This window comes from Fibrobacter sp. UBA7003 (assembly GCA_002449765.1).
Taxonomy (GTDB): domain Bacteria; phylum Fibrobacterota; class Fibrobacteria; order Fibrobacterales; family Fibrobacteraceae; genus Fibrobacter.
In genome coordinates this window covers 115,344-211,552 of record DJXN01000008.1, presented here as the reverse complement: position 1 = coordinate 211,552, position 96,209 = coordinate 115,344, and the positions used below count along the sequence as shown (strand labels likewise).

At 53.9% G+C, this 96,209-nt stretch carries 81 protein-coding genes, 1 tRNA gene and 1 riboswitch (1 of these 83 only partly in view); of the genes, 25 read left to right on the top strand and 57 right to left on the bottom strand.

The features are described from left to right. Window positions 1–42: 42 nt before the first annotated feature. The 6 genes from B2952_RS06450 to B2952_RS06425 form a co-directional block, all read right to left on the bottom strand. Window positions 43–2,217 (bottom strand): fibrobacter succinogenes major paralogous domain-containing protein, encoded by a 2,175-nt coding sequence (locus B2952_RS06450; protein ID WP_290781538.1) that lies wholly within the window; start codon window positions 2,215–2,217, stop codon window positions 43–45. Window positions 2,218–2,244: 27 nt separating this feature from the next. Then, window positions 2,245–3,099, bottom strand: a complete 855-nt coding sequence (locus tag B2952_RS06445; protein ID WP_290735471.1) for a TIGR02147 family protein — start codon at window positions 3,097–3,099, stop codon at window positions 2,245–2,247. Window positions 3,100–3,361: 262 nt separating this feature from the next. After that, the gene (locus B2952_RS06440) at window positions 3,362–4,522 is read right to left on the bottom strand and encodes a sodium ion-translocating decarboxylase subunit beta (RefSeq protein ID WP_072809289.1); all 1,161 of its coding nucleotides are present in this window, start codon (window positions 4,520–4,522) and stop codon (window positions 3,362–3,364) included. A 13-nt stretch (window positions 4,523–4,535) separates the two neighbouring features. Then, window positions 4,536–4,895: an acetyl-CoA carboxylase biotin carboxyl carrier protein subunit gene (locus B2952_RS06435; protein WP_073188184.1), complete on the bottom strand. Its 360-nt coding sequence runs from the start codon at window positions 4,893–4,895 to the stop codon at window positions 4,536–4,538. A gap of 47 nt (window positions 4,896–4,942) precedes the next feature. Next, window positions 4,943–5,797 carry a hypothetical protein gene (locus tag B2952_RS06430; protein WP_290735468.1) on the bottom strand — a complete coding sequence of 285 codons (855 nt, stop codon included), beginning with the start codon at window positions 5,795–5,797 and terminating at the stop codon, window positions 4,943–4,945. A gap of 261 nt (window positions 5,798–6,058) precedes the next feature. After that, window positions 6,059–6,301 carry a beta-galactosidase gene (locus B2952_RS06425; RefSeq protein WP_290735464.1) on the bottom strand — a complete coding sequence of 81 codons (243 nt, stop codon included), beginning with the start codon at window positions 6,299–6,301 and terminating at the stop codon, window positions 6,059–6,061. A gap of 163 nt (window positions 6,302–6,464) precedes the next feature. Here B2952_RS06425 and B2952_RS06420 point away from each other — a divergent pair. Next, window positions 6,465–6,537, top strand: a tRNA-Lys gene (locus B2952_RS06420). Between the two features lie 42 nt (window positions 6,538–6,579). Here B2952_RS06420 and B2952_RS06415 read toward each other — a convergent pair. The 9 genes from B2952_RS06415 to B2952_RS06375 form a co-directional block, all read right to left on the bottom strand. Further along, window positions 6,580–8,037, bottom strand: a complete 1,458-nt coding sequence (locus B2952_RS06415) for a PP2C family protein-serine/threonine phosphatase (protein WP_290735461.1) — start codon at window positions 8,035–8,037, stop codon at window positions 6,580–6,582. A 42-nt stretch (window positions 8,038–8,079) separates the two neighbouring features. Next, window positions 8,080–9,591 (bottom strand): histidine phosphatase family protein, encoded by a 1,512-nt coding sequence (locus B2952_RS06410; RefSeq protein WP_290735458.1) that lies wholly within the window; start codon window positions 9,589–9,591, stop codon window positions 8,080–8,082. 48 nt (window positions 9,592–9,639) lie between these two features. Then, the gene (locus B2952_RS06405) at window positions 9,640–10,647 is read right to left on the bottom strand and encodes a histidine phosphatase family protein (protein ID WP_290735456.1); all 1,008 of its coding nucleotides are present in this window, start codon (window positions 10,645–10,647) and stop codon (window positions 9,640–9,642) included. 19 nt (window positions 10,648–10,666) lie between these two features. Then, window positions 10,667–12,913 carry a histidine phosphatase family protein gene (locus tag B2952_RS06400; protein WP_290729320.1) on the bottom strand — a complete coding sequence of 749 codons (2,247 nt, stop codon included), beginning with the start codon at window positions 12,911–12,913 and terminating at the stop codon, window positions 10,667–10,669. 75 nt (window positions 12,914–12,988) lie between these two features. Beyond that, window positions 12,989–14,986, bottom strand: a complete 1,998-nt coding sequence (locus B2952_RS06395; RefSeq protein WP_290735454.1) for a histidine phosphatase family protein — start codon at window positions 14,984–14,986, stop codon at window positions 12,989–12,991. A 133-nt stretch (window positions 14,987–15,119) separates the two neighbouring features. Beyond that, the gene (locus tag B2952_RS06390) at window positions 15,120–16,607 is read right to left on the bottom strand and encodes an acetyl-CoA hydrolase/transferase C-terminal domain-containing protein (RefSeq protein ID WP_290735450.1); all 1,488 of its coding nucleotides are present in this window, start codon (window positions 16,605–16,607) and stop codon (window positions 15,120–15,122) included. A gap of 15 nt (window positions 16,608–16,622) precedes the next feature. Beyond that, entirely contained in the window at window positions 16,623–17,039 is a 417-nt protein-coding gene (locus B2952_RS06385) for a GtrA family protein (protein WP_290735447.1), read from the bottom strand. A 133-nt stretch (window positions 17,040–17,172) separates the two neighbouring features. After that, window positions 17,173–19,632 carry an OmpA family protein gene (locus B2952_RS06380; protein ID WP_290735444.1) on the bottom strand — a complete coding sequence of 820 codons (2,460 nt, stop codon included), beginning with the start codon at window positions 19,630–19,632 and terminating at the stop codon, window positions 17,173–17,175. Between the two features lie 20 nt (window positions 19,633–19,652). Then, entirely contained in the window at window positions 19,653–21,773 is a 2,121-nt protein-coding gene (locus B2952_RS06375; protein WP_290725647.1) for a polysaccharide biosynthesis tyrosine autokinase, read from the bottom strand. A gap of 208 nt (window positions 21,774–21,981) precedes the next feature. Here B2952_RS06375 and B2952_RS06370 point away from each other — a divergent pair, with 208 nt between their 5' ends. From B2952_RS06370 to B2952_RS06360, 3 genes are read left to right on the top strand one after another with little or no spacing between them, the layout of a single operon-like run. Next, window positions 21,982–22,740, top strand: a complete 759-nt coding sequence (locus B2952_RS06370) for an ABC transporter ATP-binding protein (RefSeq protein WP_290725645.1) — start codon at window positions 21,982–21,984, stop codon at window positions 22,738–22,740. 30 nt (window positions 22,741–22,770) lie between these two features. Continuing rightward, the gene (locus B2952_RS06365) at window positions 22,771–23,976 is read left to right on the top strand and encodes an ABC transporter permease (protein WP_290735442.1); all 1,206 of its coding nucleotides are present in this window, start codon (window positions 22,771–22,773) and stop codon (window positions 23,974–23,976) included. Between the two features lie 40 nt (window positions 23,977–24,016). After that, window positions 24,017–24,655 (top strand): bifunctional 4-hydroxy-2-oxoglutarate aldolase/2-dehydro-3-deoxy-phosphogluconate aldolase, encoded by a 639-nt coding sequence (locus tag B2952_RS06360; protein WP_290735439.1) that lies wholly within the window; start codon window positions 24,017–24,019, stop codon window positions 24,653–24,655. Here B2952_RS06360 and B2952_RS06355 read toward each other — a convergent pair whose 3' ends face one another. Together B2952_RS06355 and B2952_RS06350 are read right to left on the bottom strand one after the other, a co-directional pair. Beyond that, window positions 24,656–25,516 (bottom strand): GGDEF domain-containing response regulator, encoded by an 861-nt coding sequence (locus B2952_RS06355; protein WP_290735436.1) that lies wholly within the window; start codon window positions 25,514–25,516, stop codon window positions 24,656–24,658. A 99-nt stretch (window positions 25,517–25,615) separates the two neighbouring features. Beyond that, on the bottom strand, window positions 25,616–26,434 hold the full coding sequence (locus B2952_RS06350) for a menaquinone biosynthetic enzyme MqnA/MqnD family protein (RefSeq protein ID WP_290735433.1): 819 nt from the start codon (window positions 26,432–26,434) through the stop codon (window positions 25,616–25,618). Window positions 26,435–26,516: 82 nt separating this feature from the next. Between B2952_RS06350 and B2952_RS06345 the strand changes: the two genes are divergently transcribed. From B2952_RS06345 to pflA, 3 genes are read left to right on the top strand one after another with little or no spacing between them, the layout of a single operon-like run. Beyond that, window positions 26,517–26,804, top strand: a complete 288-nt coding sequence (locus B2952_RS06345; RefSeq protein WP_173365044.1) for a hypothetical protein — start codon at window positions 26,517–26,519, stop codon at window positions 26,802–26,804. A gap of 26 nt (window positions 26,805–26,830) precedes the next feature. Then, entirely contained in the window at window positions 26,831–27,904 is a 1,074-nt protein-coding gene (locus tag B2952_RS06340; protein ID WP_290729349.1) for a glycoside hydrolase family 5 protein, read from the top strand. 36 nt (window positions 27,905–27,940) lie between these two features. Next, entirely contained in the window at window positions 27,941–28,702 is a 762-nt protein-coding gene (gene pflA / locus B2952_RS06335; protein ID WP_290735430.1) for a pyruvate formate-lyase-activating protein, read from the top strand. Window position 28,703: 1 nt separating this feature from the next. On the opposite strand, the gene B2952_RS06330 is transcribed toward pflA, so the two are convergent. The 3 genes from B2952_RS06330 to B2952_RS06320 form a co-directional block, all read right to left on the bottom strand. After that, on the bottom strand, window positions 28,704–28,934 hold the full coding sequence (locus tag B2952_RS06330; RefSeq protein WP_290725630.1) for a hypothetical protein: 231 nt from the start codon (window positions 28,932–28,934) through the stop codon (window positions 28,704–28,706). 211 nt (window positions 28,935–29,145) lie between these two features. Beyond that, on the bottom strand, window positions 29,146–30,348 hold the full coding sequence (locus B2952_RS06325; protein ID WP_173381011.1) for a type II secretion system F family protein: 1,203 nt from the start codon (window positions 30,346–30,348) through the stop codon (window positions 29,146–29,148). A 3-nt stretch (window positions 30,349–30,351) separates the two neighbouring features. Further along, window positions 30,352–31,419 (bottom strand): type IV pilus twitching motility protein PilT, encoded by a 1,068-nt coding sequence (locus B2952_RS06320; protein ID WP_173381012.1) that lies wholly within the window; start codon window positions 31,417–31,419, stop codon window positions 30,352–30,354. A gap of 53 nt (window positions 31,420–31,472) precedes the next feature. Here B2952_RS06320 and B2952_RS06315 point away from each other — a divergent pair, with 53 nt between their 5' ends. Then, complete coding sequence (locus B2952_RS06315) at window positions 31,473–31,988, top strand: TlpA family protein disulfide reductase (protein WP_290729356.1); 516 nt, start codon at window positions 31,473–31,475, stop codon at window positions 31,986–31,988. 6 nt (window positions 31,989–31,994) lie between these two features. Here the strand turns inward: B2952_RS06315 and epmA are convergent, their stop codons facing one another. Beyond that, on the bottom strand, window positions 31,995–32,951 hold the full coding sequence (gene epmA / locus B2952_RS06310) for an EF-P lysine aminoacylase EpmA (RefSeq protein ID WP_290735425.1): 957 nt from the start codon (window positions 32,949–32,951) through the stop codon (window positions 31,995–31,997). 28 nt (window positions 32,952–32,979) lie between these two features. Further along, on the bottom strand, window positions 32,980–34,365 hold the full coding sequence (locus B2952_RS06305; RefSeq protein WP_290781536.1) for an FISUMP domain-containing protein: 1,386 nt from the start codon (window positions 34,363–34,365) through the stop codon (window positions 32,980–32,982). Window positions 34,366–34,471: 106 nt separating this feature from the next. Here B2952_RS06305 and B2952_RS06300 point away from each other — a divergent pair, with 106 nt between their 5' ends. The 4 genes from B2952_RS06300 to B2952_RS06285 all read left to right on the top strand — a co-directional run bounded on the left by B2952_RS06300 (window position 34,472) and on the right by B2952_RS06285 (window position 39,088). Continuing rightward, complete coding sequence (locus B2952_RS06300; protein ID WP_290735418.1) at window positions 34,472–35,710, top strand: aminotransferase class V-fold PLP-dependent enzyme; 1,239 nt, start codon at window positions 34,472–34,474, stop codon at window positions 35,708–35,710. 11 nt (window positions 35,711–35,721) lie between these two features. After that, window positions 35,722–36,555 carry a tRNA threonylcarbamoyladenosine dehydratase gene (locus tag B2952_RS06295; protein ID WP_290735415.1) on the top strand — a complete coding sequence of 278 codons (834 nt, stop codon included), beginning with the start codon at window positions 35,722–35,724 and terminating at the stop codon, window positions 36,553–36,555. Window position 36,556: 1 nt separating this feature from the next. Beyond that, complete coding sequence (dtd, locus tag B2952_RS06290; protein WP_290735413.1) at window positions 36,557–36,991, top strand: D-aminoacyl-tRNA deacylase; 435 nt, start codon at window positions 36,557–36,559, stop codon at window positions 36,989–36,991. Window positions 36,992–37,093: 102 nt separating this feature from the next. Continuing rightward, window positions 37,094–39,088, top strand: a complete 1,995-nt coding sequence (locus B2952_RS06285) for a Gfo/Idh/MocA family oxidoreductase (protein WP_290735410.1) — start codon at window positions 37,094–37,096, stop codon at window positions 39,086–39,088. An 11-nt stretch (window positions 39,089–39,099) separates the two neighbouring features. On the opposite strand, the gene B2952_RS06280 is transcribed toward B2952_RS06285, so the two are convergent. Further along, window positions 39,100–40,167, bottom strand: coding sequence for a glucokinase (locus B2952_RS06280; RefSeq protein ID WP_173381018.1), 1,068 nt, complete (start codon window positions 40,165–40,167; stop codon window positions 39,100–39,102). Window positions 40,168–40,274: 107 nt separating this feature from the next. Here B2952_RS06280 and B2952_RS06275 point away from each other — a divergent pair, with 107 nt between their 5' ends. Then, window positions 40,275–42,101: an FISUMP domain-containing protein gene (locus B2952_RS06275; protein ID WP_290735407.1), complete on the top strand. Its 1,827-nt coding sequence runs from the start codon at window positions 40,275–40,277 to the stop codon at window positions 42,099–42,101. A 28-nt stretch (window positions 42,102–42,129) separates the two neighbouring features. On the opposite strand, the gene B2952_RS06270 is transcribed toward B2952_RS06275, so the two are convergent. From B2952_RS06270 to B2952_RS06235, 8 genes are all read right to left on the bottom strand, one after another. After that, window positions 42,130–43,227: a tetratricopeptide repeat protein gene (locus tag B2952_RS06270; protein ID WP_290735404.1), complete on the bottom strand. Its 1,098-nt coding sequence runs from the start codon at window positions 43,225–43,227 to the stop codon at window positions 42,130–42,132. Window positions 43,228–43,308: 81 nt separating this feature from the next. Next, window positions 43,309–43,956, bottom strand: a complete 648-nt coding sequence (locus B2952_RS06265) for an energy transducer TonB (protein ID WP_290725605.1) — start codon at window positions 43,954–43,956, stop codon at window positions 43,309–43,311. A 66-nt stretch (window positions 43,957–44,022) separates the two neighbouring features. After that, window positions 44,023–44,427, bottom strand: coding sequence for an ExbD/TolR family protein (locus B2952_RS06260; protein ID WP_072798016.1), 405 nt, complete (start codon window positions 44,425–44,427; stop codon window positions 44,023–44,025). A 57-nt stretch (window positions 44,428–44,484) separates the two neighbouring features. Continuing rightward, the gene (locus tag B2952_RS06255; protein ID WP_072811763.1) at window positions 44,485–45,168 is read right to left on the bottom strand and encodes a MotA/TolQ/ExbB proton channel family protein; all 684 of its coding nucleotides are present in this window, start codon (window positions 45,166–45,168) and stop codon (window positions 44,485–44,487) included. Window positions 45,169–45,178: 10 nt separating this feature from the next. Further along, window positions 45,179–46,702, bottom strand: coding sequence for a MotA/TolQ/ExbB proton channel family protein (locus B2952_RS06250; RefSeq protein ID WP_290735401.1), 1,524 nt, complete (start codon window positions 46,700–46,702; stop codon window positions 45,179–45,181). Next, window positions 46,699–47,544 carry a DUF3450 family protein gene (locus B2952_RS06245; RefSeq protein ID WP_290735398.1) on the bottom strand — a complete coding sequence of 282 codons (846 nt, stop codon included), beginning with the start codon at window positions 47,542–47,544 and terminating at the stop codon, window positions 46,699–46,701. The genes B2952_RS06250 and B2952_RS06245 overlap by 4 nt, the downstream gene beginning before the upstream one ends. Window positions 47,545–47,686: 142 nt before the next feature. Then, window positions 47,687–49,150, bottom strand: coding sequence for a hypothetical protein (locus B2952_RS06240; protein ID WP_290735395.1), 1,464 nt, complete (start codon window positions 49,148–49,150; stop codon window positions 47,687–47,689). A 67-nt stretch (window positions 49,151–49,217) separates the two neighbouring features. Continuing rightward, window positions 49,218–51,272 (bottom strand): TonB-dependent receptor, encoded by a 2,055-nt coding sequence (locus B2952_RS06235; protein WP_290735392.1) that lies wholly within the window; start codon window positions 51,270–51,272, stop codon window positions 49,218–49,220. Window positions 51,273–51,277: 5 nt separating this feature from the next. Continuing rightward, window positions 51,278–51,469, bottom strand: a riboswitch (cobalamin riboswitch). A 107-nt stretch (window positions 51,470–51,576) separates the two neighbouring features. Here B2952_RS06235 and B2952_RS06230 point away from each other — a divergent pair. After that, window positions 51,577–52,593, top strand: a complete 1,017-nt coding sequence (locus tag B2952_RS06230) for a Fic family protein (RefSeq protein ID WP_290735389.1) — start codon at window positions 51,577–51,579, stop codon at window positions 52,591–52,593. Here B2952_RS06230 and B2952_RS06225 read toward each other — a convergent pair. Next, entirely contained in the window at window positions 52,575–54,008 is a 1,434-nt protein-coding gene (locus B2952_RS06225; protein ID WP_290729400.1) for a DEAD/DEAH box helicase, read from the bottom strand. The two genes, B2952_RS06230 and B2952_RS06225, sit on opposite strands and share 19 nt — an antisense overlap. A gap of 46 nt (window positions 54,009–54,054) precedes the next feature. Beyond that, window positions 54,055–56,172: a glutamine synthetase III gene (locus B2952_RS06220; RefSeq protein WP_290725581.1), complete on the bottom strand. Its 2,118-nt coding sequence runs from the start codon at window positions 56,170–56,172 to the stop codon at window positions 54,055–54,057. 187 nt (window positions 56,173–56,359) lie between these two features. Here B2952_RS06220 and B2952_RS06215 point away from each other — a divergent pair, with 187 nt between their 5' ends. Beyond that, window positions 56,360–57,487: a sigma-54 interaction domain-containing protein gene (locus B2952_RS06215; RefSeq protein ID WP_290735386.1), complete on the top strand. Its 1,128-nt coding sequence runs from the start codon at window positions 56,360–56,362 to the stop codon at window positions 57,485–57,487. Window positions 57,488–57,550: 63 nt separating this feature from the next. Here the strand turns inward: B2952_RS06215 and B2952_RS06210 are convergent, their stop codons facing one another. From B2952_RS06210 to B2952_RS06195, 4 genes are all read right to left on the bottom strand, one after another. Further along, on the bottom strand, window positions 57,551–58,387 hold the full coding sequence (locus B2952_RS06210; RefSeq protein WP_290735383.1) for a hypothetical protein: 837 nt from the start codon (window positions 58,385–58,387) through the stop codon (window positions 57,551–57,553). A 2-nt stretch (window positions 58,388–58,389) separates the two neighbouring features. After that, the gene (locus B2952_RS06205; RefSeq protein ID WP_290735381.1) at window positions 58,390–59,433 is read right to left on the bottom strand and encodes a radical SAM protein; all 1,044 of its coding nucleotides are present in this window, start codon (window positions 59,431–59,433) and stop codon (window positions 58,390–58,392) included. 25 nt (window positions 59,434–59,458) lie between these two features. Next, window positions 59,459–60,052, bottom strand: coding sequence for a hypothetical protein (locus B2952_RS06200; RefSeq protein WP_173381032.1), 594 nt, complete (start codon window positions 60,050–60,052; stop codon window positions 59,459–59,461). Between the two features lie 306 nt (window positions 60,053–60,358). Then, window positions 60,359–60,523, bottom strand: coding sequence for a type II toxin-antitoxin system RelB/DinJ family antitoxin (locus tag B2952_RS06195; RefSeq protein WP_290725816.1), 165 nt, complete (start codon window positions 60,521–60,523; stop codon window positions 60,359–60,361). 191 nt (window positions 60,524–60,714) lie between these two features. Here B2952_RS06195 and B2952_RS06190 point away from each other — a divergent pair, with 191 nt between their 5' ends. The 6 genes from B2952_RS06190 (at window position 60,715) to B2952_RS06165 (ending at window position 66,496) form a co-directional block, all read left to right on the top strand. Continuing rightward, window positions 60,715–62,046, top strand: a complete 1,332-nt coding sequence (locus B2952_RS06190) for a LuxR C-terminal-related transcriptional regulator (RefSeq protein ID WP_290729418.1) — start codon at window positions 60,715–60,717, stop codon at window positions 62,044–62,046. A gap of 90 nt (window positions 62,047–62,136) precedes the next feature. Then, entirely contained in the window at window positions 62,137–63,180 is a 1,044-nt protein-coding gene (locus B2952_RS06185) for a hypothetical protein (RefSeq protein ID WP_290735378.1), read from the top strand. A 20-nt stretch (window positions 63,181–63,200) separates the two neighbouring features. Next, on the top strand, window positions 63,201–63,542 hold the full coding sequence (locus B2952_RS06180) for a hypothetical protein (RefSeq protein ID WP_290725561.1): 342 nt from the start codon (window positions 63,201–63,203) through the stop codon (window positions 63,540–63,542). 141 nt (window positions 63,543–63,683) lie between these two features. Beyond that, complete coding sequence (locus B2952_RS06175; RefSeq protein WP_173381035.1) at window positions 63,684–64,550, top strand: TIGR02147 family protein; 867 nt, start codon at window positions 63,684–63,686, stop codon at window positions 64,548–64,550. Between the two features lie 3 nt (window positions 64,551–64,553). Then, on the top strand, window positions 64,554–65,789 hold the full coding sequence (locus tag B2952_RS06170; protein WP_290735374.1) for a hypothetical protein: 1,236 nt from the start codon (window positions 64,554–64,556) through the stop codon (window positions 65,787–65,789). Next, window positions 65,789–66,496: a methyltransferase domain-containing protein gene (locus B2952_RS06165; RefSeq protein WP_290735372.1), complete on the top strand. Its 708-nt coding sequence runs from the start codon at window positions 65,789–65,791 to the stop codon at window positions 66,494–66,496. Before B2952_RS06170 ends, B2952_RS06165 begins: the two co-directional genes overlap by 1 nt. Before the next feature lie 7 nt (window positions 66,497–66,503). Here the strand turns inward: B2952_RS06165 and B2952_RS06160 are convergent, their stop codons facing one another. Next, window positions 66,504–67,709, bottom strand: coding sequence for a hypothetical protein (locus tag B2952_RS06160; protein ID WP_290735369.1), 1,206 nt, complete (start codon window positions 67,707–67,709; stop codon window positions 66,504–66,506). A 136-nt stretch (window positions 67,710–67,845) separates the two neighbouring features. Here B2952_RS06160 and B2952_RS06155 point away from each other — a divergent pair, with 136 nt between their 5' ends. Next, window positions 67,846–69,987 (top strand): HD domain-containing phosphohydrolase, encoded by a 2,142-nt coding sequence (locus tag B2952_RS06155; protein WP_290735366.1) that lies wholly within the window; start codon window positions 67,846–67,848, stop codon window positions 69,985–69,987. Between the two features lie 15 nt (window positions 69,988–70,002). Here B2952_RS06155 and B2952_RS06150 read toward each other — a convergent pair whose 3' ends face one another. The 9 genes from B2952_RS06150 to B2952_RS06110 form a co-directional block, all read right to left on the bottom strand. Then, complete coding sequence (locus B2952_RS06150; protein ID WP_290735363.1) at window positions 70,003–70,977, bottom strand: hypothetical protein; 975 nt, start codon at window positions 70,975–70,977, stop codon at window positions 70,003–70,005. Window positions 70,978–71,055: 78 nt separating this feature from the next. Further along, window positions 71,056–71,286 (bottom strand): hypothetical protein, encoded by a 231-nt coding sequence (locus B2952_RS06145; protein WP_290735360.1) that lies wholly within the window; start codon window positions 71,284–71,286, stop codon window positions 71,056–71,058. Between the two features lie 108 nt (window positions 71,287–71,394). Continuing rightward, the gene (locus tag B2952_RS06140; RefSeq protein WP_290735358.1) at window positions 71,395–72,534 is read right to left on the bottom strand and encodes a hypothetical protein; all 1,140 of its coding nucleotides are present in this window, start codon (window positions 72,532–72,534) and stop codon (window positions 71,395–71,397) included. A 291-nt stretch (window positions 72,535–72,825) separates the two neighbouring features. Further along, window positions 72,826–73,956: a PDDEXK nuclease domain-containing protein gene (locus B2952_RS06135; protein WP_290735355.1), complete on the bottom strand. Its 1,131-nt coding sequence runs from the start codon at window positions 73,954–73,956 to the stop codon at window positions 72,826–72,828. A 190-nt stretch (window positions 73,957–74,146) separates the two neighbouring features. Continuing rightward, window positions 74,147–74,974 (bottom strand): hypothetical protein, encoded by an 828-nt coding sequence (locus B2952_RS06130; RefSeq protein WP_290735353.1) that lies wholly within the window; start codon window positions 74,972–74,974, stop codon window positions 74,147–74,149. Then, window positions 74,937–76,742 carry an AAA family ATPase gene (locus B2952_RS06125; RefSeq protein ID WP_290735350.1) on the bottom strand — a complete coding sequence of 602 codons (1,806 nt, stop codon included), beginning with the start codon at window positions 76,740–76,742 and terminating at the stop codon, window positions 74,937–74,939. The genes B2952_RS06130 and B2952_RS06125 overlap by 38 nt, the downstream gene beginning before the upstream one ends. Before the next feature lie 37 nt (window positions 76,743–76,779). Next, a complete protein-coding gene (locus tag B2952_RS06120) occupies window positions 76,780–77,946 on the bottom strand; it encodes a restriction endonuclease subunit S (protein WP_290735347.1) in 1,167 nt (388 codons plus the stop codon). Between the two features lie 29 nt (window positions 77,947–77,975). Beyond that, window positions 77,976–79,652, bottom strand: coding sequence for an HsdM family class I SAM-dependent methyltransferase (locus B2952_RS06115; RefSeq protein WP_290735344.1), 1,677 nt, complete (start codon window positions 79,650–79,652; stop codon window positions 77,976–77,978). Then, entirely contained in the window at window positions 79,653–82,883 is a 3,231-nt protein-coding gene (locus tag B2952_RS06110; RefSeq protein ID WP_290735341.1) for a type I restriction endonuclease, read from the bottom strand. Between the two features lie 360 nt (window positions 82,884–83,243). On the opposite strand from B2952_RS06110, the gene B2952_RS06105 reads away from it, so the two are divergent. Continuing rightward, a complete protein-coding gene (locus tag B2952_RS06105) occupies window positions 83,244–84,275 on the top strand; it encodes a virulence RhuM family protein (RefSeq protein WP_290735338.1) in 1,032 nt (343 codons plus the stop codon). A gap of 80 nt (window positions 84,276–84,355) precedes the next feature. Here B2952_RS06105 and B2952_RS06100 read toward each other — a convergent pair whose 3' ends face one another. From B2952_RS06100 to B2952_RS06075, 6 genes are read right to left on the bottom strand one after another with little or no spacing between them, the layout of a single operon-like run. Further along, window positions 84,356–85,027 carry a hypothetical protein gene (locus B2952_RS06100; protein WP_290735335.1) on the bottom strand — a complete coding sequence of 224 codons (672 nt, stop codon included), beginning with the start codon at window positions 85,025–85,027 and terminating at the stop codon, window positions 84,356–84,358. Further along, window positions 85,027–85,737 (bottom strand): tetratricopeptide repeat protein, encoded by a 711-nt coding sequence (locus B2952_RS06095; protein ID WP_290735332.1) that lies wholly within the window; start codon window positions 85,735–85,737, stop codon window positions 85,027–85,029. Before B2952_RS06095 ends, B2952_RS06100 begins: the two co-directional genes overlap by 1 nt. A gap of 46 nt (window positions 85,738–85,783) precedes the next feature. Then, window positions 85,784–87,538: a glycosyltransferase family 39 protein gene (locus B2952_RS06090; RefSeq protein ID WP_290735329.1), complete on the bottom strand. Its 1,755-nt coding sequence runs from the start codon at window positions 87,536–87,538 to the stop codon at window positions 85,784–85,786. A 3-nt stretch (window positions 87,539–87,541) separates the two neighbouring features. Next, entirely contained in the window at window positions 87,542–89,194 is a 1,653-nt protein-coding gene (locus B2952_RS06085) for an NAD(P)/FAD-dependent oxidoreductase (protein WP_290735326.1), read from the bottom strand. A gap of 1 nt (window position 89,195) precedes the next feature. After that, the gene (locus tag B2952_RS06080) at window positions 89,196–89,645 is read right to left on the bottom strand and encodes a GtrA family protein (RefSeq protein WP_290735323.1); all 450 of its coding nucleotides are present in this window, start codon (window positions 89,643–89,645) and stop codon (window positions 89,196–89,198) included. A 30-nt stretch (window positions 89,646–89,675) separates the two neighbouring features. After that, window positions 89,676–90,884, bottom strand: a complete 1,209-nt coding sequence (locus tag B2952_RS06075) for a M18 family aminopeptidase (protein WP_290735321.1) — start codon at window positions 90,882–90,884, stop codon at window positions 89,676–89,678. An 82-nt stretch (window positions 90,885–90,966) separates the two neighbouring features. On the opposite strand from B2952_RS06075, the gene B2952_RS06070 reads away from it, so the two are divergent. Both B2952_RS06070 and B2952_RS06065 read left to right on the top strand, forming a co-directional pair. Then, entirely contained in the window at window positions 90,967–91,974 is a 1,008-nt protein-coding gene (locus tag B2952_RS06070) for an MlaD family protein (protein WP_290735318.1), read from the top strand. Next, on the top strand, window positions 91,968–92,738 hold the full coding sequence (locus tag B2952_RS06065) for a hypothetical protein (RefSeq protein WP_290735315.1): 771 nt from the start codon (window positions 91,968–91,970) through the stop codon (window positions 92,736–92,738). Before B2952_RS06070 ends, B2952_RS06065 begins: the two co-directional genes overlap by 7 nt. A gap of 65 nt (window positions 92,739–92,803) precedes the next feature. On the opposite strand, the gene B2952_RS06060 is transcribed toward B2952_RS06065, so the two are convergent. The 4 genes in view from B2952_RS06060 to dxs are tightly spaced (at most 9 nt apart) and all read right to left on the bottom strand, a layout consistent with a single transcriptional unit that may run on beyond the window. Further along, complete coding sequence (locus B2952_RS06060) at window positions 92,804–93,646, bottom strand: hypothetical protein (protein WP_290735312.1); 843 nt, start codon at window positions 93,644–93,646, stop codon at window positions 92,804–92,806. Between the two features lie 9 nt (window positions 93,647–93,655). Next, entirely contained in the window at window positions 93,656–94,543 is an 888-nt protein-coding gene (gene pyrF, locus B2952_RS06055) for an orotidine-5'-phosphate decarboxylase (protein WP_290729492.1), read from the bottom strand. Beyond that, entirely contained in the window at window positions 94,543–95,775 is a 1,233-nt protein-coding gene (locus B2952_RS06050) for a TrmH family RNA methyltransferase (protein WP_290735309.1), read from the bottom strand. Before B2952_RS06050 ends, pyrF begins: the two co-directional genes overlap by 1 nt. After that, on the bottom strand, window positions 95,772–96,209 hold the end of the coding sequence (gene dxs / locus B2952_RS06045; protein WP_290729498.1) for a 1-deoxy-D-xylulose-5-phosphate synthase. It continues 1,434 nt past the right edge of the window; the window shows 438 of its 1,872 coding nt (coding positions 1,435–1,872); the start codon falls outside the window, past its right edge — the gene reads right to left on this strand; the stop codon is at window positions 95,772–95,774. Before dxs ends, B2952_RS06050 begins: the two co-directional genes overlap by 4 nt.

Genomic DNA, 96,209 nt, shown 5'->3' with positions numbered 1-96,209 from the left:
GTCCAACTTTTTGGGTTCAGCTCATTGGCGGGGCGACCTGTATTACGACTTTGGCTTATAGTAAGTATGGACTTCTATGGAGTAGCCATACCTGAACACCGTCAAACTTTCTCCTGCCGAGACATTCGCCCCGACAAGGACCACGATTACGTATTTCGCCTTGGCGGTTTCCTTTTCATAATAATCGCGACGGACCTTCGAATCGCTTGTCGCCACCTCATGCATAAAGTAAATGCCGTCCCTCCCGTTATACGTCGCCTGGCCGATAGAATCCGACTTCACGTAGACAAACCCGTTTTCCTCGAGCACGCCCTTGAACTGATCCAGGCTATCCCTGGCATCATCCTCCAGAGAAACGGACACATACTGCGAATAATTTTTGCCGCTCGTATGCACGCTTTCCGTACCCGTTATATGGCGGACATACCAGAATGTCATGAGCGAGTCGTCATCCCATGCCCTGCGATCCTTATCCGAAACATAATCCTGGATAAAGCCTACTTCTTCCGGCAAGTCCTCCTCGTATCGCGGGGCATCAAAATCATAGCCGTTCCTTTTCCCGCCCTGTCCCTTGACGCAGCGGACAGAAACGGCATGGCTGATATGCGTCATATACACATTGGATCCGGAACCCTTGACGAAATGGATAGTCGAGGGTGTAATCGAAATATAGCTCAGCCAATCCGTCGTTTCTATCGAGGCCGTCCAGAATTCCGATGACGTTCCAAGCCCCGAAAATTCCTTGCCATTAAACACGCCCGCAGGGAGCACATTGAAGCCGAAGCGGTCCGTGGAAAACGTCTTTTCGAGATAATCATCCCGGTAATACGCCTGCAAGGCATCCCCGGCACTTTCGCCTTCGCCATGGGCATCGGCATACGCAAACAGCGTGTCCCATTCCGCGTGTTCCGGCACATGCCAGCCATCGGGGCATATCCCCTCACGGGGGTGGAAATCGCTACGGAGCCTGCACCCGGAGAAGTTGTCACCACATCCCCTGTTCGAGGTATCCAGGGCAATTTCCCAGTTATAGAGGCGGCCATATTTTTCGCAATTCTTTTCGTCATTTTCGTAGCAGAGACTGCCTTCGGCGGCATAGTTCAGGTTTTCCGCCATCCATTCCTGCGACCCGAGCTTCACAGTCTTGTAGACACGACCATCGCGGGCATCCGTCAGTTCTCCGAAAACAGGTTCTCCCGAATCGACGGACGAGCTGCCGGGCTCGTTTCCGGAACTGGAAGAGGCCGGTTCTTCACCCGGAATATGCCAGCGTCCGCCTTCGCAGACGAAGTACTCGTTATACATCTTGCTCAGCTTGTTCACGTTGCGCTTGGTATCGCCCTCGCGCTTCGATGTGCACTGGCCGAGCCCGTAGTTGTCCCACCAGAAGTTCGTCACGTATTTCTCGAAGGCGGGCACGGAATCCGCATACTTCCAGCCTTCGACATTGTCGCGCACGTTCGCGAGTGTGCCCTTGAGGTCGGCATCGCACGCCCAGTCCGCAATCACGGCCTTCGTATCGGCATCTTCCCAGTCGCCGCCTTCCGCAATCGCGATGCTGAACTCGCCCATGCGCTCGGTGAGGCCCGCCACGTCGGCATCCGCATGCATCAGCACGCTGATGGCGAGCAGCGCCGCGTTGCCGTCGCCCGACTCGAAGATGTTCAGGTCTTCGGATTTGCCGAAGTCGACATCGATGCCGAACGCCGCGAGTATTTCTTCGTCCGCCTGAGCCTTCGCCTTTGCAATGGACATCTTCTTCTCGGTGACAAGGTACATCACGCGTTCGTATTCCAGGTGCGTGAGCAGGTTGATGTTCACCGTCTTGCGCTTGGTGAGGTCGGTCAGCGCGCGGAGCGTCACCGTGCCCGTAGACTTCTTGCCCGTAATCTCGTCGCGGTAGTAGCCCGACGCCTCGAGGATGGCGTACTGCGACTGCAGATTGATATCCTTGATGGCGAAGTCGCCCTTGTCGCTCTTGATGGTTCCCTTGAAGCTCTTGCCCGTCTGCTTGAGCGTAATGCCGTCGAGTTCCTGCACGGTCACCGCGGAACCCGTCACGAACGGACCCTTCTGCGACACGCCCGCCACTTCCCAGTCCTTGACCGCGGTGATACCCTCGGACTCCTCGCTCGTACCGGTGGTTTGCCGGCCGTCGGAACAGGCGGTCACAAGAATCGACCCGAGCATAAGCGTCGGCAGAATCCATTTCTTCATATTCAAATCCTTTTTGGTAAACATACTTTATTCTCCTTTACCCGGCGTCCCCTGGACGCGTTTTAAATTCTCCGTCAGCGGGAAAAACTGGAAATTGAGTCTGCACACCTTATCTGGATGCGGCTCGTCGGCGACTAGCGACACGATGCGCTTGCGGCACCGCGCAAGTTCTTCTATAACCTTCGCGTAGGTTTCTGCGGTCACGCCCATCGTAATCCCGCTGAAGTGGCGTTCCGAAATCGGCAACTTGTCGAGGGCATCGAGCGCGAATTCGCCCATCTGCCGCAGCAGCGAATGCACCGCAACGGCGACCACGTTCAGGCGGCCTGTCGTAAGCGAGCGGTTCGTCTGGTGGTAATTGCCCTTGATGTCGCGCGTAAGGAGCCCCGCCTTCATGAGGAAACTCAGGCTTGCACTCACGTCGGCCGCCGAAATTGCGGGTCTGCAGGCCTTCGCAATCTCGTGTGGTTTCGCTCCCGGCATGGCAACCGCCAGCTCGCGCACCACGGAATGCTTCCAGGTTTCGTAGAAGGTGTACAGGTCGCTGCCCAGGATTTTCACATGGTGGGCTTCGCTCAGCGCCTGCATCTCCTCAAAACATTTCTTCTTTTCGCGCTCCGTCTTCGCGCCTTCGTAGCGCACCATCAAAATAAAGTAGTCGTACTCGAAGCCGAGCAACCCCATAGCAAGCGCAGTTTTCTTCGCTCCTTCTTCCCGAAGACGCGTCTTGCCGTCGCAAACCAGCTTCAAGTACGACCCCGATGCGAACCCGGCAATCTTCGCGAACTCGCGCCACGTGAAAGCCGAGGTGCGCTTGCGTTCGCGGTAGTAGTCGAGCACATACTCGCGGTAGTCTTTATATTCAACAACTGATTTCATCATGACTATAAGATAGATTTATGCTGGCATGCGCGCAACATTTTTGTTAAAACAAAAATGGCGATTTTAAACAAATTTCGCCACTTCTGATTATAGTAGAAAGATTTTTGTTAAAGTAAAAAACAAAAGTGGGAATTCTATAGAACAAAAAAGGAGCCCCCGGCGCATTGCCGAGGGCTTTCCTTGATTCTATCGGGGCTTCGCCCCTCCAGAATGACATTCATTCTCTGTCACCCTGGAGCCACTTGTGGCGATAGGGTCCAAACTACGAGAGCCTGGAAATCATGTAACCAGCGCAGACTGCGGTACCGATAACGCCAGCCACGTTCGGGCCCATAGCGTGCATCAAGAGGAAGTTCTGCGGGTCATACTTGGCACCTTCCACCTGGGAAACACGTGCAGCCATCGGCACGGCGGACACGCCAGCAGAACCGATAAGCGGGTTCACGGGGTTCTTCGGAGAGCACCAGTTCATGATCTTCGCGAGGAAGAGGCCGGCCGCGGTCGAGAAACCGAAGGCGACAACGCCCATGGCGATAATCATGAGGGTCTGCGGCTTCAGGAAGATGTCGGCAGACATCGTGAGGCCCACGGAAGTACCGAGGAAGATGGTCACGATGTTCATGAGTTCGTTGGAAGAAGTCTTCACGAGACGTTCCACGACGCCGGCTTCCTTGAAGATGTTGCCGAGCATGAGCATGATGATAAGTGCAGAAGCGTCGGGCACCACGAGGATGCAGACGATCATCACCATCACGGCGAACACGATGCGTTCGGCCTTGCTCACCTGACGGAGAGCCTTCATGCGGATCTTACGTTCCTTGTCGTTGGTCATCAGGCGCATGATAGGCGGCTGGATGAGCGGAACGAGAGCCATGTAGGTGTAGGCCGCCACGGCGATAGGTCCAATGAGGTGCTTTGCAAGTTTGTTCGCAGTGAAGATGGAGGTCGGACCGTCGGCGCCGCCGATGATACCGATGGAGGCCGCTTCACCGAGAGTAAAGCCACCGAGAGCCACGGCACAGAACATGGTCGCGAACACACCAAACTGGGCGCCACCGCCGAGAAGCAGCGTACGCGGGTTGGCGATAAGCGGTCCGAAGTCCGTCATGGCACCCACGCCCAAGAAGATGATGGGCGGGAAGAGTTCCAGGTGGATACCCTGGCTGATGTAGTAGTAGAGGCCGGCAGTCGGCGTGAACATACCTTCGATGCTCCAGCCGCCATCGTAGAACCCGGCGCTCGGGATATTCACCGCCAGTGCGCCGAGGGAAATCGGCAAGAGCAGCAGCGGCTCATACTTTTTGACAATCGCCAAGTACATCAGCACGAAACTCACGATCCACATAATCACCATGGGGCCGGTGACATATGCGAATCCGGTATCGCACGCGAACTCGACGACCGAATTTAAGAGTGAACTCATTTATCTGTACCTCTTAGGCGATGGTCATGAGGGTCTGGCCGTCGACGACGGTATCGGTTTCCTTGACGGAGATGGAGTTGACGGTGCCGGCGCACGGAGCGACGACCGGGTTTTCCATCTTGAGGGCTTCGATGATGGCCACTTCCTGGTTGGCTTCGACCTTGTCACCGACCTTGACCTTCAGCTTGAACACGGAACCGGCGAGCGGGCACTTCACTTCGGTACCACCGGCTGCGGCGGGAGCTGCGGCAGGAGCGGCAGCGGGGGCAGCGGCGACCGGGGCTGCCGGAGCGGCGGCGACGGCGGAATCAAGAACTTCTACTTCGACGTCGTAGGTCTTGCCTTCGAAACTGATACGGACTGTTTTCTTCATTTTGATTTTTCCTGGCTTATAAGCCTGTTAAGTTTTAAAAGTTGACCTTACTTGACAATCGTCCAAGCAGGGGAGTTAATGTTCTTGTAGGCGGTCACGCGGCAAGGCTGACCGATGGCCTGGGTCGCAGCGGCGGTCACCAGGGCAAGGAACGTATCGTTGCTCATGCCGGGGTGTTCTTCCAGGGCGGCCACGGCGGCAATGCCGAGGAAGGCCTGGAGCTGCTTGTTGGTGAAGCCCGGGTGGACGCTCTTCGCGTTCGGGTCCCAGTCGCAGTGGGCCGGGGCGATCGTCTTCGGAGCGGCGGCGGCAGCAGGAGCAGCCTTGACCGCGGGTGCCGGAGCCTTGATCTTGTTGAGGCCGAGCTTCGCCATGATGAAGTTCATGAGGTAGCAGAGCACCGTGAGGCCGATAATCACCACCATCACCACTATGAGACCGGTAGCCTGGAATTCAACCAGGGAACCGATGCCGAAGGTGTCGGAATCGCCCTTGCAGCCCTGTTCGGTGGAGTATTCGCCCTTGCAGTAGGTGGACCCAAGCTTCGCCTTCGCGATGGGGAGGACCTTGTGGCCGGCGGCGTTCTCGATGGAATCGCGCACGTCGCGGGCAATCACTGCCTGGTCGTAAGTCTTGTAGAGAACCGCATGGTTACCGCCGTGGGTTTCCACGATCTTGTAAACCATGTCATCGCTCGTGCCCGGCATGGAAAGCTGCGCCTGGACCTGGGCTGCGTCGGAGGGGAGCATGAGCCCGAGCTGTTCGTCGAACTTGCCCTTCACCTTGGCAGCCGGTTCGCTTGCAACGATAGCCGGTTGCTGCACAGCTTCTTCGGCGACAGGGGCCGCGGCGGGGGCCGGGGCTACTGCGGAATCGGCTGTATTCTGTACTGTTTCATTCATATAGGAATGTGTCCATTTAATTAAGTGAACTGTTTGATAAAAATCAACGCGGGTAAAGATAGTTTTTTTAGAGAAACAAGAGTGGGCAGATTCTGAAAAAGCTACGGTTTCAGCAGCAGCTTGTTGTTTTTCTGGAGGCCCTCGTTATCGAAACGGACGGTCGGGTCCTTTCCGCCCCTGAAGGCATCCTCGCTCTCGTAGAGCGAAAGCGCCACGGAAACGCCCGGCAGGGGCGCAACGTTTTCCTCCCCCGCTGCAACTTTATATGTAAAAGCAAACTCCTGCGAACTTTCGTCCTTGAACGTCCCCTTGGGAATGCGGAAATACGCGCAGGGCGTAGCCCATGTTGTGCGCCGCAAGCGCATCCAGCAGTTCTTCCAGCCCGCTCCAGTCGTAGACACCCTTTGCCGGGTTCAGCTTGTTCCACTGCTGGTAGCCGGAACCGTAGGTAACGAGACCCATAACCACGGGAAGCAGCGCAGCGGGCAATGCAAACCGTTTCATTCCAACCTCTTGACGTCTAACGGGTTTAGGCGGGCACACCATATATATACATAAATATAACCTCGGCACGCCCAGTCTGCCTCTATATTTTTTCAGGACTTGCCACCAGACCCCTTGCCACGATGCAAAATTTTTCTATAATTGAGCCCGTCGAAAGACCTTCGGATGATTAGCTCAGTTGGTAGAGCAGCTGACTCTTAATCAGCGGGTCGCAGGTTCGACCCCTGCATCATCCACGAAAACCTCTCCCCAGCGGAGAGGTTTTTCTTTTAGGCTTATTACCGTGCGGCACCCTTGTAGCGGATGGCAAGCATCGTGAGGTCGTCGCTCTGCTCGGCACCGCACACAAAGTCCGCGACCGATTGCGACATGTTGTCGAGCAGTTGCTGCGGAGATTCCCCTCTAATTACACGGGCGACACGCTCCCTGCCAAACAATGCATTTTCCGAATTCATCGCCTCGGTCAGCCCGTCGGTAAAGAGCATCACCATGTCGCCCGGAACAAGTTGAGTTTCCTGCTCCACATAGCGGGTTTCTTCCATCGCGCCAATAGGCAGGCTGGATTTCGCATTGAGTGTCCGGACAGATTTTCCCGTCACAACCAGCGGGTGTTCATGCCCCGCGTTGCAGTAGCGCAACATTCCTGTCGCAAGGTCGATAACGCCTACAAAGAGCGTGACGAACATGCCCGTCTCGTTTCCGCGACTTGCCTGCTTGTTCATGCTGTGCACGATACGCGACGGATCGTTCAGATGCGATGCGGCGGAACGGAATACCGCCTGCGTCATGGACATGAAGATAGCAGCCGGAATACCCTTGCCGCACACGTCACCGATACTGAAGAACAATTTGCCGTCGCGTATAACGTAGTCATAAAGGTCGCCGCCCACCTGCTTTGCAGGCACGAGGCTCCCCGCAATTTCGAGACAATCGTCGACATAGGTCTTCCCGGGCAACATCGCCAGTTGGATGCGGCTCGCAATGTCCAGCTCCCTGTTCATGAATTCCTTTTCGGCGTTTGCGTCGTTCAGGCGGCGCGCACTCCGGATGCTCCTGTAAACGATGATCCCGAGAAGCAACAGTCCAAACAGCTGGAAGGCGACAACAGGCAACAGGGCGCGCTGCTGGTTTTCATAGAGTTGCACGGAGAGCGACGAAAGCTCGTGCATGGGGATATCCGCGCCGATGACGGCAACCGCATTCCCCTTGTCATCGCGCACGGCACGCGAGTACGTGGACATGAGGATAACGTAATAGCGGCTCATGTAGGGCTCGCTCCAGAATCCGTCACTGACGATGCCGTCGCGGTACCAGGAACGTTCCGTGTAGTCGAAACCTATGACGGTATCCGCGATGTTCCCGGTCGATTCGTCTACGAAGGTGAAGTACCCGTTGCGCACGCCGTCTTCGCCCACGCGGTGGGCAAAGTCGACACCCACGATTTCGGGATGTTCGCTCACGACTCTACGCAGGGCACGATGCAGGGAATCCTCCTGCCCCAGGGAAAGCAGGCGCTCCACCTCGGGCAATACGCCGGCAATGGCATCTTCCGCAATGCGCTTCACCTCGACGATATGGTTGGTGGCCTTCAGGTCGCGCTGCGCCATTTCTTCCACCTGCGAGGAGATGGCGTTCCTCATGGAAACATACTGCACGACAGCAGCAAGTTCCAGCACGACTGCAGCCGCGACAATCACTCCGATTCCCTGTAGCCCAGTTATCCGCGAAAAATTCATATGGCGCCGTTTTTTTTAATATATCTTTTTTTACTGTCGCAGTTACATTATTCCCGTTTCGAGGCCCTTGACAGGGACATAGCGCACGGAACCATCGGCAGAAATAATCATCGCGACACCCGCCATGTAGTTGACCCAGTGGTATTTTTCGTAGTAGCGCACGTTCGCATGGCCGTCAGTCGTGTAGGCAAGCAATGGCACTACCAGGTAGTCGTGCGTGCACATCACGTTCACGCGCTTCATGCTCCCGATGTTCGCGAGAATCTGGTCCTTGAGCAGTTGCTCGCTGCGTGTTTCCAGGTCGTAGAACGCATCGGGATAGGCGCCCGTGAACCCGTACTTGGAATACACCACCCAGCCACCGCCATCGGAATTCACGTAGGCGTCCGCCTTGTCGGCATCCTTCACGTACCAGTCGCCATTCATGTAACTGAGCTGTTCGATGCTGTAGTTTGCCTGTCCCTTGCCCTGCGCAATGCCTTCGCAAGTCTCGTAGGTGCGCGTATAGCCCGAATACCCGAAGTAGAAATCCTCCGCCCCGGCTTTCGCGAGGCGCGCGCCCAGGTCGCGGGCATATTTCTTCCCGTTGTCAGTCAGGTGGCCACCCGGTCCCGTGTCGTTCGTGCGTTCGCTGTGCCGGATGATGAACACCACCTTTTCATCCGACTTGAGGTTCGCGTAAACCTGCACGAGGTCGGTAAAGCCGTCAGCCTCCTGCGGGGTCGCGACGCGCCACTTGCCCCCGTCGAATATGTAGTAGTTGTCGTGGTTCACGCGGCCTTCACGCACCTCGCGGTCGTATTCGCCGGCACCGAATTCCGCGGTATCCTTCTCGATGGCATTCGCGACGCGCCACTGGAATCCGTTCGCATCGCAAATGAAGCGCACCCTCGAATGGTCCGCATGTTCGTAGTCGTTCGCGTAATAGACACTCTGGCCCTGGTTCACGTACGTGACCTTCCCCGCATTCGAGGCGTCACACGGCTCAAAACCGTAGGCTATCGGAAAAAACTCGCGCATGTATCTTTCGAAGTAAGGGACGTTCCCGCCATAGAACGGGGCCGCGTTGTTGCGGACATCGTTATACTTCCAGCTGGAATCAAGCCCCACGACCCAGTCCGCAATCCTGATTTTCCAGTTCGGGTCGTTCCATACGCCGTCCCCCTTCAGGTCCTCCCCAAGATTATGGATAAAGTTCTGCGTCTCTTCTTTGCTAGCACGGTTCTGCACCATCGCCGAGACGGCAAGCATCACCGCGCCGGAATCGCTTGCAAGCTGCACGGAATCAATCCCGAAGGCGGCCGCCGCTTCGCGCTTCGCCTGCACATGCACCAGTTCCTCGGGAACGTGGTTCATCAGAAGTTGTTCCACACGCGGCTCGGACAACATGTCCAGAATGTCGACAGAGGTCGAGTCCTCCGCAGCCCGTTCCGCGAGAATTTCATAGACAAAGAGCGGGGCGTCAATTTTTTCGACAGTTTCATGGGAACCATTCTCACCGCCGGGCATAAAGCCGTTGCTGTCGCTACAGCCCACAACAAGCACAACAGCCATTACGGCCGCCAAACATCCAACATACCACCTTTTCATATCCATCCGCACCTATTCTTTCTTCATTGTCCCCGCATCGAGCCCCTTCACCGCATAAATCCGGCGCTTCCCGTCGGGTTTTAGAACTATAGCAAAACCCGCAAGATAATTCAGCCACTTTTTCGACGTGTAATAATTCATGTCTATGCTGTTGTCCGAAACTAAGGCGACAACCGGAATAACAAGCAAGTCATGCGAAATAAATATCCCCACTCTTTTTCCGGATCGCTCGAATGCGGGAACAATGTTATCGTCCAGGTACTCGGCAACGCGCGGGGAAAGTTCGTAGAACGCGTCGGCATAGCGACCATCGTAAAGCCACCTGGATGTCACCTTCCAGCTTCCGCCATGGTCATCCTTGTACTGATTGTAGAGGACCGTATCTTTCACGAACCACGAGCCGCCCAAAAATTCGAGCGTGTCGGCAAGCGTATCGGCCTGGCCTCGGCCCTTCGCGATGTTGCTGCAGGTCTGGTGCGTCCGCGTGGCGGGAGATGCCGCAAAATAAATATCAAAGTCGCCCTTGAGCTTTTCGCCAAACGACAGCGCCTGCTGCACCCCTTCGTCATTCAGGGGCCCTGTCGAAGAATAATCGCTGCCCCGTTCGGCATGGCGCAATACGGCAACAATCTTCTCGCCCTCGGCGAGGCTGTCCAGCACATTCCTGAGCGGGACAAAGGCGGTGACATGCGGTTCGACAACCTGAACGCTATCGACCACGCGAACACTATCCACAATGTTCACGCTGTCCTTGACATTGAGACTATCCACCACGTGCACGCTATCCCTGACCCGTACGCTATCGATCACGCGCACGCTGTCGCGCAAGACAACGGAATCGCGGATGACAACCGAATCACGGATGACAACGGAGTCGCGCACCACGACAGAATCGCGAACAGTTTCTTTTACCTTGTCCGAAGAGACCTCCGACGCGCCGGTCGCATCGTCCTCGCACGAAACCAGGAACGGCGCAACGCATGCGACGGCGAGAGCTGCAAGCAGGTTCCTGAATTTCACGCACCACCCCCTTCGATGTTTACATCGTCATTGTCCCGGAAGAAAGCCCCTTGACCGGAACATAGCGCATCTTGCCGTCGGTGCCCATGATGATGGCGACACCCGCAAGGTAGTTGATCCAGCTCTTGGTATCGAAATAGCGCAAGTTCACCTTCTTGTCCGTGCAGTAGGCGGTAATCGGGGCAACAAACATGTCATGCGAAATCCAGACTCCCACGCGATTCACGCTTGCAAACCTCGGCTTCACGACGCCCGTGAGGAATTCCTCGCTACGCTTGTCGAAGTCGTAGAACGCATCGGCATAGGCGCCCTTGTAGGCGTATGCGGACGCCACAACCCAGCCGCCGCCATCGGAATTCTTGTAGCTGTCATACTTGGATTCGTCCTTCACGTACCATTCGCCATCCAGATCCTTGATGGTATCGGAAACAAACGGCGACACTCCCGCGCCAGACGCCACATTCTCACAAGTCTCGTAGCTGCGCGTGTAGGTAGAATTCGCGAACACGATGGCATCACCCTTGAGCTTCTCGCCCACGGTCTTCGCCTGTTTCTTGCCGTTATCCGTCAGGTGGCCCTTCTTGCCCGTATCGTCAGTACGTTCCGCATGGCGCAAGATAAAGATGACCTTTTCTCCCGGAGCAAGCGAGGCGTACACATCCCCGATATCCTCGAATTCCATGATGTCGTCGGACGTAGCCGCACGCCACTTGCCCTTACTCTGCTCGTACACGTAGAATTTATCCGCATTGATCTTTCCGGCCTTGATCTGTCCGTCGTAATCGCCCTTGCCAAAACCCACCGTATCCTTCTCGATATCGGTCGCCGCACGCCACCGGTGCGTCTCGGCATCGCAAATAAAGCGCGTGCGCGGGCCTTCGGGCTGTTCGTAATACGAAATGAAGTACTTGCTCAGGCTGTTGTTCACGTGTTTCACGGTCCCTGCCGTCATAGAGTTGCAGGCGCCGAACTGGTAGATGCCGGTCCAGAAATTGCGCAGGTGTTTCTCGAAGTCGGGGACATCGCCACGCTTCCAGCTAGCGATATTATTCCGGATAGTCGCATACGAGCCGCTCGTATCGAGCACCATGAGCCAGTCGGCGAGGTCCGCCTTCGCATTGTTGTCGTCCCAGTTGCCGTTGCCCTTGATGCGTTCGGCAATGCCCGAAGTGTACTGGAGCATGTCGTTGCCAGAGCCGTTCCTTTGCATCATGATGGAAACTGCAAGGAGCGCCGCGCTGTATTCATCGCCATCGAACAGGCTGATGTCTTCGGCAAAACGTCCGTCGGTCGTAACCGTAGACTGTTGCTGCTGCCCGTAGCCCCACGGGAACCCGTTGTTTCCGCCGCCCGAAGATTCGCCCAGGTTAATCTCGAACGAAGAGAGGATTTCCTTCAGGGCCTGGGCCTTCACCGCACGGATCGGCTGGTTGTTGCCGCTATTCTCTACAAGCTTCAATACGCGCGGGGCTTCCATGTGGGTAAGCATGTTCACGTTCACCGTATCGCGGTCCGTCACGTCGACCACCGCCTTGAGCGTCACCATCTGCGACGAAAGCCCGCCGGTCAGTTCGTTATGGAAGTAGCCGTTCGCCTCCACGCGCAGGTACGGCGACACCAGGTCGACGCTGTCGAAACTGAAGTTGCCGCCCGCCTCGGTAATGCAGGTCTTGTGAATCTTCTTGGAATCGGCAAGCCTCTGCGTGCTGTCGAGTTCGATGATCTTGACCGACGCCCCGTAGCGGAACGGGCCCTTCTCCGCAAAGCCAACGATATGCGCTCCCGGCAAACGCACCGGCATCGTATCGAGCGCAGAGGTTCCACTACCGCCGCCATTGAAGAATCCCCACGGGTTCGACTGGCCCTGGCCGGAAGATTCCTCTTCTTCCTCTTCCGCACCCGGAGCCTCCAAGGTCAACACGCCATTGTGGCAACCAATCTTGAAAAGCGACTCGACCGTCTCGGAGGGGAACCATTCCTTCTCAAGGCAGAAATAAAGGACATGTTCGCTCTCGACATAGAAGGACTCCCCTTCCTTATCGGGCGTGCAGGCGGGCAGGTCGTTCTTGCTCAGGACCGCAGTCGTATCTTCAATCAGGGAATCGCCCACCGCGGAGATGGGTTCAGCCTTCACGGAACTCGAGCTGGAACTGCCATGGTGGCCGCCATGCGAATGGCCACCGCTAGAAAGCGCAGCGGACCCGCTGGAAGGATCGTCCACAGAAGAACCTTCGGATGCCGGGTTGTCGGATCCACAAGATGCCAAAAAAAAGGCGATCAGTACAATAGGCCATATCGTCTTCATAATAATGAACAATAGTAATTTACAACCGGATTTCAACTACATGAAGGCAGAATCCAGGCCCTTGACGGGCACATAGCGCCTATTTCCGAGCTCGTCGACAATAATGGCTACTCCCGCGAGATAATTGAGCCACTTTCCGCCGTCGTACTTGCGGAGGTTCACCTTGAAATTCGTGCAGTAGGCGACCAGGGGAACCATCACCTTGTCATGCGAGCTGAGCATCACGAACCGCTGCGACGGGTCGTTGTACTTCGCGAGGAGCACATCCACAATCAGTTCCACGGAGCGTTCGTCCAGCTTGTAGAACGCGGCATTCTCGCCCGTCGTATAGGCTCCCGTGTAGGCATACTTGGAGGTCAGCTCCCAGCCACCGCCACATTCGGATTTCGCCTTCTCGCTCGCCTCGTGGTTTTTCTCGTACCAGTTGTCGTTGAGTTCCGGGAAGGTATCGCGAATGTCGGACTGCTGGCCGCGTCCCTTCGCTATGTATTCCACAGTCTGGTGGGCGCGCAGGAACTCGGAAGCCCCCAACAGGAAATCTTGCCTATGCTTCGTGAGCCGCTTGCCCAAATCGCGCGCCTGCTCCTTGCCGTCAGAAGTAAGCGTCCCGGAGATGCTCGTGTCGTCGCCACGCTTGCCGTGCCGAATCACGAAGATAACGCGCTCGTTGTCCTTGAGCCCGTCATAGACATCCTGGATGTCGACAAAAGTACTCGTCGCCGACATCTGGACAAAGTAAGAATCCTTTTCGAGTTCTGTCGAATGGCGCCATGCCTTTGTCGAAGCATCGTAAGTATAGAAGATGTTGCCGCTAAACGCTCCCGGGCGCACTTCGCCATCCGAGCCCGAACCGAAGGCAGATACGTCCTTCAAGGAATCGGAAGCAAGCCCTACGCCGCCAGCAATCTCGCAGACAAACCGGTCCTGAACTTTCGAGAAGTCCGATTCGTCCGCGACAAAGTAGCGGCTAGCGACATTCCCCACGTGGAGCATCGTCCCCGCATTTTCGCTACTGCACTCGGGAAGCCCGAGTTCCTTCTGGTAGAACAGGCGCAGGTACTTTTCGAAATCGGGAACAGACGGCGCCTGGGCAGAGAGCCACTTGCGGACACCGGCAAAGGCATCTTCCGCATCCGCGCGCAAAGCCCAGTCGGCAGCTGCCGCACGTGCAGCCGAATCATTCCAGAGTCCGTCATCCGCGATGTCGTCCACGATATCCGCAAACGAAAACCCATCGCCCACCACCACGCGCGAAGAAGCAAGCAGGTGGATGGCGAGGAAACGTGCTGCCACTTCCTCTTCCGGCAAGTCGGTAAAATCGTCCATGCGGAACGCGCGCAAGACCTCTGTTGACGCCTGCTCCATCGCCGTGGCCAGCGTCTGCCCCGCAGCGACAAGGGTTTCGGCACGCGAAAGTTCGGCGGTCGAAACAAAATCCACTTTCACCGTATCGCTCGAAGACAAGTCACCCAACGCCGAAAGCGAAAGCCCTGCGACCTGCGCTCCCTGGAAATCGAGAGCGACGCCATCGACCGTCACCCTGACATAGGGCTTCCAGTAAGTGATCGGTAAAAAAGCCTCGATAACGGAAGCACTTCCAGAATCCACCCCGTTCACGGAGAAGTCGGTCAGCGTCTGCAGATATTCAATCTTCATCGAGGAGTTCGGAGACAAGGCGAACAGGGCGGACAAGCGCCCGTCAACAGCAAGACGGCTGAGATGATAGATAGAATCCGGATACACGACCCAATCCGTATCATGGGAAATGGAATCGGCCAGCTCAAGGGTATCGCCCGGCTTTAGGGAATCACCCGGCTGCGTGCCGATTACAGCACCCGAAGAAAATCCCCAATAATAGTACGACGAAGAAGAAAATGCTGTAGAAAAATCCCCTCCCTCCGGCGCGGCAGAAGAGGAGTCCGGAGTTTCGGCTCCAGTAGGCGACGCCTCGTCGCCACACGCGACAACCCCAAAAGAGAGCGCACATACGAGCGCCCACAAAAACGCAAAACTCTTTTCTTTTCGTGTACCCATCAAGACGCCCCATGAACGTATAAACGCGGAGTCACACACCCATCCTAAAGATATAATAATTTTCTTACATGCGGAAGATTTTTCCCGCAAATCGGGCATTCCAAATGCGAATGATGCGGAAACGGAGCGTTTCCTAGAGCATTTTCCCGGTTTCGAGGAAGCGGTTGTGCATCTCGAAGGCGCGATCGAGCGCGAGCGGCAGGTGCCTGCCCTTCGCATGCTTGAGGCCGTATTCCAGGAAATCGGTCAGCGGTTCGCGGAAGTCGGGGTGGGCGCAGTTCTTGATAATGAGCCGCGCGCGGTCTTCCGAGGCGAGCCCGCGGAGGTCGGCAAGTCCCTGCTCCGTCACGAAAATCTGCGTGTCGTGTTCCGTGTGGTCCACGTGGCTCACGTAGGGCACGATGCTACTGATGGCGCCGCCCTTCGCGACAGACGGCGTGAGGAAAAATCCGAGGGCGCAGTTGCGGGCAAAGTCCGCCGAGCCGCCGATGCCGTTCATCATCGCCGAGCCGCACACGAGACTGCTGTTCACGTTCCCGAAGATATCGGCCTCGAGGGCGGTGTTCATCGAGATGACGCCCACGCGACGGATGATGTCGGGGCTGTTGCTCACTTCCTGCTGGCGGAGCACGAAATGCTTTTTCCAGTCGGCGGCGTTCTGCACGAACTCCTGCTGTGCGGCCTGCGAAAGCGTGAGCGCCGTACCGGAGGCGACACCGAGCTTGCCCTTCTTGAGTAGCGGGAGCACAGCCTCCTGGATGACCTCGGTAAACAGGTCGATGCGCCCGAGACGCTCGTCGTTCGCCATCGCGCACAAGACCGCATTCGCGACCTTCCCGACTCCACTCTGGTAGGCCATTCCCTTCGGGAGCCTGCCGTGCGATTCTTCGAACCGGATAAAATCGAGAATGCGTTCGCCGATATTGCGGGAAACGTCGTCGGGTTCTACAAACGGGGTCACCTCGTCGTAGGCATCGTTCTCGACGACTGCGATTACTTTATTTACATCAATCTTGACAAATTCACTACCCACGCGGTCGCCTGCGGAATAGACCGGCAGGGGTTTCGCATGCGGGGGCAGTTCCGGGAGGGCGTCGTCGTGCATGCCGATACAGCTCTCGCCCAGGCGGGTATTGAGTTCCAGGATGATTTTCGGCGCCATGTCGAGGTAGCATACCGAATTCCCCCCCGAGGTAGAAAGGCACACGCGGCCGTCGGGCAGTATAGCGCTCACCTCTATCACGGCGACAGTGGGCGCAGGAACTGCGCCCGTGCGCACAAGGTAGCCCATCTTGCCGAGGTGCGCGTCGATATAGCGGATGCTCCCGTCGTTGATGCCCTTGCGGAGGCTCGGGTTGCTCTGGTAGGGCATGCGCAGCTTGAGCGCACCTGCGCGGGAGAGCGCCCCGTCGCAGCTGTCGCCGGTTGAGGCGCCCGCATAGAGCGTCACCTGAAAGCTCTCGCCGGCGACATGCAATTTTTCGGCGCGGGCCGCAAGCGCGAGGGGAACCGCCTTCGGGTAACCCGCGAGCGTAAAGCCCGAAACGCCAAGAATATCGCCATCCTGAATCATCGCCGCGGCATCTTCCGCGGAACACTTCTTGCCTTCAATCCAATTCATGCTATAAACCACCAGTCATTTCTTAAAAACCCACTTCTTGTACAGCATAAAGCTAGCTAACACGTAGACCACGTTCGCGACTACGTTCGCGAAATACGTAGGCTTCATGAACTGCGAAATCCATGCGGTAAACGGCCTGCACCACTCAGCATTCTCGAGCAGGTACGAAGTTCCTTCGAGCGCCCCGAGATTAAGCGCGTAACTCAGCAAAAAGACAACGAGGAACCGCACGACTTCCGTTCGCTTGCGGTTGTTGCTCCTGAAATTCCAAATGCGGTTCATGAGGTAGCTGTTGATGCCGCCCGCGACAAACCCCAAAAAATTCGAGATTTCCTTGCCCCAGTCCAGCCACTGGTGCAGCACCCACACCACGGCAAGCGTGATGAGCGTGTTTACGATGCCAATGGCATTGTACTTGATGAAATGGAGCACAATTAAAATTTAACATTTTTAAGACACGCACCTAATTTTCAATTAGGCGCATGCGCACACCTTCGGTGCGCATTAACGAAAAAAAGGCGTCCGCGGTTGCGGGCACCTTTTTTGAACTTATGTCAGCTGTCGATTACTCGAACGGAACAAGTTCCACGCGGCGGTTCTTGGCGCGATTCTTCTTGCTGTTGTTGTCAGCAATCGGCTTCTCGGAACCGTAACCCACAGCGCGGACGCGGTCGGCAGCGATACCCTTCTTGATGAAGTAGTTCGCAACCATGTCGGCGCGATCCTGAGAAATCTTCTTGTTGGTCTGTTCAGAACCGGTGTTGTCCGTGTGGCCCTGGACTTCGAGCTTCGCGGATTCGACCTTCTTCAAGAGCTTGACGATATCGTCGAGGATCTTGTAGCTCGCCTTGGTCAGCTTGGAGGAACCGGTCTTGAACTGGATACCCTTCTTGAGGAGTTCGAGGTCTTCCTTCTTGTTGACCGGGCAGCCCTTAGCGTCGATCTTCACGCCTTCGAGGGTGTTCGGGCACTTGTCCTGGAAGTCGGCCACACCGTCCTTGTCGGAATCGAGCGGGCAACCCACGGAGTCGACCTGGGCGCCAGACGGAGTGTTTTCGCACTGGTCAATGCCATCGGCCACGCCATCCTTGTCGGTGTCGCTGCTGCAGCCCGTGGAGTCAACAGGCACGCCGGGCTTGGTGTTCGGGCACTTGTCGAGAGCATCCGGGATGCCGTCCTTGTCGTAGTCAAGCGGGCAGCCGGTGTTGTCGACCGTGTAGTTTTCCGGAGTTTCGGCACACTTGTCGAGGTAGTCAGGCACGCCATCCTTGTCGGCGTCGGCCGGGCAGCCAACGGTATCGACAGGCACGCCCTGCTTGGTGTTCGGGCACTTGTCCATAGCATCGGGGATACCGTCGTTGTCGAAGTCGCCTTCGCAGCCTTCGGAGTTCACCTGGGCACCCTGCTTGGTGTTCGGGCACTTGTCGAGGGCATCGGGCACGCCATCCTTGTCAGCGTCAGCCGGGCAGCCCACGGAGTCAACCGGGAGGCCAGCCGGAGTGTTGAGGCACTTGTCGAGAGCATCCGGGATGCCGTCCTTGTCGTTGTCGACCGGGCAGCCGGTAGAATCGACAGTGAAGCCAGCCGGAGTATCGGCACACTTGTCCATGTCGTCGGTCACGCCGTCCTTGTCGCTATCCTTCGGGCAACCCGTGGAATCGACAGGCACGCCCTGCTTGGTGTTCGGGCAGCGGTCGAAGGAATCTTCCACGCCGTCGCCGTCGAAGTCGCCTTCGCAGCCGTTGATGCCGACGTTAGCGCCTTCCTTGGTTTCGGGGCACTTGTCAAGACCGTCGTAAACGCCATCCTTGTCCGTATCGATCGGGCAGCCGACAGAGTCGATCGTTGCGCCTTCCGGAGTGCCGGGGCACTTGTCGAAGCCATCGAGAACGCCGTCCTTGTCGCCATCGAGCGGGCAGCCAGTAGAATCAACAACAGCGCCAGAAGGTGTATGCGGGCACTTGTCGTTATTGTCGTTGATGCCGTCGCTGTCTTCATCCTTGTCCTTGCCGCCGAAGCGCCAGGTAAGGGCAGCAGTACCGGCAAAGCGCGGGGTCGGAACGTAGCCGTAGGTGACCTTGTTGCCGCGTTCATCGATGTAGCGGACCGTGAACTTCTCAACATCTTCCATCTCTTCCTTCCAATCGTAGCCGATGTTGGTAAGGGCGCGGACGGACATATCGAGACCCATGGCGAAGTCGATGTTCCAGGGCAGGTGGAAGCGGAGACCCGGAGTAACGATCATCGGGTCGGCCATCATGTCACGCGGGTAACCCGTCTTCTGCACGCGGTATTCGCCAGAGTATTCGACGAAGGCGTCCAACCAGGAGAGCGGGAGCCAGTTGATACCCGTACCGTAGACAAGCGTATTGGCCTGTCCGTCACCGGTAGCAAGCACGAAGCCCGCATGGGTGTTCCAACGGATGGGGATATTCTTCTTGGTGAGGTCCAAGGTGAATTCGAGAGTCGCGGCCATCGCAAACGCGTCGGCAGAGAACGGATGGGTGTAGCCTTCATCGTTCAGGTACCAGGCGTGACGCGGACGCGTACCCACGGAGTTTTCGCCAGTCGGGATGTAGAAGTCGAACATGGCGGCAAGGCCGAAGATGCTCTCGTCACTGAACGGGACGCCAGCCTTGAACCAGAGGTCAAGGTCGCCACGGCTCGTGGTCCACATGTCATAGTAACCGGACGGGCCTTCGTCGTCGTTGGCGTGGTCGTAGTAGAGCGGGAGGCTCACACCGACATCCAAGAAGTCGAGAAGACCGATTGCCGCATTGAAGTTACCGGCGAGAGTCCAGTCCCAGCGATTTAAGGTATAGGTCTTGCCCTTGGAGGTGTACTGACCACCGCGAGTAAGGGACCAGTTATCCAGAGTAATGTCACCACCCGTGCCAATGACAAAATTCCACTGGCCGAGGGTTCTGGCATTATGCTGGTGGATACCGTCAGACCCACCCATCAACCCGCTTTGGGCGAAGGCGAGACTACCGGCTAGTAGTGAAAGAGCGATTGCTTTTTTCATCTATTCTCCTTATTGTGTTGTTAATACTTCTTGTAGCCATAGTAGCCGTAGTAGCCACCATAACCGTAACCCGAATGACGTTCGCACTTGTTGAACACGAAGGCCTTGGGCAAAGGTGTTTCGGTACTGCGGTCGAAGGTAGAGAGCGCTTCCTGGATGTTATCCATGCTATGCGCCGACTGCTTCAGCACGCACAAAAGGTAATCCGCATATTTTTCGACCAGGAGCGCATCGCTGCACTGGAATATAGGCGGGGTATCAAGAATAATCAGGTCGTATTTTTTACGGAACGTGTCGAGGAACGTACCGAAGCGGTTCTTGTTCAAGAGGTCGCCCGGGTTCACCACGCGCTTGCCCGAACCGATGATGTGGTAGTTCTCGCTAACCATCTCGATGTACTCGTCATCGAACTTTTCGGCACGGAGCATTTCGCAGAGGCCCTTGTGGCCCTTCTTGAACATGCGGCCACGGCGCAGGTCCATATCCACAAGCAAAACCTTCTTGCCCGACATGGCAAAGGAGCATGCGAGGTTCGTCGAGACGAACGACTTGCCCACGCCCTCTATGAGGCCCGATACCATAAGGACCTTCTTGCCGTCGGCAAAGAGCGAGAACTCGAGCGCCGTCCTGAGGGCACGGACCGCCTCGGCAAACGGTTCGTCGGGCTTTTCGTGCACGACCGGATCGAGCACGTTGTTCTCGGTGCCCTTGCCGAGCATCGGGAGCTTTCCGTACACGCCGATACCTGTAGCCTGCTCGACCTCGGTACTGCTCGCGACACCGTTATGCGACATGCGGCGCACGAGCACGATGGCACAGCCAAGGAGGAGGAACGCCAAGGCGACACCGCCAAAAATCAGCTTGCGGTTCGGCTTCGCAGGCTTTATGGGCACGTAGGCCTGGTCCACGATACGCACGTTTCCGACTTCACCCGCCTGCACCACGCGGAGCTGCTGGATATTGTTCAGGAGGTTCGTGTAAAGCTTGTTGTTGACTTCCACTTCCTCTTGCAGGGAGAGGAATTCCTGCTGGGTCTTGGGGAGCTTGTCCGCCGCCTTCTTCTGCTTCGCAAGTTCGCCATAGAGCCTAGCCTGCTGCTGCTCGATGGTACGGACCGTCGGGTGTTCCGCCTGGAACAGGCGCAGGGCTTCCTGCTTCTTCTGTTCAAGTTCGAGCAGGCGCTGCTGGAGGCTCACGTCCTTTTCGAGGTGTACGCGCGTTTCACCCGAAAGGTCGATAGTCCCGTTCGCATTGCGGAACGAGGTAAGCTTCTGTTCGGAAGAATCGAGCTTTGCCTTAACGCTGGGGAGCTGTTCCTCGAGGAAGTCGAGGGTTTTCTTCGCCTCGGCGCTACGCATTTCGATATTCTGCTTGAGGTAGGTATTCGCGATGGAATTCAGGATATCCGCCACGCGGTCCGGGTAGGCGTGCTGCATCGAGACGCGGATAATCCCGGAATTCTTGCCCTCTTCCGAGACGCTCAGGCCACCCAGGAGACCGGCAACCGCCATCTGAGGATGGGTCGCCCCCAGGAGGAAGGTCTGGCCCGGACGGGCCTTCATGGACCGCACGCAAATGGCAAGCGTATCGCCCGCATAGGGTTGCCTGTAGGTTTCCCCGACCTCGCCCTTCAGCAATACGGCATCGTCCTCGCCCAGGAGTTCGAACTTGGTGGAATCGGGCAGCACACGGGCCTTGATCTTGATTTTCGCCTCGGATACGGCACGCGGGATGCTCAGGAACTCGAGGTCCATGCGGCCTTCCCTGTGCAAAAGGCGGTCGACCTTGTCCAGCGGTACGGCCGAATAGCAGAGGCGCTGCTCATCGACGACCGTAGAGAGCACCATGCGGCTCTTGATGAGTTGCATTTCTGCTTCGGAGGGGGTAGATACATCCAGGAGGGCACCCATTTCGCCAAGCGCCTTGGACGACTTGTTGCCCTTAACATCCACCTGCAGAAGGATATCGCTCTTGTACGCGGGACGCATCCACATGGAAGCAACGCCACCTGCAAAAAGCCCCAAAACAAGGAAAATCGTCAAGAACTTCCACTTGCTCTTCAAGAACACCAGAATTTCGAGAATGTCGATCTCGTCATCTTCCGGTTTCGCAGTAGCGCCTTGCGGTACCTTATTATCCATCAAAAAATCTCCAAGTCATTATCAAACGTCAAGATACGTTCAACGAGGGAAAAATACATTATTATTACAAAAGCTAGCAAAAAAAGAAATAGTGACGAAAATCACCCCGGCTTTTGGGCCAGTTTTTCGCCACACATCAACCACAAATATATTATCTTCTACCCCCCGTGCAACGGAAATATGCGCCAAGACATCTAAAATGACGAAAATGAGTGAAAAAAGCCCCATACTTTCGATACAGGACATCCGTCGCGACTTCAAGATGGGCGACGAGACCGTACATGCGCTGCGCGGTGTAAACTTTAATATACATCCAGGCGAGTTCGTGACCATCATGGGGACCAGCGGATCGGGCAAGTCGACGATGCTCAACATACTCGGGTGCATGGACCGCCCCACCTCCGGGCACTACATACTGGACGGCGAGCATACCGAAAAGCTCAAGCGCGACGCGCTCGCACGCATAAGGAGCAAGAAAATCGGGTTCGTATTCCAGAGCTACAACCTGCTGAACCGCACGACCGCCATCGAGAACGTGGAACTGCCGCTCCTGTACAATTCGGGAGTGAGCGCATCCGAAAGGAGGCGCCGCGCCATCGAGGCCCTGGAAAGGGTCGGGCTTGCCGAACGCATGAACCATGTGCCGAACCAGCTTTCGGGCGGCCAACAGCAGCGTGTCGCCATCGCGCGCGCACTCGTGAACGACCCGGTCATCATCCTCGCCGACGAGGCCACCGGGAACCTCGACACGCGCACGAGCTACGAAATCATGATGATTTTCCAGGAACTCAACCGCCAGGGGAAAACCATCGCCTTCGTAACGCACGAGCCCGACATCGCGACCTTCAGCGGGCGCACCATCACGCTCCGTGACGGACTCATCAAGAAGGACGTAATCAACGAGAACGTGCAGGACGCGAAAGCCGCCTTCGAGGCCCTGCCGCCACCAGAAATGATTGATGATTGATAATTGATAATGGATAATGGATAATTGACGATGGCTCCACTTACCTTGGCAAAAATCGCTCTCCGCGCACTGTTGCGCAACCGCATGCGCACCTTCCTCTCGGTGCTCGGCATCGTCATCGGTGTCGCGGCCGTCATCACCATGGTCGCGATGGGCGAAGGTTCGCGCATTTCCATCAAGGAACAGATGACAGCGATGGGTTCGAACGCCGTCATCATCATGCCGAACCGTGACAGGCGCGGCGGCGTGCAGATGGAATCTTCCGAAATGCTCGAGGAAGCCGACCTAATCGCCATCCGCGAGCAGGCGACCTACATCGACGGGGTGTCCCCGATGGTCACGGTCGGCGGGCAGGCGATTGTAGGCAACAACAACTCCCCCACCACCCTGAGCGGCGTATCGGCAGACTACCTCAAGATACGCAACTACGAAATCGAGGACGGGGTCATGTTCGACGACGAGGCCGACCGCATGGCAAAGGTATGCGTCATCGGGCAGTCCGTCGTAAAGAACCTCTTCCCCGACGAGGACCCCATCGGAAAGACAATCCGCTACAAGAGCATCCCGCTAAAGGTCATCGGTACCCTGAAATCAAAGGGCTCCGGCGATTTTGGACAAGATAATGACGACGTGATATTCACTCCGTACCAGACCGTGATGCGAAGGTTTTCGGCGACAACAAATATCCGGCAAATCTACGCGAACTCCATCGGCGAAGGCTACGCCGACAAGGCGACCGAAGAAATCATGGGCATATTGAAAGAGCGCCGCGGCTGGACCAGGCCCACGGACCCGTTCCGGATCTTCACGCAAGAGGAAATGATACAGACTATCACGAGCACCTCCGACCTGATTTCGCTCGTGCTCACCATCATCGCGGGAATCAGCTTGTTCGTAGGCGGCATCGGGATCATGAACATCATGTATGTTTCCGTGACCGAACGCACCAAGGAAATCGGGTTACGCATGGCAATCGGCGCGCGCGGCCGCGACATCATGTTCCAGTTCCTGTTCGAATCCGTCATCATCAGCCTCCTGGGGGGCATCATCGGGATTGCGCTCGGCATCGCCGCCTCCGAAGTCGTGAAGAACTTTTTCAACATGCCCATGAGCGTCTCCATCACGAGCGTCGTCGTGAGCTTTGCCGTGTGCTTTGTCACCGGGGTATTCTTCGGCTGGTACCCTGCAAGGAAGGCGAGCAGGCTCGACCCCATCGAAGCCTTGAGATTCGAATAGGCCCCTGTCCTTTTTCCGTTTTTTCTTGTATATTTAGGGCATGGACCTGCTTGAATTCTTAAAACCGATGCCGGTCGTGGGCATTCTCCGCGACATTCCCAAGGGTGCCGAAGAGGCATGTGCAAAGACAGCCGCAAACTGTGGGCTCAAGGCCATCGAAGTGACAATGAACACGGAAGGCGCCACGGACATCATCGCAAAGCTGAAGGCATGCGCAAAGCCCTACGGCATCACCGTCGGAGCGGGCACTGTCCGGCACGGGAGCGACCTCGAGAAGGCGCTTGCCGCAGGAGCAGAATTCATCGTCACGCCCAACACCCGAAACGAAATCATCCGTCTCTCGTGCACGGCGGGCGTCCCCATCATTCCAGGTGCGCTCACGCCGACCGAAGTGCAAAAGGCATTCGACCTCGGTGCTTCCGCCGTCAAGATTTTCCCCGTAAACTGCGTCGGCGGGCCCGAATACATCAAGGCGCTGCGCGGCCCCTTCCGCGACATCCCGCTCATGGCATGCGGCGGAGTAAACGCGGATAACGTCCAAAATTACTTCAAGGCGGGAAGCAACCTCGTATCGTTCGGGGCCAGCATCTTCAATGTCAAGTTGATGCAACAAGGCGACTGGGCTACGATAGCAGACAAGCTAAAAAAACTGCTTGATGCCGCCAGCAACCGCGACTAGTCACTTCCGCATTTTCTTCTTGCATTCATACATCGCGAAATCCGCGCTGTGGAGCATTTCGTCCATTTCGCGGTAGTCGTCGCTGGAATGTGCAACACCGTAGGCAAAGGATGCGCTCTTGTCCACAATCGTCACCGCCTTCACGGCCTCCTGCATACGTTCGGCGCAGATGAAGGCCCCGCGCTTGTCGGTATCGGGGCAAAGCACCATGAATTCATCTCCGCCCATGCGGAACAGCATGTCCGATTCGCGCAGGAGCTTCTTGCATGCGCTCACCACGGCACGGAGCAAGAGGTCGCCCGCCTGGTGGCCATAGTCGTCGTTAATCTGCTTCAAGCCGTTCAGGTCGAAATAGATCAGCGAGAAGTGAGTCCCATAGCGCTTGCTGCGTGCGAACCATTCGCGCAGGGAATACATCCCGTGGCGGCGGTTGTAGGCGCCCGTCAAGTCGTCGGTCAGGGAAATATCACGCAGGTAGCGCAGGGAACGCGAAAGCCGGATATGCACATTTACGCGCGCAAGCAGAATTTCGGTAATCGACGTCTTGGAAACAAAGTCCGATGCACCCGCATGGAACCCCTTGGTAATGCTATCGCTGTCTTCCCGGCTCGTGAGGAAGATGATGGGGAGGTCGTCGAGCGCATAGCGCTGGCGAATGCGCAAGCACACCTCGTAGCCGTTGAGACTCGGCATGCTGATATCGAGCAGCACAAGGTCCACCCTCTCCTTGTCGAGGTAATCCAGGGCCTCCTCGCCGGAGTTGCACGTCGCCACGTTATAACCCACCTGCGTCAAAAGCTCCTGCATCTGCAGGAGCGTCTCCGCACTGTCATCCACTATGAGAATCTTTTCTTCGAGCATAATCCTGGACTCCTTTTCCCCTAATCTATATTCTTGAGCCGACAAACGCCACTGCGACAACTCCGATTGGCCAAGAAGAGGCGCTTTCGCGCCCAAAAACTAGAGGAATTCGAGTTTCGGGGCGCTTTCGACAATCCCCTTTCGGGCGGCGAGTTCAAAAAACAGGGAAAGCGATTCCTTGCGCTCGTCGGTAAAACGGTAGTCGAGCACCCTGTAATAATCTTCCAGGACCCCGCGCGGAAGGTCGACCGGGTACCTGGCAAGCCAGCGATCGAGCGCGCCCGAGACATCGGCCCGGAAGCTCTCGATTCCCGCTTCCGTCTGCCGCAGGTAGTTTTCGAGCAGCGGTCTCAACTGCGGCACGAGCGCAGCCTTCGAGATGACCCATGCGCCAAACACGAACGGGAGTCCCTGCCATTCCTGCCAGAGCGTCCCGAGATCGTAGCTGTAGGGGAAACGACCGCGGGCGTTCTCTTCGAGCGCGAGGTCGCCAATCAAAAGGCAGGCATCGTCCGAGGCCTCTGCCGAAAGGCCTTCGCAGTAGAACGGCGAAACCCCGTAGCGCATTTCGAGAAGAATCCGCAGGAGCGCGACAGAGGTCCTGCTCTGCGACGTAAGACGGACGTTACGGCCACCGAGATCCTCTATCGGGAAATGCGAAAAGAGCTTGACCGAGCGGACCTCGAAGGAGCACGACGTGCAAAGCGACGGCGAAAGCACGAACGCCCCGGGTTTCTGCGCAAACGTAATCGACGATGCGGGAGAAAGATGGATCGTCCCTTCCTTGAGTCCCGCGCTATGGGCACTCGGCGGGCCGTCCACGAACTTCACTCCGGCACATTCATCTTCGCGTCCGAGAAATTCATGGAAAAACGGTGCACATACCAAAAAAGGGATTCGTCCAACCTGAAGGGGCATATAAAAAAATTAACTTTTATGCGGGGCCTCCTGCAAGGCCGCAAATACAAATCAACCGACAATAAGAGATGGCTAAGGTATAATGGCTGTATTTCGCGTGAAGAAAACATCTGTGGGTGCAGACGAGAAAAGCATCGTGTTCAAAGGCAAGATTCTCGAGGGGCCCATCAGCAAAGGCATGACCATTGAAATCCCGATTACCCCGGATATCAAGATTCCGGTGAAGATTTACGACGTAGTCCAGTTCGAAAACCAGAAGGACGAAGACAAGAAGGTCGGCCTCGTCGCCGATTTCTACGACCTTCCCGAAGACATGGAAGTCATCCTCGGGCTGAACATCGCGAACGAAGATTTGAACATCATCAACTAACCCTCAACTCATAGGACGACAAAACCATGAAAAAGGAAAGACTGCGCGGAGTGAATTTGGGTGGCTGGTTCAGTCAGGTCGACTGCATCCAGGAAAAAGACCCCGTCGGTTTCCCCGGGGTCGTCCAGCACATCAGAACCTTCCTCGACAAGAGCGATTTCAAGCGCATCCGCGAGGCGGGGTTCAACCACGTGCGACTGCCCGTGGACTACTTTAACTTGTTCAAAGGCGAGAACGACACGCCCGACGAGGAGGTCTTCGGGCTACTCGACAAGGCGCTCAAGGAAATCCAGGAATCGGACCTCGACGTCATTCTCGACCTGCACAAGTGCCCGGGTCACGATTTCCACCTGGGCTGCTCGACGGAACAGGCGTTCTTCGCCGACCCCGCCGCACGCAAGCGCGCCTGCAACATCTGGGCGTTCATGGGCGAACGCTACAGCGGCGAGCCCCGCGTGATGATGGAACTTCTGAACGAACCTGCCGGCAGCGACTCGAAGGTTTGGGACAAGGTAAAGGACGAGCTCTTCTGGGCCATCCGCAAGCACGCCCCGAAAAACACGATTGTCGTGGGCAGCAACAAATGGAACAGCGCGAAGGAATTCGAGTTCCTTACGCCGCTCGACGACGACAACGCCATCTACAGTTTCCATACCTACACGCCCGTGACATTCACGCACCAGGGCGCCGCATGGATCAGCGACCCGTTCTTCCACATCGAACGCCCGTGGCCCGGCGACTATGCCGCCCCGACGGGAGATGCAGAAACGCGCCTAAACGTGGAGTACGGCAAGTGGGACAAGGCGAGACTCCAGGCAAGCATCCAGAACGCGCTCGACTTCCGCGCGAAATACGACCTGCCGGTAAGCTGCAACGAGTTCGGCGTATACGTGCAGGTGCCGCGCCAGTACCAGATCGCATGGATGCGCGACTTCCTCGACATCCTGCGAGCAGCCGACGTGGGGTTCAGCTACTGGAACTACAAGAACCTCGACTTCGGGCTTGTATCGAAGGGCGAATCGCTGCACGAGAGCCTCGCGCAGTACAACAACCCCGAAAGGCTCGACCGCGAACTGATGGACATGCTCGCGAAGGGCTAGTTCCGACCGATCGAACTGCAGACGAAGGCAACCCGCATGGCAACAGGATTCATCAACAAGCTGGAATCGTTCGGCTCGGTCGACGGGCCGGGCATCCGCTTTGTCGTGTTCCTGCAGGGTTGCCCGATGCGCTGCAAGTTCTGCCACAATCCCGAAACGTGGGGCTTCGGCAAAGTAAACGGCGCCATCGAAATGACCGCCCGGGAGCTACTCGAAAAAGCTCTCCGCTACAGGACATACTGGGGCAAGGACGGCGGCATTACCGTCAGCGGCGGCGAACCACTCGCACAACTTGATTTCATGGTGGAGTTCTTCGAGCTTGCGAAAGCATCCGGAGTCCACACATGCATCGACACGAGCGGAGTCACGTTTAGGCGCTCCGGTGAAACATTCGCAAAAATCGAGCGGCTGATGAAGGCGACCGACCTTCTGCTCGTAGATATCAAGCACATAGACAACGTTGTCCATAAAGAACTCACCGGACACGGAAACGAAAACATCATCGACTTTTTCCGCTACCTGGACGAAATCCACAAGCCCATCTGGATTAGGCACGTGCTTGTTCCCGGAATAAGCGACGACGACGCTGCATTGGCGAAGACCCGCAAATTCATTGACACGCTCCATAACGTGGAACGCATCGACGTGCTACCCTACCACGCCCTCGCACTGGGCAAATACGCCGAACTCGGCATCGAATACGCGCTCAAGGACACGCAGTCTCCCTCCGCCGAGCGAGTCGCCAACGCCAACGCCCTCCTCGAAACCGAAAAGTACACCGGTTGGAAAAAGCAGTAATTTAGCGCCAGTGAAGCCATTTCGTCAAAGGAATGGCAACAATAAAATTGAAAATAAAATAAATTACGAAAACCCGAGGAAGTTCGCTTTCCGGAAGCGGCATCGTTGCACCGCCTCTCAATCCATACCCCACACCCTCTTGATCCATAATCACAAACATCACACTCATGAAAAGTGCGAACACAAAGCACTTGATAAAATTTTTTATAAAGTCTTTTGATTTCTGTGTCATCGTGGTGTACTAATATGAGTAAAGGCTAAAAGGCTTTTTGTAAAAACTCAATACTTAACTAAAACGAAATTTTGCAGAAAAACGAGTGAGGTTATTATCTAAAACCGAGATTTCGGCTAAAGCCTAGCGAGAGCAGGAACAACTCCGCGTAGCGTACAAACGTACGTGAGCAAAGCCGTGACGAACTATCGCGACAGTTTTGGACGAAAGATCACCCTTTAATCGCGTCGCCCATGCTGAACATCGGCATATACATTGCAATGAGAAGGCCGCCGACCGCGCCACCGAGGAACACGATAATCAAGGGTTCGATCATGCTCACGACGGCATCCACTGCGGCGTCCACTTCTTCGTCATAGAAGTCAGCTAGCTTCAAAAGCATGCCGCCCAAGTTACCGGTCTTCTCGCCCACGCCAGTCATCTGGATCACCATGGGAGGGAAAATGCCCACTTCGGCCATCGGGTCCGCGATGCTCTTACCGCCGGCGATACCTATCGAAATCCTTCCGATTGCCTTTTCGACGACCTTGTTGCCAGCCGTGGACGCAACCACCTTCAAGGCATCCATCACGCTCACACCTGCATTCAAAAGCGTACCGAGCGTTCTGGAGAAACTCGCCGTAGACGACTTTATCTGCAAGTCACCTATCTTCGGGACCTTCAAAAGGAACTTGTCAAATGCGAACTGCGCGGCAGGAATCTTCATCACGAGTTTCCAGCCGATAATCAGTGCGATGAGCCCGAGGAAGAGGAAGCCACCGTTGTTGAGCAAGAAGTCGGAAATGTTCATCACGACCTGCGTCGGGGCAGGGAGTTCGGCATCCAAGGCAGCGAACTGTTCGGCAAACGTCGGCACCACGAAAGTCATAAGCGCGATCACCACGACGATACCCACGATGATAACCATCACCGGGTAAGTAAGCGCCTTCTTCACCTTGCGCTTCAGTCGCATGCTGTTTTCCATCGTCTCAGCCAGACGCGCAAGAATCCCTTCAAGGATACCGCCCGCTTCGCCAGCCGCCACCATGTTGCAGTAGAGGGAGTCAAACACCTTCGGGTGCTGAGCCAAGGCATCGGCCAAGGACGAACCGCCGTTGATGGACTGGGTCACCTTGTGAATCACATCCTTCAATGCGGGGTTCTCGCACTGCTCTTCCAGAATGTTCAAGCACTGCAGCATCGGAAGACCGGCAGAGCACATGGAAGAGAACATACGCGTAAAGCGGGTCAAGTCCTCATGCTTGATTCCGTTGCCGATGTTAATCTTGATTTCCATCGGCTTTTTCTTCAGCTTCACAATCGTGAGGCGGCGGCGCATGAGGAGCGCTTCGGCCTCGGCCTTGTCCTTCGCTTCGAGAGTTCCCTCAAAGTTGTTGCCCTGTGCGTTTTGCGCCTTGTACAGGAATTCTGCCATAAGTTAGACTCCTTCCTTCACGAACAACTGTTCCAGCTGGTCCGGGCTCGGAGAACGGGCGAGCGCCTCGAAACGGTCGACCTTGCGGTTTTTCACCAGTTCGCAAAGGCACATGTTCATCGTATTCATGCCGAACTTCTGGCCAATTTCGATCATGGATTCAATCTGGTGCACCTTGTCGTCGCGAATAAGCGCACGGATACCCGGAGTCACGTTCATGACTTCGTAGGCCATCACGCGGCCGCCGCCAATTTTCGGGATAAGCGTCTGGCATATCACGCCCTGGAGCACGAACGAGAGCTGCGTACGCACGGTCTGCTGTTCGCCCTTCGGGAACGCGTCGATAATACGGTTGATCGTCTGCACACAGGAGTTGGTATGCAAGGTCGCGAAGGCCAAGTGACCGGTTTCTGCAATCGTCAAGGCGCAACGCATGGTCTCGTTATCGCGCATTTCGCCGATGAGCACCACGTCCGGGTCCTGACGGAGGGCCATCTTCAGGGCAATCGCAAAGCTGTTCGTATCGCTACCGACTTCGCGCTGGTTGATCATGCATCCCTGGTGCTTGTGCAAGAACTCGATCGGGTCTTCTACGGTCAGGATATGGTCGTGACGTTCCTTGTTGATCTTGTCGATCATGGCAGCGAGCGTTGTCGACTTACCGGAACCGGTAGCACCCGTCACCAGCACGAGGCCGGAGGGTCGGGTCGTGAATTCGGCCATGATCTTCGGGAGGCCAAGTTCCTTGAAAGTCTTGATTTCAAGCGGAATGATACGGAGGGCAAGCGCCACGCAACCACGCTGCAGGTAAGCGTTCGCACGGAAACGCGCCAGGTTCGCGATACCGAAAGAGAAGTCGCATTCCTTGTTCTGTTCGAACGACTTCTTCTGGAGTTCGTTCATCAGGCTATACGTCATGCGCATGGTCTCGTCCGGTTTCAGCTTGTCCTCGCCGATGGGGGTAAGCTTGCCGGAAAGACGGACGAGCGGAGGGGAACCTGCGGTTATATGCAAGTCAGAAGCCCCGCGTTTAACCATTTCAGAAAGAAGATCTTGAATATTATACGCCATATCAAAGAATATAACTTAAAACAGCGCGAAAAAAAAATAAATTCTTTATGGATATGCAGATTAAATCCTATAAAACTGCCGGAATTCTGGCCTTGATCGCCATTTTGTGCGCCATTTTCCTTGCCTACAGGGAAAACGCGAAGCCTTTCCAGCAGATGCCCGATTCAATCGAGAACTTCGACGCAATCAGCATCGACGGCGGGAAAACCACGTTCCAGGCAGAAAAGGGCAAGGCGACACTCATCGTGCTCAGCGCTAGCTGGTGCCCCGCATGCATCGCTGAGCTGCCGACGCTGAAAAAACTGCACGACGAATTTTTCGACGACGGTTTCCGCATCCTCATGGTAAACGAAGACGACAACATAAAAATCGCCTCCCGGTTCAAGAAGAAGTACGACATGCCATGGGTCATGGTGCACTGGAACTACGACCTCATGAACATGCTCGGCAACCCGCGGGTCATCCCGGTAAGCTACCTTCTGGATGAAAAAGGCGGCATCGACTACATCGAAGCGGGAATCATCGAAGAACACCGCATGAGGCGCGCGATAAAGGCGCTTGTCAAATAAGACGCATCAGGCAATCGGGCTCGGGAACAGGATCACATCCTTGATTTCTTTTTTGCCGAGGGCAAGCATAAACAAGCGGTCAAGCCCGAGCGCCACGCCCGAGCAGGCCGGCATCCCGGATTCCAGGGCGGACAAGAAATTTTCATCGACAGGCGGAAGCGGTTTCCCCATCTGGCGGCGGATGTCGAGATCCGACTCAAAACGTCGACGCTGTTCGGCGGCATCGGTGAGTTCCGTATAGCCGTTGCAGAGTTCCACGTTATCCATGAAGAGTTCGAATCGGCGCGCCCAGGTGTGGCCATCTTCCCCGACAAACGTCTGCGCAAGCGCGGCCTGCGACTGCGGGTAGTCGAGGATGAATTCGGGGCCGTTTTTCGCAAGGGCAGGTTCCACCATGAAGACCATCAGGTAATCCCACCAGTCTTCGCGGGCCATCCGTTCCGGGCCTTCGGGAACGGGCACGCCGCCGGATTCGCACGCTCGAACAAAGTTGTCCAAATCCTCGCAGAACGGGTCCACTCCCGCATAATTCTTGAACGCGTCTATCCAGCGAGTGCGATGGGCCTTGACAGGGCTTCCGACTATTTCGGACACGAGCGCTTCCACCTCGTCCATCAGTTTCTCCTGCGGCATGCCGACGCGATACCACTCCACCATGCTGAACTCGTTGTTGTGGTGGCTTCCGAATTCATCCTTGCGGAAGGACTTGGTTATCTGGAATATGTCCCCGAAACCGGACGCCAGCAGGCGCTTCATGTGGAATTCGGGACTCGTCATGAGGAAGCGCGCCGGCCGACCGTTCACCTCGAAATAATCGAGCTGGGGGTCGGTACCGCCCGCATTCGAGAGCACAGGAGTCTCGACTTCAAGCACGCCGCGGCTTTCAAAGAAGGCGCGCACCTTGCCCATCAAGGCTTGGCGCCTTATCCAGGAATCACGATTGCAAGTAGGAGCGAAGGACATGGCGAGCTCCTTCATCATCCATCAATCATCATTTATTCATCACGCAACGCACGGAAAGCCAGAAGTCCTTGTCGGCAGGCATCGACGTCACGTTCTTATCGGAGCTGAACATCGACTTCGCAAGGCCGCGGCCGTCCGCAAGCTGCTTCTCGGTCCAGAAGTAGGCCCCTTCGCCCTGGATAACGAAGTTCATGTTCTTGTTGGCATAGCCGCCGAACAGTGCGGTAAACGCATAATCGTCGCTGCCGTTGCTGCGGAGCTTCTCGGCAGCCACGTCCGTGCCGCCAGCGAACGCTTCGAGGGACTTCCAGTCTTCTTCCGTCGAGAGATGGGTACCTTCGGGACAAGCGACCTTGGCGGCTCCCTGCGTATAGAGCTTGCCATAGGCCTTGCAGTTGTCTTCCTCGCGTTCATAGCAAACGGAGCTGCCTTCCATGGCGAAATTCAGGTTCTGGACAAACCACTTGGTTCCACCAATATCCTTGACCCTATATTTCTGATTGTCGCGAGGGTCTACAAATTCTTCGAACACCGGGCAGCGGGAACCATGTCCCTTCGTCGCAAGGATTGTTTCCACTTCGGACGGCCAAACCGCACAGAAGCGGAAAAGTTCGCTGCCAGGAAGCGGAGTCCCTGCAGCCTTGTGGCTTTCAACCCAGCGGCTCACGTAACCAAGACCGATAATAGCCGTATCCGGAATCGAGAGCGCCTTTGCGCTATTCTGCATAATCGTCGCAAAGCGGCCCGCTACAGATTTCGGAGATTTCCAGAAGGCCTCCGGCAATCCCTTGCGGAGCTTTTCGAACAAGGGAGACGGACGCGGAGCGTTGATAGTCGTGTCGGAAACAAAGCGTTCCGGCTTGGTTTCGCACAGGGCCTCGCGTGCGGCATCGAGCGTATTGTGAGCCTGTTCAAAACATTCTTCCATGCATTCGTTGCGGGCGCGGCCCTTCTTCGGGCACGGGACCCAGAGGGACGTATCGACAAGCATCTTGATAGGCTTCGCAAAAGCCTTGACCTTGACAGCCGCTTTTACAGCCGCTTCAAGCAGGTCAATCGCCCTGGCGTTTCCATTTTCGCCATCCAGGAGCAAGAGCGAGATGACCTCGTTACAGGCTTCCATCGCATTCGGATTGGAGCAGGTGTGCGTCCCGTAACCATAGGCAAACTGAGTCGGGCAGTTGGCAAAAGACTCGTCGGGATTCTTCTTGAAAATTTTTTCGTAGACCTGGACAGCCTCGTTCGGAGTGAGCTTTCCACAGTACACGTCCTCGACTTGACCTTTTTTCACCATTTTCTGGGCGGTCGCCAAATCACCGGCATCGATGGCGGCATGCAATTCATCCTGGGCAAACACACCCGTCGCAAAAACGGATACCACAGCAAGGGCCAATATCTTACGCATATTTTTCATACTGTCCTCTCTTTCGTTTCGTTCCAATATAGCAAATCAACCTTTCGCAACCGAGTCCACCCCTAAAAAAAGCGCCGAAGAGCCGAACTTTTCTACATTTGGGCCCATGATTGATGCAAATATTGACGCAGAAAAAATCCGTAGCGAATTTCCGATGCTTGTCGCAGGCGATAAGGATGCAAAGCCCCTTGCCTTTTTGGATAGCACGGCCACCACGCAAAAGCCCGCGTGCGTCATCGACGCCATGGACGACTTTTACCGCGAACACTACAGTTCCGTAAAGCGCGGCGTGTACCGTCTGAGCGCCCGCACCACCGAAGCGTTCGAAGCAACGCGCAAGAATGTCGCAAAATTTATTAACGCAAAAACCGAAGACGAAATCGTATTCACCCGCGGCACCACCGAAAGCATCAATCTGGTGGCGTGGAGTTACGGCCGCAAGTTCTTCGAGGCGGGCGACGAGATTTTGATTAGCGGTCTGGAGCACCATGCAAACATCGTGAGCTGGCAGCTCGTTGCCGAAATGAAAGGCGCGAAAATCAAGGTGATTCCCGTTTTGGACAACGGCGATCTGGATTTGGCAGCACTTCCCGGGTTGTTGAATGCGCGAACCAAGATGGTGGCCGTCACCCACGTGAGCAATTCCGTGGGCACCGTGAACCCGATTGCTGAAATTATTGCCACCGTGCGAGGTCTCGCCCCGCAGGCAAAGATCCTGATTGACGCCGCCCAAAGTTCAAGCCACATCAAGATTGACGTGCAAAAGTTGGACTGCGATTTTCTCGCCTTCAGCGGACACAAGATGTACGGCCCGACAGGCGTGGGCGTACTCTACGGCAAGTACGAAGTTCTCGACAGTATGCCCCCCTGGCATGGTGGCGGCGAGATGATCAAGAACGTGACTTTTGAAAAGACGACTTACGCCGACGTTCCCGCACGTTTCGAGGCAGGCACGCCCATGATTGCCGAAGTCATCGGGCTCGGCAAAGCCATCGAATGGATTAATACAGTAGGCATTGAAAACATTCGCAAGCACGAAGAAGAAATCACGAACTACGCGCTGGAACAGCTCGCGCAAATTCCGCAGGTAAAAATCTTCGGGAACCCGAAGGAACGCGGCGCCCTCATCAGCATCACGCTGGACGGCATCGCTGTAAGCGACGCCGCCATGATTCTCGACGAAGAAAACGTTGCGGTGCGTAGCGGGCACCACTGCGCCCAACCCGTCATGGACCGCTTCGGCGTTGACGCCACGCTTCGACTCAGTTTCGGAGCGTACACCCTGAAGCGCGACATCGACCGCTTTGTCGCAGGCATCAAGCGCGTTCTCCGACTCTTCGGCTAACCGGGACTCGTATGGGAATCGAGAAAGGCATCTTCAACCGCACATCGCTCCTGCTCGGGGACGACGTGATGGGCAACATCTACCAGAAGCGCGTCATCATCTTCGGTCTCGGCGGAGTCGGCAGCTGGTGCGCCGAAAGCCTGGTGCGTTCCGGCATCAAGGAACTCGTACTCGTTGATTCAGACCGCGTGTGCGTCACCAACGTGAACCGCCAACTGATGGCCACCACGAAAACCGTGGGGCAAGTCAAGGTGGACGTGCTGAAAAATCGCCTACTCGAAATCAACCCGCACGCCAACATCGTAGCACTCCAAGACATCTACGAAGAAGCGAATACGGACAAATTCCAACTGGACACCTTCGACTACATCATCGATGCCATCGACAGCCTCGAAAACAAGATGCAGCTGTTGTGGCACGCCACGCGCACCAAGGCCACGGTATTTTCTTCAATGGGGGCAGCCCTCAAGATGGACCCCACACGAATCAAGGTCGCCGAATTCTGGAAAGTCGCCGGTTGCCCGCTCGCCCGCGCGCTCCGCGATAAGTTCAAGAAAAAGAAAATGGCGCTCAAGAAAAAAGTGCTGTGCGTCTACAGCGACGAACTCCTGAAAAACCGCGGCAAGAATTCCTCTTGTGGCACAGACGCCTGCATGTGCCCCAAGGTGCGCCACGAAAGAAGCGAAGCCGAACTCCAGAATGCAAACCTGGTCGATCACGAATGGTGCAGCAGTAAGGCGCAAATCAACGGGACCATGGCACACTCCACCGCTATTTTTGGATTCATGATTGCGGGCCTCGTGATGCAGGACATCTATCAAAAAGCTTTAGCAAGCACAAAGTAATATGAAATTCCTGATTCAGCGCGTCTTGAACGCCCAAGTGGATATCGATGGGCAGACTGTCGGCAAAATCGGCAAGGGCTACATGATTCTCATCGGCGTAGGCGAAGACGATACCCGCGAAATCGCCGACAGGCTCATCCGCAAGATGCTTGCGCTGCGCATCTTTGCCGACGAAAACGGCAAGACGAACCTTTCCATCAAGGACGTCGGCGGCGAGCTCCTGCTCGTCTCGCAGTTTACGCTGTACGCGAACTGCAACAAGGGCAACCGTCCCACATTCAACGGCGCCGGCAACCCGACACTCGCAAACGAGCTCTACGAATACATCGTTGCCGAGTGCAAAAAAGAAATCCCCGTCGTACAAACAGGGAAATTCGGCGCCGACATGCAGGTGAGCCTCACCAACGACGGCCCCTTCACGATAATGTTGGAATAAAAGCCCCTACACAATCCCCAAAAATGGCGTTTACACGTGAGTCCATTTATATGGTCGCAAGCGGTGTTTTATTTTCAGAAATAAGTTTATATTAGTATAACAATGAAAACGGTTATAAAATTTGCAATTCTCGGATGTGGCCATATCGCCACGAAGATGGCCACTGCGGTCAAGACACTTGAAAAGAACGGCATGGGCGTGGAATGCTACGCAGTCGCTTCGCGCACGCTCGAGAAAGCGAAAAAGTTCGCCGATGATTACGGATTCAGCCGCGCATACGGCAGTTACGAGGAACTCGCGAAAGATGCGGATGTCGACCTGATTTATATTGCGACCCCGCATTCAGAACACTACAGCAACATTCTGCTTTGTCTGGAACATGGCAGGAACCTGCTCGTGGAGAAGGCCTTTACCGCGAATGCGCTAATGGCATCGGAAGTACTAGCCCTTGCCGAAGAGAAAGGCGTATTTATATGCGAGGCCATGTGGACGCGATTCCTGCCTGCGGTGCAGATGGTAAAGGACTGGATTCTGGCAGGGAAGATCGGCAAGGTCGAAAGCGTGGAGGCCGACTTCTCGATGCCGCTTTCGCATATCGGACGCCTGCACAAGCCCGAACTTGCGGGCGGTGCACTGCTGGACCTGGGCATTTATAGCCTTACGTTTGCGGATATCTTCTTGACTGACCCGAAAATTTGCAAGGGGATCCCCGCCTCCGCGGGGATGACATCGGGCGAGGAACGTGCGGGGATGACATCGGACGAGGAACGCGCGGGGATGACACCGGGTGGGGAATACGTTGCAAACCACATCGTAGAGACGAAGACGAAGTGCGTCAAGTTCCATACGGGCGTGGATGCGACCGACTGGATTGACCTCGTATATGCGGGCGGGCAAGTCGCACACCTCAAGACCTCGATGGTGGCCCCTCTCAAGAACGAGGGCGTCATTTACGGTTCCGAAGGCTTTATCCGCGTGCAGAACCTCAACGACATGGAAGAAATCCAGCTGTTCGATGTCGCCGGGACGCTCGTGGAATCGGTAAAGCCGCCCCGCATCGAAAACTGCTACGAATATGAGGTGCTGGGCTGCAAGGCGGCCCTCGAGAAGGGACTCAAGGAATGTCCCGAGATGCCGCACGCCAAGACCATGCAGATGATGACGCAGATGGATAACCTCCGTGCCGCATGGGGAGTAAGCTACCCGTTCGAGCTCAGTCCGGGCGAAGTCTGGGATCGCAGCGGCGACAAGTCCTTCCTCGAAATTTTTGACGTCGAGACCGGCGAATCTAGACTGCTCAAAGAATTCGACAAGGTCATCGAGGCGCCGAACTGGAGCGCCGACGGCAGGTTCCTCACGTTCAACAGCGAAGGCCGCATCTACAAGATTGAAATCGAAAGCGGCAAGGTGACGGAAGTCCCGAGTTACTTTGTCAACAACTGCAACAACGACCACGTTCTCTCTCCCGACGGCGAGGGGCTCTACGTGAGCCACCACACCAAGGAAGACGGGCTTTCGCGCATCTACAAGATTTTCTTCGACGGACGCATGCCGGAACTCGTGACCCCGCTTGCCCCGAGCTACCTGCACGGCGTCACCACCGACGGCAAGATGCTCGCCTACTGCGCCGAACGCAACGGAGAATACGACATCTACACGATTCCTGCTGCAGGCGGGAACGAGACGCAGCTCACGACCGCATTCGGACTGAACGACGGCCCCGAATATGACTGCGACGGTGAATACATCTGGTTCAATTCAGTGCGCAGCGGCCGCATGCAGGCCTGGCGCATGAAGGCCGACGGTTCCGAGCAGACGCAGATGACATTCGACGCACACTTGAACACCTGGTTTCCGCACATTTCGCCCGACCGTACAAAAGTCGTGATGCTCGCCTACCACGAGCGCGACGTACGCCCCGGCGAGCACGTTCCCAACAAGAACGTGGAAATCCGCCTGATGACAGGGTGTGACGAAACAGGCTGGAGTGAGCCCCGCACGGTTCTGCAGCTGTTCGGCGGCCAGGGAACCATCAACGTGAATTCATGGTCCCCCGATAGCCGCAGTTTCGCCTACGTGCGCTACGAGAAAAAATAGACGCCCGCAGATTACTTCTGCAAGTTGAGGCTCGCGTTCGCGGCGCCGTACAGGCTGATGCTGTAATCCTTGATGATGTACACCGGAATCTTGTTCAAGAGCGGACGGATGTTCGGGTTGTAGTTTTTCTCGAAATACTTCATGAACAGGTTGTCGCGCTCGAGCCAGCGCAGGTCCTTCTGCACCGTACCGCCGGCCAGGTAGAGGCCACCCAGGGGCAGGAACAGCGTAGAAGCGTCGCTTGCGAAGCGGGCGAGCATCTTCACGAACAAGCGCATCATCTCGGCGGCCACCGGGTCGGTGTCGCTCGCGCGGCTGATGTACTTCGGGCGATCGTTGGGTTCCGTTTCTTCAATCTTCTTGAAAGCCTCGTTGTCGGGAACGCCGCGGGTTTCCTTCCACCATTCGTACATGTTACGGAGCCCCATGCCCGAGACGAGCGGTTCCACGCCGGGCACGGTGCCAATCTTCTTTTCCATGTAATCGTGGAATTCCTGCGAATCCTTGTCGAAGGGGGCGAAGGTAGAATGCCCGCCTTCCGAAGAAGCGGGGATGTACTTCTCGCCGTCGAACGCGAGGAAGCCGACACCCATGCCGGTACCCGGGCCAATCACAGCCTTGGTCGCCTTCTGCGGGGCGGGTTGGCTGCCGTCGGTATGCGTGAGCTTGAAAATCTGCTTGGGGTCGTCCACGTCCAAGGTCGGGATGCCGTAGCTGATGGCCATGAAGTCGTTGATGACAAGCGTCGGGATGCCGGTCGCCGCAGTGAGGGCGTCGCCATCCACGCTCCACGGGAGGTTCGTCATGACGCACTTGTTGTTCGCCACCGGACCCGCGGCACTGATGCACACATGACTGGGCTTGAGGTCGGCACGGTTTTCCGCGGCGAGCTTGAGCGTCTCGCGGATAGGAGCGTCGAGCCCATCGATATCCTTGGAGGGGCACACCGTCTCGAGAATCAGCGTGAACTTGCCATCCTTGTAGCCCACAAGGCCAAGGTTCGTGTTGGTGCCGCCAATATCGCCTGCAAGAACGAGGCGGTCAAACTTTGCATCGGGATTAAGCCATTTGATTTCCATAATAAAAACTCCGGTAATTACGGAATGAATATAGGAAAAACGGCAGCGCTAAACCGACGAATCCAACATTTTAGGTATATTTTATGCAGGATGATAAAGGAGGATGAATGAAACATTCTGTGTTTAGACACTTGCCCGGCCTGTGCGTTCTAGCCACGACAACGATATTTTTTACCGCCTGCAGTGACGACGACGATTTCTCCCCGGTTTCGAAGAACCGCGGGTACGACTATGCGTTCAAGTCAAACAATGGATTTGCGGATTACCCGTGCAACGAGATGCGCGAGGGCCGCGAGGCGATTGTCGGACGCGACAAGGAAAGCTACTTCTGCGAGTTCGACGAGATTGACTCCGTGTATATCTGGGCTGGCTACAACGATACACTCACGGCCAAGGGCAAGGAGTTTGTCCGCAAGAATGTTTCAAGCAGTTCACGCGAGTCGAGTAGTTCTGGAGACGATGACTCCAGCAGCTCGCAGTATTCGTCGAGCTACAGTTCTTCAAGCTACAGTTCGTCGAGTTCGTCGGCAAGGTCGAGTAGTTCCTCGCTGAGTTGGGAAGAACTCAAGCCACGCCTCACAGAAAAGGGCGAACAGTTCAATCCGGACATCGATTACGGCACCATGACCGACCCGCGCGACGGCAAGACGTACAGGACCGTGGATATCGAGGGAACAATCTGGATGGCGGAAAACCTGAACTACACCGGTCACGAAGTAGGTAAGTCCTATTGTTTTAAAGGTGACGAGGATATCTGCAAACTGTATGGCCGCTTTTATAGCCGCGATGCCGCGATGAATAGTTCAAAATGCGAGTATGGAGCTAGCTGTTTATTAGGGAACGATCCTATTCAAGGCATCTGCCCGGACGGATGGCATATCCCGACATATTCCGAGACGCAGACGCTGGTAACCCTTGCCGGCAAAAAGGCTCAACCGCTGATGTCGACGATAGGATGGGGAACCGAGGATTCGCTGTACATCAATCCTGGGATCGATACGTACGGGCTCTCCTTCGTGGGAACGGGACAATATGATACCAAGGACGGTTACAATGACATCGGCGAATTCACATTCATGTGGGTCTATTACCAGTCGAGCGACATGTATTACCTTCTCATAAGGGGAAAAGACAACGAGGCGTTCATCAATGATTTCGACGGCTACGAGTCGAACTTCTCCGTCCGTTGCGTGAAGGGTGACGGCGTCGTACCGGTTTCGTCGAGCGAGAGCTCTTCAAGCGCAAAATCCTCGAGCAGCGTTTCGTCCAGTTCCGTGAGCAGTTCATCGAGAACCAAGCAGGCAGGCGCCGAGCCTCTCCTGGAAGCCGCTGACGAGCAGTTCAACCCGGACATCGAATATGGCACCATGACGGACTCGCGCGACGGCAAGACATACAAGACCGTAAAAGTCGGTAGTGCAACATGGATGGCGGAGAACCTGAACTACGCCGGCAACGAAATTGGAGTATCTACCTGTTTCAACGACGACGACCGTTTCTGCGAACTATACGGTCACTTTTATAGCCGCAGCGCGGCGATGAATTCCTCCAGTTGTGCCTATAAATCTTCGTGCGACCTGGGTACCGGCCACATCCAGGGAATCTGCCCTGACGGGTGGCATATCCCGACAAATAAGGAGGCGCAAGACCTTGTAAATCTTGCTAGCGGACACGCACTCCCGTTGATGTCGGCAAAGGGATGGAAAACAGGAATTACACCCGGGACTGATACATACGGGCTCTCCTTTGTGGGCGCTGGATGCTATTGCAGCGATGATGGATTCCATTCTTTGGGTGAATATGGACGTCTATGGGTATATTATGCATCCTCGACCCAATACTACATTGTAATAAGGGGATTAGAAAATGAAGCGGAAGTATGGGACTATAACGACGAAGAGTGCTATAACCCAGTCCGCTGCGTGAAGGATTAAAATTTGTCCGGCTCACTCGCCGGACTTTTTAGTTCTTCTCGAATTCCATGATGTCCGCCTGCACGGTGATATCGTCGGGGAAGTACTTCTGTGCGACTTTCAGCAGGCGGAGCGCCTCGTCGTCACGCTTTTCGGCATGGGCGTCGTAGGCCATGTTCTTGAACCCGTAGACAGATTCCGCGTTGCCCTGTTTTGCCGCAAGTTCGTATGCGGATTCGGCGCGGTCAAGGAACTTCGCGTCGTAAGCGAGATTCCCGAGGAATATGGCGGCATCGCTGAAATCCGGCTTGATTTGTACCAGGTTGTTGAGCACGTCCATCGCGATAAACGGCTTGTTGTCTTCGGCGAGGACGTCTGCTAGTTTGTACATGGTAGCGGTATCGTCAGGGCGGACGCCCAGTGCTTCGCGATAAGCGGCGGCACTTTCTTCGAACTGCTTGTTCAGGCGGTACACGTCGCCGAGATACACGAGAAAATCGACTTCGTCGGGGTGCGCGGCGTAGCCCTCGCGGATAACGGCTACGGCGCGCTCGAAATCGTTCAGCGCGATGTTCGCCTCTGAAAGCTGGTAGACGATGCTTATGTCTTCCTTGTCGAGCTGGTAGGCCTTCTCGATGGCACGCAGCGCGCCGACCGCGTCGCCGGTTTTACCGTAGGCTTCGCCGAGGTAAAGCCAGCCCGAAACGTTTTCGGGCTCCAGTTTCAACGCCCTGTGGTACGCCGCCACGCATTCCGGGTACTGCTTGAGCCTAAAGTACACGCTCGCCATGTTGAAAAGCGCAGGGGAAAACGCCCCGTTCGAGAAGTCGATAGCCTTGCGGTACGTGGCGGCGGCATTCGGCAGGTCGTTTTGCTGGTAGTAGCTGTTCGCAATGTTGAAACTGGTGGCGACGGGGTCCGCACCTCGGGATTCCGCCTTGCGGTAGAGCGTGATGGCCTGCTTGAATTTGCCATCGCGGTAGAGGGCGTTCGCGCGTTCCATCAGGTCGTATGCGGATTGCGCCGCGAAGGAGAAGGTAGCGAGAAACAGTAAAATAGACGATAGACGAAAGACGATAGACGATAGATGCGCAGAACGTGAACTGCCCATCAATCCGTTACACTTGTTTATCATTCCATTCATCATTTTCAAGCTCTTTGCGCGAAGCGCCATTATAAATCTTTCGTCTTTCGTCTGTAGGCGCAACGCGCCGTTCTTTCGTCTAAATCAGTCCCTGAACTTCACTTCGAAAGGCTGTTCCATGCCGCAGAAGGGCACCGCCTTGCCCGCCTTTTCGGCCGGCGCGAACGTCATGCGCGATAGCGCCTCACGGCCGGCGGCGGCGAGCCCGGAACCTGAGGGAGATTCCTCCAGCACCTTGATATCGTAAGCCTTGCCGTTCACGTCCACACAAAAACTGAGCCGCAGCATCGCATCGATTTCGCGGTCACGGATCTGCGGGGGCACCTGAAAGTTCGGATACGCCCTGCTTTCGGGTTTCTTGTCCACGTCGCCCTTTTCGGTCGAAAGCGCCCCGCCGCGGAAATCGGCCACCATGTCCTCGCTCACGGCGGCGCCGGCGTTACCCGATGCCGTCCCGAGATTCATCGCGAAACGCGGCCCCGCCTTCGGGGAACGCGAATTGGACTTCTGGCGGTCGGGCTTGCGCGCGGGCTTTTTCTTCTCGACCTTCTTCTCGACTTCTTCCACCTTCTTCACGGCAATTTCTGTCTTGTTGTACTTCTTCTCGTGAAACACCTTGCCCGTCAAGAAGAGGTTCGCCATCGTCACAGAGAACACGAGCGCACAGCTCGCGAGGATTGCCGCGATGAGGATAGCAAAACGCTTCAACAATTTCTTAAAGAACTTCAACATCACAAATTCCTAGATACAGCTCCTGCAACTTCGTGCCACGCAATGCGCTCAGGATGACGCTTTGCGTCACTCCGCCTGCGCCGCGATGGAGACCTTCTTCACTCCGGCCAGGTTGCACATGTCGATTACCTGCACGAGCACGCCCGTCTCGGCACCCTTATCCGCAATCACTACGGCCTCGCGGTCGGGCGCCTTCGCGAGCGACTGCTTCAAGATATCCTGCAGGCTCGCGAGATCCACCTGCCGCTCGTTCATGTGGATTGTCCCTTCGCGCGTAATCGCAATCAAGAGGTTTTCCTTCTCGAGCTGGCTTGCAGACTGTGCCTGAGGCTTCGTCACGTCCACGCCCGTCTCGCGGGTAAACGAGGAAGTGACCACGAAAAAGATGAGGAGGATGAACACGATGTCCATCAGCGGGCCCATCTCGATACCCATATCCTTCTGCTTTCTTCTCGGCAAGTTGAATTCCATAATAAATCCTTCATTCCTGGATTGCCACGGCTTCTTTCGAAGCCTCGCAATGACGAATCACGGGCACTTCCTCTCTACAAAATAATTCTCTATAACAGTCGCGCCGAGTTCCATCTTCTGGCGCAGCATTTCTACGCGCTCGTCCAGGCGCTGTTTCAGGAGCGTGAGCGGGAATGCCACCAAAAGCCCGCTCTGCGTCGAGATGAGCGCCTCCGAGATACCGTCGGCCATGAGCACCGGGTTCTGGTTCCCGTACAACGTAATCACCTCGAAGGTAGAAACCATTCCCGTCACCGTGCCGAGCAGGCCCAGCAACGGCGCCGCAGATGCCATCACGGATACGATATGGTTTCCCTGCTCCATGTAGCGCACCGTCTTCATCATGCGCACCTGCATATAGTCACGGAAGCCCTCGGGATTGGTGCTCGCGACGTCAATCGCATAGCAGAGTTCCCGCGAGAGGAGCCCACCACGCTTGCGCAGCCTGCGGAGAGCCTTCTTCACGCTGGGCGGTTCCGCATTCTTCTCGTCTTCCTCGATTCCGCCGTTCAGGTCCACGCGCATGCGCTTGATGACCTTGTGGATGTCGGTGCGGAAAAAGTCGCTCCCGATGCGGAACCAGCTCGAAAACAGGTAGTAGAAACCCACGACACCCGCCAGGAGAATCGGGAGCATCACCACGCCGCCGGCATGGTACGTATTCTCGAGCGACTCGATAAGTATGTAGTGGGTGTTAGTCATGGCGCGGAACTTATTCTTTCTTCCCGAAAATGCGGTTCAGGAGTGCGGTGCTCTGCACGTACATCTCGCTCGTGACCTTCTCGATTTTTTCGCTCAGGAGGCCGTGCAATATCATCACGGGGATTGCAATCACGAGGCCCGTTTCCGTAGTCACGAGAGCCTCCGAAATGCCGCCCGCAAGCACGCGAGCGTCGTTCGTGCCCACCTCGGTAATCACCGTAAAAAGCGTGATGATACCCGTGACCGTACCGAGCAGGCCGAGCAGCGGGGCAATCGAGCCCATCGCGGCAAGGAGCCCCATGCGGCGTTCCAGTTTCGGCTGCTCGCGGAGCAATGCCTCCTGCAGGGCGCGTTCCGCATCCTCGCGCTTGTCGCGGGCGCGGTTCAGCACCGCAAATAGCACCATCGAGAGGCTCGTTTCCTTCTTGAGGCAGAGACCAGCCGCATCCTCGTAGCGGTTCTCCTTCACGAGGGCGTCGAGCTTGCGGTTGAACCTGCGGCTCAGATGCCCGCGGTAGCTGAGCACCAGGAAGCGCTCCAGGCAAAGCAGCAGCGCGAAAATCGCCACCAGCATGAGCGGGTACATCACGATACCGCCCTTCTTGAAGAACGCCTGGAATTCCTCGCGCCAGGTAAGTTCCTTCGTGTCGGTAATCGCATTCTTGACCGCCTTGTTCTGCAATACATCCAGCGGGATCGTGACAACTTCGGAAGCCCCCGAGGCTTGCGATACGGCCTGCTTTATATTCGCGGCCATCTCCGGAGGGAGCGTCGCATTCCATTCGAATATCTTGCCCTGCAGCGCACCCGAGCGGAGCAGCGCCTGCACCTCGCCGTTATCCTGCGCGACCTCGCCCAAAAAGACCGTACCCAGGCGCAAGCGGTTCACGTTCACGTCGGGGCGGTTGCCCACCTGCGAAGTCTCGCGCCCGTAGAACTGCGTGTAGGTCAGTTCGTGACGCAGCAGCAAGTCATTCATAAAATTCTGCACCGCGCCGACCGTATTCGGCACCTTCTTCTCGGCATCCTCGGAAGCCTGCTTCAGGCGGATCAGGCGTCCGTTCATTCCCACCGGGTAGTCGCCCATCACGTCGCCGAGAGTCTTGTCAATCGAAAGCTTCACCTGCGTATTAAGCGCATCGTACGCCGACTCGTCGGCCTGCGCCTTCTCCTCGGCATCGCCCGTCATGTTCCTGCTCGCCATGACCTCCTCGTTCACGCGGCCAAGATCCGTCGAGAGCTTGGAATAGCGGCCGTCAAGTTCACGCGATGCCGCCTGGTGCTCCTCGGTCAACTGAGATTCGGCATAGCGCTTGCGCCAGTGTTCCGCCTCGAGTTTCTCGAGCGAGTCCGCCTTCTGCAGGCGAATGCGGGTAAGCGCCTCCACCTCGCGCTGCAAGCTGCGCACCTCTTCCATCTGCAGGGAATCCTTGATGCGCGCCTGGTCCTCGGCGGTAGACTTCTTTTCGTCCGATGACCACGGCCAAGCGAATGCGGATGTGGCACACAAGAGAACTGCGATTATCTTCTTCATTTTTCACCTCCCACGATAGAGAGGCTTACGGGCAACTTCACAATCTGGGGAGGCTTCTTCGCCTGCTTCACGTCGAGCGCGAGCTTCACCGCCGCGCGCTCCTCCAGGTTCAATTCCTCGTTCCATTCGTATGCGACTTTCCCGTCCACGACCTTGCGCACCAGCGCACCGAACACCGTGCCGTTGTCATCGCTGTAGACCATCCACTGGTTCCCGATTCTCAGAATCGAGGCGTTGATGAGTTCGCCGTTCTTGCGGGTGAGCGGGCTGTTTATTATGGCCACCTCGTCGCCGAACTTCGTCTCTTCGGCAATGAGCGACTTGAGACGCGAAAAGCCCTCCTCCTCGCTCGCGTTCCCGCTCTCGATATCGCGGGTCAGGGACTTTACGCGATCGAGCCTGCTTTCGAGTTCCCAGGGTACCGTCTGCGCCACCTGTGACTCGAGCCTCTTGCTGATGCCCGCAAGTTCAGCGCGCAACGCCTTGCGCTTTGCGGCCACGTTGTCCGTGCGATTCTTCGCGCGGGCCTGCTTGTTGCGTTCCGTCTGGAGTTCGCCCGCAACCGCCTTTATCTTCACGTTCAGGCTGTCGATTTCGGCACGGCGGCGTTCCGTATCGGCCTTGTAGCGCTGTTGCAGTGTCCTGTAGCGGGAATCGTCCGCCTTGAGCATCGAATCCGTCGCCGAGATCTGGCGATTCAGCTTCTGGATTTCGGAATTCAGCTTTTCCTTCTCGAGCTTCAGGTCCTGAATTTCGGAAGCGCGGTCAGCAAGGGCCGGGCCCGAAACAAGCAGCACCATGAGCACCCAATGCACGAGGGGCAAGAATTTCAATCTTTTCATAACTTTCCAAATGAATTAGATATCAAAATTACATTATTATAACACCTAAACCCGCCAAAAGTGTCACCGCAATAGAAAAAATACCCCACAGGACAGCCTGCAGGGTTATTGACCGATTTGCCGGACTTAATTTTTTTACAAATTACTCCACGACTTCGACTTTCTTGGCGCTGAGTTCCTTCGTATCGATGGAAGAAATCGTAGAGCCGTCCGTAAGCGAGATCTTGCGGATTTCACCGACATCATACATGGCAACCCAGGCGGTGTTATTGTCGATAGCCACGATATCATAGGGATTGTCCTTGTTAAGAGCGGCCTGCCAGGCAACCGTCTTGGCGCTAGCGTTCACTTCAGCAATGCTACCCTTGTCGCCACGGTCCAGCACTATCAGCTTGCCATTCACATTTCTAATGACAGCGTCGGCAGAGAACTGAATGCGATCTTCATCATTGAATTCACCTTCTTCAAACCAGTACAGGGCACCAGAGCTATAGTCCGAAACATAGACGAACAGTTCTCCACCTGCGACGGTAATGCTGTAAGGCTGATAGAGGAACTCATAGGGTTCTTCAGATGTCAACGAGGTAAACGTCGTTCCATCATAGGCGCGAACACCCATGTCACTCGCTTCGAAGGTTGTCAAATCCACGACGCCACGGTCACCAATGTAAAGGAGGTTTTTATTGGCATCATAGAACAATCCGCCAGTCGCATCAACCTCCTTGCCAACGCTCTTCACAGACTTGCTCGCCAAATCAACTTCTACAACAAAGACATCACCATAAGCCCTGTAAACAGCGACATAGGCCTTGCCTTCCTTAGCATTCACTTCCATGAGATTCACGCCACCACCGAGTTCCGCGCCGCTTACCCAAAGTTCAGACTTTTTGTTCTTCAGGTCGATTTTTTCGATACCGCGGTTATCATCGGCATCAATACCCCATGTAACAGGATTGTATTCGCCCTGAGTACCCACGTACACATTACCCTTCACGACCTTGACAGCCATCGGGTTCTTGGTCAGAAGCGGAATCGTATCAAGAAGGGTTCCATCGCTCAACTTATACATGGCGAGAAGGCCCGGTTCCTTGAAATCTGCACCGCCAGTAACCGGAACATAGCGCTGGAACACGGCAAAAAGCGTATCGCCAGAGACTTCTAGGTCTGCGGCGTTCGGCGTTTCGGAAAGGTAGGTTACCTTCAGTTCGACAGAACTGCTCGATTCCGGCTCTTCGGAAGAACTGCTTTCGGCTTCGGAGGAGCTGGATTCAACCTTTTCACTAGAACTGGACTTATCGTCCTTCTTCGCAGAGCTGCTGGACTTTTCATCCTTCTTGCTGGAGCTGGACTTGGCGTCCTTTTCGCTCGAGCTAGACTTTTCGTCCTTCTTGACAGAGCTGCTCGACTTGGCCTTCGAAGAGCTGGAAGACTTCCCCTTCACGGAGCTGGAGCTCTCGTCGTCGGAAGCGCTGCTGAGATCATCGTCCAGACAGCTTTCGTTCTCGAGGCAATCCACGCCGGTGCTCGAGCTGTTGTCGTCACCGCAAGCGCTCATGAAGAACGCAAGCGACATTGAAGCAAGTAATGTGAGTATTTTCTTGTTCATGGTTTGTCCTTTCTGGCTTTACGCAATTACTTTGTCATAACCCTATGTACTCGGTAATGCGCGGGGGCTAGAACCCCTGTATGAGTGTAAACCTGTATTCTCGACCGGGCGCCGGGAAGGGCGTATAAATATTGCGATACGTCTCATCCGAAATGTTGTCTACCACGAATATAACCTGCGTCTTTTCCCACGGCTGCCATGCGAGCGAAGCGTTGTAACGGGCAACCGGAGGCTGCCTCGTGAAATTCAAGCGGTCACTATAAATCCGCGTCCTGTACGTGGCCTGGAAAATGGCCCTCAGGTCAAACGGCAAGAAGAACGTGCCCTCGGCAAAATAGCTGTGCACAGGTTCGCCCGGCAACAAGTTTCCGTTGTAGGCCCTGTTCGCGCCGTCATCACGCGGGTCCTGGATAGTCCCGCGCAGCACGGTCTGGAAAAATTTCGCCGGACGGCTTTCCAGTTCGAGTTCCACCCCACGGATAAGCGACTTGTCGACATTGAAGGCCTTCATCAAGTTGGTACTCGTAATCCAGTATATACCGTTCTCGACATGGTTCTCGAAATAGGTGGCACGCAATACCGAACGGTTCTTCGGGGTAGCAAACGAAAGGCCTGCCGCAAAACGCAAGGCCGATTCATCCTTGAGCGTGGGGCTAGAAAGGGTTCCCGGATACACGCCGTAGAGTTCCATCAGCTGCGGCTGCCTGTAGAAGCGCCCGAACGAGACGTTGCCGCCGATCCAGGAATCCTTCTTCCCGAGTTTCGCCTGCACCATTCCCGCAAGGCTCAGGTCACGATCCGTCGCCTCGTCCACCACCGCAGAGCCCGTAGTCATCAGCACCTGGCCGCCACCGATATCGTCGTACGTTTTGAGGATGTTGCCTTCGGCAAAAAGCGAGAACCAATCCGTAAAGTTGTATTCCGCATTGCCCGCAATCGAACCCGCGAGGCGTTCCAGTTCAAACTTCTTGAGCGTACCACGCGATTCCCAGAGTTCCGCGCTACCCGCAAGGCGCAGGTAAGCCTCGAACTTGTCCAGCAAGAGATTCGCCGACATTTCGGGAATAACCCTGTAGCCCGCAAGCCCGTACTCCCTGAAATCCTTCGAGAGGAATCCAATCTTATCGAGCGGGTAATACGACGAGGACATGTTCTTCTCGAACTTGCCGGTAACACCCGCCGTCAGGAGCAAGATGTCGGCAACCGTCGGAAATTCCAGGCGGTAAGCCACCTGCATCATGTCGCCCGTAAATTCCGCCACGAAGGTCTGCAGATCTTCCAGGCCCGGGTTCCCCGCCTGCGTGTGCAACGCGCTTGCAGACAAAGTAGAGAAGAACCCGTTCCCGTGGAGCATGCGGTACTGGAAGCTGCCGGAATATTCCGTGAACTCCGCGTTCCTGCGCCTGTCCTTGAAATCGTCCTCGTCGTTATAGAGCGTGCCGTTGCGGTTTTCAAACTCGTAGTCGTTGTCGCTGTGGCGCATGGATGCCGTCGCGGAGAACTGCACGCTGTCCTTGACGCTCGCTGAAACCTGCACGGAACCCTCGAACGTGTTGTGCGAACCGAAACTCGCGATGACGCGCCCCTTCGGGTTCTTGCCGCTATGCAGCGCATCCTTGGTCACGAAATTAATTGCACCGCCAAGGCCCGCGCCGCCGAACTTCGCCGGGACCCTGTCCTTGTAGACCTCTATCCTCTCGATATTGTTGAGGTCGATCGCCCCCAGGTCGGCAGCACCGCCGCCCGCATCGTTCAGGGGAATGCCGTCGATGCAGACAAGCACGTTACGCGCGGCAATCCCGCGGATGGACACCGTCTGGAAACTGCCCATGCCGCCCTGCTTGTAACCCTGGATGCCCGAAAGCGATGAAATGACTTCGGAAGCCGAAAGGCCTAGGCCCTCCCATGCGGAAGGCGTAATTTCCATGTAGTCCGTTCCCGGATTTTCTGTCTCGGCGATAGCGTAGGATTCGACCTCCGAAACGCCCAGGTCCTGCACGGGCGCGGACTCATCGACAGTGGTTTCCTTGGAAGACACGGAAACTTGCGCATGGGCACTAGCCCAAGCACAGCACAAAAACACCGCATACATCGCGGCTTTGCAGAAAGATGTCGTTCGCATCGTTCCTCAACATCACGTTTCCCGCAGTTCTTCTGGCTCGGGGATCATCCTACTCCCGGCTCCTTCACATGCGATTTCTCGCACATTGGTTCATACCGGTTTCGTCCTCCCTTACAGCGGCGCGACCGCCCCCGGCTTTCACGGGGTTCTCTCCTTGCGGGCAACCGGGGCCGCCTGCAAGAGCTTTTCAGGGCACAGGAAACTTTTTCGCCAAATATAAAAAAAGGGCATCGCCTTTTCAACGAATACGCATACCGAGCAACTTCCGACGCACAATTTGCGTAAAATAGACTATATTATTTGCATGCTGTTCATCCACCAATTTCCCGACTGGACGCGCTTCAGGTTCGACTCCGCGCGGGTGCTCGACGCACTCGGCAGGGCACGCTTCAGCGAGGGCAGACTCGCGGGCCTCCTCTCCTTCGCAGGCACCAAGGACCTGGAGACGGACCTCATCACCGAGGACATCGTCGCGAATTTTGCCATCGACGGGACCGAACTCGACGCCGACACCATCCGGACCGAAGTTTCGCTCCGCGCCCAGGGAAGCAGCGCCCATGTACAGAACTACATCGGCGCCATCGAAAACTACACGGTCCCCCTCTCTCAGGATCGCCTCTCCAACTGGTACGGCTCCCTGGTCGGGAACCGGGTGGCGGCATGGCGCAGCAACGTAAGCGAAATCTCGTCCGACACGGAAGGCCTGCACTTTACGGGACCGGGTCCCGAACGCCTGCCTGCCGAAATGGAAAACTTCCTGCGGTGGTTCGAGAATTCCTCCACAGACGGCACCATCAAAGCCGCCATCGCGCACTTCTGGTTCCTGACGCTGCGTCCCTTCGACAGGGCGAACGGGCGCATCGCGCGCGCCATTACGGCACTGCAGTTGAGCCGCGCACAAAAATCCGCACGCATGCACTATTCCCTGAACCGCCAAATCCTCAAGAACCGCGAAGAATACTTCCGCACGCTGAACAGGGCCCAATGCGGCAACGGGGACCTCACGGAATGGATCCTGTGGTTCCTGAAACAAATAGAGGAATCGGTACAGACAAGCGAATCGGCAATAGAATTTGAGACCAAGCGTTTTCGATTCCTGGCAAGACATTCGGGAGTGCAGACAACCGAAAGGGAGCAGCTGCTCCTGAATTCGGCCCTCACGGAAAAACTTCCCAGGAACTTCACCGCAAAGGACGTCGCCGCCCTCTTCGGCACAAGCCACGACACCGCATTACGCGAAATACAGAGCCTCATCGAGAAGGGGCTTGTTTCTGCAAACAAGAAGGGCGGACGCAGCCAGACCTACAGCGTCGTGGAATAGCCGCCGTTTTCGCGCATGCGCTTGCGGGCACGGCTGCCCGGGCGGTTGCGACGATGCTTATGGCGGGGCATACCGTTTTCAGGGCGCACGTCACCCTCGCGTAGGCGAGGGTCTGTATGCTTCTGTTCGGCCCGGCGCTCGTCTTTTTTCGGCGTTAAACCGCAGGCGGGCTTCTTCTCGCGGGACTTCTCGGCACGGGCCTGCGCCTCGCCACGGTTCATGCGGCCGCGCGCATTGCGCATCTCGCTCTCGGCGGTCTCCTTCTGCGGGGGCGGCAACTTCTCATATATCGCCTTGTCGCCTTCCGGGATACGGATGCGCGTCAATTTTTCGATGGCGCGCAAGTCCTGTTCCTCGTCGGGAGCGCAGAACGAAATCGCGATGCCGTCCTTGCCCGCACGGGCCGTACGTCCGATGCGGTGAACGAACGTCTCGGGCACATCGGGCAAGTCGTAGTTGAACACGTGCGAAACGTCGTCCACATCGATACCGCGGGCGGCAATGTCAGTCGCCACAAGCACGCGGATCTTTTCGTTCTTGAAGTTCCCCAGGGCTTCCTGCCTGCGGTTCTGACTCTTGTTCCCGTGAATCGCCGCGCACTTGACGCCCGCCTTTTCAAGGACTCGCGTTATCTTGTCCGCACCATGCTTGGTGCGGCTGAACACGAGCACCTTCGTCATCTCGGGATGGGCAAGCAAAAGTTCCTTCAGCAGGGCCCCCTTGCGGCGCTTGTCGATGCGGTAAAGTTCCTGGCGGATGCGTTCGATGGGCGTGCTCTGCGGAGCCACTTCCACACGCACCGGATCCGGGCGCAGGATTGTCGCCGCAAGCTTCGTGATGTCGTCGGGCATCGTCGCGCTGAAGAACAGGTTCTGGCGCACAGGCGGGAGCAGCGCCACCACCTTGCGGATATCATGGATAAATCCCATGTCGAGCATGCGGTCGGCCTCATCGAGCACAAAGAACTCGAGAGCCTTCAGCGACACCGCCTTCTGGCCAATCAGATCGAGCAGGCGGCCCGGAGTCGCCACGAGCACGTCTACACCGCGGACAAGGTTTCGCTTCTGGGAAGCATCGCTCACGCCGCCAAAGATGCACGCCGTCGAAATCGCGGTAAACTGCGCATATTGCTTAAAGCAATCCTCCACCTGGATGGCAAGCTCGCGGGTCGGCAGTAAAACCAACGCGCGGCAGGTCTTAGGCGCACGGAACTTTCCGGAATCGAGCAGGCGCTGCAGAATCGGGAGCGCGAACGCCGCCGTCTTCCCCGTCCCCGTCTGGGCAATACCCAGCAGGTCGCGTCCTTCGAGCAGGCTCGGGATGGAACGCTCCTGAATCGGAGTGGGTTTTTTGTAACCGACAGCGCGCACCGCGCGCTGCAGGGGATTTGCAAGGGGAAGTTCCGAAAATAGCATAGCGCGCCCAAAGATAGAAATTTACGACGCTCGGCCATGCTTTTCATTAGTAAATGAAAAGCATCTCGCGGTATTTAGGCAGAGGCCACATCTCGTCGGGCACAATCTTCTCGAGGCCGTCCACCACCTTGCGGAGGCCAGCGACGGCAGCGATGATTCCCTCGTGTTCGCCTTCGAGAGATGCTTCAAGTGCAGCAATCGATTCGGTGAGCGAGCGACAGCCTTCGCCAATGGACTTCACGTAGGTATCGAGCCCCGGGAAGCCCTGGTTCAAGGCCATTTCGTTTGTACGTAACGACTTCTCGTAGGCCTCCACCACCTTCGGGAGAATCACGTTCTTCGCGAGGTCGCGGGCGACTTCGCCCTCGATGTGGATTCTCTTGTGGAAGTCTTCCACGTTAATCTCGTAACGCGAAAGCATCTCGCGGCGGTTCATCACGCCGTACTTTTCGAACAGTTCCACATTCTCGTCCTTCGTGAGCGCCTTGAGGGCCTCGAGCGAAGTGCGGATGTTCGGGAGTCCGCGGCGTTCAGCTTCCTTCACCCATTCGTCGGTGTAGCCGTTGCCGTTGTAGAGCACGCGCTTGTGTTCCTTCACTATCTTCTGCAGAATCTTCTGCAGGCCCGTGTGGAAGTTCTTGTCATCGAGCTTTTCGAGCTGTTCGGCAATCATGTCGAACGCCTCGGCCACGATCGTGTTGAGCACCACGTTCGGTTCGGAGCAGCTCTGGCTGCTACCCGGTGCACGGAACTCGAACTTGTTGCCGGTGAACGCGAAAGGCGATGTACGGTTACGGTCGGTAGCGTCGCGCGGGAGCGGCGGCAGCATGTCGGACCCGAGCTTCATCGCGCCCGCCTGCTTGCTGGACTTCGCGGAGCCCTGCTCGATCTGGTCGATGACGTCCATCAGCTGGTCGCCCAGGTAGATGGAGATGATTGCCGGAGGAGCCTCGTGCGCGCCGAGACGGTGGTCGTTGCCCGCACCCGCGCAGGTCATGCGGAGCAGGTCGGCGTGCGTATCCACTGCGTAGATAATGGCACAGATCGCGGTGAGGAACACGGCATTCTGGTGCGGGTCCTTGCCCGGATTCAGGAGGTTTCCCTTGCCGTAAGAAAGGCTCCAGTTGTTGTGCTTGCCCGAACCGTTCACGCCGGCGAACGGCTTCTCGTGCAGCAGACAAACTAACCCGTAGCGGTCGGCCACGTTGCGGAGCGTCTCCATGATGAGCATGTTGTGGTCGCACGCGAGGTTCACCTCCTCGAAAATCGGGGCAAGTTCGAACTGCGCGGGAGCGACCTCATTATGGCGAGTCTTCGCCGGAATGCCGAGCCTCCAGAGTTCCTTCTCCACGTCGTTCATGAAGTTCAGGATACGGCTCGGGATGCTCCCGAAGTAGTGGTCGTTCATCTGCTGGTGCTTCGCGGGAGTGGCACCGAAGATGGTGCGGCCGGACTGGTAGAGGTCGGGGCGCTGCAGGTAGAAGCGCTTGTCGATGAGGAAGTATTCCTGTTCGGCGCCGAGCGTGACGGTCGTCTTCTTGGGGCCCGCCTTGAAACACGTCATGAGGCGGCGGGTGGACTTGGAAAGCGCCTGGAGGCTACGGAGAAGCGGGGTCTTCTTGTCGAGCGCCTCGCCGGTGTAGCTACAGAACGCGGTCGGGATGCAGAGCGTGGCACCGTTGCCGTGACGCTTGATGAACGCGGGGCTGGTCGGGTCCCAGGCCGTGTAGCCGCGGGCTTCGAACGTAGAGCGAAGGCCGCCGCTCGGGAAACTCGATGCATCCGGTTCGCCGACGATGAGGTTCTTGCCGCTCAGTACCATGATGGCCTTGCAGCCGCTCGGTTCCAGGAAGGAATCGTGTTTTTCGGCGGTGGAGCCGGTGAGCGGCTGGAACCAGTGCGTAAAGTGCGTGGCACCGCGGTCCATCGCCCACTTCTTCATGGCGTGCGCGACATCGCCCGCGATATTCGGGTCGAGGGGGGCACCCTCGTCGATGGTCGCCAGGAGCTTTTCGCAGATATCCTTCGGGAGGTAGCTGCGCATGGCTTCGGCATTGAACACGTCCTCGCCGTAAAAATCGACATTGACGGGTTCGGCGGGTTTCACGGGGGCCGGGGTGGCGGTCGCGATATCGTAGATGGTTTTTGTACGCGTAGTGGACATTTTCACGTTCCTTTTCTTTATTACGCGGCAAAATTAGAAAGAGCGGGCACGCATTGCACGGAATTTTTCGCCTTTTTCAGCCACGTTTTATTACACTTTTGTAAAATCAGACCATTTTATTACGTTTTTGTAAAGTGCAAACGAGAAAACCGGCAACACCACCCTAAAAACAACGTATATTTTGGGCATGGAAATCGAACGCATCGAAAAGGAAGCCCTCGAAAAAATCAAGCGTGAACTACACGGACGCTCCGCGCGGGCCCTTTCCGCGCACATCCACGACGTTCTCGACAAGGCATTCGCCGACCTGCGCGCCGCACACGAGGCGGAATGCGAAAAAATCCGCGGCATCGTGGAAGGCCGCGCGGGCGACATCATCGGCAACACCCGCGAAATGCAGGAGGTCGCGCGGCAGGCAAGGCACATCGCCCACACCGAAGGCGTCGTTCTCGTCCGCGGCGGCGCGGGCACCGGCAAGGAACACGTGGCCCGCTATATCCACGAACTTTCCGACCGCAAGGCAAGGCCGTTCACCATCCTCAACTGCGACACGCTCGAAGGCAACACCACCAGCGCGTTCGAGGCGGAACTGTTCGGCTACGAGCGCGGCGCGTTCACCGGCGCCACCAGCAGGCACATCGGCAAGGCCGAGCAGGCAAGCGGTGGCACGCTATTCCTAGATGAAGTCGCGGAACTCTCCCCCGCAAGCCAGGCGCGGCTCCTGGAATTCATGCAGGGGCGCACCTTCAAGAGGCTCGGGAGCAACATCGAGCAGCGCTCCGACATCCGCATCGTCGCAAGCACCGGCAAGAACCTCGAGGCCCTCGTGCAGCAGGGGCTTTTCCGCGAAGACCTCTACTACCGCCTCAACATATTCCAGATAAACTTGCCCGACCTCTCGCAGAGAAAGACCGACATCCTCTTGCTCGCCGACCACTTTATCGAGAAGATGAACCTCAAGTACGGCAAGAACATCGCGCGACTCAGCACCCCCGCCATCGACATGCTCATGAGCTACCACTGGCCGGGCAACGTGCGCGAACTCGAGAACTGCATCGAGCACGCCTGCCTCGCCACGACCGACGTCGCCATCAACGCCTACGACCTGCCGCCCACGCTCCAGACCGACATCACGAGCGGCACGGCGCTTATCCCCGAAGGCACCGCGTCGCTTACGGCACTGCTCGAAAGCTACGAGAAGGAAATCCTCACCGAGGCGCTCCGCCGCAACAACGGGAACCTGAGTGCCGCCGGCCGCGACATATCCGTGAGCCCCCGCATGATGCACTACAAGGTGAAAAAGTTCGGATTATAAAAAGTCCCTTCCCGAAGGAAGGGACCCTCTCAACTAACCCCAATCACACCTTGGCTACAAGCTTCATCCATTAGTCAAGACCTCGGCGACATGCCTCCGGCATGGCCAAGGCATTCCCGATTCACTCAAAACAGGCCCTTCAGGTAAAAGATCCGGTCCAACAAAAGCCCATTCGAGAATATCGCCTTCCATGCGGAACGTCGAAAAGAAATCCTTGTCAAAAACGGATCCAAGGCTATGTCGTGGCGATGACATCAATCCTGCACAGGGAAAAACAAGCCCTTCTGAATTTACACATAGAACCATTTTTTCCTGGCAAGGGGTCATTTCTTTTGACAAAGTGTTTAATTTGTCGCAAGCCTCAGGTTCCTGCAAGAAGAAACTAACATCAGACCCATTCAGAGAAGGAGACGAAAAAACTCCTGCGATAAAGAAATCCTTCATCGATCCCAACAACGTAACAGCAACCTTCATTTTTTTTATTCGGGCAAAAATTGCTTCTACACCCCCCAAAACATTCACTTCCTTATTTGCAATCGTGACCATCAGTGAACCCAAGCATTTCTGCTTTGATAGTTCCGTCATAAAATCTAAGTTTTCTCTCAACGATCTCAGGGAAATTTTTAAAGATACACTAAAGCCCATTTCGGAAACGGACTCCATAACGGCCTTTAATTTTTCCTTATTAAAGACGCCATCTTCTACAGCAAACGTGACACTTCGACCATAGGCATAATATGGCCTGTCCTTAAACATCTCCTGAGCCCAGTCGTAAAAATCACCCATCCATTTTTTTATTTGAGACACAGGAACGGTAAAATCATCATTTTTCTCATTCGCCAACAAAAAGAAATTCAAAGAAAGGAATTTCGACGCTAGCTGAGCGCGCATATCGAACATTTCTAGCCCACCTCCTGCTTTGACAACGAATTATCACTATTTGTACCAATTCGCGAATCATTCATTGGCACATGCGCCATAATTATGTTCCTAATTTTTTCATCCGAGAACATCTTTACGCAAAGTGTACAAAAAGTGGAGCATTTTTCGACTTTCACTCCATTTTTTTCTAACAGTGGCAGAAAAGACTTTGGTCCCCAAAAAACAAGTTGCCGCAACAACAAACTCTTGTTCATTCGAAGAACAATTTCCTGTATTGATTCTTCATTGATATTTCCAAATGAACACTCCTTACACACATCAAAGCCAGAACAGCAAGGGAATACATCCCCATGCGCATCCACAGTCAAATTCAACATCGAATGGCACGTTCCGGCAATTCCAACGCGAGCTGGATAGAAGTCATCCTTTTTTAAGACTTCAGCTGCCCTTCCTGTCGCCAAAACAGGCCCTGAAGTAATATTTGAAGCGAGTTTTAAGGCTTCGGGATCCAACCGACAAATAGATTCTTCCATGTCATGCTTTTTTGTCGTCAGCAAACGAAGGTTTGACATTATCTCATACTCGCGACACGCCATAAGGCAATTACTCACCGAAGACGCAGGAATATGCTCGCCATGCCAATAATCCCATGACAATTCGAGGTAATTCAAGCCGCTCTCTTTAGCCTTTTCGCACATTTTACGCGCCTTGTCGAGTGTTGCGCCCCAAAAACAATTAGATGTCGCCGAAATCAGGGAGTACCCAGCGCTTTTTGCTGTCCGAAACAGTTCAAAGCAATCCTCCGGGAACAAGAACGCTTCCCCGCCCGCAATATGAAGCCTCGATCCAACGTTTTCAAGGATCGCAGATTCCTCAATCGCCTTCTTGGCAGCAGTCAAATCGATCCTGTTTCTGCCTTCCGATCCGGCAGACTGATAACAAATACCACATTTAGAATTGCAGCAGTTCGTTGTTTCCAGGACGAGCGAGCAAAAGTGAATCGGCATACTCAATAAAAGGGGCAACTTGCCAAGTTGCTCCCTTGTAAACAATTCAGATAGCAAAGTTTTCTCTCTTTTCTCTGAAAAACTATTTTCTTAATCCCGCCTTATATTCCGCCGTAACAATCGTATTTATCCGAGCGCCCGTATCCTTCGCCACAAAGACCTTTCCATCCGGCATCCTAATCTTCGCAGCTCCCAGCCTGCTAACATTTGCTGGATGGAAACCATCGCAAGCCGTTACGGCACAAACTACCGACGCAACAGCCGACACGACAGCTGCGAAAGCGGCGACAGCAGCAAGATTCATCACGACTCCCGGTTTCACAAATGATTGTCTGCGGGTCGATTCCTTTAAGCTCAAAAGCTTTTCATACGCCTTTTCCCCCACCTGTTTCGTTAAGGAGCTCTTCATGGAGCCATCAAAAACAACATAGTCCATCACATCTTGGACAAAATCCAAAGAGAACGACATATTATGTTCATTCACATACTGTTCCGGGTTCTCCAAGAATTTCTTTTTCTGCACCTCATTGTTTACAAGCTGGTTCAAAAACTCCATCTGCGCTTCGACAGAAGCAATCTCACTTTTTTTGATTGCAGCAGTCATTTTCTTTCTCAAGGCCTCGTTCTCCAAATCTTTCAGAACCAGGGTTTGCAGTTTCGCTTTCTTATTTGCCATTTTATTACTCCTTGTTTGTGGATTTAGCAACAAAATAACAAATTCAAGATAATTTCATAAAGTTACTTTGTTTATTTAATTTTAATTTGTCAAACATCATCCTAACAACAAATTAACAATGTAATACAATACAATGTTTTTTTTCTTTTACTTCCTATCATCATTATTATCTTGCATCATCAGAACTTTTCAAACTTGTCCGCAAATGTTTGGAAGAGCGCAGCAATCGTCATGCATCTACAACACTTTGTATAGTGATTATAATACAAAAGTTATATAACAAAACAAGTCGAAGCCCAAGCTTCCTTACTGCTTCGGGAACCGTTTCACATCGAACGGCAGACGATTTTCTTGAATGGTCATGCGAGCAAACATGTTGACCGCGGCAGAAACGGTAATACCCACCGATTTGCAGAAATCCGTGAACTTTTCCTTTGTTTCCTTGTCCATTCTTACGGAAATTATGCCCATATTCATCTTATAAATCAATTCCACAGTTTGTTTTTACGTATAAATTCAACCTCATCAAACAAACCCGATTCAAATAATAAAAAATTTCAACCAAAAAATAGCTTGTCCATAGTAAAAAATGTGAATTTTTACTTCTTTCGTTTTCATCCGATTTAATAAAATATTCTTAATTTATATATATTTTTACATATATGAAAGACCAGAGCAAACTCCTTACCTCTCGCCAAAAAGAAATTCTTTCCCTGCTCCGCAAAGGCCTCACAAACAGTGAAATCTGCAGGGCACTGAATATCTCGGCCAATACCGTCAAAGTCCATCTCGCCAACATCTACAAGGCGCTCGAAGTCACAAACAGGACAGAAGCGGTTTCAACGGATATCACCAAAAGCGCAAGAAGGCAAACAACGGACGACGACATCCACATCACCATTACGGGATGCGACGGCTTAACCGCCACGCCTCTGGCGAAGGGGCTCTCCCTCGCTATCGTCGAAGCCCTGCACCATTACCACCTATTCCGAATCAACGGCAGCATCGCGCCACAATCCCCGCCGACCTACCAGATCCAGGTAACGGGAACGCCCGAGAAAGACGAGAACCTGTTCGTCACGCTATACAGGGGCGACACATCCGAGATCCTGTGGTCGGTCTCGCAAAAGATCGGGGACGGGGACGACATCCAGTTCCTTGCCTCGCAGATTACCATCCAGCTGTTCAGCCACATGGTCTCTTCCGCAGCGCACGCCTACGAGACCGACAGGGAAAAGTTCCCGCAATGGTGGTTCGCCTCCTGCTACGCCAATATCCAGACCGATAGCGGCAACAGGGATGCCTTTGACGAAATCGTTTCGACTCTAGAAGCGCTGCACGGTGAAGAAAACCACCACACCTACGTGGCCTACTCGCTCGTTTCGGCCTACTACGTGGCAATCAACGAATCCTGGGTAGATGCCGAATGCTACGGCGCCAAGATAGGGGAAATCGCATGTTCCGAAATGCGCAAGAACCCCTACTCCATCTATTCGCAGTTCATGATGGCGCTCTACAACATCGTCATCGGAAACAAGAGCGAGGCCATCGCCTATTTCCTGCAGATTTTGGACGCAAACCCGAACGATTTCAGGGTCAGGCGCATGCTGGCGCAAATCTACATGCTCGTCGGGAAAGAGGACAAGGCCCTGGCCCTCCTCAACGAGAACGAGCGGTTCTTCCCGGAATCGTCCGGTCAACCGTTCCAGTCCACGCCAAGGGCGTTCATCTACTTTTTGCAAGGGAGATTCGCCGAGAGCGAGGAAGCCGCAAGGCAGGTCCTGCTATTCCACCCCGAGACGCCCCTCGCACGCCTAATCCTCATCGCCTGCAACAACAAGAAGGGCGACTTCGAACAAAGCGACAAGCACATCCGGAAATTTTTCGAATACCACCCGCACTTTAAAAAATCGGACCTGGAGCACCTTCTCTCAGGGATTGCCCCCTCAAAGAAGGACATCATTCTTGACAGCGTCAAGAATGTCTTTCCGTAAAGATTAGCCTCAAAAATAGTCCATTCGGGTTATGGACAAATAGTACTTTTGCAGTTTATCTTTAAAACCACAAACAAAGGAAACTGCAAAATGAAAACAGAACCCAAGAATCCGGACGATTTTTACAAACAGAAACTCACCCTTTTGAATCTGAAGGCAGGGGATATCCTCACCTTCGAAGGCGAAGACAACGACCTCATTTCGAGCCTCATCATGAAGCTCACGAATTCCAAGGTGACGCACGGGGCGCTCTACTTCCAGGACAGTCCCGTCCAGGCCCTTGCCGATGCGGGCACGACCGGCCTGCATGCCCATGAAATCGCAGACAAGGAAACCTCCAGACGCGCCTACGTCTGCCGACTCACGCAACCCGGAAGCAGCGATTTCTTCTCCGATGCCGAAATCCTGCCCGTGATGCAGGCCGCCAAGATTTACCTCGACGAAAACCTGCCCTACCCCTATTCCGACCTCCTGTTGCTCGCCATGATTCTCGTCTACAAGGACATTTCCGGCGTAAGCATCAAGCAGCACGTCATTATTGGGATACTCAAGATTGTCTCCGCCGAAATCAAGAAGCTGATCGACGAGAAGGTGCACGAAGGCAAGCATACGATGGTCTGTTCCTCGTTTGTCTACCAGTGCTATCTGGACGCATCGAAAAAAGACGGCCGCCTGAAGATTGCCCTCGACAACGCAGACATCCGGGGCATCCGGCAGGCGAACAATGTCAAGACGCTCTTCGACCTTTACGCCGAACACGCCGCGGAATACAACTTCAGCGAGAACGCTTTCTCGGTCCAGGAGAACTCCGGCAAGGAAGAAAAGCTGGAAGACCTTCTTAAGGAAGCGCTGCAGGACACCGACAGCGAACACGTGATGCTGCTGAAGAACAACTTCCTCAGCAACGCAATCGAGGATTTCCTCAAGACCCTCCTGAAATTTTTCGGATACACGTTCTCTTCCATCAAGGAACTCATCGAGAACGCCCGCGAGCTGCAGTCGATGTTTGTCACGCCGAACGACCTGTGTTTCAACATCGAAAACGCACAGAAGATCGGTTTTGTCAACCTGGACCGCACCAGCGAAAATCTCCCCAGCGACAAGATTACAACCAAATACAACATCAACCTCTAACTATCAAAAGGAGCATTATCATGGCTGAAGAAATCAAGACAGTCAAGGCCTTCACCCTTCACAACGACGGAGCCTTCGTCGCCCGCATCAGGGTCCACTGGATCAACCCGATGGACGGTTCGAGCGGCGATTACGAGTCCTCCGGCTACCACGACATCTGCGCCGCCGCCGAACGGACCCTCAACCTGAGCGAAGCGGGATTCGCCGAAGGCACCCTCGTCCGCCTGCACGCGGTGGTCGTGCTCGGCAAGGACCAGGACGCCGACCGTTACTACGTCTACAGCGCAAACGGCGGCATCGCCGACTACACCATCTCGGGAACGACGCTCATCAATTCCCTCAAATTCAACGGCCTGAACTGATTTCCGGCACGCGAAAAGCTCTCCCTATGGCGATTTTGAATCAAAATCGCCATTTTTGGCGTTGAAGAAAGAGCAACGGAAACTTGACCCGACACGCCCTCCCCCGGGACGCTCGCGCCCTTATTTAGGTAAATTTTGGATATGGTTGACGTACTCGAATACCTTGAATACCGCGATTTCCTGAAGGACTGGTTTGCCGAAAGCAAGAAGGACAACCCGTTCACCAGCTATCGCTACCTGAGCCAGAAGACCGGCGTGGACCCGGCGTGGCTCGTGCGAGTATTCCAGAAGGGCGGGCACCTCAACGAGGACTCGCTCCCGGTATTCATTCGCCTCTGCAAGCTCGACGACCGCAGGGCGGAGTACTTCAAGACGCTCTACCGCTTCAACAAGACAAAAGCCAAGCAGGCGCTCAGCGAACTTTACTACAGACTCATGGAACTGCGCGAGATGGAAACGCGCGTGCTCACCGAGCCCGAACTCGCCTATTTCGGGAGCTGGAGCTGTTCTGCGCTCCGCGCCCTCATCGGCATCACGAAGGACACGAGCGACATTCCGGAACTCGCGACCCACCTGAACCCGCCCATCTCGCACGACGAGGCACGCAGCGCTCTCGAGATTCTGAAAAAACTCGGGCTTGTCGCTCCCGACGGCAACGGCGGCTGGAACATCACCGACCAGATCCTTTCTACCGGCGGCGAGGTCAAGAGCCAGGCCGTACGAAATTTCCACAGGCATACCATCGAACTTGCCCAGGAATCCATCGACCGCCACAAGCCCGAAGAACGCGACATTTCGAGCGTGGTGTTCACCGCGGCAGAGGACGACCTGCCCGAAATCAAGCACCGCATCGAGGAATTCCGCCGCGGACTCCTGCAGTTTGCCCGCAAGAGCGAGCGCGCCGACCGCGTGTACGCCATGAATATCGCGATGTTCCCGCTCTCCGACAGGGTCGAAGACCCGGCTACCGCAGACGACGGCAACCCCAGCCCGAAAAAGGAGGGCTAGGCGATGCGCGGACTTTTCAAAAAAATGTATTTTTCCAAGGTGCAGCGGAACATTTCGACATTCGGCCTGGGACTGATCGCGCTTTCGACGGCGGCGGTCCTTTCGGCATGTTCCGACACCGACAAGACGGCAGGCGGCGGCCCGAGCGGCACCGATGCCGGCAACGCCATCATGGCACAGCTTACGGTCGACGGGCAGCCCGCCGCTTTCGCGAGGGTCAAGCTCAGCGAGAGCGAAAGCCTTGACGCGGCCGACAACGAATTTACCAAGGCCGACAAGAACGGCAAGGTCGTATTCGAAAACGTGGCCGAAGGTACATACACCCTTGAAGCTAGACTCGACGGCAAGGCCCTCCAGAAGGAAGTCTCCGTCGAAGGTTCCGATGTCGACCTGGGCAAGGAAGCGCTCGAAGAGACGGTCTCCATCGCGGGTTCCGTAGGCGATGGCGCCGAAGGCACGGTGAAAGTCCGCGGCATGGCGCATTCGGCCAAGGTAAAGGACGGCAAGTTCTCCATGGACTCCCTCCCGGCAGGGCCGATTAGCCTGGTGTTCATCCCGAACAAGAAAGGCGCCGACACGAGCAGCACCTACATGAAGGTCATCGCAGGCGAAAGTTCCACCGCGAGCACGTTCGCCGAAGAGAGCCGCGCGCTTCTGCTCGACGACTTCCAGGACTCCAACTACCAGAACCGATTCATGCCCGCACGCACTTACGACGGCGGCTGGTGGTATTTCGACTACAACGAAGAAACGGTAACGCCCAAATTCACCGACAACGGGTCCAGCCACAGGTTCAGCCTCGAAAGCGAGGATGGCAATATCGTCGCGCATGTGGCGGCGACATTCGGCGAAGCGGTCAAGGATTCCTCCGGCGAGACGCAGTGGCCCTGGGCGACGGTCGGCATCGAGCTCGGCAAGAGCGACAAGAGCCTCTGCAACGACATATCCTCCGTGGATTCCATCGCATTCCGCACGAAGGGCGAAGGCGCCATCGTATTCGGACTCATCGACGAGACGCAAAGCAGCCAGATTATCGCGCAATCCGAATTCACGCTCGGCGATAAGTGGGAACGCATTTCCATACCGCTGGCCGACATCCTGGATCCGCAATTCTCCTACACCTGCGTGAACCAGCTCGTGTGGAGCTTCAAGCCCAACAACGAAGAAAAGACCGTCAACTTCTGGCTCGACGACATCGAGCTTACCGGCGGCAAGCGCCTGAGCATCTGGAAGCGGTAATGTCTGGAGCCCGCGCGGTCACCTCCAACCAGACCGATATATACGACAAGCTCGAAGAAGCCGTACGCAAGTACGCCTCTACGGAGTATTTGCGCCCGATTGCGGACCATACACGCGCGGCATTCGCGGAAGCGGAGAAGTTTGTTTTAAACTTTTATGAGAGCGCGAGCCACACCACATATAAAGTAATTCTCGATTCGGGTTGCGGCACCGGCGAAAGCACGTTAAACATCGCATTAACAAATCCGGGCATTCCCGTCATAGGCATCGACAAGTCCGCGGCCCGGCTCACGAAGGCCGGCGGTGCAGGGAACGGGACGGCAACCTTCCCGCAGAACGCATTCCTCGTGCGCGCGGAACTGCTCGACTTCTGGCGGCTCGCCCTCGGGAAGGTCAAGGCAGGCCAGTGGCACATCCCCTACCATGCGCTCTACTACCCGAACCCATGGCCCAAGCAGAGCGAAGCCACGAGGCGTTTCCACCTGCACCCGATTTTCCCGACGCTCCTCCAGCTCGGCGATGCCATCGAGCTGCGCACCAACTGGGAAATATACGCGCGGGAATTTGCGGAGGCGGCACGGATTGCCGCTCCCGAGCGGACCATCGCCCGCGAGCCTTTTGATTCCGAGCATCCCGTCACCGCGTTCGAGCGCAAGTACAAAGAAGCCCGCCAGCAGCTGTGGCGGGTCATCGTCTCACGCGATTGAAACTACCCTAGTCGCGGTCGGCAAGCCACTTCAGGTAAGCCTTGAATTCCCTCGTCGACTGCACATGCACCTCGGTTCCATTCATAATCATGAATTCCGAAAGGCCATACCTGTCGCCCTTCGAGCCCCAGTCATAAGTGTATCCCAGACGCGTCCACGGATAGCCATGGGCCTTGTAGTTCTTCGCCCAGGCATCGTCGAACCAGTTCCTGAGCCACATGCCGAGGCTATCCAGCTGCGAATCGTCTTCTTCGTTGAACCGGCAGGTCATCTCGGCGCTCGCGATGTCGGGAATGTAGGCGGGACGGATCATGTCCTTAGGGTTCACCCAGACCGTCGTGAAGTGCGTCAGTTTCTCCCCGCGCGGGAGCCCAAGGAGCTGACGGATGCGAAGCGGCCAGTTACGGACCGACTTGCGGTTCGTCTTGAACCATTCCAGCATTTCCTTGTCCGAGAACACGCGCACTTCGTTGTCGAACGTGACCTTCTGGACATCCTTGAACATATCGGGATTGGCATGCGCCACCACCATCAGCACCATGTTCCTGCCACCGTTCCACGTTACTTTGTTTGAATTTTCGTCAATGGAGATCAACGGGCGGATATCCTCGCACGAACCGTCGCGGGCAGATTCGATCGCGGCCTCGTATTGGACATCCAGCAGGGAATCCTTGTTCGCGAAGCTCTGTACGGAACCGTCGGTACTTACGACTTCGCAATAGGGTATATCCGACGCAGCCACTGCGACCTTTTCCTTCTTGAAAAGCTCATCGATCAGGGCGTCATTGTGGTCGAACAGTTTGTCTCCCTGGACAAAAGAAATCACGATCTTGCAGAATCCGCTATCGGGGATAACGATTCCCGAAGAGCCCTTGTTCGCAGAAGTCGTGTCCAGGACGAACTTATTGTCGTTATCGCCACAGCTGTAGCTATAGCTATAGAGGGTCGCGCGGCCCGGCTTAAGGTGGGTATAGAACAGGTTATCCTGCTCCTCGCTCCACGCGGGCTTCACGACAACCGTGGAGTCTCCAATCTTTGCATAGTGGGGATTCGCCTCGCTGCAATAAAAGGCCGGCTGGCGGAACACACCAATGACCCCGGATTTCCCCTTGAAGGTAGCGCCATCGCGGACGAGCAACCCGTGGGTACATGCGGAAACAAGGACCAAGCCCAAAAGGGCGGCAAAGAGCCTGAGAAGACCCAATCTTTTCATCTTTTTACCTTCCTAAACGCCTAAAAGGCATTTTACCGATAAATTCCCTATAAATATAACTCCCTTTTGCAAAAAAACAATGTAAATTTCATGAGGGGATTCTTGGAAGGAGTTTCCAAAGAAGGTGTCCGGATTTATGAAAAACTTTCTTTTGGCCAAATCACACAGTCCAGCGGCCTACTGGGCCTGCGCCATAGCGCTTATCGCATTCGGGCTGCTGCTCAACATTGTCCCTGCCAAGCTGGCCCTATACTTCGAACTCCCCGTATTCCTTGATTCTATCGGCACAATCCTTGTCGCCATGCTGGGCGGCACGCTTCCCGCCGTCATCGTCGGCTTTTTCTCCAACGCCTTCAACGGCATCTCCGACATCACGACCCTCTACTACGGCATCATCAGCATCCTGATCGGCGTCGCGGCGGCCCTTTTCCAGCAACGGAAATTTTTCCTCCATGTTCCGAAAATCATCGCAAGCGTCCTCGTTTTCTCGCTTATCGGCGGCGGGCTCGGTTCGATTCTCACCTACTTCCTCTATGGCTACGACTTCGGCGAAGGCATCTCGGCCCCGTTCGCAAACGCCATCTACAGTACCCTCGGTTTTTCCAAGTTCTTCTCGCAGCTCTCGGCAGACATCGTCATCGACATTTTCGACAAGGCTATCGTCGTCGCGGCGGCCATCATCGGCTACAGGTTCATCAACGACCACTTCAAGCGCCTCTTTGCAAAGGTGTTCCTCTTCGAGCCCTACATCAACCACCAGAACAAACTCTTCAAGCATTCCCTGCTCAGCAAGGTCGTCATCATCGTCATCGCGGCCGAAATCCTGCTCGGCGCGCTAGCAAGTATCACCGGATTTATCCTCTACAGGCAAGTTTCCATCGGCAAGTTTACCGATATCGCCAATGGTCTCTCCGAGGCGGCATCCGTCGTCATCGACGCCGACCGTGTCGACGAATTCATCGAACAGGGGCACAACGCCGAAGGCTACGACGCGATAGAGAAGCTCCTGTACAGGATCCGTGACGGGTTCCCCCAGGCACAGTACCTCTACGTCTACAAGATTCTCGAGGACGGCTGCCATGTCGTATTCGACCTCGTGTCCAGGGACGGCGAAGCGGGAAGCAGCCCCGGAGATCTCGTCGCATTCGACCCGAGTTTCAAGCCATACCTTTCCAACCTACTCAAAGGCGAACCCATCGAGCCCATCATTTCCGACGACCAGTACGGATGGCTGCTTACCGTCTACAGGCCCCTGAAGAACAGCGCCGGCAAGACGGTCGCTTATGTCGCGGCAGACATTTCCATGGGCGAAATCGTCTATGACCAGGCAAAGTTCTTCATCAAGCTGCTCTCGATGTTCTTCGGGCTTTCCATTATCATCATGAGCATCGTGCTGGAATTCGCAAAGCGCGGAATCGTGCATCCGGTGAACAGGATCGCCTCGGCGGCCATCCACTTCGCCTACAACTTGGAACAGGGTCGCGAAAACAGCCTCAGCGAACTCAACACCCTGAATATCGGCACCTCCGACGAAATAGAGCACCTCTACAAGGCCATCAACAAGATGGGCATCGACTCCGTCGAATTCATCCACCGGTTCGAGGCGGCAGCCGATCGCATCGCGAAGATGCAGGACGAAATTATTATCAACTTCGCAGAAATGGTCGAAGCGCGCGACACAAGTACCGGAAGCCACATCAAGAAGACAGCCTTCTACGTGGAGGCCATCGCGAAGGAACTGCAGCGCGAAGGCAAGCTCCCGGACATCATCGACGACGCCTACATCGCAAAGCTCAAGCGCTCGGCGCCGCTCCACGACATCGGGAAAATCGCTGTGTCGGACCTCATCCTGAACAAGCCGGGAAAACTCACCGACGAAGAATTCGCCATCATGAAGAGCCACACGATTGAAGGGTTCCATATTCTCGCGAAGATTGTCGACAATACCAACGATTCGCTGGACGACGACTATCTAAAGGAAGCCATCGAGATGGCGCATTACCACCACGAAAAATGGGACGGCACCGGCTACCCCACGGGAATCAAGGGGGATGCGATTCCGCTTTCGGCAAGAATCATGGCTGTCGCGGACGTGTTCGACGCCCTCGTGGCCGAACGCATCTACAAGAAGCCCTTCACCTACGAAAAGGCCATGTCCATCATTACCGAAGGTTCCGGCAAGCATTTCGACCCCATGGTCGTCGATGCCTTCTGCAAGATTTCGGAAAAGCTCTACAACGAGCGCACCAAGCTTAACGAGGACGGCAAGCCCGCATAGCACCACACAGCAGGGTTATTCCCTGTGCTCATGCAGATATAGGTTCGCCTCGGGTACTGCGAGGTCGGAGCCCTTTATTTTCCATTCGTCGTCCGTTCCGGTGCGGTACTTCACCACCACGCGGTAGCGGCTGTCCGTCTGCAATACGGCCTGCGGGACCGTCCAGAAGTTTTCCGTACCCACGACCATCTCGAGCTCGCGTGACTCGCCGCCCTCGCCAAGAATCGTGATGGACTTGACCATGTCCTTCGGGTTGCGTACCTGGATTATGCTCCAGAATTCGCTTGCGCCTTCCTTGACCCAGAGCGACGTTGAATCGCCCCACACGCCGTCGACGCCTTCGCAGCTCACGAATTCCCATTCACCGTAGTAGCGGCCCACGCGATTGCCCATGATATCGGCCGCAGGGGCACCGCCCAGATCCACCCCGCAGTTCGCGTCGGGACAGCGGTCGGTAATGCGCACGGTCACCTCTTTCCAGCCTTCGGGCGTCCTCGCCCTCACATGCACGCAACCGCCACAGGCTGCACCGCCATCCCACGGACCCTTGTCATCGCCCGGAGAAACATTCACGTGAATCGCCGCATAGTACTGGATATTCGTTTGTCCGTAGTTGCAGGCTCCACCCAGGCTCGTTTCTTTTGCCGTGATGCTCCCGTAGGTAGTCACGGATCCCTTGCCGCCGTTCTCCGTAAGTTCGGGGTCTGCCGCAGTGTAGCTATCGCAATCGGTACACTTGCCGTCGTCGCCGGAGGAAGAAGCCGGAACAATTTCGCTGCTGCTGGATTCAGGAGTATCGCTAGACGCGGGCGCCTCCGAGCTCGAGGACACAACCTCGGCAGAACTCAATACCGGCGTAAAACTCGACAAAGCCTGCTCCGAAGAACTTTCCGGCACCGATGTATCTGCACCGGAACTAGAATCGTCACCGCAGGAGGCGAGGGATGCCACCAGGAAAGCAGCCGGAACAAGAACTTTATAGTTTTTCATACACATAAACCTAACATCTTATTTCATCGGCATCAAGACAATCCCCTTCCACAGCCTCATTTTCGGGCCTAAGAGGTATTAAGCGTAACGGGAAAGCTTGATATCAGTAATTTCACGCTGGGCCCCTTTGGCGAGGGTTGTCATTTTGCCGACGTCGGCAAAATGATCTGTTTCGGCAAAACCACTTGCCGAACACGCTTCTTTTGCCCGTTTTACGCCCTTTTCAAAATTTCTCCATTCTGTATATTCAAGAGCCGTTTGCAACTCCCTTGCAATACGGCAAAGCCAAATAAAGCAAAAGCGCATCATTCCTTTCTACGGAATAACGCGCTGAGATGTAATGTAGCCAGATTTCAGAAAACTGGCAAGAGGGGCAAGAAAATTTTACATCTGGTTTTACTTTTGATTTGCACTTTATCACGGAAGCGTATAATAATCAAGAATCAGGTCAACCGCACTTGCGTCCTTGAGGATTCGGTTTTCGTAGCGAATTCGTCTGTTTCTTATTTGATCCTTCGCCCATTTTTCTTTCTGTTTATATTCCTGTTGACGCATAATACTATTCTTAAAAGGCTGGTATTGAACTTCTATCTCGGGCATTGGCTCGGGTTCATTTCTTTTTTCAAAGTCCATGAGATCCAAATACGTCGAAATCCTTAGACGATTCTGAGGAGACAAGCCCATGGCCGTGGCATAGACTTTTGCGTTTCGAATAATCCCAGCACCCCGAGGAATTCCTATAGATTCCAGATTATCCGGAATATAAGAGAATCCCAAGAAATAGACTCGCTCCGCATTTTTTAGGAATCCTTGATATTTTTCTTTTTCGGATTCATCGCGATTCTGGCGCTTTTCCCAGACAGTTTCCATCCTCTTGGCAATTTCTTGATATTTGCCATTGCCAACAGCGCCAAAGGGAATTTTCTCAAGAGGTCCGATAAAGCCATTAACATGGAATATTTGCATTTCTTTTATGAAGGCATGTGCGTCAGCATCTGCATATTGCTTGTCCGATGTCAAATACAAAAAAATACAATATTCTAAAACACGGTCATAATTAAAGGTTAGAAACACCGTTTGTTTTAAGATTTCTTCCCAATTATCTTGCTGGTCTATCCGAGAAAGCAAATGCTGAATCCAGTCAATGTTGCCTAGCCAATATTTTTTTGTTTTTACTTTTCCATCATCGCTATCATATTGGACTTTCGATTCACGTTCCGCGTCAAGAATCTCTCTAGCAATAAGCCGCTTTCCAAAATCAGCCTCTTCTGCTTTCTCTTGGTTAAGACGATTCTTTAAGAATTCATCTGTCGAAACCATCATTGAATGGCGAATACTTTGGGCAAAGGGGGCAATAGTTTCACGTATCTTGTTAGTAACTTTAGTTTCAATACTATCAGCTTCAAAGCTGTATTGTCCGCCAGCTTTTCTTAAGTTGGCGTATTCTTGATATTTTCCAAAAAGTTCTTGATATAAGTCAAACAGATAAGAAGGAGGAGAAATGGATTGACTATATAGAATATCGCTTCCGTAAAAGAAATCCTTCAAATTCTGCATCAGCATAGCGCCCGTAGGGAATCCGTACGGGACACTGCAACCGGCACCTATGACAAAAACATCAGACATCATTTTTCATCGCCACTTTTATCGCCGTTCTCAGTATTTATCGCCACTTTTATCGCCGTTTTATCACCGATTTTCGATTTTATCACCGATTTATCGCCGTTTTTTAAATTTATCGCCGTTCAGAATTTCTTGCTGTAAAGACATTCGCATTTTCCTCAGATTCTTAAAATCACTCCGTTATCCCATCAAATATACATTCTTGCTAAGACATAATCTGACATTTCAATGCTTTATTTTGGAGGGGCGAGTTTTCCCTTTGGATTTAGGCAAGTTTTTCTTTTGATATTCTATTTCCAAATCTGGATGTTGCAAATAGAAATTTTTCTTTTCTTGTTCAATGGCCAGTTTCAGCTCATCTTGCGTGGGCATGTACGGCATATACTTTGCCATAAATATCTGTTTTGAGTCATGTAACACAGAATAGCGAGCGATATCTTCATCCGTCTTAGAACAGAGTACTATGCCGATAGTCGGATTATCCCCTGATTTCCGCTTCAAGTCATCGTACATCCGTATATACATATCCATCTGCCCAACATCCTGATGTGTGATTTTACCGATTTTCAAGTCAAACAGCACATAGCACTTCAGCTCAATATTGTAGAAAACAAGGTCAACATAGTAATCATCCGTTTCAGTGACAATATGCTGCTGACGAGCGACAAAAGCAAAGCCCTTGCCCATCTCCATCAGGAAATCCCGTATGTGAGTCAAGATGGCGCTTTCAAGTTCAGTTTCGGTATAGTCATTTGCTTGAAAACCTAAAAATTCAGCAATTACAGGGCTCTTAATCAGTTCAAACTGGGAACTCTGGAAAATTTTCGTATTACGTTTCATTTCGGCAATCACCTTTTCCTTTTTGGGCGAATGCAAAAGTCTTTCGTAATACTGCGTAGATATATTCCTATCCAAAGTTCTGACGGGCCACATTTGTGAATCGGCTTCTTTCATATACCACATTCGGGCGTCGTCATTCGATACCGACAACAGACGCTTGAAATGGGACCAATTAAGATTGCGCACACATGTGTTCACAATCTCAAAATCGTTAAACAACAGATAAAACTTCCTGAAATACTGAACATTCCGTTTGCCGTAGCCATCCCCGAATTTTCTAGTCAAATCCTCCGAAATAAGTTCAACAAGCCGATCCCCGTATGCAGCCCTATTCTTCCCCTTCTGTTCTTGTTCGACAATTCTTCGCCCAATATTCCAGTTTGTGACTACAATGATTGAACTGACGGCGCTGTTGGCCGCATTCCTGGCGTTCTGGACAAGTTGAGCTATTTCGTCCAAGAACTTGCTTTCGCTTTTAGTCGCAACTTTCAAGTGTTTTACTTTTGGCTCAGTCATTTGTCATATCCCTTTATCAGCATTCACGATTAAATATACATTCTTGCCAAGACATAATTTGACATTTCAAAGTTTTATTTTGGAGGGGCAAGCCTTCCCCTCGCTCGCACTACGTTGCTCGCCACCCTTTCTAGCGGGGACACCCCGCAACGCCCCGACCTCAGAATAAGCTTGCCTCTGCATCAGCATTTTAGCCTTTGACAGCATCTATGATTTGTTGCGCAACAGCAACATTACCATTAATTTTCTTATCTAGACCTCTTAAAACCGCAGTTTGCCAATGGTTATAAAACCCAGGCTGATTTTCAAATTCTGCAATAAGCCGAGGAAGTCCTTGAACTAAAGCTTTTGCCGAAAAAATAGTGATAAAAATCGTTTTTAAGAAAGGGATAATCGCCTTGTTCAATCTTGCTTTCAAATCAACTGCATTTATTTGATTGTTTACAGCTTTTTCAATATTTTTTGGTAAAACATTAGGAGCTACAAAAAAAATACAACTCAGCCCACACGAACAAACTCTTACCGAACACTTAAAAAACACTTTGCTATTTAGAGTCACGTCCGGGTAATAAGAATGAATGAAACCGGACACATTTTTTGCCGCTTTATTTCCATTGCATTTTGTACACATTGGAACCAAATTCAAACGGCAAAGAGCGAGTGCTTTATATTTGCTTTTCGGGAAAAAATGATCTAATGATTCACATTCATTTATCTCACAATACGGGCATTTGACAACTGATTTATTCAAGTCATCTCTTATATAATAAAGAGATTTGTTTTCATACGTTTCATCATATGCATCATGTATTTGTTGTGCGACATTCGACGTAATTGTATTCACTTGAGATAGAGTTACCTGCGCAGACGAAGTATCATACAATTTTGTCAACGCTTTTAAAGGATCTGTTTCTGTTTTCGGAATAATATTTAAGCGTTCAAATTCATCAACATCATTTAATGCGTCACTTAAACTTGGCTTAGGCAATATCCACATCTGTACCTCTATCCTTTTCACTATAATAAAGTTGAACAATATAGTGAATTGCAGAAACGCTCAACCTTCCCATACGATCTTTCATAAGGGCCAAAACATCATCTATGGATTTCATTGTACTGCAATATTCTTGTTTATATATTTCACCAATAACATCAAAATATGAAACTTTGTCTACAGTCAAATCAAAAACTTCTGACGAAATTGAATCGAAACTAGCTCCAAATGTTTCTATTCTCGGCTTGCTTACAGATATTTTTTCCCCATTTCGACGAATTACTCGAACATTGCTAGATAAAATTTCTTGTAAAACGACCGGTGAATGAGTCGCCACAAGCATCACAGACGATCGCCTTGCTAAAAATTTCCTTATCTCTTTCATCATAAAAGACAACAAGGGTGCCTGTAAATGATTTTCAGGTTCGTCAAACATAATCAAAGCATTTTCTTCAACTAAAGCGAATAAATGCAATATCATATGAAGAAAAAATTTATACCCAGTACTCAAATTTTTAAAGATGAGATCCCAACTAGGACCTTTATAATTGTCATTTGGCAAAGCCGCTTTGTGTAACTCTTGTATCTTCCGCCCTAATTCAGGGAATTCCTCAGACACACTTTGGACAAACACATTCCAATCAGAAGTTGAGCTATAAGATTTCTGCAGCACTAAAACAAATGCATTTCGGCATTCCTCCGAAATGTCATTTAGTTTTTTTACAATCGTCTCTCTAATACGATTCTTTACTTTACCATCATTTGTATACCATCCTTCGCCATAACGAAGATCATTTTCATGTTCAACATGCTTTTTTATAAGTTCTTCAACTTCTTTCTCTACATTACGTAAACCGCAATATATAAAACGAGGTTTATCAAGTAAGTCATGGCTTTCTCTATATTTTTTTACTTCTTCTTGCCATGAAGTTAAACTGTGTATATCCTCTTGAATTGGCAAAATAAAATCATCAAAATAAGAATATGAAAAAAGCATTAATTGCGAAATGCCAATATCATTTGGCTTTATCTGCATTTTCCGATTACTTGCATTTTTATACAATTCCAAAGCAAGGCTATAGAGTATTGTACTTTTACCAGATCCATTATTACCTATAAATGCAATAACGCCGTTCGGAAAAATTTCAGAAGCTCTTTCATTGTCAGCATTCATTAATGGAGTGAACTTGAATTCCGTTTCCTCATCACAATCATTGAATTTCACCTTTATTTCTTTGCTTCTCAAATCATATTGGCAATGTTCATCCCTCAGTTTACTTTTTCCATATTTCAAAGCAAAATCATTAATAGTTGTGCCTCGTAATAAAGATTGATTAAAACACGAAGAATTCGCAACTTTAGCATAATATTGATTATTTTCATCTAAGATTAAATTAAATGAATCTTCAAAATTCTTTCGCTGCTCTTTATTAAGAATCCGATGCAACTGCTTATATAATTCTACTGTTGTAGATACAGAACAGTATTTTTTTGGTAATTTTAAAAATACATTTTCAAGACCAATCTCCTTTACTAATTTCGCCACATGATTCATCAATTGAGGAGAATCAGAATCCATTATACGAATAACACCTAGAGCTTTCGCTTTATCACCAGTCAACTTTTTACTCGCATGCAACATAAAGCCTGTATGATAACCGAAATCATCCCATGAAGAATTTTCCTCCAACAAAAATTCAACATCCATATCAGGCCTTGTAGAAGCATTCTGAAAACGTCCTTTAATAAGGCGAAACTTTAACGGCTCAATCATCTTTTCTTTTTCCAACATCTTTGAAGAACTTTTTTGTTAATAAACCAATTTTCAACTACACCTCAATTTGACCGGTCATGAGGAGCGGGAGGAGGGTGTTGCGTTGGGCGATTAAGGCTTCGATTTGTTTTAAATTTATCAATCGCTTTTTAAACATTGGAGAAACTCGTTGAACAAAGGATTCAATGGCCGGCGAGTTCCAGCATATACTATAATTCGTTAAATCGTTCATAACTATATAAGGAATAGCAGAACCATGAGTACCACCACTGTAAGCGGGTTCAAAAAGATATTTCATCGTGAAATATAGATACGGCATCACAGAAGCACTTGTATTTTTCAATACGCACGCATAAGTTCTTTGATACAAATCAAACTTGCCATCATAATACGAAACACGTCCTGTATAGCTTCCATTTCCTGAGACTAAAATAGCCTGTCCATCATATAAATACTCATTAGAAGACAATTTTTCCGGTGCACAGGAAAAGAAAGCATAATCTCCGGGAATTCTTTTTGAAACATCTTTTTTTCCTGTAAAAATACTGCATAAATCACCAAGTTTTTTCACTTCCCAATCCACAGGGATGTTGCGGTTGAGGGTTTTGTTGTAAGTGGTTTGGTGGCCGGCGCATTGGAGGAAGGTGTAGTCGTAGATTGTCTTGGCGGTTTGTTCCAACACGCGATTCTGGGTACGGAGATTTACTACGCGTTTATCAATATTATAAAGAACAGATGCTATTTTCTTTTGTATTGATAAATCAGGGAATTCAAATTCTAACATTTGAATATCCGATGGATTTAAAGAGGGATAAGAAGATACAGCAGTGTCAGCAATAGTCCCTAAATATTCCGTAATTTTATCCTGAATCAACAACAAATATAGGTAGTACGGATCTATTACGTTTTTATATTCGTCCTTCACATCAATGGTTACAAATCCTGTAGAAACAATTGTGTTTTCCTTAGGTTTTTCCATAAAACCATAGTGTTTCAAACGGGGCCTTACTGTAGAATATAATATCGTCTTATCAAAGACTCTTCTTTGTGCTCGACTTGGGGCATCTTGCCTAGATAAAACTTGCATTGGACCAAATATATTCTCGGTCAAACTACCTGTATCCAAATACTCAATAACATCCATAGAGTCTTTTTTTGACAAAGTCTTTTTATCAAAATCGGCAATATTCCCCAGCTTATATTTCTTCATTTCCACTGTCATACAATTTCTCTTTCAATCGGCGAGGGTTCTTAAATTTTCATTCCCTTAAGGTTCTTGAGAATCTGATTATCAAGTTCTACGCCCTGGGCAGAGAGCGTTTCCAGTTCATTGGCAAAGCCCTTTATCTTGGCCTTGAATTCTTCGGGGGTAATTTCTACGTATTCCACCTTGATATCAAAGTATTGGCCGGCGCTCAGACTGTAGCCCTTTTCCCTGATGTCCTTATAAGTCACGGCAACAGAGAAATCTTCCACTGTCTTCTTTTTGCGGAACGTAGTTACAATTTTCTCAACTTCTTCGGGGCGTAAACGACACTTCTGGTTGTTGCCTTCCTTGTATTCTTCACCAAGCTTGCTAGCATCAATCAAAATCACCTTGTCAGAATCTTTCTTGGGCGATTTGTCAAAGAACAGCACTGAAACGTTAGTTCCGGTGTTCGCAAACACATCACTTGGCATGCTGACCACACCGCTAATGATATGCTTATCTGTTAGGTATTCAAGTATTTTGTATTCAACGCTCTTTTTTCCTTTTTCCTTTTTTGGAGGCTTGCTTGTTAGAAATCCCGTAGGAATAACGATTGCGCCCTTGCCATCGGCCTTGATGGAGTTAATCACATGCTGAATAAAGCAGGTGTAAATGGCCATCTTGGGTTTGTTGGGGTCAACCTTCTTTACCTTGTTGGGGATTCCCGCCCAAAAGCGGACACTGTCTGCCGCCAGGGTGTCGGAATACTCAGGGAAGTCCAGCTTGAACGGCGGATTACTTACCACAAAGTCAAACTTCTTGAGGCTTCCATCCTTTTCTACATGGGCGGGTTCCAAAAGGGTGTTCCCCTGCACCACATTAGGCAAGCTGCCCACCAAATTGTTCAAAATCAAATTCAGTCGCAGCATTTCGCTGGACTTGTCAGAAATATCCTGGCTGTAAATGGAACAACGGTCCTCGCCCACCTGGTGCGCAAGCGCCATAAGGAGCGTGCCGGTACCAGCACTGGGATCGTAACAGGTTGCGCCCTTGTATTCGGTTTCGGGATCCACCAAAAGTTGAGCCATCACCTGGGCAATTGCTCGGGGAGTAAAGTATTCCGCATACTTACCGCCACCGGCATTGTTGTAATCCTTAATCAGGTATTCAAAAATGCCGCTGAAAAAGTCATACTTTTCGTTAAAAACTTCTTCAAAGTTAAATTCCGCGATGTTCTTTACCAACGCCTTGGCAAAATCATCGCGCTTACCAATGTCAGTGACATAGGGCGTAACGGCAGCAAAGATATTCACCTTCGCCTTGCCCGAAGTCACCACCGAAAACTGGTCCTGGTTATAGGTCGCGATATCTACCAAGGTAGAATCCAGCAACGCAGAAAAATCGCCTTGAGTCGAAGCATTGTATAAATGGCTCAAGGTCTGGTGCGGCTTGATTAAAGGAACGCCTCCGCCCATGTAAGAGAACAAATCCTCGACTTCTTCGTCGGTAAAGGTGTCGTATTCAACATCCCACTTTTCAGCCTTGCTCAAGCGCTTCTTGTAAGGAGTCTTTTGGTTCTTGGCTTCAAAGGCAAACTTGTCGTTAAAGAACTTGTAAAGGAAAATCTCTGTGATTATCTTGTATTCATTACCGCCATTGGCAAGGCCATACGCACCAGTCGTACTTTTAAGGGAATCAATAAGGGCTATGGTTTTGGCTTTGAGTTCTTCGGTGTTCATTTACACTCCATAACTATTATACTGATTGATGTATTCATTAGAAATCAGGTTGCTAATGAATTTGCGGTCATCAAGACTCGCGGTCAAATCAAGGTCCATGAACTTGTGGCTTACGCAGCCTAAAATATCCTTACGGAGTTTGTCCTCGTTTTCCACAATTCCCGGATTCTTTTCAAACAGGTCGTCGGCAGAGTCCTTGATTTCGATAAGGCTTTTCTGAATTTCGAATTCTTCCTTAGAAAGCAAGGGTCTTTCTTTCTTATCGCTTTGTACTCGCACTTCATTTGCTTCTACAATTCGCTTGTGAATGCGGACAAATTTCTCATCGTCCTTGTAATGGGACTTTAGCGCGCGATTCTTGCGATTGATTTCCTTGATTTTGGACATTACGTCTTTCAGGTAGAAAATGCTGCCTTCGGCTTCAGTTTTGTCTTTAGGAATATAGCCGTGTTCCCTGAAATACTTTTTGAATTCTTCAATAAGGTTGACAAACTTGTCTTCTTTCTTATCGAAGTTGGCGTCAAATTCGGCACGGACCTTTTCGGCTTCTTCCCTAAGGCTATTGATGATAATCTTGAGTTCTTCTGAAATGCCCTTGCGGAATTCAAAATCCAGACTATCAAGAATCGTATTGATTATGCCCGACACATCTTCGCTATGGTCGTTGCCTTCCTTGAAGTTAATGGCCGCAATGCGGCGTTCCACTTCACGCAACAAAACGGGAATGCCGCCGGGCAGCATGTTCTTATACTTGTCCTGCAGTTCAACGTTCCCGCTAGAACGGATTCTGTTGCCCAGGCCTTTTGCGTCTTCAAGAATTTTACGAAGATGGTACAGAGGTTCCTTGTTTTCAATTCCATCAATGACTTCGCGGAATTCCTCGTAATTCTCGGTAGGGAAATTCCACAAGAAATCCGTCAGTTCCTTAATCTGCTGCTTGACTTCTTCGGGATTTTCAATAATCACCTGGCCCGGGTCAGCGGAAAGTTCCAAGCCAGAATCTTCCGTAGTCTTGTTCAGTTCCCGCAGGTAACGGTCGTTGGTGGCATCAAAGTTTTCCTTGATGTCAACAAAATCCACCACGTAGCCGTATTTGAAATCTTTATATGGACGATTGACACGAGTCAGCGCCTGCAACAAATCGTGACCATCGAGTTTGCGACCAAGATACAACTTTTTCAAGCGGTTTGCGTCAAAACCCGTAAGCAACATTTTATTGACAATCAAAAAGTCCGTCGTCATGTTCTTCTTGTAGTCAACAATGTATTCCTTGCGTTCCTTCTTGTCTCCTTCATCATGGAGAATCAGGGACGCCTTCAACGGTTTTTCAAAGAAAGAAGCGTTGTAATGCATCAGCTTTTCTGCCGCCATGTTTGCGACTTCTTCTCTCTTTTTCTCAATGACACTTAATGCAAAGTTGTAGCGTTCGTTCCACAACTCAAAAAGTTTGCGGGCCTGGTCGTTAGTTTTGCAAACAATCATCGCACCAATAGACTTGTCGTCACATTCAACGCGGAAAGAGGTAAAATCATCAATGATATAATCCAGCAAGGCGTTCAAATACTTAGGATGCTCAATGATTTTATCCTTATCGATATCGCTCTTTTTGACTTGAATCTGGTTTGCCGAATTGTTTTCAAGTTCATCAAGAATCCCCTGCAAAGTTTCTTTGTAGTGGGTTTCAATGGGTTCACGCATCAACTTAAGCGTGTAACCGTCCGCAATTGACTTGTCGTAATAGTAGGTATGAATGTAATCGCCAAACACGCGCCAGGATTCACGTTCTTCACGAAGCAGCGGAGTGCCCGTAAGGGCGAGCTTTATTGCATGTTTGTCGGCACTCAAAAGGTTTGCAAGGAACGCTCCTTCGGGATTGTAGCCTCGGTGAGCCTCGTCAATAAAGAATATTCGTTGCAGGTTTGTGTTGTAGCCCGCAGAAATATCTACCGGGGCCTTGTCTTCGGCAAATTTCTGGATATTGACAACGGTGATTTCCAGCCTACCGTCGGCACTTTTTACCAGCTGCGTATTCTTGATATCTGCCATGAGTTGTGCGCGGTCTTCTACAGTCTGCACAACAAGGCCGCGAGCGGCAAACTCGTCGCACGCCTGTTCCATCAAGTCAATTCTATCCACGATGAAATAGAACTTGGCCGGAATAGACTTCTTCGCAAAATAGTCGGTGAGGCTCTTTACGGAGTAATAAGCCAAAGCCGTCTTGCCGGAGCCCTGCGTATGCCAAATAATTCCACTCTTTACGCCTTCATCCAATTTTTTACGGATGGCAAAAGAAGCGAAAAGTTGCTGGTAACGCATTACATGTTTTTCAAGAGTCTTTATCTTTTCGCCGTCGTCTTTTTCGACAGTCTTTTCTACATAGGCAAAGCCATAACGAAGCAGGAACAAGAAACGTTCCTTGCTCAGCAGCGAAGTCAGAATGCGGTTCGTGGGAGTAGTCACCTTGCAATTCGTGGCATACTCCGGATGGCATTTGAGAGAAAGACAATTTCTGTGCTTAAGAATCAGTTTTTCTGTATCTTCCGAAACTTCCCGATACAGATACTTGGGGCCGAACTTTTCGTCTTCTTCGCGGAACACATTGAAAAACGCTTTCTGCTTACCAATGCAGGCGTAGAACGCTCCCTGAACAGGAACACGATTCGCATTGTCGTATTCTTGATTGTTGCTGAAAATCATCAGCTGGGTGATGTTCAGAAAACGCCTAAAACTTTTGTTGGGCAAACGCTTCTGGTTTGTGCGGCTTTGCTCTGCAACAATGCCTTCTGCATTATTCGGCTTTTTCACTTCGATAAAAGCCAAAGGCAACCCGTTCACAAAGCATGTAATGTCAGGGCGGAAACTATCACCCGTCTCCTGATTCTCGCAAGGAAGTTCCGTCGTCACAAGCCAGCTATTGTTCTCCGGATTTTCGAAGTCAATCAGCTTGATTCCAGAATTCGAAGAAAGCACCTGGTAAAATCCACGACCAAGATCGTCGCTGCCAAGCTTGCTCAGCACAGACTTTACATGAATTTGAAGGTCGTGGAGCTTTTGCTCCGGATTTAAACGAACGAGAGCTTTAAGGAATTCATCGGTAAGAACGTTGTTGTTCTTGTCGAGCCTGCCTACCGGAGTTTCGTCGCCGCATTCAGCAAAATAAGTGTAACCCAAACGGCACAGATGGAGTGCCGCCGGGACCTGAACTCTAGTACATTCGTTAAATCCAGCCATAATCTTTAACTCAAAAACCGGCTTGCCCAAGAGGGCAAACCTTATGTACGGTAATATAATTTAAAATCATGATTGACAAATCTGTTTTCCGTAAAAATGAAGCATTTGAGAGGGAAAACTTTTCTCTGGCATTAAAAATCGCTCGCCGACGGCGGGCGTTTTTTTGCAATCGGGGCGTTGCGGGGTGTCCCCGCTAGAAGGGGTAGCGAAAAACGCCGAAGGCGGTTGGAGCGAGGGGGAGGCCTCCCCCTTCAAAAAAAATGCGCGGGCCTATTGACAAACTGGATTTTTGAATCTATATTTAGTGCACAAGTGTGTAGTCTTTGGCGTTTTGACGCTTGTATGCCAGAGGAGTTGACGATGAAGAAAAAGGATATAGTGCCGGCTGTCGAAAAGAACGAAATTGTCGTTTACCAGCCGGAGGGTGGGGAATTCCACATCGAAGTCCGAGTCGAAAACGAGACCGTCTGGCTCACGCAGGCGCAGATGGCGGAACTTTTCCATGCCACAAAGCAGAATATCAGCCTGCATATCGCAAGGATTTTCAAAGAAGGTGAATTAGACCCAAAAGTGGTTGTCAAGGAATACTTGACAACCACTCAACACGGCGCAATTACTGGAAAAACGCAAGTTCACGCCGTAAAAAACTACAACCTGGATGTCATCATTTCTGTAGGCTATCGAATAAAGTCAATCCAGGGCACGCGCTTTCGTCAATGGGCATTGAACATTTTGAAAGAGTACATGCTCAAGGGCTACGCTGTAAACCAGCGAATGCTGGCACCCCAGACTCAACAAAAACTGATTGAAAACGTCAATACCCGACTCACAGCAGTCGAGCAGCGCGTAGATTTTTTCGTCAATACAGCCCACTCCGCCCAAAATCAGAGAATCGAGCAATTGTCCAACGACGTCCAGAAGGTCATGGCAAATTTCATCGACCCGAGCACCTTCAAGCACTTTCTGATTCTGAACGGGCAGCGGCTGGAGGCCGATGTCGCCTACACGCAGATTTACGGCATGGCGAAGAAGTCAGTGCTGATTGTAGATGATTACCTGGATGTAAAGACGCTCGATTTGTTGCGGTGCGTGGTGAAGGGTGTTTCGGTCCAGATTTTCAGCGAACAGCACGGACGTTCCCGTTTGACCGAAAGCATGCTAGCAGACTTCAGAGCAGCCCGCCCGGATATTGAACTTGACGATGTTCGCACCACGGGGAACGTGTTCCACGACAGGTACATCTATCTGGATTTTGGCACCGACAGCGAGAAACTTTTCCACTGCGGGGCATCAAGCAAAGATGCAGGAAACAAGATCACGACCATCATGCAGCTGGAAGATATCGCCGGGTATCACGCACTTTTCGAGAAGTTGTTGCGAGATGAAAAATAAAGAAATCATTGCGCTCGTTGAGCGCAAGACACGGCGCCTCGGTCATGCCGGCAAGCAAGCTTGCCGTCGCAACGCTCGGCTTACCAGTCTTTTGCAGGTCTTACCTGCCCGCGGATGGGTTTCCAGGGTTTGCGTTCGCCGTTCTGCTCGTCAAAGTCCTTCAGGAGCTGTGCAGCCTCTTCGGGGCTCATCTCGCCCATCTGCACGGGCTGTTCCTGGGGTTCTTCGCCACCCTGGCTGTCGCTGGAATTTTCCTGCGGCTGCTCGGGTTGCTGTTCAGGCTGTTGCCCACCATTGCTGTCGGAACTTTCACCGCCCTGGCTGCTGCTGGACTGGCCGCCGCCATTCTGATTCTGGTTCTGGTCATCGCCCTGGCTCGAAGAACTCTCGGACCCGCTGGAATTGCCATCGCCGTTCTGGTCCTGGTTCTGCTGGTCCTTATTCTGGTCCTGATTCTGATCTTTATTTTGATCCTGATTCTGGTCCTGGTTGTTATCCTGGTTCTTGTCGTTCTTCTTGTTCTCGTTCTTCTGCTCGTCCTTGGCTTCCTTGATGCGGTCCAGGAGCATTTGCAGCTTCTGGTCGTTCGGGTAGTATTGCAGGCCCTCGTTGCAGGTGATTTCGGCAGAGGGCAAACGGTTTTCGATGTACTGGAAGGCGGCATCGCTGTAGTAGGCGCTCGCCGACTTCGGGGCGGCAAAGGCCGTTGCGGACAACAGCAAAACAAGTACAATGGGTCTAATCAAACGCATCAGATCACCTCCAGGTCGTTGTCGGTGTTGCTCGCGTCAATCTTCGCCTTGGGCTTGCGGCCGGCCTTGATTTCGATGACGTCGTCGATGCGCTGCACGTGGCCGCTCAACTGGCCCGCAGTCTCGTCCTCGGCAATCAGGTTCTCGAGCATCTCCTTGGCTTCGGCGTACTTGCCGTCCTTGCAAAGTTGCAATGCGCGCGCCAGGACTTCCTTCGCCTTGTCGGAAAGCGGCGGCTGTTTCTGGTCGTTGTTCTGGTCCTGATTCTGGTCCTTGTTCTCTTTCTGCTTGTCGAGTTCTTCCTTCAGCTTGCGCTGGACAATTTCCACGTTCTTCTTCGCGTTCTCGAAATTGTTGTCGAGGTCGATGGCTTTCTTCAAATAGGCGACAGATTCGCGCCAGGCGGCAATGCGTTCGCTACCCTCGGCGGCCTTCTCGCCCATGCGGAAATACGTATTCGCGAGGTTGTACGCCGCCTTCGCTGCCATCTTCTTGTCGGGCATGCGCACGGCACTCTCGAGTTCCTTCTTGGCCTCTTCGTAATTGCCGAGCCTGTACTGGCACGTTCCGATATTGTAGAACAATAGCGGGTTCGCGGGTTCGGCCTCGCGGGCCTTCATGTACTTTTCCAAGGCACCGGCATAGTCGCCGTTCTTGAACAGTTTATTGCCGTCGTTTATAGGCCGCGCCCAGAGGGCAACCGACAGCACACATACTAAAATCAAAAAAAATCGCATTTTCAAGCCTTCGTATTCTCTACATGGCAAGAATATACAAAATCGCCGTGCTCAAGACAAACAACGAAACAAGTGCATAACCAAGCACTTTCCACTTGGTCGACGCCCCTTCTAGAGAAACTCCCCAGCCGACAAACGGGACGAAACTCAAGATGACCGGTGCGATGTACCTGAAATCGTTGCTGCAAGAATACGGCACCTTGATCCGCAGGAACATGAGCGCAGCGAAGAAGGCCGCGCCCTGCAAAAGGAGAATCCAATGAATCGCGCCAAGTCTCGCCTTCCAGAATCCGCGGGCAGCATACACGAGCATCCCGAGGAAAGACACGCTCATCAGGGTTGCAAGCGTCCTTCCGGTCTCGTTGCGCACCAGTTCGAATTCACCGAACATCGACGACTTGAACGCATAATTCCAGAAGAACTCGCGTCCCCATTCCTCGTTCCAGGCACTCGTGTAAGGATGCGTCACGAAGGACTTCAGGTCAAAGAAAATGTAGTTGAACGCCTCGTTGCCAACCTTCAACCGCCCGTTCAGGCCGCTCGAATTGCCCACCAGGTCGGCATCGCCCAGCAACTTCTGCAGGAGGATTCCGGCAATCAGGGCGACAAACATTCCCCAGGCCACCCACTCGGACCTGGACGCGGTAAGCCGGCGGAAATTGTGGACATAGCCGCACACGGCAAACAGGAACGTCGTCCCGAGCGTCACCACGGCAGTCGTCTTGGTCCACATCGCAAGCGCCGTAGCGACAACGGACACAATCAGGTACTTGCCTTTCCCCTTATTCAGATAGTTGATACCCCCCCAAAGGCAAAGGACATGCATCAGATAGAACATCTGGTCGTTGCCAATGCGGGGCGCGACAAGAATCATCAACGGCCAGAAAGTCCACAAGAGCGAAGAAAGCCCGAGCGCCGCACCGCCCATGAAGCCCTTGAGGAAGAACAAGCCAAGCAAGAGCGTCGCCACCGAGAGCAGCAGGCTAAACGTCTGCAATCCCGTAGTGCCGCCCACGCCTATCCCGTTGCCAAACACGAACGAGGGCACCGACGACACATAATAAACAGGCGGATGGTAGCAGGTCCAGCAGTCATCGACTCCCGGAACGGCATGCTTTTCGAGAACGTACTGCACGTAAGCGACATGGCCGTCGACATCGTTCGAATAAGTCGTGTAGGGAACATTCGCAAAGAAAACCGTCCTGATAGCCACGCCAAGGAAGAAAACAAAGAGAAGCCCTCCGCGGAGTCCAAGCCTACGCCCTATTAGGAGGCACAGGACCGCAAAGAACAGGACCGCCCCCACATTCGAAGCGGTGGCAGCCGCCGAACTTTGGTAGACAAACAGGTTCAGGCCCGCATCGCCCCCGTTGTTCTTCAGGCTGAACGCAAAGTGCGCCTTGTCCCCGACCCTGTGGGGTGCAAGCACGCTATCCTTCAGGAGGAAGCCTTTCGAGAAATTGCAACGGTCGTGGAAGCCCGACACGTCAACTTCTTCCCCGTTCACGACAATGCTTTCTGCGCAGTCATCCGGAACGACGCGCAGGTCGTATGAGGCGTTAAAGGGATTGTGGATATCCAGTTCCACCTGGAACAGTTCGCCGTCCGCCATCTTTTGCGCAACCGGGAAGCTCACCTTTTCGGGATCGCCGTCCCTGGTCAACACGACATTGTCAATGGAGACGCGCATGGCAACGCCCGTGACGACACAGGCCACGAGCAGCAGGGCGCAATAGAGTTCAGGGAGCTTGAAAAAAGCTACGACGCGTTTCATGGTCTACGACTTCTTGCCTTCGTGGTATTCTTCTTCGCTGTTCACGTTCCAGAGCGCGGTCTTGTCAGCGGAGTTCTCGCGGATGCACTTCACGACTTCCATGGCGCTGAGCATGCTGTGGTCCATGTTGTTGTACTTGTGCATGCCGTTTCGGCCCATGAGGAACAGGTTCTCGATCGGGTCCACGTATTCACGGATCTTGTCGAACTCGCCGTAGGTGCCGAAGTAGGCGGGATACGCCTTCTTGATGTGGAACACCACGGAATCGCGCACGTCTTCGGGACGGGCGACATCGATCTTGTCGAGTTCGGCGATGGCAAACTTGATGAAGTCCTTGTCGGGCATGCGCCACATCTCGTCGCCCTCGGTGGCGAAGTATTCGAGGCCGATCCACACCTTCTCGGGGTCGGCCACCAGGTAGGGGCTCCAGTTGTTGAAGATCTGGATGCGGCCGAGCTTCACGTCGGATTCCTGCACGTAGATCCAGTTGTCGGCCACGAACTTGAGCTTGCTTTCGGGAGTGCCGGGCTTTGCCGGATTCTTGATGAGCAGCTTGTCGAGCAGGAGTCCCACGGTAATGAAGTCGCGGTACACGAGGCCATCGGCGACGCGCCTGACATCGGCAGGCACAGGAGTCTTTTCGCTATCCATCGCGGAGACGAGTTCCTTCACCGGCATCGTGCTGAGGAAATAGTCGCAGGCAACCGTTTCGTGCATGACGACGCCCGTGCCGTCCATACTTTCCACGACAACGCTTTCGACGCGCTTGCCGTCGGCGGTGCGGTTCACGCCCACCACCTTCTCGTTCATGCGAATTTCGCCACCCGCTTCCTTCACCTTCTCGGCAACTGTTTCCCACAGCTGGCCGGGCCCGAATTTCGGATAAAGGAACTGCCCGATGAGGCTCGTCTCGGTATCCTTCTGGCGGATGTCCGCTCCGTTCGCGGCCCCCGCGGCCGGCTTTTTCTTGCCGGCGAAAATCTGCTTCACGGCGTGCACCACGGTCTTCGTGATGGAAAGTCCCTTGATGCGCTGGCCACCCCAGTCGGGGCTGATCTTGCTGCACGGCACGCCCCACACCTTCTCGGTGTAGTCGCGGAAGAACGTGCGGTAGAGTTCCACGCCGAAGCGGTTGATCATGAAATCTTCGAGGCTCTTCTCCTTGCGGGCGGGCAAAAGCTGCACCTTGATGTAGCTCATGCCAATCTTGAACATGCGCCACAGCCCGAGGTTGCGGATGGTATCGCCGTTCAGGCTCACCGGATAATCGAAAAGCTTGCGGAGGAAAAGGATTCGGCTGAGGCGGCTGCGGCAGAGCATCACGTAGTCCGTCTTCTCGGGATCGGGGCCTCCGGCAACCAGAGGCACGCTGCGCCCGATGGCGATATCGTCCTTCGAGGCGACACCCTGCAGCGGCAGAATTCCCTGCCACCAGTCCATCACGGTATCGCTCTTGCTGAAGAAGCGGTGGCCACCGATGTCCATGCGGTTGCCATTGTAACGAGCCGTCCGCGAGATGCCGCCGATGACATCCTCGGATTCAAATATCACGGGCTTCACGTCCGTGGTACGCAACAACTCCAGTGCCGCCGTAAGTCCCGCAGGACCGGCGCCCGCAATTACAGCAACTTTCTTCGATTCGTTCTCCTGAGCCATTTTACACATCCTTCTTCTTTTTAAAAAGCAAAAGCTTTCGCGCCCCAAAATTCCACATCAGCACGAGAACCGCGGCGACCATCTTGGACACCATCTCGTTCAGCGAAAGCCCATCGACCATCAGGTACATGAGCAGCTGGTTGATGCCGACTCCCGCGATTCCCACCAGGGCAAACAGGACAAACTCGGCAACCTTCTGCTTTTCGAGCGTCCGCTCGCATGCGGTAAACACCCACACGATGCTCATGGTATAGTTGAGCACAAGCCCCGCCACAAGTCCCACGAGGTTCGCGAGCAGGTAATGCCATTCGCAGACATAAAGGCAAAGCGCGAACAGCCCGAAATCCACTACAAAGGCAAGCCCTCCCGTCACCAGGTAACGGAGGAACTGTCCCAGCAAGGACTTGCGAGGGAACCGGTCTCGTAGCGATTTTATCTTATCAGCAATCACGCGTCTGCAAATATAATTAAGCCAAAAAGACTAGGCCAAGATTTCGCAGCCATACAAGGCAGAAACCAGGCCAATCATGCTCTCGTGATCCTTTACCGCAGTCATTTCGCGGATACTGTGCATGCTGAGCATGGGCTCCCCGACATCGACCGTCGGGATTCCGAGCGCAGAAGAAACGGTGGGCCCGACGGTGGAGCCGCAGGGCATGTCGTTACGCATCACGAATGTCTGGTACGGGACTTTCGCCTCCTTGCAGAGCATCTTGAACCGTGCATTCGAAAAAACATCGCTCGCATAACGTTTTTGCGAATTTGTCTTCAATACAATTCCCTCTCCTAGAATCGGGGCGTGGTTCTGCTCGTGCTTCTGCGTAAAGTTCGGATGTTCGGCATGCGCCATGTCGATCGAAAGGGCAAGGCTAGACGCAAGCGCCCTATTCAAGGAGACATCCGGCGCAACCTCTTCCAGGACGCTCCTGAGGAAATTCCCGCCAGCTCCTTCGCGCGTCTCGGAGCCGACCTCCTCGTTGTTGAAGAACGCGGCCACCAGATAATCCTTCCTTGGCACGGGGGCGTTCGCCATCGCAAGTGCAACCGCATGGCAACTACTCAGGTTGTCGAGCCTGCCGGAGTATATCCATTCATTATCGAGCCCGCCCAGCCGTGCAGGCTGCGCATCGAAGAACTGCACGTCGAAATCGAGCAGCTCCGCACCTTCGGGCAGTCCCCCTTTCAGTGCGTCCACAAACCTCACTCCCTCGCGGCTTGTCCACAGCGCATTCAGGTCCGTCTGCGGATTTACCTTCAGGCCGTCCTGGTTCACGCCGCGGTTCAGGTGGACCGCCAGTTGAGGAATGCGGACAAGTTTGTCTGAACGGAACACCTTCGTCTCGATTTTTCCGCGAACCCCGTACGCCAGAATTCCGGCGTATCCCAGATCGCGGTCGAGCCAGCTCGTATAAATCGGGCTCCCGTAGATTTCGGGATGGAGTGTCTGGATACCCGCCGAGCGCACATCCGGGTTCGGGGTCACCTTGAGCGCCGGGAAATCGGTATGGGCAAGCGCAACCCTGAACTTCGAGTCCGCACAGGCTTCTTGGGGTTCCCGGACAGCGACGAGCGCACCGCCACGTTCCCAGACTTTCAGTCCCCCAGCCTTGGATTGCGACAAGAGCGCCCTGATTCCCTCAACCGTATGGTAAGGGGTGACCGATCCGTCCAGAAAATCCAGAAATTCCATAAAAACCTCTCTTTTCCCTGCAAAATAAAAAACACGAAACCGCCTTTGCACACTGAAAATAAATATTTATATATTTCGCAGTATGATATTCAAGCCCGTCAAACAAATCAACTGGATGGAACTCTCCGGCCTCCTGGTCGGCGTGTTCTTTACCGTTGCAGTTACGATTTTCGGGATTGTCCTCTATACGAAGCTCTTTGCCAGCGGCATGATCGGCGTCGAAGAATACAGCCTCCACAGCACTTTCGAAAAGGCGCTCGGCCTCCGACCCGGCACCCGCGTCCAGATCAACGGCGTCGACGTCGGCCAGATTTCGGATATGGAAATCGAAGGCGACGGCGTCCATATGGAATTCGTCATCCGCAAGCAGTTCCAGAGCTGGATTACCGACAGCGCACAGGTCTACGCCATCCGCGACCAGAACCTGATCTCGGCACGCGTCATCAACATCGACGTCAAGAAGGGCAGGGGCCGAATTCTCGACGACGGCGACTACATCACCCCGGGCAAGGCTCAGGATATCGAGACCGTACTCGAAACCACGAACGAACTCCTGGGTCGCGTCAACGAGCTTATCGATGCGGCGGACACGCTTGTCGCCATGGCAATGGACACGGGAACGACCGTCGGCGCACTCTTCGGTTCGCGCACCCTCTACGACAACCTGAACATGCAGTTGCACCGCCTCAACGACATTACGCTTGCCGGAAAGTCAGCCCTCTTCAAGACTTCCAGCCTGCTCGACACGCTGCACAGCGACATCCCCGGACTCTTGCACAAGGTCGACGGGATTACGGACGACGTATCCGGAATGATGAACGAACTCAAGCCCCTGCCCGGCAAGGTCGACCAGCTCATGGGCAACGTCGACGGCCTGATGGGCAACATCGACAACACGATGGGCAAGGTGGACGGCCTGCTTAAGGAAGTGGGCCAGGTGACCACCGGGCTTTCGGATTTCATGGAATCGACCGAACAGACCTTGCAGAACGCCGACGACCTCATGACCGGCATTTCGAACATGTGGATTATCCGCAGGAACATGCCTAGCAAGGATTCCGTACCGTTCATGGTGGAGACGCTATGGTAATTCGCAAGTTCGGCATCGCAGCGCTACTTTCGCTCGCAACGCTTGCAAGCGCATCGGAATCGGGCATTCTCTCGTCCCGCGCGCAGCGTTCCCTCGATGCAGGCAAGATAGCCAAGAGCTACGGCCAGCTCGAACGCGCATTGCTCGCCAGCCGCAAGGAATCGGACCTCCGGGCCGAAGCCCGCGTGCTGATGGCCATGGCACAAATCCGCACCATGAGCCTCGACTTCGCGTTTGCCGATTCGCTGCTCGCCCAGGTGCGCGAGGAAGTTCTCGACAAGACCTCGAAAATCCTGTTCCTCCAAGGGAAAGCGGCACTCGCAAATGCGCAGGGCAAGTTCGACGAAGCCCTCGGACTCTGCAGGTCCGCAGACCCCAACTCGTTAAAGAAGGTGGACGACCCGCTGCAGGCGGCGTTCTACTCCGAATGCGCCATCGCGCAGGCAGCAGAACGCAGGAGCGAAGACGCAGACGAATCGCTCAAGATGGTCGGGAAGCGTTCCGACAAGAAGGGCGGATTCTACGCCTGGACCGCGGCGCGCATGGCAGACCTTTCGGGCAAGGGAACCGCGGATTCGCTCTACAGGGAAGCCGAGAAGAAGTCCATCCGCGGCAACATCCCTTACATGACCGCGACTATCCTCTACCACCGTTCGCAGCTCAAGAGCACTCCGGCAAAGGAAGCCGAGGACCTCAAGCTCCGCTGCAAGAACGCGTTCGAACTGATGGGCCTCCCGAACAACGCAAAGCGCTGCGGGGAATAGACCTCTTTTTCTTTTCAAGGCAAAATGCGCCGGTTAAGCCGACGCATTTTTCATTTCCACATTTTTTAATTCGCTACGGGAGCCGCCGCCGAATCCGGCTGGGCTATCACGGAATCCGCCGGGGCTTCCTTCGGTTCTTCCACCTTCTTCAGCGAAAGCAGGTGGTGGAACGCATACGGCGGAGGCAACTTTCCATCGGCAAACGCATCGATAGTATTCTTCACGTCGTTGTACTTGGTGGAATCTGCCCCAGTCTTCGAGCCGACGCCACGGTATCCCAGCACACGGAAAGTCTTGTTGTAGAAGCTTTCGCGGAACTTCTTGAAGCGGGGCTGCATCACGTCGTTCAGGATCATTTCGAGCGCGGTCTCCGTCTGTTCCGCATCGAGTTCGAACGTGCGGTACATGAGGCGGATATGCTGGGGAATCGTCGTATCGGGACTGTCGAAGTAAGGGCGCATCACGTCGGCCGCGGCACGCGGGTTAGGGAAGGGCCCCTTCGAGAGGCGAAGCGAGAACCCGACCGCAAGGCGCCACTGTTCCGGAAAGTTCTTGATTGCACGGCGCATCACGATAAAGTCCGTGGTGTCCTGCGTATCGATCGGAGTGATGCTACCGACAAAGTAATACGGCGTGTAGAAGAGGCTGTCGAGTTCGGTGCAGAGGTTCGCCACATGGCTCAGGTGGTTGTACTCCTTGCCCGAAAGGAAGCTCTCGCCCAGGTCCGTAAGCCCCTTGATCCAGAGGAGCCCCGCGACGGAGGCGTCATTCCCAGCGGCGACATACTTCACGTACGAAGCCTTCGGCAAGAAGGATTCATCGAAATGCGCGTTCGGGAGCGGCTTCGCCAGGTTGAAGGCGAGCGCGATAACCGCTACGGCAAGAACGATGCATGCAACGAACCGCATAGGCCTTCCCTATAGCGCGCAGGCCTCGGCCAGTTTTTCGAGAGCGTCGATACAGTCGTTCGCGAAATTCGACGGCGTGTTGTTGCGCTGCCATGCAAAATTGAGACCGCTCGAACTGTTGAGCACGTGGAACTTGCGCTTGCCGCCGCCGTTCGCGATTGCGGTAAGCACGGTCTTCGCGTCGCCGCCCTGTCCTCCCGGCACTCCCGGAATCGAGACGCCCGGAATCAGGAACGGGATTTCGTGCTTCTTCGCGACCGTGTAGGCGGTAATCTGTTCGAGTTCCTCGGGATGCGTCGCACCGACGACTGCACCCAGGTACCCGAGACTTCCGTCCCATTCCATAATCTTGTCGGCAACGGAGTAGAACGCCTGCGCATTGTCGCGCGGGTCATCGCTGCGGACGACCGTCATGTCCTGAAAATCGTGAGCACCCTTGTTGCTCGTGCGGAGCAGCACGTAGGCGCCATTTTCGGAGTTCTCGCGGATGAACGGGCCGACAGAATCGGCACCCATCCACGGCGAAACCGTCACGGCATCTGCCTTGTACACGTCGTAGGCGGCAGTCGCATACGCGGCACTCGACTTGCCGATGTCGCCGCGCTTTGCATCCAGAATAACGGGAATGCCCGCGCTCCTGTAGTCGGCAATCAGCTGCTGCAGCACAAGCATCGCCTGCACGCTCACGCATTCGTAGTAGGCGCTGTTGGGTTTCACCACGGCGGGCTGCACGTTACGGCGCAATGCGCATTCCAGAATGTCGGAATAGAAGCGCTTGATCTTCTCTTCGGCACTGCCTTCGAGCGGGATAAGCTTCAAGACCGGGTCCATGCCGAGGCATACCGGGTTCCCGCACTTCGCGATTCTCTGTTCGAGAAGTTCGTGGAAATTCGCCATTACTTGAGTTCCTCCTGGATCTGCGCGGCTTCGTAGCTGAGGATTCCGTGCGCCACGGAAACATTCAAGGATTCAAGTTCGCTGCTCATCGGGATCTTCACCGTCTCGTCGGCAAGCTCGATGAAATACGGATTGGTGCCTGCGCCCTCGTTCCCCACGAGGAAGGCCATCTTGCGGAGCTTGTGCTTCGGAATTTCCTTCAGGCTCTGCTTTGCGTGCAGGTCCGTCGCAATGATGGTATAGCCCTTGCTGCGCAGGAAGTTGATGTGGTCCACGAGGTCGATATCGAATTCGAAGGGAACGCGCAGGAACGTGCCCGAGGAGCCGCGGACCACCTTCGGGTTGAACGGGCTCACCGTACCGCGGCCGAGCACCATGCCGTTGGAACCGAAACCGAGACTCGTACGAAAAAGCGTCCCGAGGTTGCCCGGATCCTGCACGGCGTCAACGAGCGTGAGCACGCTGCGGCTCGCCTCGTAGACGGGCTTGGTGTTCGCGATGCGGCAATGGGCGATAATCCCCTGCGGAGTAACCGTCGAGGAAAGCTGTTTCATCTGTTCCGGCGTGAGCACGTGGAGCGTGACTTCGGCGTCGTTGATTTTTTCGATGAGGTTCTCGTCCTCGAATCCTTCGACGACATACACGGCAATCACAATTTCGCGATGACGGGAGACAAGTTCGTCAACGACATGCACGCCTTCGCCAAGGAAGCGGCCTTCGCGTTCGCGGCCCTTCTCGGTCGTAATGGCCAGGAGCTTGCGGAACCAGGGCGGATTCGCCTCGGAAGACGCAGTCTGTTCCGCCTGGGCGGCGCGAGTCTCCAATACGGATTCGTCGATATTCTCGTCGACAAGGTCGGCCTTCTGTTCGGGACGCTGACGGTACACGGGAGCACCCATGTCGCCAGAAGCGCGGAACGGACGGGAGTCGCGGTCGAAGCGCTTCTTGAAGGGGCGATCCCCGAAGCTGCGGGGACGGCGTTCGCGGCTGAAGCGGCCTTCGCCATCTTCACGGCGGCGTCCGTCTTCGCGCAAACCGCGCGGGCGGTCGCCTCGGAATCCCGGACGGTCGGAGCCCTTGAATACAGGGCGTTCTTCCCTGCGGAACGGGCGGTCGCCGGCATCCGTGCGGGAATCGTCGTCACGGCGGGGGCGACGTTCGTCTCTTTTTTCGCTAACTCCGAACTTGCGGTTCAAAGTCGTTCTCACTGTGCGCTTGTTTTCTTCGCTCATAATTTTTCCATCAGCTGTCTGGCGACAGATTCGCCATCGATTTTAAGTAGTTTGTACAATTCCTTAATTTCGCCCTGTTCCACAAAACGATCCGGCAAGCCAAAGCGGAACACCTTCTTGTCCGTATAGCCGAGATCCTCGAGCAGGTCCGACACGGCAGAACCGTAGCCGCCGATTCGGGTATTGTCCTCGAGCGTGACGATGACCTTGTGGTTTTCGAACAGGCCCCGATAAGATTGCGTATCAAGCGGCTTTATAAGGCGCGCATCCACAAGCGTCGGGCTGTATCCGTTCTGCTTCAGGATTTCTGCCGTCTTCTTGAGTTCGTTTGTCATGAATCCCGCACCGAGCAGCAAGATATCCTTCCCCTGCTCGATGACCTTCGGGAGTTTCGCGTCAAAAGGCTTGTCGCTTACCGGGGCAAGGGATTCGGC

Coding starts and splice junctions, on each gene's coding strand:
- B2952_RS06250 (WP_290735401.1), bottom strand. CDS start 46,702: ATGAAGAAGATAATCGCAGTTCTCTTGTGTGCCACATCCGCATTCGCT.
- B2952_RS06195 (WP_290725816.1), bottom strand. CDS start 60,523: ATGGGCATAATTTCCGTAAGAATGGACAAGGAAACAAAGGAAAAGTTC.
- B2952_RS06445 (WP_290735471.1), bottom strand. CDS start 3,099: ATGATGAAATCAGTTGTTGAATATAAAGACTACCGCGAGTATGTGCTC.
- B2952_RS06135 (WP_290735355.1), bottom strand. CDS start 73,956: ATGACTGAGCCAAAAGTAAAACACTTGAAAGTTGCGACTAAAAGCGAA.
- B2952_RS06340 (WP_290729349.1), top strand. CDS start 26,831: ATGAAAAAGGAAAGACTGCGCGGAGTGAATTTGGGTGGCTGGTTCAGT.
- epmA (WP_290735425.1), bottom strand. CDS start 32,951: ATGTCCTTCGCTCCTACTTGCAATCGTGATTCCTGGATAAGGCGCCAA.
- B2952_RS06090 (WP_290735329.1), bottom strand. CDS start 87,538: ATGAAACGCGTCGTAGCTTTTTTCAAGCTCCCTGAACTCTATTGCGCC.
- B2952_RS06070 (WP_290735318.1), top strand. CDS start 90,967: ATGATATTCAAGCCCGTCAAACAAATCAACTGGATGGAACTCTCCGGC.
- B2952_RS06440 (WP_072809289.1), bottom strand. CDS start 4,522: ATGAGTTCACTCTTAAATTCGGTCGTCGAGTTCGCGTGCGATACCGGA.
- B2952_RS06065 (WP_290735315.1), top strand. CDS start 91,968: ATGGTAATTCGCAAGTTCGGCATCGCAGCGCTACTTTCGCTCGCAACG.
- B2952_RS06375 (WP_290725647.1), bottom strand. CDS start 21,773: ATGGATAATAAGGTACCGCAAGGCGCTACTGCGAAACCGGAAGATGAC.
- B2952_RS06215 (WP_290735386.1), top strand. CDS start 56,360: ATGGAAATCGAACGCATCGAAAAGGAAGCCCTCGAAAAAATCAAGCGT.
- B2952_RS06295 (WP_290735415.1), top strand. CDS start 35,722: ATGGGAATCGAGAAAGGCATCTTCAACCGCACATCGCTCCTGCTCGGG.
- B2952_RS06390 (WP_290735450.1), bottom strand. CDS start 16,607: ATGAATTGGATTGAAGGCAAGAAGTGTTCCGCGGAAGATGCCGCGGCG.
- B2952_RS06240 (WP_290735395.1), bottom strand. CDS start 49,150: ATGAACAAGAAAATACTCACATTACTTGCTTCAATGTCGCTTGCGTTC.
- B2952_RS06450 (WP_290781538.1), bottom strand. CDS start 2,217: ATGAAGAAATGGATTCTGCCGACGCTTATGCTCGGGTCGATTCTTGTG.
- B2952_RS06105 (WP_290735338.1), top strand. CDS start 83,244: ATGAAGAAAAAGGATATAGTGCCGGCTGTCGAAAAGAACGAAATTGTC.
- B2952_RS06075 (WP_290735321.1), bottom strand. CDS start 90,884: ATGGAATTTCTGGATTTTCTGGACGGATCGGTCACCCCTTACCATACG.
- B2952_RS06050 (WP_290735309.1), bottom strand. CDS start 95,775: ATGAGCGAAGAAAACAAGCGCACAGTGAGAACGACTTTGAACCGCAAG.
- pflA (WP_290735430.1), top strand. CDS start 27,941: ATGGCAACAGGATTCATCAACAAGCTGGAATCGTTCGGCTCGGTCGAC.
- B2952_RS06060 (WP_290735312.1), bottom strand. CDS start 93,646: ATGCGGTTCGTTGCATGCATCGTTCTTGCCGTAGCGGTTATCGCGCTC.
- B2952_RS06165 (WP_290735372.1), top strand. CDS start 65,789: ATGTCTGGAGCCCGCGCGGTCACCTCCAACCAGACCGATATATACGAC.
- B2952_RS06305 (WP_290781536.1), bottom strand. CDS start 34,365: ATGAAAAATATGCGTAAGATATTGGCCCTTGCTGTGGTATCCGTTTTT.
- B2952_RS06150 (WP_290735363.1), bottom strand. CDS start 70,977: ATGAAAAACTATAAAGTTCTTGTTCCGGCTGCTTTCCTGGTGGCATCC.
- B2952_RS06265 (WP_290725605.1), bottom strand. CDS start 43,956: ATGTTGAAGTTCTTTAAGAAATTGTTGAAGCGTTTTGCTATCCTCATC.
- B2952_RS06190 (WP_290729418.1), top strand. CDS start 60,715: ATGAAAGACCAGAGCAAACTCCTTACCTCTCGCCAAAAAGAAATTCTT.
- B2952_RS06200 (WP_173381032.1), bottom strand. CDS start 60,052: ATGGCAAATAAGAAAGCGAAACTGCAAACCCTGGTTCTGAAAGATTTG.
- B2952_RS06260 (WP_072798016.1), bottom strand. CDS start 44,427: ATGGAATTCAACTTGCCGAGAAGAAAGCAGAAGGATATGGGTATCGAG.
- B2952_RS06145 (WP_290735360.1), bottom strand. CDS start 71,286: ATGATGCGCTTTTGCTTTATTTGGCTTTGCCGTATTGCAAGGGAGTTG.
- B2952_RS06125 (WP_290735350.1), bottom strand. CDS start 76,742: ATGTTGGAAAAAGAAAAGATGATTGAGCCGTTAAAGTTTCGCCTTATT.
- B2952_RS06160 (WP_290735369.1), bottom strand. CDS start 67,709: ATGAAAAGATTGGGTCTTCTCAGGCTCTTTGCCGCCCTTTTGGGCTTG.
- B2952_RS06365 (WP_290735442.1), top strand. CDS start 22,771: ATGGCTCCACTTACCTTGGCAAAAATCGCTCTCCGCGCACTGTTGCGC.
- B2952_RS06245 (WP_290735398.1), bottom strand. CDS start 47,544: ATGAAAAGATTGAAATTCTTGCCCCTCGTGCATTGGGTGCTCATGGTG.
- B2952_RS06110 (WP_290735341.1), bottom strand. CDS start 82,883: ATGGCTGGATTTAACGAATGTACTAGAGTTCAGGTCCCGGCGGCACTC.
- B2952_RS06085 (WP_290735326.1), bottom strand. CDS start 89,194: ATGGCTCAGGAGAACGAATCGAAGAAAGTTGCTGTAATTGCGGGCGCC.
- B2952_RS06115 (WP_290735344.1), bottom strand. CDS start 79,652: ATGAACACCGAAGAACTCAAAGCCAAAACCATAGCCCTTATTGATTCC.
- B2952_RS06350 (WP_290735433.1), bottom strand. CDS start 26,434: ATGCCCCTTCAGGTTGGACGAATCCCTTTTTTGGTATGTGCACCGTTT.
- B2952_RS06220 (WP_290725581.1), bottom strand. CDS start 56,172: ATGTCCACTACGCGTACAAAAACCATCTACGATATCGCGACCGCCACC.
- B2952_RS06325 (WP_173381011.1), bottom strand. CDS start 30,348: ATGGCAGAATTCCTGTACAAGGCGCAAAACGCACAGGGCAACAACTTT.
- B2952_RS06170 (WP_290735374.1), top strand. CDS start 64,554: ATGCGCGGACTTTTCAAAAAAATGTATTTTTCCAAGGTGCAGCGGAAC.
- B2952_RS06380 (WP_290735444.1), bottom strand. CDS start 19,632: ATGAAAAAAGCAATCGCTCTTTCACTACTAGCCGGTAGTCTCGCCTTC.
- B2952_RS06425 (WP_290735464.1), bottom strand. CDS start 6,301: ATGAAACGGTTTGCATTGCCCGCTGCGCTGCTTCCCGTGGTTATGGGT.
- B2952_RS06120 (WP_290735347.1), bottom strand. CDS start 77,946: ATGACAGTGGAAATGAAGAAATATAAGCTGGGGAATATTGCCGATTTT.
- B2952_RS06320 (WP_173381012.1), bottom strand. CDS start 31,419: ATGGCGTATAATATTCAAGATCTTCTTTCTGAAATGGTTAAACGCGGG.
- B2952_RS06230 (WP_290735389.1), top strand. CDS start 51,577: ATGCTGTTCATCCACCAATTTCCCGACTGGACGCGCTTCAGGTTCGAC.
- B2952_RS06355 (WP_290735436.1), bottom strand. CDS start 25,516: ATGCTCGAAGAAAAGATTCTCATAGTGGATGACAGTGCGGAGACGCTC.
- B2952_RS06175 (WP_173381035.1), top strand. CDS start 63,684: ATGGTTGACGTACTCGAATACCTTGAATACCGCGATTTCCTGAAGGAC.
- B2952_RS06140 (WP_290735358.1), bottom strand. CDS start 72,534: ATGCAGAATTTGAAGGATTTCTTTTACGGAAGCGATATTCTATATAGT.
- B2952_RS06275 (WP_290735407.1), top strand. CDS start 40,275: ATGAAACATTCTGTGTTTAGACACTTGCCCGGCCTGTGCGTTCTAGCC.
- B2952_RS06100 (WP_290735335.1), bottom strand. CDS start 85,027: ATGCGTTTGATTAGACCCATTGTACTTGTTTTGCTGTTGTCCGCAACG.
- B2952_RS06210 (WP_290735383.1), bottom strand. CDS start 58,387: ATGTTCGATATGCGCGCTCAGCTAGCGTCGAAATTCCTTTCTTTGAAT.
- B2952_RS06180 (WP_290725561.1), top strand. CDS start 63,201: ATGGCTGAAGAAATCAAGACAGTCAAGGCCTTCACCCTTCACAACGAC.
- B2952_RS06280 (WP_173381018.1), bottom strand. CDS start 40,167: ATGGAAATCAAATGGCTTAATCCCGATGCAAAGTTTGACCGCCTCGTT.
- dtd (WP_290735413.1), top strand. CDS start 36,557: ATGAAATTCCTGATTCAGCGCGTCTTGAACGCCCAAGTGGATATCGAT.
- B2952_RS06300 (WP_290735418.1), top strand. CDS start 34,472: ATGATTGATGCAAATATTGACGCAGAAAAAATCCGTAGCGAATTTCCG.
- pyrF (WP_290729492.1), bottom strand. CDS start 94,543: ATGGCGAATTTCCACGAACTTCTCGAACAGAGAATCGCGAAGTGCGGG.
- B2952_RS06360 (WP_290735439.1), top strand. CDS start 24,017: ATGGACCTGCTTGAATTCTTAAAACCGATGCCGGTCGTGGGCATTCTC.
- B2952_RS06155 (WP_290735366.1), top strand. CDS start 67,846: ATGAAAAACTTTCTTTTGGCCAAATCACACAGTCCAGCGGCCTACTGG.
- B2952_RS06270 (WP_290735404.1), bottom strand. CDS start 43,227: ATGATGAATGGAATGATAAACAAGTGTAACGGATTGATGGGCAGTTCA.
- B2952_RS06330 (WP_290725630.1), bottom strand. CDS start 28,934: ATGACACAGAAATCAAAAGACTTTATAAAAAATTTTATCAAGTGCTTT.
- B2952_RS06345 (WP_173365044.1), top strand. CDS start 26,517: ATGGCTGTATTTCGCGTGAAGAAAACATCTGTGGGTGCAGACGAGAAA.
- B2952_RS06225 (WP_290729400.1), bottom strand. CDS start 54,008: ATGCTATTTTCGGAACTTCCCCTTGCAAATCCCCTGCAGCGCGCGGTG.
- B2952_RS06415 (WP_290735461.1), bottom strand. CDS start 8,037: ATGAATTTTTCGCGGATAACTGGGCTACAGGGAATCGGAGTGATTGTC.
- B2952_RS06315 (WP_290729356.1), top strand. CDS start 31,473: ATGCAGATTAAATCCTATAAAACTGCCGGAATTCTGGCCTTGATCGCC.
- B2952_RS06185 (WP_290735378.1), top strand. CDS start 62,137: ATGAAAACAGAACCCAAGAATCCGGACGATTTTTACAAACAGAAACTC.
- B2952_RS06410 (WP_290735458.1), bottom strand. CDS start 9,591: ATGGCTGTTGTGCTTGTTGTGGGCTGTAGCGACAGCAACGGCTTTATG.
- B2952_RS06235 (WP_290735392.1), bottom strand. CDS start 51,272: ATGCGAACGACATCTTTCTGCAAAGCCGCGATGTATGCGGTGTTTTTG.
- B2952_RS06285 (WP_290735410.1), top strand. CDS start 37,094: ATGAAAACGGTTATAAAATTTGCAATTCTCGGATGTGGCCATATCGCC.
- B2952_RS06435 (WP_073188184.1), bottom strand. CDS start 4,895: ATGAAGAAAACAGTCCGTATCAGTTTCGAAGGCAAGACCTACGACGTC.
- B2952_RS06430 (WP_290735468.1), bottom strand. CDS start 5,797: ATGAATGAAACAGTACAGAATACAGCCGATTCCGCAGTAGCCCCGGCC.
- B2952_RS06395 (WP_290735454.1), bottom strand. CDS start 14,986: ATGGGTACACGAAAAGAAAAGAGTTTTGCGTTTTTGTGGGCGCTCGTA.
- B2952_RS06255 (WP_072811763.1), bottom strand. CDS start 45,168: ATGACTAACACCCACTACATACTTATCGAGTCGCTCGAGAATACGTAC.
- B2952_RS06370 (WP_290725645.1), top strand. CDS start 21,982: ATGAGTGAAAAAAGCCCCATACTTTCGATACAGGACATCCGTCGCGAC.